Below are 110,361 nucleotides of genomic sequence, written 5' to 3'. Positions count from 1 at the left end.
TTATGAGGAAAACTTCTAGATTTCGTTAGCTTGCGGGCACCGTTACCCGCCGCAGCGTCAGATTGATACGGCCGCCACTCCTCAACAGCGCCGAGGTCGCTGGGTAGATGCGGTCAACGCCGTGGAAACAGAGGCGTCCCCCCCCGCCAAGCACGACGACATCGCCGCTCTTCAGCCTGAACGACTTGGTGCCGCCTTCGCGCGTGGTGTGACCGACCCGAAACAGGCAGTCGTCGCCGAGCGACACCGAAACGACGGGTGCTGCGAAATCCTGCTCGTCGCGGTCCTGGTGCAGACCCATCTTGGCCTCGCTCGAATAGAGATTGACGAGGCAGGCTTCCGGCGGATGCGGATAGGCCGACACCTCGCGCCACACTTTTATCAGGGCTTCGGGGATCGGCGGCCAGGGCTCGCCTGTCACCGGGTGCATCGGCTGGTAGCGATAGCCGCGTTCGCGGTCGGTCACCCAACCGAGCGTCCCGCAATTGGTCATGCGCACGCTCATTTTCTTGCCGGTGCGCGGCATGGCAGGCACGTAAAGCGGCGCCGCCTGCACGATGCGCCTGATCTCCTCGACCAGCGCTTCCTGCTCCGTGCGCGACAGATAGCCCGGCATATGGCGAATGCCCTTGGGCAGAACGAGCATGGGATTCGATCCGATCAGTTCGTCCGAGCATGCCACCGGCAGAACGGCTTCGCGACCCGAAAGCGGCCGTCGTCGGATGTCGGCCCCTAGTCGCTTTCCACCCGGCCGCGCAGCTTCTTCACCGTCGAGCGCCCGGCCTTGGTCTTGAGGCGCCGCTCGACGGCGCCCTTCGAAGGCTTCGTCTTCTTGCGCGGCGGCGGCGGCGGCTCGGCCGCCTTGGCGACCAGTGCCGTCAACCTGGCTCGCGCGTCGGCGCGATTCTGTTCCTGAGTGCGGAAGCGCCCGGCCTCGATGACGATGACGCCATCCTTGGTTGCGCGCTGGCCGGCGAGCTTGATGGCGCGCTCCCGCACCCGCTCCGACAGGCCCGGCGCATTGGCGGCGTCGAAGCGCAGCTGGACGGCGGTCGCCACCTTGTTGACGTTCTGGCCGCCCGGGCCGGAAGAGCGGATGAAATCCTCGTGCAGGTCGTCCGGATGGATGACCGCGTCACTGGCGATGATGATGCTGTCGTCGGCATTCATGCGCACAGTCATGGCGCGGCGGCGGGAAAAAGAAAAGGCCCGGCCCAAGCCGGGCCCTGGAGGAAGATGTTCGGAGCGGCAGCTATTCCGCCGCCTCCTGCAGGCGCGGTGCCGCGCCGCGGATGGCCGCGTCGACATGTGTTTCGAATTTCTCGAAGTTGGCGGCGAACATGTTGACCAGCTTGGAGGCCTGCCTGTCATAGGCCGCCTTGTCGGCCCAGGTCGAGCGCGGATCGAGAATGGCGCCGTCGACGCCCGGCACCGCCACCGGCACCTCGAAGCCGAAATTGGCATCGGTGCGGAATTCGGCGGCATTGAGCGAGCCGTCGAGCGCCGCGCCGAGCAGGGCGCGCGTCACCTTGATCGGCATGCGACGGCCGGTACCATAGGCGCCGCCGGTCCAGCCGGTGTTGACCAGCCAGCAATCGACGCCGTGGCCGGCGATCAGCTCGCGCAGCAGATTGCCGTATTCTGACGGATGGCGCGGCATGAAGGGCGCGCCGAAGCAGGTCGAGAAGGTCGCCTCGGGCTCAGTTATGCCCTTTTCGGTTCCGGCGACCTTGGCGGTATAGCCTGAAAGGAAGTGATACATCGCCTGCGCCGGCGTCAGCCGGGCGATCGGCGGCATGACGCCGAAGGCGTCGGCCGTCAGCATGATGATGTTCTTCGGATGGCCGGCGCGGCCGGTCCTCGAGGCATTGGGAATGTAGTCCAGCGGATAGGCGCAGCGCGTGTTCTCCGTGAGGCGGCCGTCGTCGAAATCCGGCGCGCGGGCAGCGTCGAGAATCACATTCTCCAGCACCGTGCCGAAGCGCTGCGTGGTGGCGAATATCTCGGGCTCCGCCTCGGCCGACAGCCTGATCGTCTTGGCGTAGCAGCCGCCTTCGAAGTTGAAGATGCCGTGCGGCCCCCAGCCGTGCTCGTCGTCGCCGATCAGTGTGCGCGATGGATCGGCCGACAGTGTCGTCTTGCCTGTGCCGGAAAGGCCGAAGAAGACGGCAGCGTCGCCGGCGGGTCCTTCGTTGGCCGAGCAATGCATCGGCATGACGCCTTTTTGCGGCAGCAGGTAGTTCAGCACGGTGAACACCGATTTCTTCATCTCGCCGGCATAGGACGTGCCGCCGATCAGCACGATCTTGCGGGTGAGGTCGACCGCGATAACCGTCGCCGCGCGGGTGCCGTGGCGGGCCGGGTCGGCGCGGAAGGACGGCAGGTCGATGATCGTCATCTGCGGCACGAAGCGGTCGAGCTCGGCGGCTTGCGGGCGGATCAGGAGATTGCGGATGAACAGCGAGTGCCAGGCGAATTCCGTCACGACGCGAACCGGCAGCTGGAACTCGGCGTCGGCGCCGCCGACGAGATCCTGCACATAGAGGTCCTTGGCGGCAGCATGGGCGCGGAAATCGGCGAGGAGCGTCTCGAACTGCGCCGGCGAGATCGCCTTGTTGTTTTCCCACCAGACATGCGGGGCGGTGCTGTCGTCACGCACGACGAACTTGTCCTTCGGCGAGCGTCCGGTGTGCTGGCCGGTCTCGGCAACCAGCGCGCCCTGCGCGGTCAATTTCGCCTCGCCGCGGCGGATCGCTTCCTCATAGAGCTCGGCAGCGCCGAAATTATATCGCACCGTGCCCGTGGTCTTCAGGCCGATCGCGTCAATGGCGCAGTCGGGGTTGCGTTTGCCGGCTTCCGACATCAAATTTCCTCTCCGGATTTTGGCCGCGTCTGACCGGTCATTGCCGGAACGCGCAAGGGACTAATTAGGGTCAGAACCAGAAAAGGCGAATGATATCAAATCATTAATCGATTTAAAAATTTTGAAAGTTGTTTAAATCGTTTATATGTGCAAAAAATCACAGAGGTTGCCCAAAGGATTGGCAGGCTTCGTTCGTCCAATCCGGTTATGGGTGCGATCGTGTGTAGCGGCAGGCCGCCCGTGACTTCGGACAAGGCCCGTGCCACATTTTGTACCCAATTTGTCCTGCAAAAGCCCTTTCTCGACGACAGAAGGGACAGCTCATGAGGGAGCCGCTTGAAATGGCAACAATCGCGCTTGTCGACGACGACCGAAATATTTTGACTTCGGTGTCGATCGCGCTCGAATCCGAGGGCTACCGCGTCGAAACCTACACCGACGGCGCGTCGGCACTCGAAGGCCTGGCGGCGCGGCCGCCCAACCTCGCCATCCTCGACATCAAGATGCCGCGCATGGACGGCATGGAGCTGTTGCGCCGGATGCGGCAAAAATCCGACTTGCCGGTGATCTTCCTGACCTCGAAGGACGACGAGATCGACGAATTGTTCGGCCTCAAGATGGGGGCCGACGACTTCATCCGCAAACCGTTCTCGCAGCGCTTGCTCGTCGAGCGGGTGCGCGCGGTGCTGCGCCGCACCAGCGCCCGCGAGGCGGCCGCCAAGGCGCCCAGCCAGCAGGCGCGCTCGCTCGAGCGCGGCCAACTGGTGATGGACCAGGAGCGGCACACCTGCACCTGGAAGGGCGAGCCGGTGACGCTGACCGTAACCGAGTTCCTGATCCTGCATTCGCTTGCGCAGCGCCCTGGCGTGGTAAAAAGCCGTGATGCGCTGATGGACTCGGCCTATGATGAGCAGGTCTATGTCGACGACCGCACCATCGACAGCCACATCAAGCGGCTGCGCAAGAAGTTCAAGGCCGTCGATGACGACTTCGAGATGATCGAAACCCTTTACGGAGTCGGGTACCGGTTTCGGGAAGCTTGATATAGTGAATAGTCAATGGTGAATGGTGGATGGTGCGAGCGGCCCACTGGGCTCTATCTAATCGCCCCATTTTTCCATTCGCCATGCACCATTCACCGGACAGGGACTGCTAGTTGATGGCAGTGGAAGCAGAGCGAGGCAGGCGGGCGGGCGCGGCGAAGCGCCCGTCGCGTATCGTGCCTTCATTCCTGTCGAAGATCACGGTGCCGATGCGCCGCTTCCTCGGCCACCACATCTTCTCCAGCCTGACGCGGCGCATCCTGTTTCTCAACCTGGCCGGCCTTGCCGTGCTGGTCACGGGCATCCTCTACCTCAACACCTTCCGCGACGGGCTGATCGACGCCCGCGTCGAAAGCCTGATGACGCAAGGCGAGATCATCGCTGGCGCCATCGCGGCCTCGGCGACGGTCGAGACCGACTCGATCAGCATCGATCCGGAAAAGCTGCTCGAGCTGCAGGCCGGCGAAAGCCTGGGGCCAGGCTCGGACCAGCTCGACAATCTCGACTTCCCGATCAATCCCGAGCGCGTGGCGCCGGTGCTGCGGCGGCTGATCTCGCCGACCCGCACGCGCGCCCGCATCTACGACCGCGACGCGAACCTGCTGCTCGATTCGCGGCATCTCTATTCGCGCGGCCAGATCCTGCGCTACGACCTCCCGCCTGTCGACGACGAGCAGCCCGGCCTTTTGGAGCGCGTCGAGAAATTCGTCTTCGACTTCTTCCGCAACAAGGACCTGCCCGTCTATCACGAACAGCCCGGCGGCAATGGCGCGGCCTTCCCCGAAGTGGTCAAGGCGCTGACCGGCAGTCCCTCGACCATCGTGCGGGTAAGCGAGCAGGGCGAACAGATCGTCTCGGTAGCGGTGCCGATCCAGCGCTTCCGCGCCGTGCTCGGGGTCTTGATGCTGTCCACCGAAGGCGGCGACATCGACAAGATCGTCGCGGCCGAACGCAAGGCGATCCTGCGCGTGTTCGGCATCGCGGCGCTCGTCACGGCCATCCTCTCGCTGCTGTTGGCCTCCACGATCGCCAATCCGCTGCGGCGGCTGTCGGCTGCCGCCGTACGGGTGCGGCGCGGCGTCAAGAACCGCGAGGAGATCCCTGACTTCTCCGACCGTCAGGACGAGATCGGCAATCTGTCGATCGCGGTGCGCGACATGACAAACGCGCTCTATGCGCGCATCGAGGCGATCGAAAGCTTCGCTGCCGATGTCTCGCACGAGCTCAAGAATCCGCTGACCTCGCTGCGCAGCGCGGTCGAAACGCTGCCTCTGGCCAAGAACGACACCTCACGCGAGCGTTTGATGGAAATCATCCAGCACGACGTGAAGCGGCTCGACCGGCTGATCACCGACATTTCCGATGCCTCGCGGCTCGATGCCGAATTGGCGCGCGAGGATGCCTCGACGGTCGACCTGAAGAAGTTCATCACCGATCTTGTCGCGGTCTCGCGCGAGACGACGCGCAACAAGAAGTCGGTCGAGATCGAGCTCAAGGTCGCCAAGCTGCCGCAGGGCGTCAAAGGCTATGTCGTCGTCGGCCATGATCTGAGGATCGGCCAGGTCATCACCAACCTGATCGAGAACGCGCGTTCCTTCGTTCCCGAGGAACACGGCCATATCACCATCTCGCTGGCGCGCGCCGGCAAGTTCAACATCGTCACCGTCGACGACAACGGTCCGGGCATCAGAGCCGAAAAGATCGATCGCATCTTCGAGCGCTTCTATACCGACCGGCCCGCCGGCGAGGCCTTCGGCCAGAACTCCGGCCTGGGCCTGTCGATCAGCCGCCAGATCGTCGAAGCGCATGGCGGCACGCTGACGGCGGAAAACATCCCCGGCACCAAGCCGGGCGAGATCAAGGGCGCGCGCTTCGTGGTGACCCTGCCGGCCGAAGGCTGATCTCCGTTCCCAGACAGAAACGATCATGTCCGATCCTGCCGTGAAGCCCGAAAATATCCACGCAACGGCGATCCTGATCGGCGATCGCGGCGTCCTCATCACCGGGCCGTCCGGCGCCGGCAAGACGACGCTGGCGCTGACGCTCATCGATCATTGCCGGGTGCGCGGGCTGTTTTCGCGACTGATCGGCGACGACAGGCTGCTTGCCGCCCCGCGTCACGGGCGGCTGGTCTGCCGGGCGCCGGCCACCATCGCCGGTCTCGCCGAAGTGCCCGGCTTCATTCCGAGCCCGCTGCCGTTCGAGCCGGGCGGCGTGATCGACCTGCACGTCCGGCTGGTGCCGAAAGAGGAAATGGCCCGCTTCCAGGAAGAAATCAGCGAGCCGGTCGCGGGCTGCCTGGTGCCGCGCATCGATCTTGCGGAGCGCAATGTTGTCACAGGCGTGCCGGCCGTGATGGCGCGGCTGTCGATAGCGCCTTTTTCATGATCCGGGTCCGGATTTTTTGCTGCAATGCGTCAAAATGGACCGGGCCGTCGCAATTTTGGGCTTGTCAACCGGCCGTGCGTCGACAAGATAGCGCTCCCGCCGCCTGGAATGGTTGGCGAACATAAAATACGCCAGTAAAGCGGCGATGACGGGAGCCACCAAAGAATGATCGGACTCGTGCTCGTGACGCACGGTCAACTCGCCACCGAGTTCCGGCATGCCGTCGAACACGTGGTGGGGCCACAGGACAATTTCGAAACGGTCGCGATCGGCGCCGACGACGACATGGAGAAACGCCGGGCCGACATCGTCGACGCGGTGGCACGCGTCGACACCGGGGCCGGCGTCATCGTGCTCACCGACATGTTCGGCGGCACGCCTTCCAACCTCGCCATCTCGGTGATGGAATCGGGCCGCACCGAGGTCATCGCCGGCATGAACCTGCCGATGCTGATCAAGCTCTCCTCGGTCCGCAAGGGCGACAACATGGCCGCCGCGCTCGACGAGGCGCAGGCCGCAGGGCGCAAGTACATCAACGTCGCCAGCCAGCTTCTGAGCAGCAAATGAACGCCCATGCGCCGGAAAAAGACGAGGTTGTGCGTGAGTTCCCGATCGTCAACCAGCGCGGCCTGCATGCCCGCGCCTCGGCCAAGTTCGTCCAGGTCGCCAGCGGCTTCGACGCAACCATCCATGTCGAGAAGGACGGCGTGAAGGTCGGCGGCACCTCGATCATGGGCCTGATGATGCTGGCGGCAAGCCCCGGCTACTCGATCCGCGTCACCGCCACCGGTCCGCAAGCCGGTCCGGCCATGGACGCGCTGGAGCAATTGGTCGCCTCGCGCTTCGGCGAGGAAATCTGAAGGCCGCCGATCGCTGCTCGCATTGTCTCGAAAGACATGCACGAATAAAGATTTCTTTATATCCCATTGTCGTTTGGCAGCCGATCTGCTAGTCAGGCCGGCAATCCGCGCCCTCCATGCGCCGTCCCGGCGCCGGCGCGCTTTTGAAGACAATCACACCGGAGCACTGCCATGACGGGTAGCAAGGACTATGTGGTCGCCGACATTTCGCTTGCCGGCTGGGGCCGCAAGGAGATCGAGATCGCCGAAACCGAGATGCCGGGCCTGATGGCCTGCCGCGAGGAATTCGGCGACAAGAAGCCGCTCAAGGGCGCGCGCATCACCGGCTCGCTGCATATGACGATCCAGACCGCGGTGCTGATCGAGACGCTGAGAGCGCTGGGCGCCGATATACGCTGGGCCTCCTGCAACATCTTCTCCACCCAGGATCACGCCGCCGCGGCGATCGCCGAGGCCGGCATTCCGGTCTTCGCCATCAAGGGCGAGTCGCTGGAGGACTACTGGGATTACACCGACCGGATCTTCCAGTGGGCCGACGGCGGCACGTCCAACATGATCCTCGACGACGGCGGCGACGCCACCATGTACATCCTGCTCGGCGCGCGCGCCGAGGCGGGTGAGGACGTGCTGTCCAGTCCTGGCAGCGAAGAGGAAGAGATCCTGTTCGCCCAGATCAAGAAGCGCATGAAGGCTTCGCCGGGCTTCTTCGCCAAGCAGAAGGAAGCGATCCGCGGCGTCACCGAGGAGACGACCACCGGCGTCAACCGCCTCTACCAGCTGCAGAAGAAAGGCCTGCTGCCCTTCCCGGCGATCAACGTCAACGACTCCGTCACCAAGTCGAAGTTCGACAATAAATACGGCTGCAAGGAATCGCTGGTCGACGGCATCCGCCGCGGCACCGACACGATGATGGCCGGCAAGGTCGCGGTCGTCTGCGGCTATGGCGACGTCGGCAAGGGCTCGTCGGCCTCGCTGCGCGGCGCCGGCGCTCGCGTCAAGGTGACCGAGGTCGACCCGATCTGCGCGCTGCAGGCGGCGATGGACGGCTACGAAGTGGTCACGCTGGAAGACGCAGCCCCCACCGCCGACATCGTCATCACCACCACCGGCAACAAGGACGTCGTCACGCTCGACCATATGCGGGCGATGAAGGACATGGTGATTGTCGGCAACATCGGCCACTTCGACAACGAGATCCAAGTGGCGTCTCTCCGCAACCTGAAATGGACCAACGTCAAGCCGCAGGTGGACATGATCACCTTCCCGGACGGCAAGCGGATGATTCTTCTGTCCGAAGGCCGCCTGCTCAACCTGGGCAACGCCACGGGCCATCCGAGCTTCGTCATGTCGGCTTCGTTCACCAACCAGGTGCTGGCTCAGATCGAGCTCTTCACCAAGCACGGCCAGTACCAGAACCAGGTCTATGTGCTGCCCAAGCACCTCGATGAGAAGGTGGCGCGACTGCATCTCGACAAGCTTGGCGCGCGCCTCACCGAGCTCTCTTCCGAGCAGGCGGCCTATATCGGCGTGACGCCGCAGGGCCCGTTCAAGCCTGAGCACTACCGCTATTAACGAAAACGGAAATATCTACAACATATTGAAGCCGGGTGTTGACTTTCCGCCCGGCTTCATTTTTTGCACCTGTGATTCTTCACGCCGATTCCGGCAGGCGTTATTGTTGTGATTCGCGGTCCGGGGACAGTTGGGCCGGGGACGCATTCAGGGCGGTCTTGCATTCAAGCGGCGAAGAGGACCAAGACATGCCGGGGGATAACCCGCCACGCGCGGGAAAGGCCGTTTCCGGCGGCCACGAGGATTCGATCACGACCGGCTCCGCCGCGGCGGGCGGAGCCCTTTCATGGCGCGCCGGCGCCCGTCTCGGCACGCTTCTTGCCGCCGCCACGTCTGCCGCCCCATTGCTTAGCATTGCGGCGCATGCCGATACCGGCGTGGCCGCGGCGGTCAGCACGGTCGAGGTGATGCAACTTGCGATGTTTGCCGGCGTCATGGGGGCAGCCCTTGTCTCGGCCATCTTCCTGATCCGCGAGCGGGCACGGACGGCGTCGCAAAATGTCCAGCTCAGGGCGCGAATCGCCGACGTCAACGCGGCCCTGCAGCGCTCCGAGGCGCTGCTCAATTTGCGCGACCAGCGCGTCGTCGTGTGGAGTTCCGAGATCAAGAAACCGGAGCTGATCGGCAGCCTGCCGCTCGAAAGCGGCGCACCGGACGAGCGGTCCGCCTTCCTCGCTTTCGGCCGCTGGCTGATGCCGCGCTCCGCCGCGGCGCTCGAGAACGCCATAGCGGCGCTGCGCGACCAAGCGAAAACTTTCGATCTCATCATCGAAACGCAAGCGGGCATGCCGCTGGAGGTGCATGGCCGCAAGAGCGCCGCGCATGTCTTGGTCCGCTTCATATCGCTGTCGGAAACGCTGCGCAGCCAGGCCCGGCTGAAGGTCGAGAACCAGCGGCTCAGCGCCGACTACGATACCATGCTCGGCCTGCTCGACGCGCTGAAGATGCCGACATGGCTGCGGGCGGCCGACGGGCGGCTGAAATGGGTCAACCGCGCCTATGCCGAGGCGGTCGAAGCGGAAAGCGCGGAGGCCGCCGTGCGCGAAGCCAAGGAGTTCCTCGGCGGACAGGCGCGCGAGCAGATTGCCGAACAGCACAAGTCGCGCCCCGTCTTCGAGCAGACATTGTCGACGGTCATCGAGGGTGATCGCCACATGTTTTCGGTCACCGACTTTGCGAGCGCCGACGGCTCGGCGGGGCTCGCCTGCGACATCAGCGCGATCGAGACGATCCGCGCCGAATATGAGCGCACCGTGCGCAGCCATGCCGACACGCTCGACCAGCTCAACACGGCGGTGGCGATCTTCGATACGGATGAAAACCTGCGCTTTTTCAACCAGGCATTCCAGAAACTGTGGGGCCTGGACGGCGGCTTCCTGCACAGTGCCCCCTCCAACGCGCTGCTGCTCGACCGGCTGCGCAGCGAAGGGAAGATCGCCGAACAGCCGGAATGGCGGCGCTGGAAGGAGAACCTGCTCGGCGCCTATCGCGCCGTCGAATCGCAGGAGCATTGGTGGCACCTGCCGGACGGCAAGACGATCCGCGTGGTGGCCAACCCGCAGCCCAAGGGCGGCGTCACCTGGGTGTTCGAGAATCTGACCGAGAAGATGGACCTCGAAAGCCGCTACCAGACCGCCGTGCGTGTGCAGGGCGAGACGCTGGACAATCTGGCGGAGGGCGTGGCGGTGTTCGGCCCGGACGGACGGCTGCGCCTGTCCAACCCCGCCTTTATCGCGCTGTGGGGGCTGGCGCCGGATGCGATCAAGGCTAACGTGCATGTCTCGGCGATCCGCGACCTTTGCGATCAACGCGCGGCCGACAGTCCGTGGGGCGGCTTCGTCGCCGCCATCACCGGCTTCGACGACGAACGCCGCGACCGCTACGGCCAGGCGGAACTCGTCAACGGCACGGTGCTGAGCTATGCCGTGATCCACCTGCCCAACGGGCAAGTGATGATGACCTTTGTCGACGTCACCGACACCGTCAATGTCGAGCGGGCGCTGAAGGACAGGAACGAGGCGCTGGAGAAGTCAGACCAGTTGAAGAACGAGTTCGTGCAGCACGTCTCCTACGAACTGCGCTCGCCGCTGACCAACATCATCGGCTTCACCGAACTGCTGTCGCTGCCGACGACGGGACCGCTGACGCCGAAGCAGCGCGAATATGTCGAGCATGTCGGCTCGTCGTCCTCGGTCCTGCTCACCATCGTCAACGACATACTGGATCTCGCGACGGTCGATGCCGGCATCATGCAGCTCGACATTTCCGAGATGAGTATCGACAGGACGATCGCTGCGGCCGCCGAGCTGGTCGCGGACCGGCTGGAGGAGCATCAGATCAAGCTCAAGGTCGACGCTGCATCGGCGCCGAAGAGCTTCCACGGCGACGAGATCCGGGTCCGCCAGATCCTCTACAATCTCTTGAGCAATGCCGCAAATTATGCGCCAGCGGCGAGCACGATCACGCTCGCTTGCCGTCAAATGGCAGACGGCGTCGAATTCTCGGTGCATGACGACGGGCCGGGCATGCCGCCGGACGTGCTGGAATCGGTCTTCCGACGCTTCGAGCCGCGCGCCAATGGCGGCCGCCGACGCGGCGCCGGGTTGGGACTGTCGATCGTCAAGAGCTTCGTCGAATTGCACGGCGGAACGGTGCGTATAGAGACCGGAGCGGACAAGGGCACGACCGTGATCTGCACCTTCCCGGAGACGCCCTCCGGCGGCATCCGCGAAGCGGCCGAGTAACGCGCTTTGGCAGAAACGGTGTTGGAACGATTTCTCGCCGACGAGGCGGCGACCGCGAGGCTTGGCGAAGACCTTGCCATGGCGCTGCGGGCTGGCGACGCAATTGCGCTGAAAGGCGATCTCGGCGCCGGCAAGTCGACGCTCGCCCGCGCGCTCATCCGGGCGCTTGCCGACGACGCCGGCCTCGAAGTGCCGAGCCCGACCTTCACGCTGGTGCAGAGCTACGAGACGCGGATACCCGTGCACCATTTCGACCTCTACCGCCTGTCCTCGCCGGACGAGCTCGACGAGCTCGGCCTCGACGACGCGCTGGCGCAGGGCGCGGCACTGATCGAATGGCCGGACCGAGCCGGCGACCAGCTGCCGGCAAATGCGCTCCAGGTCGAGCTTATCGAGCAGGGCGCGGGCCGGTCGGCAAGGATCTCCGGACAGGGAGCCGCCTTCGAGCGCGCGGCGCGCTCGCTGGCGATGCGTGATTTCCTGGCCGCGGCCGGCTGGGGCGAAGCGAGCCGCCGTCATTTCGTCGGCGACGCGTCCGCCCGTTCCTACGAGATCGCCTCGCTTCCCGGCGGGGCGCCGCGGGTGCTGATGAACTCGCCGCGCCTGGTGCTCGGACCGCCGGTGCGCGACGGCAAGCCTTACGCAGTGATCGCTCACACCGCACAGTCGGTCGCCGCCTTCGTCGCCATCGACCGGGCGCTTCTCGCCGCCGGCGTCAGCGTGCCGCTTATCCATGCGCAGGACCTCGACCAGGGCTTTCTGCTGCTCGAACATCTCGGCTCGGAAGGATTTTTGGGCGGCGACGGCCAGCCGATCGCCGAGCGCTATAAGGCAGCGGCGGAGCTGCTCGCCATGATGCATGGCAAGGACTGGCCTGACCGCATGGAGGCCGCGCCGGGCGTATACCACGACGTTCCGCCCTTTGACCGCGAGGCGATGCTGATCGAAGCGGACCTTCTGGTCGATTGGTATGTGCCGATGGTCACCGGCGAGCCGGCAAGCGATGCATTGCGGGCAGGCTACCACAAGGCATGGAATGCGGTGCTCGACCGGCTCGAGGGCCAGGAATACACGCTGATGCTGCGCGACTTCCATTCGCCCAACATCATCTGGCGGGCAGAGCGTTCCGGCCTCGATCGGCTCGGCATCGTCGACGTGCAGGACGCACTGATCGGCCCGGCGGCTTACGACGTCGCCTCTTTGGCCATGGATGCGCGTGTCACCGTCTCGACCGAGATCGAGCGGCGGACGGTCGAAGCCTATGTCGCGGCGCGGCGTTCGGCCGGCGCCTTCGACGAAGCCGGCTTCGCCGAGGCCTATGCGATCATGGCGGCGCAGCGCAATTCGAAGATCCTGGGCATCTTCGTGCGGCTCGAAAAGCGCGACGGCAAGCCCTACTATCTGAAGCACCTGCCGCGCATTCGCGACTATCTGAGGCGGGCGCTGGCGCACCCGGCGCTTGCCGGCCTGAAGGAATTTTACATGGCCCACGGCCTGCTCGAGGAGCGCTCGCCATGAAGCCGAAGACCGCGATGGTGCTTGCGGCCGGTCTCGGCAACCGCATGCGGCCGATCACCGACACGATGCCGAAGCCGCTGGTGAAGATCGCCGGCAAGGCCTTGCTCGACTGGGGGTTGGACAGCCTGGAAGCCGCCGGCGTCGCCAGCGCCGTCGTCAACGTTCACTACCTGCCGGAGCAGATCATCGCCCATGTCGCCGGCCGCCGGGCGCCGAAGATCGACATTTCCGACGAGCGCGCGGGCCTGCTGGACTCGGCCGGCGGCATCGTCAAGGCGCTGCCGTTCCTGGGGGGCGAGCCTTTCTACATCATCAATGCCGATACGTTCTGGATCGACAGCGGCGAGCCCAGCCTCGAGCGCCTCGCCCTTGCATGGGACGCCGCTAGAATGGATATTCTGCTGATGCTCACCGATCTCGACTCAGCGATCGGACACTGCGTCGGCACCGACTTCCTCGTGGCGCCGGACGGCGCGCTGCACCGGTCCAAAGGCGACCCTGCCGGCTTGATCTATGCCGGTGCCGCGATCATCGATCCGCGCATCTTCAAGGATGCGCCCGAAGGCCCGCATTCGATCAACGCCTATTTCGACAAGGCAATCGACGCCGGCCGCCTGTTCGGCATGAAGATGAGAGGCCGCTGGATCACCGTCGGGACGCCGGACGCCATTCCGGCGGCCGAAGCGGCGGTCACCGGCGCGCCCGCGACCGCATCGGCCCAAAAATCGGGTCCGATTTTTGGAAAGCACGATGCGTAGACTCAAAGAGTTAGATCGTCGTTTGTGCGCCCAAACGGGCGCACAAAGATCTAATGCGGTATGAGCGGCTCGCGCCGCGTCTTGTCCATCCCGTCCGGAGCGCCGTTCCTGCCGACGCTGGCGGAGGCGTTGCTCGAAGGCCGCCTGATCCCAACCTTCCGCTTCGACGGCGAGCCGCTGGCGCTGGCTGACGCGACCATCTATGTGCCGACGCGGCGCGCGGCGCGCGCCCTGCGCGGCGCCTTCGTCGACATGCTCGGCAGACGCTCGGCCATCTTGCCGACGGTGCGGCCGCTCGGCGAGTTCGACGAGGACGAGGCCGCCTTTGACGCCGAGGCGGCACCGGCAATAGACCTCGCACCGCCGATCGCCGCGCAGGAAAGGCTGCTGTTGCTGGCGCCGCTGGTGCGTGCCTGGAAGGAAAGCCTGCCGGCGCACGTCAGGGCGCGCTTCAACGAGGAGTTCGTTGTGCCGACCTCGGCCGCCGACGCCATTTGGCTTTCGCGCGACCTTGCCCGGCTGATGGACGAGATCGAGACCGAGGGGACGGATTGGGCGAAGCTCGCCACGCTGGTCACCGGCAACCTTGCGGGCTGGTGGCAGGTGACGCTCGATTTCCTCGGCATCGTCACCGACAACTGGCCGGAGTTGCTCAAAGAGCGTGACCGCTCCAATCCGGCCGCGCACCGCAGCGCGCTGATCCGGCTGGAAGCGGCGCGGCTGAAGCGCAGTCCGCCGACCGGACCGGTGATCGCCGCCGGTTCGACCGGCTCCATTCCAGCCACGGCCGAGTTGCTTGCCGTGATCGCCGGCTTGCCGAACGGCGCCGTCGTGCTGCCCGGGCTCGACCGTGAGCTCGACGACGCGTCCTTCGCGGCGATAACCGCGCCCGGCGCGCGGCCGGCAACACTTGGTCACCCACAATACGGCCTCGCCAAGCTGATCGGCAGCATTGGCATTGAGCGCCGCGATGTCGAGGAGATCGGCGCTGCGTCAAGACCGCTTGCATTACGCGCCGCCCTTGTCGGCGAGGCGCTGCGGCCGGCCGAGACCACCGAGCTTTGGACGGAGTCGCGGCTGCGTTTCCCGGTCAGCGATGTCGAGCAGGCGCTGGCCGGCGTGACGCTGGTCGAGGCTGCCAATGGGCGCGACGAGGCGGCAGCGATTGCCATTGCGCTAAAGCGCGCAGTGGAACTGCCGGGCAAGCGCGCGGCACTCGTCACCGGCGACCGCGCCCTGGCGCGACGCGTCTCGGCCGAGCTGCTGCGCTTCGGCGTCGTCGCCGACGATTCCGGCGGCACGCCGCTAGCCAACACCCCGGCCGCCAGCCTGCTCAGGCTGGCGCTAGGCTCAGCGTTCCGGCCAGGCGATCCGGTGGGTCTATTGTCGCTGCTCAAGCATCCGCTGCTTGGCCTCGGTCTCGAACGCCAGAGCGTGCGCAAGGCTGCCGAGCTGATCGAGCTGGTGGCGCTGCGCGGCGGCACCGGCCGGCCGGACGTCGCTTCCCTCGACGCGCTTTTCGAGACGCGGCTCGCGGGCCTTAGCGGCGACAGCCGTCAGCCCTTCTGGTTCCAGCGCCTCACGGTAGGCGGTATCGAAGAGGCACGGGGCGTGCTCAATCGCCTCACCGATGCGCTATCCCCGCTCACGGCGATGCGCGCCGAGAAGGATGCCGATATCGCGACATTGACGCGGGCGAGCGTCGTGGCGCTGGAAGGTCTCGGCCGCGCGGCCGATGGCAGCCTGACCAGCCTCTATACCGGCGACGCCGGCGAGAAGCTCGCCGAGCTGCTGCGCGGGCTGGTTGCCGCGTCATCGCCGCTTATGTTCGATGCGGGCGAATGGCCCGACGTGATGGAGGCGCTGATCGCGCCGGAAACGGTCAAGCCGGCGCAAGGCACCGACCGCAACATCGCCATCTGGGGCGCGCTGGAAGCTCGCCTGCAAAGCGTCGACACGCTGGTCATCGGCGGCCTCAATGAAGGGGTCTGGCCGCGCAAGCCCGAGAGCGACCGGTTCATGTCGCGGCTGATGAAGACCGGCATCGATCTCGAGCCGCCGGAGCGGCGCATCGGCCTGGCCGCGCATGATTTCCAGATTGCGATGGGTACTGAAACGGTGGTGCTGACGCGCTCGGCCCGATCCGGCGACGCGCCCGCGGTGCCGTCGCGCTGGCTGCAGCGCATCCTCACCTTCATCGGCAAGGACCAGGCGACGGCAGTTCGCCGGCGCGGCGACGCGCTGCTTGCCTGGGCGCGCGCGCTCGATGCCGGCGACAGGAAGGATTTCGCGTCCCGCCCACAGCCGAAGCCGCCGCTGCACCTGCGGCCACACCATTTCTCGGTCACCGAGATCGAGACGCTGCGCCGCGACCCCTATGCGATCTATGCCAGGCGGATTCTCGGCCTGATGCCGCTCGACCCGGTGATCCGCGACCCCGGTGCTGCCGAACGCGGCACGCTGTTCCACGAAATCCTGCATTTGTTTTCGCGAAGGATGGAGGATCCGAGGGCGCCGGGCGCGCTGGCAGCCCTCATCGAGGCCGGTCGCGCGTGCTTTGCCGACGCGGCACTTCCGCCCGATATCGAGGCGGTGTGGTGGCCGCGCTTCGAAAAGCTCGCGGAAAACATCATCGAATGGGAGCATACCCGCGCCGACGCCGTCGCCCGGCGCTATGCCGAGGAACGCGCCGAAAAGACCGTTATCGGCCGCACCGGCATCACGCTTTCGGGCTATGCCGACCGGGTCGACCTTCTCGCCGGCGGCATGGCCGACATCCTCGACTACAAGACCGGTTCCTCGCCTTCGAAGGCGCAGGCGCATACGCTTCTGTCGCCGCAGCTGGCACTCGAGGGCGCGCTGCTTCGGCGGGGCGCCTTCAAGGAGCTCGGCATCTGCGAGCCCTCGCAGCTTGCCTTCGTGCGGCTGAAGCCGAACGGCGAGGTGTTCGAGGAATCGATCCTCGAATACAACCGCAAGCCGAAGACCGCCAACGAGCTTGCCGAGGAAGCGTGGGCGCGGCTGGAAAGGCTGCTGTTCCACTATGCTGACCCGACCACCGGCTATCTGTCACGCGCGCTGCCGTTCCGCGAAGGCGAGGCCGATGGCGACTACGACCATCTGGCGCGCGTGCTGGAATGGTCGGCCGGCGGCGCAACCGAGGACGAGGCGGAAGGATGAGATATCCGATCCCCTCCGACACCGCCGCCAGCCAGGCGCGCGCTTCCGATCCGCAAAATTCCGCCTGGGTCTCGGCCAATGCCGGCTCGGGCAAGACCCATGTGCTGGCGCAACGCGTCATCCGGCTTCTGCTCAACGGCACCGATCCGTCGAAGATCCTGTGCCTGACCTACACGCGCGCCGCCGCCGCCAACATGTCGAACCGCGTGTTCTCGACGTTGTCGGAGTGGACGGCGCTTCCAGACGCCGAGCTCGCGACACGGATAGCCGCGCTCGACGGGCGGTCGGCCGATCGCGATACGATGCGGCGCGCGCGCCGATTGTTTGCCGAGGCGCTGGAAACGCCGGGTGGCCTGAAAATTCAGACCATCCACGCCTTCTGCGAATCGGTGCTGCATCAGTTCCCGCTGGAAGCCAACATCCCGGCGCATTTCGACATGCTCGATCCGCAGATGGAGGCCTCGCTTTTCGCGGATGCGCGCCGCGACATGATCTCGGGTGCCGGCACCGGTGTCGAAGGCCTGGCGGAAGCCTTTGCCACGGTGCTGGAGCGCGGCGGCGAGTTCGGGCTCGACATGCTGCTCTCCGAGATCGTCGGCAAGCGCGACGAACTGCGCGCCTTTATCGAAAAGCTGGGCAAGGACCGGGACTTCCGGCTGCTGTTCGCCGAATTCGGCTTCAACCCCGGCCAGACGGCAGCCGGCATTGCCGCTTCGGTCTGGCCGCTGCCGGGCTTTGCGCCGAGCCAGTTCGCTGAATTCGGGCGCGCCGCCGAAGCCGCCGACGCGCGGCAGGTGCTGAACAACGTGCTGCCCTATGCGCAGACCGCTTTTGCCGAAGCCGATCCGATCAGGCGACTGCGACTGCTCGCCAAGGCATTTCTGCGCTCCGATGGCGACCCTTACGATCCACCGAAGATCTTCAAGAAAGCGCTGGTCGACAGGCTGCCCGACCTGCCCGAGCGCTATCTCGCGGCGGCCAGGGCGATCCTCGATGTATCGGACCGGCTGGCGTTGTTTCGCATGCTCGAAGGTACGGCCGCCGCGCTCACCGTCGCCGGCTGGCTGATCGCCCGCTACGAGCAGCTGAAGCGAAGCCGCGGTTTCCTCGACTTCAACGATTTGATCACCCGCACGGTCAGCCTGCTGTCGCGGCCCGATGCCGGGCCGTGGGTGCAGTTCAAGCTCGACCAGGGCATCGACCATATCCTGCTCGACGAGGCGCAGGACACCAGTCCCGACCAGTGGGAAGTGGTGAAGAAGCTGACGGAAGAATTCTTCGCCGGGTTCGGCCAGCGAGAGACGGTGCGGCGCACGGTGTTCGCCGTCGGCGACGAGAAACAGTCGATCTACTCCTTCCAAGGCGCGGCGCCCGATTCCTTTGCCGAAAGCCGGCTTTTGTTTGCCGGGCGGGTGCGCGACGCGGAGGCTTCGTTTGCCGACCTGAAGCTCACCTGGTCGTTCCGCTCGAGCGACGACGTGCTCGCCGCCGTCGACCGCGTCTTCGCCGAGCCAGGCGTGCGACGCGGCATCAGCCACGATCCCGATCCGCTCAGCCACAAGGCGATCCGCACCGATGCGCCGGGCTATGTCGAGGTGTGGCCCTCGATCGGCGCCGAAATGGTCGAAGAGCCCGACGACTGGACCTTGCCGGTCAACCACGCCAGCGCGCCCGCCGTGCGCGTGGCCGAACATGTGGCAACGACGATCCAGAACTGGCTGCGCAACGGCGAGGCCATCGAAGGCAAAGGCCGCAAGCTGACCGCCGGCGACATCCTGGTGCTGGTGCGCAAGCGCGATCGCTTCGTGCACGCGCTGTCGCGCAGCCTCAAGAACCGGCAGATCCCGGTTGCCGGCGCGGACAGGCTGAGCCTTCCCGGCCATATCGCCGTGCAGGACCTGATCGCGCTCGGCCATTTTTTGATTCAGCCGGAGGACGACTTGTCCCTGGCCGCCGTGCTGCGCAGCCCGATCTTCGAGGTTTCCGAGGAGACGTTGCTCACGCTCGCTGGCGAGCGGCCAAAGGGCCAGTCGCTGATCGCCTCGCTCCGGCAGCATGCCGGCGGAGACGAGGCCTTGGCCGCCGTTGTTAGCCGGCTCGATGGCTGGGCGACTGAGGTGGCATTCAAGCCGGTCCTCGAATTCTATGCCGCCGCGCTTTCGCGTGACGGCCTGCGCCGCAAGATGACGGCCCGGCTCGGGCCGGAAGCCGGCGACATCCTCGACGAGTTCCTGAGTTTCTGCCTGGCCGAGGAACGTACCGGCCTGCCGGGGCTGGAATCCTTCCTCTCGACGCTGGAAAACAGCGGGCCGGAGATCAAGCGCGAGATGGACCAGACCCGCAACGAGGTGCGCGTCATGACCGTGCACGCCGCCAAGGGCCTGGAGGCGCCGGTCGTCTTCCTGGTCGACGGCGGCTCGGCGCCGTTCAGCGACCAGCACCTGCAGCGGCTGATGGCCTTCGAAAGCTCGGGCGCTGATTGGAAGGGCAAGGGCTATCTCTGGCGCTCGGCTAGTGACGTCGCCAACGGCGTTTCGAAAGCGGCCTCGGCGCGGGCGCGCGAACTTGCCGACGACGAATACCGGCGGCTGCTCTATGTCGGCATGACGCGCGCCGAGGACCGGCTGATCGTCTGCGGCTATCACGGCAAGCGCGCGCCGAGCACCGGCACCTGGCATTCGATTGTCAGCCGGGCACTGCTGGGTGCGCCGGAAAGCGCTGAGCGGCGGCATCCGGCGACACCCGACGTGGCGGTGCATCGCTTCCATATGACCAAGCTGCCGCCGATGGCGCTCAATCAGGCTGAGGAGACGATACCGTTCGATCATGCCGCGCCGCTGCCGGACGGCCTGTTCCGGCCGCTGCCACCCTATGAGGACTTGCCGCGGCCGCTCTCGCCTTCAGGCGCCTCGGCGCTGATCGACGAAGCGACGGAAAGCTTGCCCGACACGCGCTCACCGGTGCTCGATGCGGAAACCGAACCCGGCTTTGCGGTGATGCGCGGGCTTGCACTGCACAAATTGCTGCAGATGCTGCCCGGCATCGCCGAGGACGAGAGGCGGAGCGCGGCCGAACGCTATCTGGCGCGCGCCGGCGCCGACTGGCCGGCCGAAGAGCGCGACACCGCGCTGGAAGCCGTGCTTTCCATCCTGTTCGACAGAAGCTTCGGGGCGCTGTTCTCGCCGTCCTCGCGGGCGGAAGTCGCCATCATGGGCAGCCTGGAGGTGAAGGGCAAGCTGCGCTCCATCTCCGGCAAGATCGACAGGCTGGCGGTCACTGCGGAAACGGTCTCGATCGTCGACTACAAGACCAACCGGCCGGCGCCGGCCAGCCTGGCCGAAGTGCCGCCGGCCTATGTCCTGCAGCTTGCGCTCTACCGCGCGCTGCTTCAGCCGCTCTATCCGGGCCGCACGGTGACGGCCGCGCTGCTGTTCACCGAGGCGCCGCGCCTGATCGAGCTGCCGGCAGCGGCCATGGACGGTGCCCTTGCCCGACTCACGGGAGCGTGACACAAGAACTGCTTGAACATCGCCACCACAGCCACCACATTTGGTGCAACCCGAGTTTTCGAAAGGATTTCAGCATGGCCACCGTCAAGGTCGACAAGGGCAATTTCCAGGCCGATGTGCTCAATGCCAAGGAGCCGGTCGTGGTGGATTTCTGGGCCGAGTGGTGCGGTCCGTGCAAGATGATCGCCCCGGCTTTGGAAGACATCGCCAAGGAGCTCGGCTCGAAGGTGAAGGTCGCCAAGCTCAACATCGACGAGAATCCCGAGTTGGCCGCCCAGTACGGCGTGCGCTCGATCCCGACGCTGATGATCTTCAAGGGCGGCGAAGTGGCCGACATGAAGGTGGGTGCGGCGCCGAAGACGGCGCTGTCGCACTGGATCAATGGCAGCCTCGCCTGAGCCAATCCGAATATCAGAAAGATCGAGCCCGGCCATTGCGCCGGGCTTTTTCCTTGGCGCCATCGCTGACGGCGCTCTGGCCCTGACGCTTCGGGCAGCCATCTCCTTTCCTTAAGAAAAGGAGAGTCCCATGACCGGAACAGCCAAGGCCACAGTTCACGTCGACAATGAGCGCGTGATCGTCACCGAATACCGTTTCGCCCCGGGCGCCAACACCGGCTGGCACCGCCATGGCCACGACTATGTCATCGTGCCGCTGATGGACGGCAAGGTGAAGCTGGTGACCAAGGACGGCGAATCCTTCGCGGAGATGAAGCAAGGCGCGCCCTATTTCCGCCGGGAAGGCGTCGAGCACGATGTCATCAACGCCAATGACGGCGAATACGCCTTCATCGAGATCGAGCTGAAATAACCTTCGAGGCAGGCGCCGCTACCAATCGGCGACGCGATCGCCGCCGATGAATTGCGCGCTTTTGTCCGTGTATTCGAACAGCTCGATCTTCACGCCGTTGGGGTCTTTGATCCAGGCCTGCCAGGTGCCGTCGCAAGCGAGCTTCTTCGCCGTCACCTCGACCGCTTGCGACCGGATATGGGTGATCGCGGCGTCCATGTCTTCCACCTCCAGGCAGAAGTGGTTGATCTGGTTCGCCTCGCTGTAGCGGGCTTCGGTCTTCTCGAACACCTCGACATGGCTGCGGCCGCCGCAATTGAGATAGAAACCGAAGATCTTGCCGTCGCGCAGGAAGTTGAACTGCGTGTCCATGCCGAGCACATCCCGGTAGAAGCCGCGCGTCGCCTCAAGGTCATGCGCGAAGATGCAGACATGGGCCAGTTGGTTCACCTTGATCACGATTGCTCCTCGCGACTGCCTCGGCGCTATCAGGTCGGCGGCGTGCCGTTCTCGTCCAGCACAGCGCCGGCGAAATAGAGCGAGCCGCCGATGAGGATGCGCGGCGCCGGACCGTCCCAGCTGTCGCGCAGCAGCATAAGCGCATCGGCGACGGAGTTGACCGGCTCGGCCGACAGGCCGGCCTCGGTGGCGCGCAGCGCGAGCTCGTCATTGGGCACCCCGGCATCGCTCTTGCTCACCGGCACCGTGTAGACATGGCGGGCAAGCCCCTTGAAGGCGCTGAAATAGCCGGTCTGGTCCTTGGTGTTGATCATGCCGGCGATAAGGATCAGCGGGCGCGGGTTCTTTTCCTCCTGCTCGGCCAGCGCTTCGGCGATGACGACGCCGGCGCCCGGATTGTGGCCGCCGTCGAGCCAGATCTCGGCGCCCTTTGGGGCAAGCTCAACCAGCCTGCCCTGCGTCAGCTTTTGCATCCGGGCCGGCCACGTGGTGCTGGTCATCGCTTTTTCGGCAGCCCGATGGCTTATCTCGAAGCCGGCGGCCTTGACCGCGGCGATCGCCGCGGCGGCATTGGCGAACTGATGCCGACCGGGCAGGCGCGGCAGCGGCAGGTCCATCAGACCGTCCTCGTCCTGATAGACCATGCGGCCGTTCTCCTCGAAGGCCAGGAAATCCTGACCGTAGACAACGGTCGGGCAATCCAGCCGCTCGGCGGTCTCGATCAGCACCTCCAGCGCGGTCTCGCTTTCCTGCGCGCCGATCACCACCGGGCAGCCGCGCTTCATGATGCCGGCCTTTTCGGCCGCGATCAGCTCAACGCGGTCGCCGAGATAGGCTTCGTGATCCATCGACACCGGCATGATCACCGAGACGGCAGGCCGCGAAATGACATTGGTGGCATCGAAGCGGCCGCCGAGCCCGACCTCGATGATCGCCGCCTCGGCCGGATGCTCGGAAAACAGGATGAAGGTGACGGCGGTGAGGATCTCGAAAACGGTGATCTTCTGGCCTTGATTGGCCTTGGCGACGCGCGCGATGGCCTCGGCAAAGACATCGTCGTCGACCAGCTTGCCGCCGCCCTCGGCGGCCAGCCGGTAGCGCTCGTGCCAGTTTACCAGGTGCGGCGAGGTGTGCACGTGGACGAGATGACCGGCCGCCTCCAGCAGCGCCCGCGAGAAGGCGGCGCAGGAGCCCTTGCCGTTGGTGCCGGCGATGTGGATGACCGGCGGCAGCCGGTCCTGCGGGTTGCCGAGACGCTCGAGCAGGCGGGCGATGCGGTCCAGCGAAAGGTCGAAACCTTTCGGATGAAGCGTCATCAGATGTTCGATTTCACGATCGGCGGCGAGCGTTGTCATGGCGGAATCCTAGAACATTTGCGGCGAAAGAACAGGATCGCCTTCAATGCCTTTCGTTCGTGTGCAATTCCGGACGCAAAACCGCTACGCACTCTTGCTGGAATTGCTCTGGCGCATGAGCCCGTACCGGGATCGGTTTTGGAAAGGGATCATGCGCAAACAGCTACTGCGCAGCGCAGCTGGCGCCATCGCGGTGGGCGGCAAACGGTGTCGCGTCAGGCCTGCGGCCGGGCTTCGGCGTTGACGACCGCCGGCGGCAGGATCTCAGGCTCCAATGGCTTCTCGGCCACTGGGGTCTTGAGCAGCATCTTCAACAATCGTGCGATGGTCGGGCGCATCTCCAGACGCGAGACCACCATGTCGACCATGCCGTGTTCCATCAGATATTCGGCGCGCTGGAAGCCGTCGGGGAGCTTCTCGCGGATCGTCTGCTCGATGACGCGCGGGCCGGCGAAGCCGATCAGCGCGCCGGGCTCGGCGATGTGAACGTCGCCCAGCATGGCATAGGACGCGGTCACGCCGCCGGTGGTGGGGTTGGTCAGCACCACGATATAGGGCAGGCCGGCTTCCTTCAGCCGGTCGACGCCGACCGTGGTGCGCGGCAATTGCATCAGCGAGAGGATGCCCTCCTGCATGCGGGCGCCGCCCGAGGCGGCGAACAGGATCAGCGGCCGCCTGCGCTGCAAAGCGACCTCGAAGGCATGGACGATGGCCTCGCCCGCGGCCATGCCGAGCGAGCCGCCCATGAAGGCGAAGTCCTGCACGGTAACCACCACCGGCAGACCTTCGATGGTGCCGACTGCGTTAAGAATCGCGTCCTCGAGGCTTGTCTTGGCTTTCGCCTCTTTCAGCCGATCGGTGTAGCGCTTCTCATCGCGGAACTTCAGCGGATCCTGCACGACCTTGGGGTTTTCCAGCGTCTCGTATCTGCCGTCGTCGAAGAAGTATTTCAGCCGCTCCTTGGCCGAGATCTTCATATGGTGGCCGGAAGACGGGATGACGAACTGGTTGGATTCGAGGTCCTTGTGGAAGATCATCTCGCCGGTCTCGGGATCCTTGATCCAGAGATTTTCCGGCATGTCGGTGCGCCGGCCGAGCATCGAATTGATCTTCGGTCGAACGTAGTTGGTGATCCAGTTCATCGCTTCGGCTCCTGTCCCGACGAAGAGACGTCCAGCAATTCCAGGAAAAGTGTGTGGCGGTTTTCCGTCCGGAATTGCGTAAAAACAAATAGTCAGACTATTCGGCGGCAGCAAGGCGGGCCGAGCGGACGCCCTGGGCAAGCCCGCTGACCAGCGTGGCGACCGCTTCGGCCGGATCGGCGGTCTTCTCGCCCTTGGGCCCGAGCACATTGGCGACCGCGTTGACAATCGCCGTGCCGACGACGACGCCGTCGGCGGAGGCGCCGATGGTACGCGCCTGCTCGGCGGTCTTGACGCCGAAGCCGACGCAGACCGGCAGCGCGGTGTGACCCTTGATGCGTTTGACCGCCGCCGACACCTTGGCAGTGTCGGCCAAGGCCGAGCCGGTGATGCCCGTCATCGACACGTAGTAGACGAAGCCGGAGGTGTTCTCGAGCACCTTCGGCAGGCGCTTGTCGTCGGTGGTCGGCGTCGCCAGGCGGATGAAATTGATGCCCGCCTTCAGCGCCGGAACGCAGAGCTCCTCGTCCATTTCCGGCGGCAGGTCGACAACGATCAGGCCGTCGATGCCGCTCGCCTTGGCGTCAGCCAGGAAACGATCGACGCCGTAAATGTAGATCGGGTTGTAGTAGCCCATCAGCACGATCGGCGTTTCGTCGTCGCCGGCGCGGAATTCGGACGCCATCTTCAGCGTCTTGACCAGCGTCTGGCCGCCTTTCAGCGCCCTGAGACCCGCCGCCTGAATGGCCGGGCCGTCAGCCATCGGATCGGAGAACGGCATGCCGAGCTCGATGACATCGCTGCCGGCGCCGGGAAGCGCCTTCATGATAGCCAAAGATGTCTCGTAGTCGGGATCGCCGCCCATGAAATAGGTGACCAAAGCCGGACGGCCCTCGGATTTGAGCTTCGCCATGCGGCGGTCGATGCGGGTCGTCATTGTCAGATCTCCATGCCCAGCATCTTGGCCACCGTGTGCACGTCCTTGTCGCCGCGGCCGGACAGGTTGACGATGACGATCTGGTCCTTGTCCATTTTCGGCACGATCTTCATCGCATGCGCGATGGCGTGCGCCGATTCCAGCGCCGGGATGATGCCTTCGACCCGGGTCGTCAGTTGGAAGGCCTCCAGCGCCTCGTCGTCGAGGATCGGCTCATATTCGACGCGGCGCGAATCGCGCAGCCAGGCATGCTCGGGCCCGACGCCCGGATAATCGAGACCGGCCGAGATCGAATGGCCGTCGAGAATCTGGCCGTCCGCATTCTGCAAGAGATAGGTGCGATTGCCGTGCAGCACGCCCGGCGCGCCGGCATTCATCGAGGCGCAGTGCTCGACGCCGTCGAGGCCGCGACCGCCGGCCTCGATGCCGATGATGCGCACATCCTTGTCGTCGAGGAACGGGTGGAACAGGCCAATGGCGTTGGAGCCGCCGCCGACGGCGGCGATGATGACGTCGGGCAGCCGGCCTTCCTGCTCCAGCATCTGGGCGCGCGCTTCCGTGCCGATCACCGACTGGAAGTCGCGCACCAGCTCCGGATAGGGATGCGGGCCGGCGGCGGTGCCGATCAGGTAATAGGTGTCCTCGACATTGGTGACCCAGTCACGCAGCGCTTCGTTCATGGCGTCCTTCAGCGTGCCGTGGCCGGCGGTGACCGGGCGCACCTCGGCGCCGAGCAGCTTCATGCGAAAGACGTTCGGGCTCTGGCGGGCGACGTCGGTGGCACCCATGTAAACCACGCAAGGATAGCCGAAGCGCGCAGCGACCGTGGCGGAAGCGACGCCATGCTGGCCGGCACCGGTCTCGGCGATGATGCGCTTCTTGCCCATGCGCTTGGCGAGCAGGATCTGGCCGAGGCAATTGTTGATCTTGTGCGAGCCGGTGTGGTTCAGGTCCTCGCGCTTGAAATAGACCTTGGCGCCGCCCCCGAGGCCCTTCGCCGAGGAAACCTCCCGAAGATGCCTTGTCAGGCCTTCGGCGAAATAGAGCTTGGACGGTCTACCGGCATAATGGGTCGAAAGGTTCTCCAGCTCCGCCTTGAACTCCGGATCATTCTTGGCCTTGTTCCACTGCTCTTCGAGATCGAGGATCAGCGGCATCAGCGTCTCGGCGACGAAGCGGCCGCCGAAAATGCCGAACATGCCCTGCTCGTCGGGCCCGGTGCGGAAGGAATTGGGCATAGCCGGCCTGTTCATCGCCGATCTCCTGAGTCTTTGCTTCTGAGCACGTCCTTATCGGAAAATCGGTTCCCACTTTTCCGGGACATGCTCGGGTTTGAAAACTTCCTCAGGCGGCGCGGTCGTCGCGCGCGGCCCTGACGGCCCGGAAAAACTGCTCGATCAGCGCCGGTTCCTTGACGCCCGGAGCGCTCTCCACGCCGGAGGAGATGTCTATCCCGGGCGGATTGGCCAGTCTGAGGGCATCGCCGACATTGGCGGCGTTGAGTCCTCCGGAAAGCATGTAATCGAGGCCGGCGTCAAGGCCGGCAAGGATGCGCCAGTCGAAGGCGACGCCATTGCCGCCCGGCAATTGCGATCCCTTGGGCGGCTTGGCGTCGAACATCAAGCGGTCGGCAACGCCGACATAGGGCTTTATCCGCTCGAAATCCGCGGCTTCGCTGACCGACAGCACCTTCATCACCGGCAGGCCGTAGCGGATCTTGAGCTCGGCCACCTGCACCGGCGTTTCGGAACCATGCAGTTGCAGCATATCCGGCTGCATCCTCGCGACAATATCGTCGAGAAAGTCATCATCCGCATCCACCGTGACGGCAACCGCCTTGGCCTTGCCGATGGCCGCCTGGCGCAGACGGCCAGCCTCGGCCGGATCGACGAAGCGCGGGCTTTTGGCAAAGAAGATGAAGCCGACATGGCTGGCCCCGCCGGCAAGCGCGGCGGCCATCGCGGTGTCGGTCTTCAATCCGCAGATCTTGATGTCGAGCGTCATGGCGCGGGATTGGCACGAAAAGCCGCAAGAGTCGAGAAAAAGCATGCCGTTGCCGGGCCGGCGGAAAGCGCTACCTTTTCGAATAGGGACACAGGCGGGAGCAGGAAGATCATGACCGACAAGACCGTCGCCGAACTCAGACAGAAGATCGCGCAGGCGCGCGAGGTGATCGCGCATCTGATGGACAAGTCCGCTTTCAACGGCGCCGAGGCGCACCGGGCGCTCGACTATTTCGGCAGCGACGCGTTCGACCGGAATTTTCTGCCGTGGCCGCATGCAAGTGAGGAAGGGCTGCGGCCGGAGGAACTCAACGCGGCGAATGACGATTGAGCGGCTGCGCTGGGCCGCCAGCTATACGGGTGCCAGGGCGACGCCTACTCAAACACGATCGCCTGCAGCGCGCCGCCGTTGCGCTTCAGCCAGTCCTTGCAGCGATCGGTGTCGGGGCAGAGCTTTTCGCACAGCTTCCAGAATTTCGGTCCGTGGTTCATCTCTTTCAGATGCGCGACCTCATGCGCCACCAGGTAATTGATGACCGGCGGCGGCGCCATCATGATGCGCCACGAGAAGGACAGATTGCCCTCCGAGGTGCATGACCCCCAGCGGCTGGAGGTATCCTTGTAGCGGATCGCCTTGGCGCGCTTGCCGATCGCCTCGGTGTGCTTGACCACCAGCTTCTCGATCTCGCGCTTGGCCTCGCGTTTCAGATAATCGGCGATGCGGCGCGGCAGGTGGACACGCTCGCCATGGATGATGAGCAGCGGGCCGCGCTCGTCGCGCGCGATGGTGACGGTGCCGCGTTTCGCCGGCTCATGGACGATGCGGTGCGGCACGCCGCGGATCGGGATCTTGATGCCGGGCCGCACCTGCGGGCGCATCGGCACCTTGGCCAGGCGCTGCTCCAGCCAGTCCTGATGGCGGTCGAGGAACTTCTCCACCTCGCCGCGGCGCAAGCCGGGCGGCACGGTTATGCGCAGCCCCTGGCCGCCGGAATCGATACGCAGCGTCAATCGCCGGGCCCTCGCGCTCTCGACGATTTTGAGCGGCAGGGTGCGGCCGGCGACGCAATGCTCGCGCTCCACGACGGGCTTGGGTTCTGGCTTGGTCAGATTGCGAAAGAAGCCGAGGGTCATGGCCGGACGATACGCGATTCGAGAAAAACGACCAGTAGAGTGAGGCTACATGGAGAACAAAAAAGAAACGGCGCCGCTCGCGCGACGCCGCATGTCGGCCGAGCCTTATGATTGAGGCTCAGTCGTCAAGGAGGTTCGACCCCTTGCCGCGCTTCGGCCCCGTCGCTCCGGTCGGACCACTCGTCGTGGTCGGCGCGGTCCGCTTGTTACGCTCGGCCATGAAGCGGTCGAACTCTTCCTGGTCCTTGGCACGGCGCAGCTCGCGGGCATACTCGTCGAATTCGTTCAGCATCTCGTCGAGCTTGCGGCGCTCCTCGGCGAGGCGCTCAAGTTCCTTCTCGCGCCAGTCGTCGAAAGCGACGTTGCCGGTGCGGGACGAGCCATGGCCCCAGCGGGCGGCCTTTTCCGAGCCGCGGCGGCAGCCGGCGAAGATGCCGTCGGTGGCGCGGTTGACATCGCGCTTGAAGCCTTCGAGCCGGTCGCCCCAGATGATGTAGGCAAGCATGGCGAAGCCCAGCGGCCAGAACACCATGAAGCCGATCACCATCAGCGCGATGGTCGCCGGCGTCCAGGCCGGACGGATCAATGCACTTGTGTTCATTTTCTCCCAATCCTTCCGTTGGAGACAGCCAAACCGGCTGCGTGGAATCGAAATGGGAAGGCGAAATCGGCGATTCAAGGCAAGTCCGGCCAAAACCGGCGAAAGGCCTGAAATGATTATCGCTTTTTGAGTTTCTCGAGGAAAAGCACTGCCATTCCGGCGACCAGCCCCCAAAAAGCCGCGCCGACGCCGAACAAGGTGAGCCCCGAGGCCGTCACCGCAAAGGTGAGCGTGGCCGGCATGCGCTCGCCCGCATCATGGAGCGCGATCGAGAGCGCGTTGGCCAAAGGCGCCATCAGCGCCAGGCCGGCGACCAGCACAATCAGGCTCTGCGGCAGGACGGCGAAGATCGCCACCAGCGAAGCGCCGAAGATGGCGAAGACCAGATAGGCGAGCGCATAGAACGGCCCCGTCTTCCAGCGCTCGGCGGGATCCGGATGGACATCCGGGCCGGTGCAGATCGCCGCGGAGATCGCCGCCAGATTGGTCGTCGAGGCGCCGAACGGCGCCGAAAGCAGCGAGAACAGCCCGGTGACGCCGATCAGCGGGCCAGGTTCCGGGTGGTAGCCGGCGGCTTTCAGCACCGCGAGACCGGAGAGGTTCTGCGAGGCCATGGTGACGAGGTAGAGCGGCAAGGCCAGGCCAATGATCGCCGAAACGGTGAACTGCGGCGCGATCAGCGTCAATGTCGACAATTCCGGCGCCGGCAGGCCGCCGACACGACCGGTGAAGAAGGCGGCAAGGCCGCCGCCGATCAGCACGACAAGGACCGAAACCGCCGGGTTGAACAGCCGGATGACGAAGAAGGCGGCGATCAGCGGCAGGATCAGCCACGGATCGGCGGGAATGGCCTTGACCGCGTTGATGGCGAAGGCGACCAGAATGCCGGCCAGCATGCCGGACGCCACCGAGGCCGGAATCTGCGCGATCAGCCGGGTCAGCGGCTTGAACAGACCGGTGGCGATCAACAGGATGCCGGTGACGATGAAAGCGCCGACGGCTTGCGCCATGGTGAAGCCGCTGGAGGCCGCGATCAGCGCCAGGCCCGGCGTCGACCAGGCGGTGATGACCGGCATTTTCGTGCGCCAGGACAGCCACAGGCATTCGATGGCCATGGCCAGGCAGATCGCCGTCACTCCGCTCGCGGTCTCGATCTGAGTGGCGCCGATCGCCTTGGCGGCGGCAATGACGATGGCTAAAGTGCCGCCAAAGCCGACGATGGCCGCAACGAAGGCGGATATCGGAATTGAAATGCGCATGCTCATGAAACCCGCTGGACCAGGTCGCCGACGGCGCGGTTGAGCATGTCGAGATCCTCCGGGCGGGAGAGGCGATGATCGCCGTCGGGGATAAGCGACAGCGTGACGTCATCGGCCGGCAGCAGTGCGGCGAGCTTCAGCGCATGGCCGGAAGGCACGTCGGGATCGGCGAGACCCTGCAGGATATGCACCGGGCAATGGGTGTCGATCGGCCCGGTCATCACCCGGTTCGCGCGGCCGTCCTCGATCAGCGCGCGCGTGTAGATATAGGGCTCGGCGGAATAGTCGGACGGTTCCTCGAAAAATCCCTTTTTCGAAAGGTCGCGCTTCTGCGCCCTGGTCAGCACCGGCTCGATCAGCTCGACGGTAAAGTCGGGCGCCGGCGCAAGCAGCACCAGGCCGGCGATGCGGTCGTCGCGGGCCTTGCGCAATTCCTGCACCATGCGCAGCGCAATCCACGCCCCCATCGAGGAGCCGACCAGGATCTGCTTGCCCTTGCTGAAGCGGCGAAAGACGGCGAGGCTCTCGGCCAGCCATTTCGAGATCGTGCCCTCGGCGAATTCGCCGCCCGATTCGCCGTGGCCGGAATAGTCGTGGCGCAGATAGGCGCGGCCTTCGCGGCTCGCCCAGGCCGACAGCGCCTCGGCCTTGGTGCCCAGCATGTCGGACTTGTAGCCGCCCAGCCAGACGATGCCCGGCGCTGAGCCCGGCGCCTGCCTGACAGCGATCTGCGTTCCGTTCACGTCGATGAAAACTGGTGCGCTGGCGTCCATGACCTCGTCCTTCCGGCCGGTCTTTTGGCACATCCGGCGGTTCGCGGAAAAGTGCTCGCACCTTTTCTTTGCTTGGTGCAGGCAATGGCAAGCTTTGAGGTGATTTCCTGGCGAGGCTGTGCTATTGACTCCGGCCGCGCGCTCACCACATAGGCGCGTCCAAGCGATTGAACTCAAAGAAACCCTGAACGAAACGGCCGAGGAGACCACGACCATTCGCAGACCTTTCAAAGCAGCGGCCCCGACCAAGGACGGTCCGCGCTCCAACCGAGACATCCGGGTGCCCCGGGTCCAGCTCATCGACGCAGAAGGCCACAACCGTGGCGAAGTTTCCATCAACGACGCGCTGCTGCTGGCCGAAGAGGCCGGGCTCGATCTCGTCGAGATATCGCCCAACGCGCAGCCGCCCGTCGTCAAGATCCTCGATCTCGGCAAGCTGAAATACGCCAACCAGAAGAAGGCGGCCGAGGCGCGCAAGAACCAGAAGGTCATCGAGATCAAGGAGATCAAGATGCGCCCGAACATCGACAGCCATGACTACGAAACCAAGATGAAGGCCGTGCGGCGCTTCTTCGAGGACGGCGACAAGGTCAAGCTGACGCTGCGTTTCCGCGGCCGCGAAATGGCGCATATGGAACTCGGCATGCAGCTCCTGAACAAGGTGCGCGAGGAAGTCGCGCCGATCGCCAAGGTCGAGGCCGAGCCGAAGCTCGAAGGCCGACAGATGATGATGGTGCTGGCGCCCCGCTGACGGTGCGCCTCACGTTTCCTTTCCGTCCTGGAGCCATTCCGGCGCGATCGCCGCAAACTGTCGCGCCGATCACGGTTTCGCGAAGGAGAATTGACCGGCCGGCGCTGCTTGGTGCTCCAAAATCCGCCTGAATTGCCGCGCAGGGCGACCCGACGATCGGCGGGGCGCCTGTTTTTCTATCCGATCGCCGGCTTCTCGACGATCGAGCTCCTCGATCGCGAGCAAATCGACGATCGGATTTTCCCGATCGCGACCAAATCGACGATCGGATTTTCCCGATCGCGATCAAAACACGACGATCGGATTGGCCATGGTCGATGAAACAAAGATCCCGACCGACAACCAGATAGAAGGGTTGGGCGGCTACCAGTATATGCGCCGCATCGTGCTGGCGGTGCTCATCGTGGTGCTGTTTGCGGCACTCCTGTTCGGCCAGTCGACGTTCCCTCCCGAGACGCCCGTGCACGAGACGATCGAGATGTTCGGCGTGCTCCTGATCTTCCTGGGCATCGTCGGGCGCTTGTGGTCGACGCTCTACATCGGCGGCCGCAAATCCTCCGAAGTGGTCACCGGCGGGCCCTATTCGATCACCCGCAACCCGCTCTATCTGTTCTCGACCGTGGCGGCAGCCGGCGTTGGCGCGCAGATCGGCTCGTTTTCCGGCATCATCCTCTTCGCGGTCCTTTGCGCCGGCGCGTTCCACATCGTCATCCTGCGCGAGGAGCGCTATCTCAAGGAAGTCCTCGGCGCTCCCTACAAAGCCTATCTGGCGCGCGTGCCGCGCTTCTTTCCAAAGCTTTCGCTCTACCAGGAAGGCGACACCGGCAGCTTCAAGCCGCGCCTGCTGTTGAACACGCTGCTCGACGGGCTGGTATTCCTGGTGGCGCTGCCGGCCTTCGAACTGATCGACGGCGCGCAGCAGTCGGGGGTGCTGCCGGTGTGGTTCACGCTGCCCTGAACGGGACAGCGCGCCGCAGGGCGTGAGGTGTTGCGCACGAGCCCTGTTTGATCTATAGGACCGCCGTTCTGCGTATCGGGCCGGAAATCATCTCTGATTTACGGAAAGCACGATACGCAGAGCAAAAACAAAAACCGCCCGGCAGGGCATGCCGTGGCGGTTTCATTTGCTTTTCGGGCTCTGGTCGGCCCGAAGCGAGAAAAGAAGCGCGATGGTGCGCCACATTACGGAGTAGCAAAATGCCCAAGATGAAGACCAAATCGGCCGCCAAGAAGCGGTTCAAGATTACCGCCACCGGCAAGGTGCTGTCGGCTGCCGCCGGCAAGCGCCACGGCATGATCAAACGTTCCAACAAGTTCATTCGCGATGCCCGCGGCACGATGGTTCTGGCTGAACCGGACGGCAAGAAGGTCATCAAGAATTTTCTGCCGAACGGCCTTTAAGCATTCGGTCCGGAACAGCGTTTTAAGGAGATCATGACATGGCACGCGTAAAGAGAGGCGTCACCGCCCACGCCAAGCACAAGAAGGTCCTGAAAGCCGCCAAGGGCTTCTACGGCCGTCGCAAGAACACCATCCGCATCGCCAAGCAGGCGGTGGAAAAGTCGCTGCAGTACGCCTATCGCGACCGCAAGAACCGCAAGCGCTCGTTCCGCGCGCTGTGGATCCAGCGCATCAATGCAGCGGTGCACGAGCACGGCCTGACCTATGGCCGCTTCATCGACGGCCTCAACAAGGCCGGCATCGAGATCGACCGCAAGGTTCTTTCGGACATGGCCATCCACGAGCCGCAGGCTTTCGCAGCCCTTGTGGCCAAGGCCAAGGTGGCGCTCGAATATCTGAAGAACACCACGCCGAATGCTTTTGAGAGCGCTGTCGCCTAAGCCAGCGCTTCCCAAGCATTCGCTATTCTGATTTGGGGAACCCGCGCTGGCACGGCTGGCGCGGGTTTTTCTTATGCCTGATGCAACCAAATTGGTGACGCGCCGAACCCCGGTGGTTGCCCGATCGAGAGAGTTTCGCCGTGAACGCCACCGCTGGAAATCTTGAAACCCTTGAAGCTTCTTTGATGGCCGACATCGCGGCCGCGGCCGACGAGCAGGCGATCGAGGCGGTGCGCGTCTCGGCGCTGGGCAAGAAGGGCTCGGTCTCCGAAATGCTGAAGACGCTTGGCGCGATGAGCGCCGAGGAGCGGCAGGTGAAGGGTCCGGCAATCAACGGCCTCAAGAACCGCGTCACCGAAGCGCTGAGCGCGCGCAAGGCGGAGCTGAAGGACGTGGCGATCGCCGCCCGTCTCGTCGCCGAGGCGGTCGACGTGACGCTGCCGGTGCGCCAGTCGCCGGCCGAGCGCGGCCGCATTCATCCGATCAGCCAGGTTATCGACGAGATCGCCGCGATCTTCGGCGATCTCGGCTTCGCGATCGCGGAAGGTCCGGACATCGAGACCGACTATTACAATTTCACCGCGCTCAATTTTCCCGAGGGGCATCCGGCGCGCGAGATGCACGACACCTTCTTCTTCCAGCCGGACGAGAAGGGCGAGCGCAAGCTTTTGCGCACGCACACCTCGCCCGTGCAGATCCGCACAATGGAGCAGCAGAAGCCGCCGATCCGCATCGTCATCCCCGGCAAGACCTACCGGCAGGATTCGGACGCAACGCACTCGCCGATGTTCCATCAGGTCGAGGGGCTGGTGATCGACAAGACCGCCAACATCGCCAACATGAAGTGGGTGCTGGAGGAATTCTGCAAGGCCTTCTTCGAAGTGCCGAGCGTCAAAATGCGCTTCCGGCCGTCCTTCTTTCCGTTCACCGAGCCCAGCCTCGAGGTCGACATCCAGTGCGACCGCTCGCGGCCGGGCGAAGTGCGCTTCGGCGAAGGCTCCGACTGGATGGAGATCCTCGGCTGCGGCATGGTGCATCCCAACGTGCTGCGTTACGGCGGGCTCGATCCCGACGAATACCAAGGCTTTGCCTGGGGCATGGGCATCGACCGCATCGCCATGCTGAAATACGGCATGCCGGACCTGCGCGCCTTTTTCGACGCCGACGTGCGCTGGCTCACGCATTACGGCTTCCGGCCGCTCGACATGCCGACGCTGTTCGGGGGCCTTTCCACATGACTGCTCCCCACACCGGGGGCTGCCGCTGCGGTGCCGTGCGGTTCGAGGCCTCGGCCGAGCCGCACCACATCAGCTATTGCCATTGCGGCGATTGCCGGCGCGCCAGCGGCGCGCCGGTGTCGGCCTTTATCGGCTTCGCGGCCGACCAGATCGCGCTCGAAGGCAAGTCGCTGAAGAGCTACCGGAACGGCCCGGTGGCGCGCTCGTTCTGCGGCATTTGCGGCTCGCCGATCGCCTATAGCGACGAGCGGCTCGCCGGCCATATTTACTTCACGCTCGGCGCCATGGACATGCCTGCCTATTTCAGGCCGACGCTGCATGCGCATGTGCGCGAGCAGCTGCCCTTCCTGCATATGCCCGATTCACTGCCGCGGCACCTCAAGACGAGCGTGGCTAGACCTGACGCGCAAAGCCCTTCCTACGGAACACAGTCATGAAATTCACCCTCTCCTGGCTCAAGGACCATCTCGAGACCGACGCTTCGCTTGCCGAAATCGTCGAGCGGCTGACGGCGATCGGCCTCGAGGTCGAACATGTCGACGACAAGGCGGGCCTAAAACCCTTTGTCATAGCCAAGGTGCTGACTGCCGTGCAGCATCCCGACGCCGACCGGCTGCGGGTGCTTACGGTCGATACCGGCGACGGCAAGCCGCCGGTGCAGGTGGTGTGCGGGGCGCCCAACGCCCGCGCCGGCCTGGTCGGCGCTTTTGCTGCGCCCGGCACCTATATTCCCGGCATCGACGTCACGCTTTCGGTCGGCAAGATCCGCGGCGTCGAGAGCCATGGCATGATGTGCTCCGAACGCGAGCTGCAGCTTTCGGACGAGCATACCGGCATCATCGACCTGCCCGAAGACGCACCGGTCGGCACCAGCTTCGCCGCCTACGCCCATCTCGACGATCCGGTGATCGAGATCAACCTGACGCCGAACCGCCCCGATGCCACCAGCGTCTACGGCATCGCCCGCGATCTCGCGGCGAGCGGCCTCGGCCGGCTGACCGGCGGCGCGATCATGCCGCATGCCGGCGACGGCATGTGCCCGGTCAAGGTCAAGATCGAGGCACCGGAACTCTGCCCCGGCTTCGCGCTGACTCTGGTGAAGGGCGTGAAGAACGGCCCGTCGCCGAAATGGCTGCAGCAGCGGCTGATCGCCATCGGGCTTCGGCCGATCAGCGCGCTGGTCGACATCACCAACTACGTCACCTTCGACCGCGGCCGGCCGCTGCATGTGTTCGACGCGAAGAAGGTCACCGGCAACCTTGTGGTGCGCCGCGCCAGGGACGGTGAAAACGTGCTGGCGCTCGACGGACGCGAATACTCGCTGACGCCCGAGATGTGCGTGATCGCCGACGACAACGGCATCGAATCGATTGCCGGAATCATGGGCGGCGAGCATTCGGGCTGCGACGAGAACACCACCGACGTGCTGATCGAATCGGCGCTCTGGGACCCGATCACGACGGCCCGCACCGGTCGCACGCTCGGCATCATCAGCGATGCGCGCTACCGCTTCGAGCGCGGCGTCGACCCTGAGTTCATGGTGCCCGGCGTCGAGCTCGCGACCAAGCTGGTGCTGGAATTGTGCGGCGGCACGCCGACGGAAATCGAGGTGGCGGGCTATGCCGGCCACAAGCCGAAGATCATTTCCTTCCCGCTGTCGGAAGTGAAGCGGCTGACCGGCATCGAGGTGCCGAGAGAAGAAGCGCTCACTATACTGACCCGTCTCGGCTTCGAGCCGCGCAGCTCAGGTGACGCCGTCGAGGTGAAGGTCCCCTCCTGGCGTCCGGATGTCGACGGCAAGGCCGATCTCGTCGAGGAAGTGATGCGCATCCACGGCGTCGACAACATAGCGCCGCAGCCGCTCACCTCGCATGACGCGGTCAACGGCAGGATCCTGACCATGCTGCAGGTGCGCACCCGGGCCGCCAAGCGCGCGCTCGCCGTGCGCGGCATGATGGAGGCGGTCACCTGGTCGTTCATTCCGGCGAAACACGCCGAGCTGTTCGGCGGCGGCCAGAACCGGCTGAAGCTCGCCAACCCGATCGCCGCCGACATGTCCGACATGCGGCCGTCGCTGCTGCCCGGGCTGATCAGCGCCGCCCAGCGCAATGCCGATCGGGGCATCGGCGACGTGGCGCTGTTCGAGGTCTCCGGCACCTATGAAGGCGACTTGGCCGATCAGCAGCGGCGCGTCGCCGCCGGCGTGCGGCGGGGCACCGCCAAGCTCGACGGCTCGGGCCGCAGCTGGGCCGGCAATGCCGGGCCGGTCGGGGTGTTCGACGCCAAGGCCGATGCGATCGCGGCGCTCGAAGCCTGCGGCGCGCCGGTCGACAGGCTGCAGATCGAGCCCGGCGGCCCGGCCTGGTACCATCCCGGACGCTCAGGCACGATCAAGCTCGGGCCGAAGACCGTGCTCGGCACTTTCGGCGAGTTCCATCCAAAGACGCTCGAAGTGCTCGACGCCTCCGGGCCGCTCTGCGGCTTCGAGGTCTTTGTCGATGCCGTGCCGGAGCCGAAGGCCAAGCCGACGCGCACCAAGCCGAAGCTGGAGCTTTCACCCTTCCAGGCGGTGAAGCGCGATTTTGCTTTCGTCGTCGACCGGACGGTCGAGGCCGGCACGCTGGTGCGGGCAGCTTTGGCCGCCGACAAGAAGCTCGTCACCGGCGTTTCGGTGTTCGACGTCTTCGAGGGCGCTGCGCTCGGCGCCGCCAAGAAGTCGATCGCCATCGAAGTCTCGATCCAGCCGGTCGAAAAGACGCTGACCGACGAGGATTTCGAGGCGCTGGCCAAGCGCATCGTCGAGAACGTCAACAAGCAGACGGGCGGCGTGCTGAGAGCATAAAGGATTGCCGGAAGGTGGCGAATCGCCCTCCATTGGGCGATGCACCATCTCCGCTATTCCGGCCTGCCTTTCGAGGAGCAACGCGCGGCGTTCCTCGAAATCGTGGCGGCGGACCCGCTGCTGGCCAAAACGCTGGCGCGAGTGCGTGAACTGGCGTTGCCGGACTGGCTGGTGGTTTCCGGCGCGCTCTACAACAGCATCTGGAACCATCTCACCGGCAGGCCCTCAGGCTACGGCATCAAGGATGTCGATCTGTTCTATTTCGACGGCACCGATCTCTCCTACGACGCCGAGGACGCGGTGATCCGCCAGGCGGCGCAGCATTTCGAAGGACTGACGCTGCCGGTGGAGGTGCGAAATCAGGCACGCGTGCACCTGTGGTATCCGGCCAAGTTCGGGCAGGCATGCCCGCGCTACACGAGCGCGAGTGAATCGGTCGGCTATTTCGCGTCGAAGACGCATGCGGTTGGGGTGCGGTACGACGCAGACGAGGCGTTGGAGCTGGTGGCGCCGTTCGGGCTCGACGACATTTTTTCGTTCCGCATCACGCCGAACCGGGTGCTGGACAACCAGCGGACGCATGAGGCGAAGGGGAAGAGGGCGCGAGAGAACTGGCCGGAGATCAGCGTGGTGCCTTGGTAGGTCAGCGCGAGGCGCCCCCCTCTGTCCTGCCGGACAGAGGGGGGCGCTGTCCCGCCAGCGTCTCAAAGCAAGCTGAAATGTCTAACCATTCACCAGCGCCAGCAGCTCTTCGGTATAGCGCTTGCCGACGACCTTGTCGGGCGACAGCGCGTCGCCGATGGCCGCGACCTCGGCGGCGCTCAGCTTGATCCCGGCCGCTGCCGTGTTCTGCTCCAAATGGCGGATCTTGCGCGCGCCGGGGATCGGCACGATGAAATCGCCCTGGTGCAGCACCCAAGCGAGCGCCAGTTGTGCCGCTGTCACGCCCTTTTCCATCGCCAACTTTTCCAGCACGGCAATGACGGCATTGTTGGCTTCCATGGCTTCGGCCTGGAAGCGCGGCAGGCCGAGGCGCCAGTCGCCGGCGCCGAGCGTATCGCGCTTGGCGATGGTGCCGGTGAGCAGGCCGCGGCCGAGCGGACTGTAGGGGACAAAGCCGATGCCGAGCTCGCGGCAAACGGCAAAGACCTCGTCCTCGGGATCGCGGCTCCACAGCGAATACTCGCTCTGCACGGCGGCGATCGGGTGCACGGCATGCGCCCGGCGCAGCGTGGCGCCGCTCACTTCCGACAGGCCGAGCGCCCGCACCTTGCCATCGCGCACCAGTTCGGCCATGGCGCCGACCGTGTCCTCGATCGGCACGTTCGGGTCAACGCGATGCTGGTAGTAGAGGTCGATGACGTCGGTATCGAGCCGCTTCAGCGAGGCCTCCGCCACCGCCTTGACGTGCTCAGGGCGGCTGTCGACGCCGATCATGCGGTCGATGCCCGAACCGTGCTCGGATATCTTGAAGCCGAATTTGGTGGCGATGGTGACCTTCTCGCGTACCGGCTTCAGCGCCTTGCCGAGCAGGATCTCGTTCTCGTAAGGGCCATAGACTTCGGCGGTATCGAAGAAGGTGACGCCGATCTCGACGGCGCGGCGCAGCGTGGCGATCGCCTCGGCCTCCGGCTGTCCGCCATAGACAAAGCTCATGCCCATGCAGCCGAGGCCGACGGGGAAGACTTCGAGTTCAGTTCCTAATTTGCGGGTTTGCATGGCGCATCTCCTTGTTGCGATGGAGATGAAATAGCGCCTAGGCATCCGTTCGATAATCATGTCTCTTTCGCACAGCTCGCTCTATAAGATAGATCAATGAACCGGACGAACCTTTCCCAGCTGGCCGTTCTCGCCGCGGTCGCGCAATGCGCCAGCTTCCGCGGCGCGGCCCGCGAGCTCGGCATCGCGCCGTCGGCGGTCAGCCATGCGGTGGCGAGCCTGGAGGCGCGGCTCGGCGTGCGGCTTCTGGCGCGCAGCACGCGCAGTGTCGCCCCGACCGAGGAAGGCGCGCGGCTGTTGGAGCGCCTGCGGCCGGCACTGTCCGAGATCGACCTGGCGCTGGAAACGGCGGTCGAGACGCGCGACCGGCCGGCTGGCAATCTCAGGCTTAGCGTGCCGCGCACCGCCGCGCATCTGGTGCTGACGCCGCGGCTCGCTGCCTTCACGGCCGCCTATCCCGAGATCATGCTGGAGATCGTGATCGAGGACCGCTTCACGGATGTGGTGGAGGGTGGGTTCGACGCCGGCGTCAGGCTGGGCGAAAGCCTGCAGCGCGACATGATCGCGGCGCGCATCGGGCCGAACATCCGCGGCGCGTTGGTCGGCGCGCCCTCGTACTTCGCGACCATGCCCAAACCGCGTCATCCGCGCGATCTCGCCGATCACCGCTGCATCCGCTTCCGCTTCTCCAGCGGCATCCTCTACCGCTGGGAGTTCGAGAAGGACGGCGAGGAAATCGAGATCGCCGCGCCAGGGCCGCTGATCCTCGACGAGGACCATCTGATCGCCCAGGCCGCGATCGACGGCGCCGGGCTCGCCTTCGTCTTCGAGGACTATGTGAAGGCGCCGCTCGCCGATGGCCGGCTGATCCGCGTGCTGGAGGACTGGTGCCCCGCTTTCGACGGCTTCTTCGTCTACTACCCAAGCCGCCGCCAGATGCGGCCGGCGTTGCGGGCCTTCGTCGATTTCTTCAAGGTGAGCGGGTAGGGCTCCTCCGTTCCGCTTGTGGGGAGGGCTGGAAGAAAGGTGATTTCAGCGACGTTTTTCGACCATGCAATCGTCCATCACCAACACCGCCACCCGCTATGGCTGGGCGATGATCATCCTTCACTGGCTGATCGGCCTCATCTTCATCGGCCAGTTCGTGCTCGGCTTCGTGATGATGCGCATCGACAGCCAGCGGACGTCTTTCGAGCTGATCCAGTTGCATAAGTCCTTCGGCTTCCTGCTGCTTGGGCTGGTCATCCTGCGCATCGCCTGGCGTGTCGGCAATGCGGCGCCAGCACTCCCGCCTTCGGTGGGAACATTGGAGCGCAAGGCAGCGCCGCTGGCGCATTTGGCGCTTTACGCCTTCCAGGTTGCCCTGCCGCTCTCCGGCTGGGCGCTGGTCTCGGTCTCGACGCTGGAAATCCCGACGATGCCCTTCAACCAGTTCGTCATGCCCGACCTGCCGCTCGCCGAATCCGACGCCGCGGAAAGCTTCTGGTCGGCCGCGCATTGGTATCTTGCCTATGCCGGCATCGCGCTGGTCGCGTTGCATATCCTTGCTGCGATGCGCCACCATTTCCTGCTGCGCGACAGCGTGCTCACGCGCATAATCACGCCTTCGTCTGCCCGGGAATAGAGCGGGCCGCCCGTTCGTTGGTGGCGGCAGCAATGCGCTGGTTCAGGATAGGAAGATGTCGATGCATGCGCGCATCCTCGGATTGGCGGCCTTTGCCGCTTGCCTTGCCGCGCCGGTTTGCGCCGCGGTGGCGCTCAGTGACGCCGCCGGCAGCTACACGATCAGCCCGGCGGGCTCCTCGATCCGCTTCACCATCGGCAAGGCCGGCGGTGGCGGCTTCGGCGGCGCCTTCGGCCGCTTCAAGGGCACGATCCGCATCGACAATGCCGATGTCGGGCGCTCGAAGGTCAACCTCACCATCTTTCCGGAAAGCGTCGGCACCGGCCAGGGCCGCATCGATGCTTTCCTGCGTTCCGACGCCGTCTTCGACAGCGCCAACAATCCGGAGATCCAATTCCGCTCGACAAACGTGACCCGCACCGGCGAGACCACCGCCGTGGTCACCGGCCGGCTGACGGCGCGCGGCAAGACGTTTTCGGAAAAGTTCACGGCCGAGCTCGATGGGCTGAAGTCAGGAACCATCAAGTTCCATGTCACCGGCAAGGTGCTCAGATCGCGCTACGGCATGGATGTCGGCACGCCGATCTATTCCAACGTCGTCGACTTCGACATGACCCTGACGGGGAGAAGGGGTTAGCTCTGGTCGCGCATCCTCGGGTTCGTCATCCTAGGGCGGAGCAAGGAGCGAAGCGACGCGCGCAGACCCTAGGATCCATGGCGTGACGCTAAGGCGTTGCAACGGTTGCAGATCTCTGCATCCCTGCACTTTACGTCATAGGTCACGGAATGGATCCTCGGGTCAAGCCCGAGAATGACGAAGGCGCTTTGTGGCCCGCGTCTGCGATTGGCTTTTCTCCGGAATTGGGGCACACCTCCATCGACATAACCGACATGGAGAAGCATGATGTTCCGATGGGGTGTTCTGTCGACGGCCAAGATCGGCCGCGAGCAGCTTTTGCCGGCGATCGTAGATTCGGAGAATGGCGTGCTGTCGGCGATCGCCAGCCGCGACCTGTCGAAGGCTCGCGCCCTGGGCGAGCGTTTCGGCGCGCCGCATGCCTTCGGCTCCTATGAGGAACTGCTCGCTTCCAAGGAGGTCGATGGCGTCTATATCCCGCTGCCGACCTCGCAGCATGTCGAATGGACGGCAAAGGCAATCGAGGCGGGAAAACATGTCCTGGTCGAGAAGCCTCTTGCGCTCGACGCCAAGGACATCCCGCCGCTGATCAAGTTGCGCGACGAGAAGAAGGTGCTGGTCTGCGAGGCCTTCATGGTCGTCTACCACCCGCAGTGGATCAAGGTGCGCGACCTCATCGCCAGCGGCGCGATCGGCCGGCTGCGCCACGTCCAGGGCGCGTTTTCCTATTACAATGTCGATCCCAGCAACATGCGCAACCAGCTGGATCTTGGCGGCGGCGCGCTGCCCGACATCGGCGTCTATCCGACCGTGTCGACGCGCTTCTCGACCGGCAAGGAACCGGTCCGCGTGCAAGCCACCATCGAGCGCGACAAGACCTTCGGCACCGACATCTATTCCTCGATCCGCGCCGATTTCGGCGACTTTGAACTGTCCTTCTACCTGTCGACGCAGATGGCGGCGCGGCAGGTGATGGTGTTCCACGGCGAGAAGGGTTTCATCGAGGTCTTTGGCCCGTTCAATGCCGGGCTCTACGACCACCACCGCATCGAATTGCACAACCAGAACCACACCGAAGCGCAGGTGTTCCGCTTCCCGGGCACCCAGCAGTACCGGCTGGAATGCGAGGCCTTCGTACGCGCGGCCCAGGGCGGCAAGGACCGTGTCTTCACGCTGGAGGAATCGGTCCTCAACCAGAAGGTCATCGACGCCATCTTCCGCGCCGGCGGCAAGAACGGCTGGGAGCCCGTCTGACAGGCCGTCGGAAGGCGCTGGGGGGAACGAAGATGGCTGACGACGCGGATGTCATCATTGTCGGCGCGGGGCTGGCAGGCCTCGTCGCCGCGGCAGAACTTGCCGATGCCGGCAAGAAAATCATCATCGTCGACCAGGAGCCCGAGCAATCGCTGGGCGGCCAGGCCTTCTGGTCGTTCGGCGGGCTTTTCCTGGTCGACTCGCCCGAGCAGCGGCGCATGCGCATCCGCGATTCCCACGACCTCGCGCTCGCAGACTGGATGGGCACCGCCGCCTTCGACCGCCCTGAGGATTTTTGGCCGCGAAAATGGGCTGAAGCCTATCTCGGCTTCGCCGCCGGCGAGAAGCGCTCCTGGCTGATCGAGCGCGGGTTGAAATTCTTCCCCGTCGTCGGCTGGGCCGAGCGCGGCGGCGGCAATGCCAGCGGCCACGGCAATTCGGTGCCGCGCTTCCACATCACCTGGGGCACCGGGCCCGGCGTGCTGGAGCCCTTCGTGCTGCGCGTGCGCGAGGCGCAGAAGCGTGGGCTCGTCGAGTTCAAGTTCCGCTACCGGGTCAACGAGATCACGCGGACCGGGAAGACGGTGACCGGGGTGCGCGGCGACGTGCTGGAGCCAAGCACGGTCGAGCGTGGACGCAAGAGCTCGCGCAACGTGGCCGGGGATTTCGAGCTCCACGCCCAGGTCGTGATCGTCGCTTCCGGCGGCATCGGCGGCAACCACGAGCTGGTGCGCAGGAACTGGCCGCAGCGTCTCGGCGCGACGCCGAAGCGCATGATCACCGGCGTGCCGGACCATGTCGACGGCCGCATGCTGGCAATTGCCGAAGCAGCGGGCGGGAGGGTCATCAACCGCGACCGCATGTGGCACTATGTCGAGGGCATCAAGAATTGGGCGCCGGTCTGGACCGATCACGCCATACGTATCCTGCCGGGCCCCTCTTCGCTATGGCTCGACGCGCGCGGCAGACGGCTGCCGGTGCCGCTTTTCCCAGGCTTCGACACTTTAGCCACGCTCAGCCATATCATGAGCACCGGCTTCGATTATTCCTGGTTCATCCTGACGAAGAAGATCATCCAGAAGGAGTTTGCGCTGTCGGGCTCGGAGCAGAATCCGGACCTCACGAGCAAGAGCTGGCGGCAGGTGCTCGGCCGCGCCACGTCGGGCATTCCCGGGCCGGTGAAAGCCTTCATGGAAAAGGGCGAGGATTTCATCGTCGAGGCCAACCTTTCGAAGCTGGTGGCGCGGATGAACGGGCTGGCCGGCGAGCCGCTGCTCGATGTGGCGCAGGTCGAACGCGAGATCCGCGCCCGCGACATGCAGTTCGACAACCCGTTCTCCAAGGATGCGCAGGTCACCGCGCTGCGCGGCGCGCGCGCCTATCTCGGCGACAGGCTGATCCGCACCGCAAGGCCGCACAAGATGCTCGATCCGGCGAACGGCCCGTTGATTGCGGTCCGCCTCAACATCCTCACCCGCAAGACGCTGGGCGGCCTGCAGACCGATCTCGACAGCCGCGTGCTCGACGCGGAGGGCGGGCCGGTGCCTGGTCTCTTTGCGGTGGGCGAGGTCGCCGGCTTCGGCGGCGGCGGCGTGCACGGCTATGCGGCGCTCGAAGGCACCTTCCTCGGCGGCTGCATCTTTTCCGGACGCAGCGCCGGAAGGGCGGCGACGAAGGCGGTCGGCTGAGCGATCGAACGGTGTTGCCAAAAGCTCGTGAGCTCGGCCCACCTTGTATGCTGCGGCCTCATTCGGGGTTTGATGTTGCTTGAAGTCGATGCCGGAAAGGGCGTTGACGATGCACGGAGACCTCATACCAAGCGGCCTCCGGCAAGTTTGGCCTCTTCCCCAAGCAAGATGGCCCTTACAACGGGTACCCACGCGCTTTAACGGATGCTAATATTCTCCGTTACTCGGGAAGGTCGCAATGTCCAAGGTTTGTTTGTTGTGCGCGTGCCTTCTTTTGCTGGCCGGCTTGTCGACACCGGCCTCCTCTGAGACCCAGATCGGTCAACGCAGCCATAGATATGCGCTCGTAATCGGTAACTCGGCCTACCGTTTTGCGTCATCGCTTCCCAACGGGGTAAATGATGCGAATGCCATCTCCCGAGTTTTGCAAGAGACGGGCTTCGACGTCACCCTTGGATTGGATACCGACGCATCAACGTTCAGGGAACTCATCGGAAAATTCAGGCGAAACTTGCGGCCGGGTGACGTCTCGCTTTTTTACTTCGCCGGACACGGGCTCCAAGCGAACGGGGAGAACTACCTATTGCCCGTTGACGCCGCCCTTCAACGTCCGGCCGACTTGGCTCTGGAGGCTGAGCGCCTGCAAGACATCATCGCCGCCATGACGGCCGAGGAAAATATCGCAATCGTCCTTCTCGATGCCTGTCGGGACAATCCTTTCGTTAAGCAATTGAGTGGACCGGGTCAAAGTCGCGGCCTTGCCATAGGAAAGGGCTGGGAGCCTTGGATGCTGGCAGGGGAGTCTTTATCGGCTTTGCAACACAACCCGGCAACGTGGCTCTCGATGGAGCCGTCAATCATAGTCCGTTTGCAGACTCTCTTGTGAAGCGGATAAAGACTCCTTCGATCGACATTGAAATTCTCATGCGTCGCGTCCGGTTGGACGTCATGAACGCGACTTCTGGGAAGCAGGTTCCCTGGAGCAACTCGTCCCTGGTGGAGCCGGGATTCTCATTCAACCCGGATGCCGCGTCTAGTCCGTCTTCGGCAGACGCCTATCAGCCAGACATCAACGCGGCGGCAGAGCTCGAATTCTGGAAATCAATCAAGGATACATCCGATGTCTCGATGTATCGTGCTTATCTAGCGGCATTTCCGAATGGTGCATTCGTCGAAATTGCAAAGAGCCGAATTGCCAAGTTCCAAGCACCTACGCCGCCACGCAAAAAGATCCTGCCAAAGAAAGTCAGTCGCAAGCCGCAAGTGTCGTTGCCTGTCGATGAACCTTCCAATCGTTCGGCAAAAACGAGCGCACCAGCTAAACCGGAATCCGTGGGGCGATGCAGGGATGGCAACAAGGAGAGGTGTCGCCAGAGATGCCGTGAAGGCGCAAGGCGTGCCTGTCGCAAGCTGCAACAGCTAGGGGTTAGTAACGCCGATGACTGCCTTGCGCGCGGTGGGACTTAGGCCGCGCCGCCGACTGCGGCTGGAGACGAGCAAGGGTGCATGACAAAAGCTGAACTCAAGAACGCTCGGGTACCACTGCCGACCCGATCGGGATCGTGGATTAATACGCCACGTGAACCTCGCCGCGTGAGCGTAGGCAGCCAGCGACTGCTTCGGCCGGCGAGGCAAATGCGCGGGAGTTCAGTTTGATTAATTGGCGCGCCCGAAGAGATTCGAACTCCTGACCCCCAGATTCGTAGTCTGGTGCTCTATCCAGCTGAGCTACGGGCGCGCATCAGGCCGTGTGAGACACAAGCCCCGCGATCCGGTCGAGACGCCGGCCGCGATGTGGAGTGTTCCCTAACGACTGAATTTCGGAAAAGCAAGCCGGCCCGGCAAAAGTTTTGTCGCAGGCGTTTACAGGATCACATTCCGACCGGGGTCTTTGCTTCGCGGAACTCCGAAGCGGGAACGTCTTCCCTGGCCTGCCACGGTCAAGCCGGGCGGCGCAGGCCGTTGCGGGCCTGATCGAGCCGCACCGGCTGGTCGGGGATGGTGACGGCGAAGACCGTGCGGCCGCCGATCGATTCGACCAGCTCCACCGCGCCGCCATGGGCGCGGATCAGCTCATGGGCGATCGCCAGGCCAAGGCCGGTGCCGCCGCTGCGCGCCGAGCCGCGGAAGGCGGCGAACAGGTTCTCGCGCGCCTTGGGCGGGAGGCCGGGGCCGGTGTCGCTGACGGTGATGCGGCTGACGCTGCCCAAGCGCTCGGCCGAGACGGCTAGCCGACGCACCACCGCGCTCTCCGTGTCGGCCGCCATTGCCTGCACCGAGTTGCGGCACAGATTGGTGAGCACGCGGAAGAGCTGGTCGGAATCGGCGTCGACTTCGAAGGTGAGCTCGACGGCATTGATGAATTCGATGCCCTCCTCGATATCGAGCAGGCCGTGCACGTCGTCGACCAGCTGGCGCAGCCGCAAGCGGCGGCGCGACGGCGCCGGCTCCTGTGTGCGGCCATAGGCAAGCACGCCCTCCGAATAGGCGACGGCGCGGTCGAGCGCGCGCAACAGCTTCGGCGCGAAGGACTGGACGGTCGGATCCTTCACCTGGCGCAACCGGTCCGACATAAGCTGCGCGGAAGCCAGGATGTTGCGCATGTCGTGGTTGATCTTGGACACGGCAAGCCCGAGATTGGCGAGGTGCTTCTGCTCGGCGAGCATTTTTTGCAGCCGATCCTGCATCTGCGACAACTCGCGCTCGGCGACGCCGATCTCGTCGGCACGCTCCGTCGGGCAAATTATGCGGCCGGGATCGTCCGGCGCCTCGGAGAAGGACAGGATCGAGCGCGTCATGGTGCGGATCGGGCCTATCATGATCAGATCGATCGCCGCATAGACAAGCATGGCGGTGAACAGCGAGATCAGCAGCGAGACGACGGCGACGTTACGCGAATATCTGAGCATGGCGTTGCGCAGACTGTAGTCCGGCATGATCAGCTCGAATTCCTTGTCGCTGTCGCCGACCGGGCCGAAGACGCGCAGCATCCGGTTTCCGCCGGCGAACAGCGTTTCCAGCGCGCCGGTCATGCCGTTGACCAGACCGACATTGGCAATGTCGATATGCTCGTCGACCTTCGGCGGCATGTCGGCCACGACCAGCAGCCGCGAGACGCCGCCGTCGCGCACCGCGATCGCCTTGGCGCCGATCGCCATCAGCACGTCGTTCTGGGCGGTGTGCGACAGCGAGTTGGGCTCGCCCTGCAGCAACACGATCGACACGGCGGCGGAGGTGCTCAGCCGCTCCTTCAGCCAGTTCACCCGGTAGCTGGCGATCCAGGGCAGGAAGATCAGGATTTCGGCGAGCAGCACGAAGACGATGGTGAGAAGCAGAAGCTTGGTCGACAGACCGCGCGACAGCGGCACCCGGCGCGGCGAGCTTGCCGCCGCGGGGCGTGGCTTTTCATCCGTTGACAGGACTTCACTTGTCATGACGCGGTTTTCACGAAGGCTTGATCGAGCAAGATTATGCGATTTGCGGCTTTTTTGCCAATTTCGCCGCCGGCCAGTGAAAAAATGCCTTTAGGCGGGCTGGATTGACTTCCAAAATCCTTCTTCCTATAAGCCCGCTCACGCTCGGGCCTTCCGTCCCGGCGCGGTTTCGATCGCGCCTATAACCGGCCCGGCAAAGCTCCTGTTACAGTGTGACAGAATCAAGAAGGGCCGCACGCCGCGGTATTAAAACAAATGAAGCGTACCTACCAACCGTCCAAACTCGTCCGCAAGCGCCGGCACGGTTTCCGTGCCCGCATGGCCACCAAGGGTGGCCGCGGCGTCGTCGCAGCCCGCCGCAACCGCGGCCGCAAGCGGCTCAGCGCCTGAACGAAAGACGAGATCGTTGCCCGCAACCGGCAAGCCAAAGGGGAAAACTCCCGGGCGGCTTCTGAAACGCGCGGACTTCATGGCTGTGCGCGGCGGCGAGAAGCGCCGCGGGCGGCTTTTTCTCGTCGAGGTTCTCGACCGGGGCGACGATTGTGCGCCACGCGTCGGCTACACCGTGACCAAGAAGGTCGGCAACGCCGTGGTGCGCAACCGCGTCCGGCGGCGGCTGAGAGAAGCCGTGCGAACGCATGCCGCCGATGACATGGCGCCCGGCAGTGACTATGTCATCGTCGGGCGCGAAGACGTGCTTGCCATTCCGTTCGGCCAGTTGAAGGCCGAGCTTTCCCGCCGGCTGCGCGGAACACGATAGGCCAAGGGCTTTCGATGGAAAACAACCGCAATTTCTTCATCACCATCGCGCTGTCGGTGCTGATCCTGACGCTCTGGCAGGTGTTCTACATGAACCCCAAGATGGAGCAGCAACGCGAGCAGGCCCGCATCGAGCAGCAGCGCGTCGAGGCGCAGAAGAAGGAAGCGCAGGGGACCAATCCGGGCGCGGCCGGGGCGCCGGCGCCGGCTCCGGGCGCCATCCCGACCGCACCTGGCGGCGAGACAGTCACTGTCGAGAGCCGCGACCAGGCTGTTGCCGCGACCAAGCGCGTCAAGATCGACACGCCGAGCCTCGAGGGCTCGATCAATCTCACCGGCGCTCGCCTGGACGACCTCAAGCTCAAGCACTACACCGAGACGGTCGACAAGAATTCGCCCGAGATCCAACTCCTCAATCCGCAGGCGCTACCGACCGGCTATTTCGCCGAGATCGGGTTCGTCGGCACCGACAAGACCGGCGCGGTGCCGAGTTCCGACACGGTGTGGAGCGTTGAGGGCAATCCGACGCTGACCCCGTCGACGCCGGTGACGCTGACCTACACCAACGACAAGGGCCTGACCTTCAAGCGCACCATCTCGGTCGACAACGATTATATGTTCACCGTTTCGGACACCGTGCAGAATTCGGGAAGCGCTGCCGTCAGCCTGTTCAACTACGGTCGCGTCACGCGCTACGACAAGCCGGCGGTCGCCAGCACTTATGTGCTGCATGAAGGCCTGATCGGCGTTACTGGCACCGAGGGGCTGACGGAATACAAATACGCCGCCATCGAGAAGGACAAGGAAGTCAAGCCAGGCAAGTCGACCGACGGCTGGCTCGGCATCACCGACAAGTACTGGGCCGTCACCATGGTGCCGACCGAAAAGCAGCCCTTCCAGCCACGCTACGGCTATTTCGAGGACGGGCGCCATCGCTACCAATCCGACTTCCTCACTGATCCGATCAACATCGAGGCCGGCCAGTCCGCAACCATCGAAACCGAAGTGTTCGCCGGCGCCAAGGAAGTCGCCAAGATCAACGCCTATGAGGCTGACCGCCATATTCGCCAGTTCAATTTGCTGATCGACTGGGGCTGGTTCTATTTCATCACCAAGCCGATGTTCTGGCTGATCGACACGCTGTACAAATTCTTCGGCAATTTCGGCCTAGCGATCCTGGCCACGACCGTCATCGTCAAGGCCATCTTCTTCCCGCTGGCCAACAAGTCCTACGCGTCGATGGCGAACATGAAGAAGGTGCAGCCGAAGATGCTGGAAATCCGCGAGAAATACGCGGACGACAAGATGAAGCAGCAGCAGGCGATGATGGAGCTCTACAAGACGGAAAAGATCAATCCGTTGGCCGGCTGCTGGCCGGTGGCGCTGCAGATCCCGGTCTTCTTCTCGCTCTACAAGGTGCTCTACATCACCATCGAGATGCGGCACGCGCCGTTCTTCGGCTGGATCCACGACCTCGCGGCGCCCGATCCGACCTCGGTGTTCAACCTGTTCGGCCTGCTGCCCTTCGCGCCGCCGGCCTTCCTCCCGCATATGGGCGCCTGGGCGGTCGTGATGGGCATCACCATGTTCCTGCAGATGCGCATGAACCCGACGCCGCCGGACCCGACGCAGGCCGCGGTGTTCACCTGGATGCCGGTCCTCTTCACCTTCATGATGGGTTCCTTCCCGGCCGGCCTCGTCATCTACTGGGCCTGGAACAACCTGCTCTCGATCCTGCAGCAGGGCGTGATCATGAAGCGCCAGGGCGCCAAGATCGAGTTGTGGGACAATCTGGCGGCGATGTTCCGCAAGAAACCATCGCCGGCGGAATAGATGGCACCCCGGCCCTAACACCAAAAACCCCGGCATGACCGGGGTTTTTTCGTTGGCGGCTTGCCCTATGGCGCTCCGGACAGAACTTCGCGCAGCCGTCTTTCGTAGCTTCCCCGGTCCTCCCCAAAAGCTGCGACGGCTTCCGGCGCAGCGACGCCGGTGTGGGAGGCCGTCCGGCAGGCCAGGGTCCCGCGGGGGGACCCCGGTTTTTCCTCCTAAAGCGCGACGCGCTTTAGGGACTTTGTTTTAATGCAGTGTCGTTTTCCCAAAACCGCTCCACGCTTTTGGGCGACATCCACCAGCTCACTCCATGACGGCGCTGTGGTCGACCTTGGCCGGTGTGCCAGGCTTGCGCAGCAGAAGCACAAGCGGGATGGCGGCGAGCGAGAGCAACATCATCAGCTCGAAGTCGTCGACATAGCTGATGATCGTTGCCTGCAGCGTGACCAGCCCGTCGAGCGCGGCGCGGCCGGCGGCGGTGTAAGGGCTCAGCGCCTGCGCGATCGCCGGATCGCCGAACGCCGGATTATAGGGCGTCACATAGTCGGCGATGTTGGCATGGTTGATCTGCTGGTTCTGCGTCAGAAGCGCGGTGACGACCGAGATGCCGACGCTGGAGCCGATGTTGCGCGACAGATTGTAGAGGCCCGTCCCTTCAGCGCGCCGTTCCGGCGCCAGCGTGGCGAAGGTGATGGTGGTGAGCGGCACGAACAGGAAGCCTAAGCCGGCGCCCTGGATGAAGCCGGTGCGGATGATCGTCCATTGCGAAACGTCCGGGGTCCAGCCGGTCATGTCGTACATCGCCCAGGCGGTGACCGCGAGCCCCGTGAACAGCAGCCAGCGCGTGTCGACCTTGCCGACCAGCCGGCCGACAAGGAACATGCAGGCCATGGTGCCTAGGCCGCGCGGCCCCATGACGATGCCGGCGGTCACCACGGGATAGCCCATCAGCGTTTGCAGGTAGGGCGTCATCAGCGCCAGCGAGGCGAGATAGGTGATGCCTATGATGAAGATGAACACCATGCCGACCGCGAAATTCCGGTCGAGGAACAGCCGCGGGTTCACGAAGGTGTCGCGGGCGGTGAAGGTGTGGACGATGAAGATATAGAAGGCCGACGCGCAGATCAGCGCCTCGACGATGATCTCGGACGAGGAGAACCAGTTGAGCTGCTCGCCGCGGTCGAGGAACATCTGCAGCGAAGCGATGGCGAGGCTGAGCATGCCGAAACCCAACCAGTCGAGCCGGGCCTTGAGGTCGAGCTTGGTCTCCTGCACGAACATCGAGACGCCGGCGAAAGCCAGCACGCCGATCGGCACGTTGATGTAGAAGACCCAGCGCCAGGAAACATTCTCGGTCAGCCAGCCGCCGATGACGGGCCCAAGCACCGGGCCGACCATCACCGAGACGCCGAACAGCGCCATGGCCGAACCGCGCTCCTCGACGCTGTAGATGTCCAGCAGGATACTCTGGGACAGCGGTACAAGGGCGGCGCCGAACAGGCCTTGAAGCAGCCGAAAGCCGACGATCTGCGGCAGCGACTGGGCAAAGCCGCACAGCACCGAGGCGACGACGAAGCCGGTGATGGCGACCAGCAGGATGCGCTTGCGGCCGAAGCGGTTGGCAAGATAGCCCGAAGGCGGCGTCATCACCGCCGCGGCGACGATATAGGAAGTGAGCACCCAGTTGATCTGGTCGGCGCTCGCCGACACGCTGCCCTGGATATAGGGCAGCGCCACATTGGCAATGGTGGTGTCCAGCGCCTGCATGATGACCGCCAGGATGACGCAGGCGGTGATGGCTCCGCGATTGGCGACCGCAGGCGTGCCCGTGGCGACGGTGCTCATGACTTTTGCTCAAACCGCTTGAAGAGGTCGGTCACGAAATCGGGCAGGCCGCGGGCATGGCCGGTGTCTATGCTGACAACCGTGCTCATGCCCCCGCGCAGCGGCGGCTTGCCTTGCGGGTCGTCGATCGTCACCCGCATCGGGATGCGCTGCACGACCTTGACCCAGTTGCCGCTGGTGTTCTGCGCCGGAAGCAGCGAGAAGCTTGACGACGAGGCCGGGCTGATGCTGCCGACCTCGCCACGCCAGACCTCGCCCGGATAGCCGTCGATGCTGATCGTCGCCTTCTGCCCCGGCCGGACATAAGTGAGCTCGGTTTCCTTCGGCTCGGCGGCGATCCAGATGTCGGTCGACGAGACCAGGCTGAAGGCCGGCTGCGAGGCGGGAAGGTACTTGCCGACCTGCAGCGCATCGACATTGGTAACGACGCCGTCGAACGGCGCCTTGACAACAGAATCGCCGAGATTGCGCTGGGCATCGTCCACCGCCGATTGGGCCTGCAGGTAGAAAGGGTTCTTCTCGACCGGCTGGTCGGCGTCGCCGCCGAGCTGGGCGAGCGTTGCCTGCGCCTGCGCCTTGGCGACGATGACTTTCTGCCGGGCGGCGATGAGATCGTGCTGGGCGCTGTCGAAAGTCGCCTTCGAGGCGGTTGAGGTCTTGAGCAGGTCCTGCTGACGCTGGAAGGCCGACTCGTAGTAGGGGATGTCGGCCTCGGCCTGGGCGATCTGCGCCAGCGACTGCTGGTAGCTCGCCTGCAAGGTCAGCACCTGGTTGCGCACCGTGCCGAGCTGCGCCTGAGCGCCGGCCAGCGCCGTCTCGAACGAGGCCGGCCGCAAGCGGAAGAGCACCTGGCCCTTCTTAACCGCCTCGTTGTCATGCACGTCGATCTCCTGCACGGTGCCGGAAACATCGGTGGAGACGCCGAGCGACTGCGCCTGGACATAGGCATTGTCGGTGGTCATGACCTGACCGCCGACGACGTAGTAATAGCCGCCGACCGCCAGCGCCACCGGAAGCAGCGCAAACAGGACAGACCGGGTTAAGCTGCGCCGCGGCTTGGCCCGGGCCGGCGAGGCTATCGTGACGGCGGCCGGCTTCGGCTGGGCCGAGGGTGCTTCGAGCGCAGCAGGTTCCGGCGCGACAGGGGCTTCCAGCTCATCGTTTTCGATCCCCGGATTGGCGGCACGCCTTTGCTCGCGCTGGCTGTCCAGGCGAATGACCTGGTCGCTGCTTCTGTCGCCGGCATTGTCGCCGTCGGCGGGTTTGCGTGGTGAGGCTGGTTCAGACATGGACTTTCTCCCGGTCGACAGCCGGCTGGGCGCAGGCCTCGAGCAGATTGGATTTGATCAGACAAAGTGTTTGCAGCTCCTGCCGCGCGTCCGCGGAAAGGTGAATGCCTTGCTGTCGAGACAGATAGGGCCGCACCTGCCAATGCCCGCGAGTCTGGCTCGAGCGGCGCGAGCGCTGCTCGAAGCGTTTTCCGGGCAGGCGCGCGACGTCGTGCAGGACGAAGCTGCTGGTGAGCGAGGAAGGCATGGGAGGAACTTCGGAGTCGGCAGACAAGCTTTCGTGAGCATGCTTATTATCATCATGCACATAATCCTGCTGGACGCGGTGCGCAAGACCAGCTAAGCCGCCTGGAGCAAACGTCGCGCCGACGTGGCGCAACTGAAGGCCGGAAGAGGCACGCACGAAAAATGAAGATGAACCGGCTCAGGATCGCGACCGTGGCTGCCCTGCTGACATGCGCGTTTCCGGCCGCCGCCAAGGAAGCGGTGAGCTGCGGCGGCGCGGCAATGCTCGGCGGCGCGCAGCTCAACTGCAGCCACGTGCAACCCAAGGCTCCGCCGCAGTTCTGCACCTATAGCTGGGCCCTGCACACCTCGGCCGGCGACCAGAAAGTCGTCGACGGCAGTTTCACGCTGCCGCCCGGCGCCTCCAACGTCCAGGTCTATCAGGGCAGCGGTTTCGACAGCGCGCTTTCCAACCCGATCGTGATCTGTCGCGGCAGCCGCTGAGCGCGGGTTGGTGCTGCAGCCTGATCACGGTAGTTTGATCGGGAGACAGCGTCGCCAGGGCGCCGCCTCGTGCCTGCCAACTAAGGACTGACCGCGATGACCGGACCCAACCCCAACATCAAGCATCCCATTGCGATGCATCCGCGCGTCGGCTTCCTGAAGCCGCTGGTCAATGCGCCGAACATCGAGATCGGCGACTTCACCTATTACGACGATCCCGACGGCCCGGACAAATTCGCCGAGAGGTGCGTGCTGCACCACTATCCCTTCATCGGCGACAGGCTGATCATCGGCAAATTCTGCGCCATCGCCGAGGGTGCCCGCTTCATCATGAACGGCGCCAATCACGCCATGTCCGGCTTCTCCACCTATCCGTTCAACATTTTTGGCCATGGCTGGGAGGAAGGTTTCGACCCCGAGACCTGGTCGAAAGAGATCCGCGGCGACACGGTCGTCGGCAATGACGTGTGGATCGGCATGGATGCGGTGATCATGCCGGGCATCGAGATCGGCCATGGCGCGATCGTCGCCGCGAAATCGGTTGTCACGCACGACGTGCCGCCCTATGCGATCGTCGCCGGTAATGCGGCCAAGGTGGTGAAGATGCGCTTCGATGAGTTCACGGTGCGACGGCTTTTGAAAGCGGCCTGGTGGAACTGGCCGGTCGACAAGGTCAGCCGCAACCTCAACGCCATTCGAGGCGCCGACATTTCCAAGCTGGAGGCCGCCGTTTGAACGCGCCGGACAAAACCACGAGCGAAACTGCCATAAGTCCGGAGCTGTTCACCCGCGCGTGGATCTTCATCCGCGGCGTGCCGTCGATGAAATTCCTGCCGCCGGAAGGGCCGCCGGAGATCGCGTTTGCCGGCCGCTCCAACGTCGGCAAGTCGTCGCTGATCAACGCGCTGGTCGGCCAGAAGGGGCTGGCGCGCACCTCCAACACGCCCGGACGGACGCAGGAGCTGAACTATTTCGTGCCGGACGGCTTCTCCGGCGAAGGCGCCGACCTGCCGCCGATGGCGCTGGTCGACATGCCGGGCTACGGCTACGCCAGCGCGCCGAAGGATAAGGTCGATGCCTGGACGAAGCTGATCTTCGAGTATCTGCAGGGCCGCGTCACGCTGAAGCGCGTCTATGTGCTGATCGACGCCCGGCACGGCATCAAGGCCAAGGACGAGGAGGTGCTGTCGCTGCTCGACAAGGCGGCGGTGTCCTACCAGATCGTGCTGACCAAGACAGATAAGATCAAGGCGGCCGGCGTGCCGAAGCTGATCGAGGAGACGATGGCCAAGATCAAGAAACGGCCGGCGGCGTTCCCGGCGGTGCTCGCGACTTCGTCGGAAAAGGCCTCAGGGCTCGAGGATCTGCGCGCGGCGATCGCCTTGGTGGCGAACGGCGGCTGACGCATTTTTCGCCTTGGAGCAGGGCAGCCGCGTACTGCGCTCCCCCTCACCCAGTCTCCGCTTCGCCCGGCTGACCTCTCCCCGAGGGCCCCAGATAGAACAAGGACGGGCAGGACCAGCCGCGATCGGCCGACCTGACTGCGCGCCCTAACGCCCGCTCAATCCGTCTCGTCGCGCTCCGGCGCATGGTCGCGCCGGCCGGCAAGGATTTCGCGCTTGCCGACATGGTTGGGCGCGCCGACCAGGCCTTCCTTCTCCATGCGTTCGACCAGCGAGGCGGCGCGGTTATAGCCGATGCCGAGGCGGCGCTGGATGTAGGAGGTCGAGCATTTCTTGTCGCGCTTGACCACTTTGACCGCCTCCTCATAGAGGGCGTCGCCATCCTCGGCGTCGATCGAGCCCTTGTCGAAGACTGGACCCGTGTCGGCCGGATCTTCTTCCTCTTCCTCGCCGGCGGTGACCGTATCGAGATATTCCGGGCGGCCTTGCGCCTTCAAATGCGCCACGACGTGCTCGACCTCGAGATCGGAGACGAAGGGACCGTGCACGCGCACGATGCGCCCGCCGCCGGCCATGTGCAGCATGTCGCCCTGGCCGAGCAGCTGCTCGGCGCCCTGCTCGCCAAGGATGGTGCGGCTGTCGATCTTGGACGTCACCTGGAAGGAGATACGGGTGGGGAAATTGGCCTTGATGGTGCCGGTGATGACGTCGACCGACGGGCGCTGTGTGGCCATGATCAAATGGATGCCGGCGGCGCGCGCCATCTGCGCCAGCCGCTGGATGGCGCCTTCGATCTCCTTGCCGGCCACCATCATCAGGTCGGCCATCTCGTCGACGATGATGACGATGTAGGGCATCGGGGCGAGGTCGATCTCCTGCTCCTCGAACAGCGGCTCGCCCGTGCCCTTCTCGAAGCCGACCTGCACCTGCATGACCACGACCTCCCCCTTGTCGCGGGCGGCCGCGGCGCGCTGGTTGTAGCCGTCGATGTTGCGCACGCCGAGGCGCGCCATCTTGCGGTAACGCTCCTCCATCTCGCGGACCGCCCATTTGAGCGCGGTGACCGCTTTCTTGGAATCGGTGACGACCGGCGTGAGCAGATGCGGGATGCCGTCATAGACGGACAATTCGAGCATCTTGGGATCGACCATGATGAGGCGGCACTCCGCCGGCTTCATCCGGTAGAGCAGCGATAGGATCATGGTGTTGATGGCGACCGACTTGCCCGAGCCGGTGGTGCCGGCGACCAGCAGATGCGGCATCTTGGCGAGGTCGGCGATGACCGGCTCGCCGCCGATGGTCTTGCCCAGCCCCAGCGCCAACTTGCACGATGTGTTGCGGAAGCCGGCCGATTCGATCAGCTCGCGGAAATAGACCGTCTCGCGCGTTTCGTTGGGCAGCTCGATGCCGATGACATTGCGGCCCGGCACCACGGCGACGCGCGCCGAGATGGCCGACATGGAGCGGGCGATGTCGTCGGCCAGGCCGATGACGCGGCTGGACTTCACGCCCGGCGCCGGCTCGAACTCGTAGAGCGTGACGACCGGACCCGGCCGGACATGGATGATCTCGCCCTTGACGCCGAAATCCTCCAGCACGCTTTCGAGCAGGTCCGCGTTCTGTTCCATCCGCTCCTGCGACATGTAGAAGCCCTGGCCTTCCGGCGGCATCTGCAGCAATTCCTCGGACGGAAGCTCGTAGCCGGCCGAAGCGGGCTGCGGCGCGACCTTGCCGGCGACGGGCAGGGGCGGCGCGGGTCTGGCGGCCTTGGCGCTCTTTGCGATGGGACGCGGCGCGACGGACTCAGGCGCGGGCGCGCGCGATTCGATTTCCCCAGGAGCGGACCGGAGAGCGGGCAGATCGACCGGCGCCGTCAGCGGGGCCAGACTTGCGGCCGGCCCGTGCGAGCGCCATTCGATGACGCGGTAGAACGAGGTCGCCTCTCCGATCGCGGCGGGGCGGAACGGGCTCGGTTGCGCCGCAGGACTCATCCGCGCGGGAGCCGCGGGCGTCTGCAAAGGATCGTTCAGCCGTGCCCGCGCCAGGCGCTCGGCGAGCAAGGGCAGGCTGAACTCGAAAAACGCATCGTCGGAAAGATAGGACCAACGAAATTTCGGCGGCTGCGGCTTTTGTGCCGGAGTGGCTACGGCCCGTGGCGGCGGCGCGGCGCTGGCCTGCTGCGGCTTGACGATGGCCTGCGGCGGCTTGGCCGGGGCGGTGGCGGCCGCGCCGGGGACTGCCCGGCCCGGATTGGTCGGCTGGGGCGCCAGCGGCGCCGGACGAATGGGAAGCCCGCGGGAAGCCACCGCCTTGGCCGGCGCTTCATCAACTGGCTCCGGTGCGGGCCGTTTGTCGGAATCCGGCGTGCGAGTGAAGCGCACATTGGGCGCGAGGAAGAAATATTGCTGCCAGGCCTGGCCGCCGAACTCGTCGCCGCCAGCCGAATCGGCGGCGTTCGATTCGCCGTCAGCGGCGGCTCGCAGCGTGACGACCTGCCCTGTTTGCCGCTGCGGCGGCACGGCAGCGCCATGGTGCCGCGCGTCTTCCGAGCTGCTGTCGTCGTTGTCGCCGTAAGCGGAAGCACCGGAAGGATTGGCACGGGTAAAACGCATGGATGTCACACTCGAGATTCGTCGAACAAACGTGTCCCGAGACATAGGAACCGATGGTTAACAAGCTCTTCCGGAAGGGTCCGGGAAAAGTGCCCGTCGACGGTTCGAGTTGGGCTGGAAGAAGGAGGTGACCGGTGGCATCGAAGTCGGCTGCCGCGGCGCCGTAGCGTCGTCAAAGCGCCTCGCGTTCCTTCGCAATCGCTGCGCGCCGCAGGTTCACGCCGAGAGCGACGCCTGCTCCTCGGCCGCGAGCTTCTCGGTGCCGTAGGCCTTCAGAAAGACGTTCACGCCGGAGCGAACGACATGCTCGATCTCGGCTTGGCTCGGCGCCTTGGTGCGGTAGGAAAAAATGCACTGGCGGAAGAGGCCGGCGAGGCAGAGCTCGGTGAACTGATAGGCGGCGAGATCGACATCGTCGATCTTCAGCAGGCCGCGTTCGACGGCTTCGTTGAGGAAGATCATCACCTTGTCGTGGCCACGCTTGGGACCGCGCTCGTAGAAGCGGGCGCCAAGCTCGGGAATCCTGTCGGAAGCGCCGACCACGGTGCGCTGCGCCTGGATGACCTTGGCCGAGGTGATCTTGGCGGAGAGCACCATGCCGAACTTCACCAGCGTCTTGCGCAGGTCGTCGAAATGGTCGAGCACCTCATACATATTCTTGAAGATGGTGCCACGCTCTTCCTCGATGAGAGCCTCGAACAGCTCTTCCTTGTTGGCGAAATAGACGTAGATCGTGCCCTTGGAGACGCCGGCCTCGCGCGTGATGTCGTTCATCGACGCGGCTTCGAAGCCCTTGTCGATGAAGACGCGGCGCGCGCCTTCGATGATCTGGGCCCGTTTGATCGGATCCTGCCCGGCCGCGGGACGGCCTTTGCGCAAGTCGAGCAGATCGCTATCGGCTGTCGTTTCGACCATCGACGTCAAACCTCACGAAATATTTCGAACCAACCGGTTCGATTTGCTCTTGATATGGGCCTCTTTCCGCGCTATGTCAATCACCAATTCGAACCGAACGGTTCAGTCTGACTGACTTGTCCCAGAGAGATTATCATGTCCTCGAACGCGCCCGCTACCGCCGAAGTCCGCAATTTCCCCAACGCCAAGGTCCAGCCGTCGACCGAAGCTCCGGAAGCGCCTGTACTGCCCGCTCCTCCCGCGCCTGCCGAAGCGCCGGCCAAGAAGAAGCGCTCTGTGCGCTCGCTGCTGCTGCCGATCATCGGGCTGGGCCTCCTCGGCGCCGGCTCCTGGTACGGCTACGATTACTGGACCGACGGCCGGTTCATGATCTCCACCGACGACGCCTATGTCCAGGCCGACATGTCGTTCGTGTCGCCGAAAATCTCCGGCTATGTGGACAAGGTGCTGGTGAGCGAGAACCAGAGCGTCAAGGCCGGCGATCCGCTGTTCGTCATCGATGACGGCGACTACAAAATCGCGGTCGGCCAGGCGGAGGCGCAGATCGCCACGCTGGCGAAGACGCTCGACCGCATCGATGCGCAAACCAAGGCGGCGCAGGCCTCGCTGGCGCAAGCACAGGCGCAGAAGATCGCCGACCAGGCGGCGGCCGACAATGCGGCACGCGCACAGGCCCGCGCGGCGCAGCTGCTCAAGACGCATGTCGGCACGCAGGCACAACTCGACGACGCCCAGACGGCGCTCGACCAGGCGAAGGCAGCCCTCGCCGGCGCCGACGCGCAAATCACCGCCGCGCAGGCCAATATCGGCGTGCTCGAAGCCCAGCGTGCGGAATCCGCCAGCACGCTCGCCTCGCTGCAGCTCACCCGCGACAAGGCGCAGCGTGACCTTTCCTTCACCGTGCTCAAGGCGCCCTATGACGGCGTCGTCGGCAACCGCTCGGTCGAACAGGGCGACCTCGTCACGCCCGGCCAGAAGCTCGCCGTCGTCGTGCCGATGGATAAGCTCTACATCGTCGGCAACTTCAAGGAGACGCAGCTTGGCCGGCTGGTGCCTGGCGAGAAGGTCCGCATCACGGTCGATGCCATCGACGGCCAGACCTTCGAGGGCACGGTTTCGTCGCTGGCGCCGGCTTCGGGCGCGGTGTTCTCGCTGCTACCGCCGGAAAACGCCACCGGCAACTTCACCAAGGTGGTGCAGCGCGTGCCGGTCCGCATCGACGTGCCGGCCGACGTGCTGAAGACCGGCAAGTTGCGCGCCGGCCTGAGCGTCATCGTCGCCGCCGACAGCCGCACCGCGCCGGCCGCGACGACCAACTGAGCAGTTTGGGGGGCGGCCCGGTGGCCAATTGAGCGCCGAGCCGCCCAGCCTGTTTTGACGCAGTTCCGGGCGGAAAACGCCGCGCACTTTTGGAGCTGCCGCAGGGAGGCCATGAGATGGCAACCGCAACCATTACCGCAGGAGCAGCGCCGGCACGTCCGGCAGCCGCCGCCCCCGCCGACCACATGCCGGCGCGCCGCGTCATCGCCTTCCTGGCGATGGTGTTCGGCATGTTCATGGCGATCCTCGATATCCAGATCGTCTCGGCATCGCTGGCCGAGATCCAGGCCGGCCTCAGCGCCAGCTCCGACGAGATCCCGTGGGTTCAGACCGCCTATCTGATCGCGGAAGTGGTGATGATCCCGCTGTCGGGCTTCCTCAGCCGCATGCTGTCGACCCGCGTGCTGTTCACGACCGCGGCCGCCGGCTTCACAGCAGCAAGCGCGCTGGCCGCGACCGCCACCAACATCGACCAGATGATCGTCTACCGCGCCATCCAGGGCTTTATCGGCGGCGGCATGATTCCGAGCGTGTTCGCTGCCGCCTTCACCATCTTCCCGCCGTCGCGCCGCGCCGTCGTCTCGCCGATGATCGGCCTCGTGGCGACGCTGGCGCCGACCATCGGCCCGACGGTCGGCGGCTATATCAGCCATGCCATGTCCTGGCACTGGCTGTTCCTGATCAATGTCGTGCCGGGTATACTGGTGGCGACGGCTGCCTGGTCGCTGATCGATTTCGACAAGCCGAACCTCAAGCTGTTCTCCAAGTTCGACTGGTGGGGCCTGATCGGCATGGCCGCCTTCCTTGGCTGCATGGAATACGTGCTGGAGGAAGGCCCGAACCATGACTGGCTGCAGGAGCCGGCCGTCTTTGCCTGCGCCATCATCATGACCATAGGCGGTCTCATCTTCTTCTGGCGCGTGTTCACCGCCGAGGAGCCGATCGTCGATCTGCGGGCCTTCAACAATGTCAATTTCGCCTTCGGCTCGCTGTTCTCCTTCGTGGTCGGCATCGGCCTTTACGGGTTGACCTACCTCTATCCGGTGTTCCTCGGCCGCATCCGCGGTTACGATTCGATGATGATCGGCGAGGCGCTGTTCGTCAGCGGCCTGGCGATGTTCTTCACCGCGCCCGTTGCCGGCATCCTGTCGAACAAGATCGATCTCAGGCTGATGATGATGGTCGGCTTCATCGGCTTCGCCACCGGCACATGGTGGATGACGCATCTCACCGCCGACTGGGATTTTTATGAGCTCTTGATCCCGCAGATCCTGCGCGGCTGCTCGATGATGCTGTGCATGGTGCCGATCAACAACATCGCGCTCGGCACGCTGCCGCCGGAGCGGCTGAAGAATGCGTCGGGCCTGTTCAACCTGACCCGCAATCTCGGCGGTGCCGTCGGCCTGGCAGTCATCAACACGGTGCTGATCGACCGCAATGCCTTTCACTATGCAAGGCTTTCCGAGCATGTGCAGTGGGGCAGCGAGGCCGCGCAGACCAAGCTGCAGAACATGACGCTGACCTTCCAGCAAAACGCCGGCCTCGACGCCACGGCCGCCGCCATTTCAAAGCTGTCCGGCATGGTGCAGCAGCAGGCGGCGCTGTTGTCCTTCATGGACGTGTTCATGATGCTGACCGTGCTGTTCGCCTCGCTCGGATTTTTCGTGCTGTTCATCAACAAGCCGGCACAGCAAGGCGGCGGTGGCGGCGGAGGCCATTGAGGAGCCGGAACCCCCGCCTGGCGTCCTCAACGCGTGACCCCGGAAATCGTCGCCGATTTCCGGGGTCATTTCTTTGGACAGATCGCAGTCCGCTCAGGCCGCGGCGGGCTTGAAGGTCAGCGCCACGCCGTTGATGCAGTGGCGCAGGCCGGTGGGCGGCGGGCCGTCGTCGAAGACATGGCCAAGATGACCGCCGCAACGGCGGCAATGCACCTCGGTGCGCGTCATGCCGAGCGAACGGTCTTCGGTCTTGCCGATGGCATTGGGGATCTCCTGCCAGAAGCTCGGCCAGCCGGTGCCGGAATCGAACTTCGTTTCCGACGGATAGACCGGCAGGTCGCATCCGGCGCAGGCGAAGATGCCCTTGCGGTGTTCGTTGAGCAGCGGGCTGGTGCCCGGATATTCGGTGCCCTCCCTGCGCAGCACGTCGAAGGCGGCATCCGAAAGGATGGCGCGCCATTCGGCGTCGGTCTTGGTGATCTCGAAGGTCTCGGCGGCCAGAGCCGGCTTCGCGCCGCCCATGTGCAACGCCGCTCCGGCTCCGATTGTGAGGGCAGTGGCGGCGGCACCGCTCCAGAGAAAGTCGCGACGGTTCATGGCCTTTCCTCCTGACGTGATCTTACAAACTAGGACGCCACCGGAAAAGCAAAAGCCGGTGACGGTTCGCGCGCCACCCCGCGTCGACCCAAGCCCTGGCGATGCGGAGCGGCGCTTGACGGCAGCACGGATCGTGGGAGGGAGACCGTGCGGCCGGCGCGGACATGCGCCACTTCGCCGGCCGCACGCGCTTTGTTACATCTTCGGCAGAAGAACCTTGTCGATGACGTGGATGACGCCGTTCGACTGGCGCACGTCGGCGATTGTGACATGAGCGACGTTGCCGTTCTCGTCGGTCGCCGTGACCTTGCCCTTTTCGGACTTCAGCGTCAGGGCGCAGCCGCCGACGGTCTTGACCTCATGCGCACCGCCATCGGCCTTGGCCATCTTGGCGACGTCGGCGGCCAGCGCCTTGGCGGCAATGACATGGCAGGTGAGGATCTTGGTCAGCTTGTCCTTGTTCTCGGGCTTGAGCAGCGTCTCGACGGTGCCGGCCGGAAGTGCAGCGAAGGCCTCGTTGGTCGGGGCAAAGACGGTGAAAGGACCGCGGGTCTGCAGCGTGTCGACCAAGCCGGCGGCCTTGACGGCGGCGACCAGTGTGGTGTGGTCCTTCGAATTGACGGCATTCTCGATGATGTTCTTCTTGGCATACATCGGGGCGCCGCCGACCATCGGATTGGCGGCATAGGCAACGGCGCCAAGCGCCGAAAGGCCGATTGCAGAGGCAAGCAGAAGGGTGGCGAGTTTGCGCATTGTATAAGTCTCCTCGGGTTATTTTCCCCATCCTTGGGAACGCGAGGAGATACGAGGCGTCAAAAACTTAGTTTCGCGAACTTCGAAGATTTTTTATTCGCCGGCCCGGATGCAAACGTACCGCGTCTAAGCGCACGAAAGCGCTGCTGCCGACACATGTCGGGTGGATAGACTTCGGCTAGTCTTCAATTCTTTTCCGAAATGTCGTCAGATGCCCTTCAGATCGCCGGCAGCGACGACGGGGCCGGTCGGCTGGCCGGTCGGCGAACCGCCGGCCGGCTCGAGACTGACGGCGAGCACGGCGCCTTGCGCCAGCTTCTCCTGCACGGCCGGCGTGACGGCCATGCGCGCGGTCTGGCCGGCCGGGATGACGCCCATCGAGACCGGCGCAGTCTTGCCCTCGATCATCCACAGCTCGAAATCCTTGCCGGCGCCGCGTTCGCCGGAAACATGCGAGAGGCCGACCTCCTGGCGCGCAGCGTCATAGACAGCGAGGTATTTGACGTTGCTGTTGTCGGCGGCGAGCGAGGCGACCAGCCTGGTTTCGGGCTGCGGCAACGGCGGATTGACGAGAGGCAGGGCGACAAAGACGGCCAAAGCGGCAAGCGCGGCCGCGGCAAGCCCGCGCCAGAAGGCGAGGCTCCCCAGCAGGCCGGTGCTGGGCGCGGCGGGGGTGGTCACTGATGAGGCAAACAGCCGCCGGTCGATCGCCGCCTTGACCGAAGCCGGCGCCTCGACCGCAGCGTAGGCGGCTGCCATCGGCGCGAAATGGGCTTCCCAGGCATCGACCAGGCGGGCAAAACCCGCCTCGGTATCGATGCGGCGGGAGGCGATCTGGCGTTCGTCGGCTGCCAGAACGCCGAGAACGTATTCGGCGGCGAGCAGGTCGTCGCCTCCGCGTTCCGGTCCGTTTTCTTCCGCCAGCGTCATCTTTCCAGGCATTCTCTCAGTTTGAGCAAGCTTCGCCGCAGCCAAGTCCGCATCGTGTTCAGCGGGACCTTGTGGCGCTCCGCCAGCTCGGCATAGCTTTCGCCGTTGAGATAGGCGCCCCGGACCGCCGCCGCCCGGTGTTTCTCCAATTCGTCGAGGCAATGGTAGATGCGTTCGGTCTCGCCGCCCGCGACAGCCATGGCCTCAGGCCCCGGCGCCGGATCGGCGACCTCGAGCGCTGCATCGATATTGGCGGAAGGACCGCGCCGGGCCCTGATACGGTCGATCGCATGGTTGCGCGCAATGGCCACCAGCCAGGAAATCGGGCTGAGATCGGAAATCGCGAAACGATCGGCCTTGGTCCAGATCTTGACGAAGACCTCCTGCAGTGCTTCTTCCGCCTCACTCTTGTCCCTCAATACACGAAGGCAGACGCCGAAAAGTTTCCCGCTGGTCTGCTTGTAGAGCAGATCGAACGCAGCCCGGTCCTTCATCGAAGTCCGGACGATCAGCTTGCTGATGTCCTGAGGCCCCATGCAGGCAAATTAGAAGATTGCGATCTATTTGCAACGGCGCGGGCGGTGTTGTCCACCCAAGGCTGCCGCGGCGTCAGTACGTGAAGTCATCTTCCGCAATGCGAGATGAACAACGCAAATCCGGATTTCGATTTGCGGCTTCATGCGATAGCCTTCGCCAAAACAGGGGAGCGGCGATGTCGATCGAACGCGTGCTTTGGGAACAGGATGCGACCGGACTTGCCGAACTCATCCACAAGGGAGAAATCTCGCCGCAGGAGCTGGTCGACGCCGCGATCGCCCGCGCCGAGGCGACAAGACCCGACATCAACGCCATAGCGACGCCGCTCTATGACGCCGCCAGGGCGCGGGCGAAGGCGATCGACCGCAAGCAGCCGCTCGCCGGCGTACCCTTCGCGCTGAAGGATCTCGGCATCGGCATCAAGGGCGTGCCGATCCATGGCGGCAGCCGCATTCCGGCCTTCACGGCCGATTTCAACTCGGTGATGGTCGAGCGCTATCTGGCCGCGGGCCTGATCCCGATCGCTACCAGCACCTCGCCTGAGCATGGGCTGCGGCTGATGACCGAATCGGCCCGCTTCGGCATCACCCGCAACCCCTGGAACACCGGCCACACCACCGGCGGCTCGTCCGGCGGATCGGCGGCGCTCGTCGCGGCCGGCGTGGTGCCGGCGGCGCACGCTTCCGACGGCGGCGGCTCGATCCGGGTGCCTTCGGCCTGCAGCGGCTTGGTCGGGCTCAAGACCTCGCGCGGTCGGGTGCCGCTGACGCCGCTCACCAGCGAGAGCTGGTACGGCATGGTCGTCGACCATGCGGTCAGCCGCTCGGTGCGCGATACAGCCCTCCTGCTCGACCTGACGCACGGCGCCGATCCGCTGTCGCCTTATGCGGCGCGGGAGCCCAAGGGCGCCTTCACCGCCGCAGCGGCGCGCGATCCAGGCCGGCTCAGCCTCGCCGTCTACCGCAAATCGCCGCTCGGCCTGCCGATCTCGGCTGAGACGATGGAAGCGCTGGATACCGCGGTGGCGCTGGCGCGCGAGGGCGGGCACACGGTGGAAGAGATCGACCTGCCCTATATCGGCCGCGACTTCATCGCCGATTTCTGCAAGAGCGTCGCGTCGGCCGTCGCAGGCATGATGCGTGCCGAGGCGAAGCGCGTCGGCCGCCCGGTGTCCGGCGAGGTCGAACGTGCGACGCGCGTGCTTGGTCGCCTCGGCGAAATGCTGTCCGCCGGCGAGGTCTATGACGCCGTGCAGCGGCTCAACGCCACCGCGCGGCAGATGATCGAAGACACGGCGCGCTTCGATGCCGTGCTGATGCCGATCATTGCGCACCCGCCGCTCGCCTGCGGCGCGATGGACCCGAAAGGCGCCGACGAGCTCGTCGAGAACGTCCTCGACAAATTGCATCTTACCGGGCTGCTCAGGATCAAATCGTTTTTCGGCCAGCTGATGGACAAGAGCCTGTGGTTCACTCCCTGGCCGGCGATCCACAATGTCAGCGGCCAGCCCTCGATCGCGCTGCCGGTGCATGTCACCGCAGGTGGCCTGCCGCTCGGCATCCAGGCCGCGGGACGGCCCGGCGACGAGGAGACGCTTTTGTCGCTCGCAGCGCAAATGGAGAAGATTTCAGGATGGCTGAAGCGCCGCGCGCCGCTCAAGGTGCCCGGCTAGGTCTGTCGATATTCAGGTGATGCCGGCCTGCGAATGGCGGTTTTCTGCGCTTTCCGGTACTCACGTACCAGAAAGTACGCTCCGTTCCGGTTCTCGAAATCCGCCATTCTCGACTCGGCCTGACCTGAATCTCGACAGACCTTGAAACCCGCCGATTTCGTCATTGTGAGCGCAAAGCCGTTTGCGACCTGCGGCAATTCCCGCTAAGACGCCCGCCATCCTTGCCACCTAGGGAAAGCACCGATGACGGACATCGCCGCCAACGCCGAAATGCAGGCCGCGCTGCTCTCGCGCGCGCTTCCTTATATGCAGCGCTACGAGAACAAGACGGTGGTGGTTAAGTATGGCGGCCATGCCATGGGCGACAACGAGCTCGGCAAGGCCTTTGCGCGCGACATCGCGCTGCTCAAACAGTCCGGCGTCAACCCGATTGTCGTCCACGGCGGCGGGCCGCAGATCGGCGCCATGCTCAACAAGATGGGCATCGAATCCAAGTTCGAGGGCGGGTTGCGCGTCACCGACCAGAAGACGGTCGAGATCGTCGAGATGGTGCTGGCCGGCTCGATCAACAAGGAAATCGTGGCGCTGATCAACGCCGAAGGCGAATGGGCGATCGGTCTCTGCGGCAAGGACGGCAACATGGTCTTCGCCGAAAAGGCGCGCAAGACCATGATCGACCCGGATTCGAACATCGAGCGGGTGCTGGATCTCGGTTTCGTCGGCGAGCCGGTCGAGGTCGACCGCACGCTGCTCGACCTGCTGGCCCGTTCCGAGATGATCCCGGTGCTGGCGCCGGTGGCGCCCGGCCGCGACGGCCATACCTACAACATCAACGCCGATACTTTTGCCGGCGCCATCGCCGGCGCCTGCCGCGCCTCGCGCCTGCTGTTCCTGACCGACGTGCCCGGCGTGCTCGACAAGAACAAGAAGCTGATCGACGAGCTGACGGTCGGCGAGGCCAAGGCGCTGATCAAGGACGGCACGATATCGGGCGGCATGATCCCGAAGGTCGAGACCTGCATCGAGGCGATCGAGCGCGGCGTCGAGGGCGTGGTCATCCTCAATGGCAAGACGCCGCATTCGGTGCTGCTCGAGCTGTTCACCGAGCACGGGGCCGGCACGCTGATCGTGCCGTAGCGATTATTTAGCCGGCTAGCCTTCTGCTTTCCGCGACCCGCTTATCTTCCGCGACGGGCAGGGTCGGCTTTCGCGCCGGGTGCTGAAAGACCATCGATTCCTCATCGGCGTCCTGCGGCGCGCCCCAGAATTCGGCAAGCGTCGGGCCCGTGGCCACGCGGCGGTCCCGCACCAGAAAACCCCAGACCTCGCGGAACCAGACGCGGCGGCCCATGTTGATGTACCAACGCATCGAATGCCGCTGCTCTGGGTCCGGATGGAAAAGGACGCGCGCCAGCGCTTTCGGCCGTGACTGCACGGCAAGCTCGATCAGTTTGACGGCGAAGAACAGCATCCACGGCTTCAGCCGGGTCATATGCAGCACCTGGTGCTTGTAGTCCCAGAGCCGGACGTCCTTCTGGATCACCCTGCGATCCTTGGCGATGCGGAAGAACGGCGTCCAGCGATGCGGCGTCACATAGAGCGCCTGGATCTGGTCGGGATCATAGGCGATGAGCTGGCGAAAGCCGCGCCAGAGATCGCGAAAACCCTCATCCTCGAAGCCAACGACCCAGGTCGCCATGGACAATATGCCGTGCCGGCGAAGCAGCCGGATCGCCTCGCGGTCGGACTTGGTGCTGCCGCCCTTGCGGATCAGCGACAGTGTGGCCTCGTCGGTGTTCTCCATGCCGAGCAGCCAGCGGATGACGCCGGCCTTGCGATAAAGGTGCAGGATATCGGCATCGCGCACGATATCGTCGGCGCGCGTCGAGCCGACGATCAGCACCGGCACGTTCTCGGCGATCATCGCATCGAGAAAGGCGCGCCAAGCCTTCTTCGAGGAGGTGGGGTTCTCGTCGGCCAGATTGACCAGTTCGACGCCATACTCGCGGTGCAGCCAGGCGATCTCCCTGGCGAAGCTGACCGGGTCGCGATGTCGCCAGCGGGTCCAGAAGCCGCGCTGGCCGCAATAGTTGCACAGATGCGGACAGCCGCGCGAGAACTGCATGACCACGGCGCGCTTGCCGCCCCAATAGCTGTAGCGGCCATGGTCGATCAGCTCCCAGCCGATGCGGCAGGCGTCGAGATCGGTAATCGTCATCGCCGGCGGCGCCGCAAAGGGTCGGCCGCAATCGTCGCGATAGGCGATGCCGGCGACACCCGACACCGGCCGGCGCCTTTCCAGCGCCTCGACCAGCGCCAGCGCGGTCGCCTCACCCTCGCCGCGCACGATGAAGTCGAAGACGTCCGTTGCGGCGAGCACGTCGCGCCAGTGATAGGTCGGGAAGACGCCGCCATAGAGGATGACGACCCCTAGCGCGCGGGCTTTGATCATTTCCGCGATCCGCAGCGCGGTCGGATGCGCCGAGGTCGAGCCGGAATGGCCGATCAGGACGAAATCCGGGTTATCGCTCAGGGCCTCATCGACGAGCGTGGAAAGCGGCATCGGCCCGAACTCCGCATCGACCAGGCGCACCCGATGGCCGGCATCGAGCAGCGGACCGCCGATCGCCAGCAGACCCAAAGGCGGCAGGTGATCGTCGGGCACGCGGCTGCCGATGGCCGTATGCGGCGGGTTGACCAGCACGATGTTCATGGCGGACCTCCGTTGCGTCGGTCCGCCGGTCGTATTTGGCGATGTCGAAGCCGCCTGGGCGCGGTTCAGCAGTTTCGATGCAGCTTTCCCACAGATTTGATGGGCACACCCGAAACGTCGCGCAGAGCGGGAGACGGCGTCAGCCCAGTGCATAACAAAAGGTTAAGGACGTGCGCGTTGCGCAGCTCGATCGAGCTCTGGTTTTCGGCGCTTCAAACCTTCGGCAAGGAGAGTATTAGCAGAAACTAATGCAGTTGACCCTAAACTTTTATTAAAACTCTAAGCATTTATAATTGTCGGTGGGGGACCACAAGGAAATGCCCATATGGCGCTGAATCCCGATCTGAAAATCGATGAGGCGAGCCTCATCACATCGACGTTGATCAAGAAGCACAAGGCGGCGTCCGCGGAGGCGGTCGACGCCGCCGAGCTCAAGGCGCGGGCGGCCCAGCTCGCCCTGGTGCTGGACCTCGCTCATCAGGCTTTCGCGCGCCAGGAGCCCGCAGGGCAAATCGTCGAGCGCCTGGCGGGTCGACTGCATGAACTGCGCCGGGAGGTCGCTCCGGCTCTTTGGCAGGAACTGATCCCGCTCGCTCAGCAGCACCGCGTGGCGGCCTACCTGAAGCAGGATCCGTTCACGCGCTGGTCCTTCGAAAAGCCGCGCGGCTATTCGGGCGACGCGACGCTGCTGGACATCTACTACAAGCACCCGAGCGCCGACGAGATCGTGGCATCGTCGAGCGAACTCGGCCGCGAGATCTTTGCCTATACGAGCGAAGCGGCAAGCTCGGTGGCGGGGCGCGAGCGCCGCGAGATACTGGCCAAAACGGTCGACGAAACGGCTGCCCGGGTAGAAAACGCCGAGGTGCTGGCAATCGCCTGCGGCCATTTGCGGGAAGCCGAACTCTCAAAGGCGCTCGCCGAGAGAAGGTTAAAGCGCTGGATCGGTCTCGACCAGGATCCGGTGAGCGTCGGCACGGTCAACCGTGACCTCGCCGGTACGGCAGTGGAAGCCGTGGACGGATCCGTGCGCGGTCTTTTGCGGCGCGCCTACCCGCTTGGCACATTCGATCTCGTCTATGCGTCCGGGCTGTATGACTACCTGCCGCTTCCGGTCGGCGCACGGCTGCTGCAGCGCGCCATGGAACTGGTCAAGCCGGACGGCGAATTCCTCTTCGCCAATTTCAGCGACGAGATCACGACCGACGGGTACATGGAGACGTTCATGGACTGGCCGCTCATCCTGCGGTCGGCCGGCGACATGTGGGACATCATCAATGCCGCGGTGGACAAGAACCGCGTCGAAGCCGAGGTCTATTACGGATCGAATAGGAACATCGTCTACGGCAAGATCCGCAAACGCGTGGATTTCGCGGCGCCCGCCATGGAGCGGTAGCGGAGCCGCTTCACATCCGGATTTTCAAGTCGGGCCGTGCAGCGGCCCGGCTTCTGATGCAGCGCGCGGCGTGCTCGTTTCGCCGAGATGGCGCCGCCCTACATTCCTGCCGCACTGCTTAAGCTAAGCGACGAGGTCCTGCCTGGCCTGCATGATCTCTTCGATCGGGACGGGACGTCCGGTCAGGAAGCCCTGGATCGACTGGATGCCCATGTGCTGCAGCAAATTCTGCTGCTCTTTCGTCTCGACACCCTCGACAAGGACCGTGTGGCCCAGATTGCGCAGCAGTCTGACCATGTCCTGCAACAGGCTCAGGCCTCGAACCGTCTGGCAATCGTGCAAGAAACTGCGATCGATCTTGACGACGTCGAACTTGAAACGACGGAGCCAGGCCAGACCCGCAAATCCGGTTCCGAAATCATCGAGCCAGATCTGAACACCCAGGTTTCGAAGCTGCTCGATACTTCTGGCGGCCTGTGCCTCCAGGGATATATCGCTGCCTTCGGTGACCTCGAGCGCCAGCCTCTGAGGCGCCATGCCGTGGCGACCAAGGATCTCGGTGACGTGAAGCGGGAAATTCGGAGCCTTGAGCTGGACGACCGAGACGTTCACGGACACGACCGATCCCAATCCGTGCTCGACCATGTCGCCGCAAGCCCGATCGATCACCCACATCCCGAGTTCCTCGATCCCGCCGGTCTGCTCGGCGACAGGTATGAACACGGACGGGCTGATCACGCTGCCGTCGAAGTCGCGCAGCCGCATCAACGACTCATGGCCAAGCACCTTGCCGGATATCGCATCGCAGATCGGCTGATAGACGACGGAGACCAGTCCCTCCGAAACGGCTTGCTTGAGCAGTTCCGAAAGATTCTGGCTGGCGCGCTTCTGATCGATGGCCTGCGCATCATAGATGGTGAAGGTCGCGCGACCGGAAAACTTGGAGGCGTAAAGCGCGCGATCGGCCTCCTGCAACAAGATCCGAAGCTCTATGCTTTGATCGGCGCGCGTCAACGAGGCGCCAGCGCTGATGGTGACGATGTTGAGTTTATCGTCCCGATCGGGATGGGAGATGTTCAAGTCCTCGACGGCCCGGCAGAATTGATGGGTCACCTCGCGCAGGTGATCCGGTCCGGCGACCTTGCAGAGCACGACGAATTCCTCGCCGCCGTACCGTCCCGCGATGGCGTGATTGGACGCCGCCGTCTCGTCGAAGGCTCGGGCAAGCTCGATCAGGCAGTCGTCGCCGGCCTGATGGCCGAGCCGGTCGTTGAACCGCTTGAAGTAGTCCACGTCCATGAGAATGACGCCTATTTCGTCATTGTCCCTGGCCCATTCCTTGCACAACTCCGCGAATTCTCGGGTGATCGCCCTGCGGTTCTTAAGCCCGGTAAGCGGGTCGGTGTCTGCGATCTCGATGAGCTTTTGACCATTTTCGATGGCGACCTGCTCCTGGATCTGCGCCTGAAGGGCATGCAGGAAGGTTTGGTAGCGCTCCATGCTGAGGCGCCATGACAGATAAAGCGACAAAACAAGGCAATTCACGAAATAGGTTGCAAGCACCAGACGGGTGCCAAGATCGGCTTGAAGCAAGCACAGCGTGGCGCCGAGGAATGCTATTGTCACGGTTGCGGACGACAGCGCCGAGAGCCATAGCCGGAAGTTGAAGAAAAGATTGGCACCGAGAATGAAAACCGTGCCGAAGATGATGAAATGGGACAGCGCCTCCTGATGCGTCGTTCCGAGGGCCGACAGCAGCCATCCGATCGCGCCCGCCACGATCGCCAGAGCAGCAACGTAGTGCAGAGTGGTGACGGCAAAATCGCGTCGAGCAACAAGTTCGACAAGCACCAGGAAGGTCAATCCCAACGTCAGGCGCGTCAGAATCACACGGTCGGCAATGTCGGGGAAAAGGAACCAGTCGAAGGCCCCGTAGCATATGTAGCTCAACACGGCCGCCGCTATGCCCCAGCGCACGACCTTGCGATTCTGATCCGCGTTCTTCTGCAGCAGCATCGCAAAAAGCGTCGGATCGGCGGATTTCCACGGCGGGCGTGAAATCGCTTCAGTGACCCTCTGAGCCACGTCCTCCGTCAGTTGCATGCAATGCTCCTTTGCGATCATCCTCCGCATGAACGGGTTCGAGCAAGCGAAGTCCGTCAAGTCCTTACGGAAGGACGAAGGCAAGCCTGGTTCATTATAAGACACTAATGTTGCTAACCGCCGGTAAACGGATCATGCGATTGCACCGGCACAGCGGCCCGCTAAGGATTCCATGCAACAATCGTGAGTTACCGAATAATGCATGGTCACACTTTCTCCAGATCGCAAGAGACGACGCACGAAACATTGCGTAAATTTCCGAGCGCGTCTTTTGTTAAGGTTCGTGTAACCTTAATTTCAGTTGATATCGGGGAAATCGTCCCGAAGTAGATTCGCTCCGACCACATTGTCGGGCCGTTCTTTGCGGAGGAACCGTTTCGGGCACGATTACCGCCGCAAATGGCTGAGCGGCACGTGGCCTGGGCCCTTGATGTTCTGCAGCACAAGCTGGGTGTGGACGTCGCGGACGCCGGGCAGCCGCATCAGCCGGTGCATGACGAAAGCATTGAGATCGTCCACCGACGGCACCATCACATGCAGCAGGAAATCGTGGTCGCCGGTCATCGTCCAGCAGGACGAAACCTCGTCCATGCGCTGCACGGCGGCGATAAAACTTTCCGGCGAGCCGTCGCTGTGGCTCACCAGGCGGACCTGGATGAACACCTCGACCGTCAGCCCCAGCGCGCGTCGGCTGAGCACGGCGGCAAAGCCCTTGATGATGCCGGCGCCTTGCAGCGCCTCGAAGCGCCGAGCGCAGGGAGTGGTCGACAGACCGATCTCCTGCGCGAGTTCCGACACGGCCTTGCGCCCGTCGCGCTGCAGGGTGTCCAGCATTCTTATTTCGAACTCATCCAACTGAGGCATTTTCCCTCCTAAACGTTTAAATTTGAGCGAAGTTTACCTCAAAATCCCTCGCTTGGCTACAAAGAAGGCTGATTTGCCTCACGAGCCGCGGCTACGATGACGCCACCATCCGGGAACCGACGATTTTTTTCAGGAGGAAGAAATGACGATCAGCGTTGCCGACTATGCCCGCGAGTGCGCGGCGCAAGGCCTTCGCGGCGACTATTCGGTGTGCCGCGCCGACTTCACAGTGGCTCAGGATTATGACTATTCCGCCGACGAGCAGGCAGTGTGGCGCACGCTCTGCGATCGCCAGACGAAGCTGACGCAGAGGCTGGCGCACCGTTCCTATCTCGACGGCGTCGCGACGCTCGGGCTGCTCGACAAGATTCCGGATTTCGACGCCATCAGCGAGAAATTGCGCAAGCTCACGGGCTGGGAAATCGTGGCGGTGCCCGGGCTGATCCCCGCCGGCCCCTTCTTCGACCATCTCGCGAACCGCCGTTTCCCGGTCACCAACTGGCTGCGGACCAGGCAGGAACTCGACTACATCGTCGAGCCGGACATGTTCCATGACTTCTTCGGGCATGTGCCGATCCTGACGCAGCCGGTGTTCGCCGATTTCATGCAGATGTATGGTGAGAAGGCCGAGGACATGATCGCGCTGGGCGGCGACGAGATGATCACCCGGCTCTACTGGTACAGCGCCGAATACGGCCTCATCCAGGAAGCCGGCCAGCCGGTAAAGGCTTTCGGCGCAGGACTGATATCGTCTTTCACCGAGCTGCAATTCGCGGTCGAAAGCAAGGACGCCCATCATGTGCCGTTCGACCTGGAGACGGTGATGCGCACCGGCTACGAGATCGACAAGTTCCAGCGCGCCTACTTCGTGCTGCCGTCCTTCGACGCATTGCGCGATGCATTCGCCGGCGACGACCTCGCCGGGATCGTCACGCGGTTCAAGGGTCAGCCGGCGCTCGACCCCGCCACGGTCTAGGCATTGAACCAAAATGCGCGAGCCCGAAATCGTTCGGTGCGGCGCGCTTCGGGGTCCGGCTTTCGCCCAGCCGGCCTCAGAGCGGTTCGGTGGCTAAAAGGCGACTGAGCCGCTCTGGGTTTGCGGAAGCAAGCCGCCAGTGTCCGGTCCCTCGGGCATCAGCCGGCCGAAGCCGGCTCGGCCTTGAGCCTCGCCAACTGCTCGCTTTGCAGCTCCAGCGCGGCGTCGATGAAGCGCAGCACGGTCGCCAACTCGGCGTCGCTGAAAGCCGCCATCACTTTCTCGCCCTCGCGCGCGATGGCGCCATAGTAGCGCTCCGAAAGTTCTCTGGTCAGGTCGGTCGCCTCTATCACCACCTTGCGCCTGTCTTCCAGGCTGCGGGTTCGGGTAACGAGCCCACGCGCCTCAAGGCGGTCGATCAAGGCCGTCACCGCTGCCGGCGTCAGCCCCGTCGCCGCCGCCACGGCGCCGGCCGATTGCGGCCCCGCATAGAGCAAGCCCAGACAATGCCGCTCGGCCGCGATCAGCCCAAGCCGCTCCCCGACCGCCTCGTCATAGGCTTGCGTCGCGTCCTGCCAGCGCATGACGGCACGGCTGACGGCCGCCGTCATCTCAGCACGATTCATGCTTGACGAATTTAGTTCGATCATCTAACTATCAAGTTGTCTAACATTCAGACTATCGTATCAATATGCGATGCCACCCTTTGCGAAGCAAGGGCAAAGTCGCCGACAGGAGTGAACAATGAGCTTGATTCAACAGCGCCCCCCTCTCTCGCATGAGGAGGAGTACAGATACGCCAAGCTGGCCATGGAATGGTATGGCTGGGGCTCGCCCATCGGCCTCGGCATCCTGCTGGTGGCACTTGCCGCCGCGGCCGTGCTGGTGCGGGTCGCCGTTTACGGACTGTAGATCCACCCCCAAAGGCGCGCCAGGGCGGCGCCGGTTGCCATTGCAGGCGCCGGCGCCGCCTGCCTTTTCGGGGTTCAGACTGTGATCACCTTCCTGAGGTGGACGCCCAGCCGGCAGGTACCATGCGGGTGCCGCCCATATCGTGATGGCCCGCCGTCTCCTCATTCGTCGGATAATCGCCGCCTTTGCCGATCCAGTCGGCGATGCGCACGCGGCCGAGATTCTTCCGCGCCATGGTCGTGCCGAAGAGCCGCAAGCCCTCAGGCGGCTTCCGAGAGATCGCGATCAAGAACGGACAGGTTGCGGCCGCGATGCTTGGCCTCGTAGAGCCTGCGGTCAGCGGCGCGCATCAGCTCCGACACGGTGGCGCTCTCGCCACAGGTGATGCCGCCGATCGAGACCGTCAAAGGCACGGTCCGCTCGTCGACGGGGCGAAAGCGGATCAGTTCGACCTCGCGGCGGATGCGCTCGGCCACGCGCCTTGCTTCCGGTTCGGTGGCGCCAACCAGGAAGGCGGCGAACTCCTCGCCGCCGATTCGGCCGAGCACATCGCCGCTGCGCACGCCGCGCTCGATGGCGCCGGCGATCAGAAGCAGCGCATCGTCGCCGGTCAGGTGACCGTAATTGTCGTTGATGGTCTTGAAGTGGTCGGCATCGATGATCAGCAGGGCGCCGCGATCGGCCTTGCGCCGGGAACCGTCGAGCGCGGCGAAGAAGGTCTCGCGGTTGAGCATGCCGGTCATGTCGTCGCGGCTTGCCTTCTCCGACAGGCGTCTGTGGGCCGCGGCGAGCTGGGCATGCGCGCGGGCAAGCTCGCGATGCGCATTTTTCAGCCGGTCGCTTTGCCAGAAGGTGCCGACGCTGGCGATCCAGGCGAGAATCAAAGGGCAAACTGTGGCCGTCAGCCAGACGGTGCGGCTGATCGGAAAGCCCATGGCCGGGACCACAACCAGCGTCAACAAGAGCGAGACAGCGACCGAAGCGAACGCGACGACTGCGGACTTCAAGATTATGCGACTCATCGCTGTCTCCCAACGGACTGCCTCTGTGCCAGCAAGCGCTGAAGGTGACCTTTCCGGGACGATTAAAATTTGAAGGGAGGCGCCATTTTCACGACGCAAGACGCGCGGAAGTTGTGGATAAACTCCGCGTCCGCATGCCATAAGGAGGCCATGACGACGACACCCGAGCCCGCCCGTTTTGCCCATGTCACGGATTGGGTATTCGACCTCGACAACACGCTCTATCCGCATCACTCGAACCTGTTCGCGCAGATCGACGTGAAGATGACTGCCTATGTCGGCGAGCTGCTGACGCTCTCGCGCGAGGAGGCGCGCAAGCTGCAGAAAGAGCTCTACCTGGAGTACGGCACGACGCTGAACGGGCTGATGGCGCGCCACGGCATCGACCCCGACGACTTCCTCGAGAAGGTGCACGACATCGACTATTCCTGGCTGGTGCCCGATCCGGTGCTCGGTGCCGCGATCCGCCAATTGCCGGGCCGCAAGTTCATTTTCACCAATGGCGACCGCAAGCATGCCGAGCGCGCCGCGCGCCAGCTCGGCGTATTGGATCATTTCGACGACATCTTCGACATCGTCGCGGCGGGTCTCAACCCCAAGCCGGCCCGCCAGACCTATGAGCGGTTCGCCGAGCTGCATTCCGTGACCGGCCACAACGCGGTGATGTTCGAGGACCTGGCGCGCAACCTCTCTGTGCCGAAATCGCTCGGCATGACGACGGTGCTGGTCGTGCCGCGCAATTTCGAGCCGACTTTCTCCGAGATCTGGGAGCGCGACCCGGCGAATGAGGACGACGTGGATTTCGTCACCGACGACCTCGCCGGCTTCCTGACGGCAATCGTCGAGGTCCCGGGCTGACCCAACTCCAGATTGCCGGCGCCGTCGTCAGAACTCGCTGGTCATTGCGGTAACGACGAGCGCGCACTCAGAGGCTGTAGAAGCGGCGAACGATGTCCCAGGCTTCGTCGGCGGTGTCGACGAAATCGATGATGTCCTGGTCGCCGGGCGAGATCGTGCCTTGCTCGGCAAGGAAGTCGAGGTCGATCGCCCGTTGCCAGAACGTCTTGCCGAATAGGATCACCGGCACGCGCTCCATGCGCCCGGTCTGGATCAGCGTCAGCGTCTCGAAGAATTCGTCCATCGTGCCGAAGCCGCCCGGAAACACGGCGACCGCCTTGGCGCGCATGACGAAATGCATCTTGCGGATGGCGAAATAGTGGAAGTTGAAGCAGAGCTCGGGCGTCACATAGGCGTTCGGCGCCTGCTCGTGCGGCAGCACGATGTTCAAGCCGATCGACGGCGCGCCAACATCGTCGGCGCCGCGATTGCCCGCCTCCATGACTCCCGGTCCGCCGCCGGTGACGACGACGAATTCGCGATAGTAGGACGTGGCCGACTGCTGCGAGCACAGCCGGGCGAACTTGCGCGCCTCTTCGTAATATTTGCTGTTCAGCTCGAGGTTCTTCTTCTGCGTCTCGTTCTTGGCGGCCCAGGCGGCGCCGCCCGGCTCGGGAAGCCGCGCCCCGCCGAACAGGATGACGGTCGAGCGGATGCCGCGCTCGGCAAGGATCATCTCCGGCTTCAAGAGCTCGAGCTGCAGGCGCACCGGACGCAATTCGCGCCGCGTCATGAAGTCGGGATCGTTCCAGGCCAGGCGATAGGTTTCGGCCCGCGTCTGCGGCGTGTCCGGCACGCTTTTCGACCGCTCGAGATCCTCGTCCGAGTGGGGCAGCGGCGTCCAGCCCGCCTTTTCCATGGGTGTCATCGAATCCACCGTCCTAATTCCTTTACTTGCGCCGTCCCGTGACGCAGTCGCGATTGACCCCCATTAAGGCTTCACATAGGGTCCGCGCGATTTCAAAACAGGTTAAGGCGCAGGCCTTAACAGCTTTGTAATGGAGCAAATTCATGTCGAAGCCCGATCTGGCGAGCCTCGAAAAGACCATCGAAAAGGCCTTCGAGGAGCGCGATACGATTTCGACCGCGACCCGCGGCGAAACGCGCGACGCCATCCAGTCGGCGCTCGACTTGCTCGACCGCGGCGTGGTTCGCGTCGCCGAGCGGCAGGACGACGGCAAGTGGCTGGTCAACCAGTGGCTGAAGAAGGCGGTACTGCTCTCCTTCCGGCTGAACCCGATGGAGATCATCAAGGGCGGCCCGGGCCACTCGGTATGGTGGGACAAGGTGCCGTCGAAGTTCGAGGGCTGGGGCGCGGTCGATTTCGAGAAGGCCGGCTTCCGCGCCGTGCCGTCCTCGGTCGTGCGCCGCTCGGCCTATGTTGCCCCGGGCGCGGTGCTGATGCCGTCCTTCGTCAATGTCGGTGCCTATGTCGACACAGGCACCATGGTCGACACCTGGGCCTCGGTCGGCTCTTGCGCCCAGATCGGCAAGAACGTGCATCTCTCCGGCGGCGTCGGCATTGGCGGCGTGCTGGAGCCGATGCAGGCCGGTCCGACCATCATCGAGGACAATTGCTTCATCGGCGCGCGCTCCGAGGTGGTCGAAGGCTGCATCGTGCGCGAAGGCTCGGTGCTCGGCATGGGCGTGTTCATCGGCCAGTCGACCAAGATCGTCGACCGCGCCACCGGCGAGGTCTTCTACGGTGAAGTGCCGGCAAATTCGGTGGTCGTCGCCGGCTCGCTGCCGGGCAAGCCGCTGCCAAATGGCGAGCCGGGCCCGAGCCTCTACTGCGCCGTCATCGTCAAGCGCGTCGACGCCAGGACCCGCTCCAAGACGTCGATCAACGAATTGCTGCGCGATTGATCTTTCCCGCGAACAGACGCACCCTCCGCCGGCGCGACATTCCGTCGCGCTGGTTCAACGGAGGGGCGTCATGGACTGGAAGTATCTGCTGACGAGTTTCGACGGCCGCATCAACCGGGCCAAGTTCTGGGCCGGCATCGGCATATTCATCGTCATCGCCATCATTGCGTTCATTCTCGACTCGATCCTCGGCACACGTTTCACCACCGCCGGCGGCGACCAGATGGGCATCCTCGGCATCCTGGTCGCGCTGGCATCGATCTATTTCGCGATTGCTCTCTATGCCAAACGCTGGCACGACCGTAACAAGTCGGGCTGGTGGACACTGATCGGCCTTATACCCATCATCGGCGGCATCTGGCTGCTCATCGAACTGGGCATGCTCGAAGGCACCAGGGGCGCCAATCAATACGGACCGGACCCGCTTGCCTGAAAAAGCAGACTTCATCTGGCTCTTCTTCAAAACCTCGGGCCGCGTCAGCCGCGCGGCTTATTTTCTCGGCGGATTGCTGGTTGCTATCGTCCAGGCCTTTCCGCTTTATCGCTTCACGCTGGTGCCGGAAGGTTCGGCCGAGAGCAACATGTGGTCGTTCGTCTTCTTCCTCACGTTCCTCGCCTCGTTGTGGTCGAACGTCGTGCTGGCAGTGAAGCGGCTGCACGACCTCGACAAGCCGGGCATCGCGGCGCTGGTGCTGTTCGTTCCCGTCGTGTCGATCGTTGCCTTCCTGGTGCTCTGCCTGTTTCCGGGACAGCCCGGATCCAATCGCTACGGCAGCCGCACGAATGCGCCCGCCGACCGCTAGCGCCGGATGATTTTTAGGTCGTTTCGACCTCAAATCTGATCCGGCTCTAAATCACAGAGATAACGTAATCGGTCGACGATGTTGCCATCCTTGGCGTCAACGAGACCGAGAATTTGAGCTCGAACCTGTCGCGCAAATATCACGCTGATCGAAGACCGCGGCTGACCTCGTCGGGCGTCAATCCGGGCGGACCGCGCCTGTCCGCTTCCGCCTGACGCACCAGCGCCATGATGCGCTTCGTCACAGGCGCCGGCACTCCGGTCTTTTGCGCGAGCCGCAGTATCGCTCCCTGCAATTCGTCGACCTCGGTCGGCCGACGACGATGGAGATCGTCCCACATCGAGGAGCGCGCCTTGGGGTCGATCGCCAGCAGCCGCCGGGCCAGGATTCCGAACAGCCAGTCCGGAAGCCGCAGCACTTTCGGCAGCAGCCATGGGGGCGGCCCAGCGATGCGCGCCGGCTCGATACGACAAGCTTTCATTGCGGCCAGCGCCTCGTCGATCTGGTCCGCCAGAATGACGCGCCAGCCGCGGTCCGCCAATTCGGTCGCCAGCGGCAGATCGGAGAGCGCGACCAGCGCATTGTTGAGGTTCATCAGCAGTTTGCTCCACTGCACCGCCCTCATGTCGGCATGGGTTTCGACCCCAAGTCCTTCGACATTGAGCAGTGCTGAAAGGCCGGGCTCAGTATTCTCGATGATGACCATGCCGTCGCTGGCGCGGCGGACGCTGAACGGCGTCTCGCCATCCGGCGATTGCACGACGTTGAACGCAACCATACCGGCAAGCACGCGATGCGCGGGAAGCGCTCCACGCAGTTTGTCCGGATTGTCGACGCCATTCTGCAGGCTGATCACAATGGCATCGGGGCGGGCATGAGCCGCAACAAGCGCCGCCATCTCCTCGGTCGCGCCGCTCTTTACGGTTACCAGAACGATATCCGCGTTGCGCAGCGCCAGCGCCGGATCGTCGCTGACCGCCAGCGTCTCAGGCCCGATGCGTCTGTCGCGGCCGTCAAGATCGCTGATCCGCAGCCCGTTGCGCAACGCCTCCACAATGCGGCCGCGGCCAAGGAAGACGACCTTACGCCCGGCGAGCGCTAGGCAGCCGCCGACATAGCAGCCGATGCTGCCGGCGCCGGCTATCGAGATCGTCTTTCCTTCTTTGGCCATGCGATCATCCCGTCCTGGCCCGCGCGACTATACGACACGACAACCATATTGTCGGCGGCTTGCTCGGCGAACATCTGCCACCGTGACAGGCCTGCCGCTTTCGACTATCGCTTTGCCCATGAAATTGCCGACCGACCCTGCCCAGAACCTTGCCGCCCTGATCCGCTGCCCTTCCGTGACGCCCGCCGAAGGCGGCGCGCTGCAGACCTTGGAAGACATGCTGAAGCCACTCGGCTTCGCCGTAGAGCGGCCGATATTCTCGGAAGATGGCACGCCGAACATCGAAAATCTCTATGCGCGCCGCTCCGGCAACGGCCCACATCTGATGTTTGCCGGCCATACCGACGTGGTGCCGGTCGGCGACGAGGCGGCGTGGACGCATCCGCCCTTTGCCGCCGAGATCGCCAATGGCGAGATGTATGGCCGCGGCGCCGTCGACATGAAAGGCGGCATCGCCTGCTTCATCGCCGCGGTGGCGCGCCACATCGAGAACAATGGCGGCCCGAAAGGCTCGGTCTCGCTGCTGATCACCGGCGACGAGGAAGGGCCGGCCATCAACGGCACGGTGAAGCTGCTCGACTGGGCTGCCGCCAAGGGCGAGAAATGGGACGCCTCGATCGTCGGCGAGCCGACCAATCCGGATGCGCTTGGCGATATGATCAAGATCGGCCGGCGCGGCTCGCTCTCCGGCAGCGTCATCGTCAATGGCCGTCAGGGCCACGCCGCCTATCCGCAACTTGCCGACAACCCGGTGCGCGGGCTTATGAGCCTTGTCGACGCGCTGCTCCATCCGGTGTTCGACAGGGGAACAAAGGATTTCCAGCCGACCAATCTGGAAGTGACGTCGATCGACGTCGGCAACCCGGCGACCAATGTCATCCCGGCCAAGGCCACCGCCACGTTCAACATCCGCTTCAACGACACTTGGGATGCCGAGACCGTCCAGGCCGAGATCCACAACCGGCTCGACCAGGCGGCGGGCCGCAAGAAATATCGGCCGGGCAAGAAGACCGCCGTCGACTACGAGCTTGTCTGGCGCGACCGGCCGAGCCATGTCTTCCTTACCCGCGACGAAAAGCTGATCGACACGCTGAGCGGTTCCGTGGCCGCGGTGGTCGGCAAGAGGCCTTCGCTCTCCACCTCCGGCGGCACTTCGGATGCGCGTTTCATCAAGGATTTTTGCCCGGTGGTCGAGTTCGGGCTGGTCGGCAAGACCATGCACATGGTCGACGAGCGCGTGGCGGTCGCCGATCTCGAGACGCTGACAGGGATATACGAGCGCTTTATCGAGGACTGGTTCGGACAAGGTCTGACGTGACCATGCTGTCAACGGACGAAACCTTTGCTTCGCTGGCCGGCGCCTGGCGGCTGATGCTCGGCAGGGCCGACGGCCTGCGCATGCTCGATCTGTCTGCGGACGGTTTTTGGAATTCCTTCTTCGCCATCGTCGTGGCGGCGCCGGCGCTGATCGTCGGCTGGGTCGGCATCGCCAATGAGATAGGCGATCCGAATGCGTTCGCCGGGCGGCTCGGCATGCTGCTCCGGCTGGCAACCGTCGACATCGGTTCCTGGGTGCTGCCGCTGGTGGCGCTTGCGCTGGTCGCGCCGCGCGCCGGCATCGGCGGCCGCTTCGTCCACTACGTCGTCGCCTCCAACTGGGCCTCCGCGATCATCGCCTGGCTGATGCTGCCGTCGGCGCTGCTGAGGCTGTTCCTGCCCTCGACCGACGAGGTCAGCGGCCTGGTCTCGCTGCTTCTGTTCGCGCTGTCGATGGTGCTGACCTGGCGCATGACCAACGCGACGATCGGCAAGGGCGCGGCTGCCGGCACCGCGGTGTTTGTCGGCATGTTCGTCGCCTCGCTGCTCGTCTTGTTCGGGCTGCAGGCGCTGCTCGGCATCGACATTCCGGACGGCGCGAGGGGCTAGGTCTCCGCGTCCTCTGCCGCGGCGGGTTTGTCAGCCGTCGCCGGATAATCCACCCCGACCAAGAACAGGCCGTCGGGCAGCGCTACCTGTCCGCAGGCTGCCCGGTTGCGCGCTTCGAGCGCTGCCTTGAGATCGGCGGCGCTCCAGGAGCCGTCGCCCACCCTGCGCAGTGAGCCGACCATCGAGCGCACCTGGTTGTGCAGGAAGGAGCGCGCCGAGGTTCGCACCTCAATGAGATCTCCGGCGCGGGTGACATCGAGACGGTCAAGCGTGCGCACCGGGCTTTCGGCCTGGCACTGGGTGGAGCGGAAGGTGGTGAAATCGTGCCGCCCGAGCAGCACCTTAGCCGCCTCGTGCATGGCCTCGGCATCGAGCCGTTTCGGCACCCACCAGACCTTGCCCTTTTCAAGCGCCGACGGGGCGCGGCGGTTGAGGATGCGATAGAGATAATGGCGGCCGGTGGCCGAAAACCGCGCATCGAAATCGTTGGCGACGACGGCAGCCTTGAGGATGGCGATGCGCGCGCCGGCTGCCTGCAGATGGGCGTTGACGGCGTCGCGCACCTTGTCGCCCGCCCAGTCCCTGGCCAGATCCACATGGGCCACCTGGGCGGTCGCGTGCACGCCGGCATCGGTGCGGCCGGCGGCACGTATTCGCACCTCTTCGCCGCAGAACTTTTCGATCGCCTGCTCGATCGCCTGCTGCACCGAAAGCTGGTCCGCCTGATGCTGCCAGCCGGCGAATTGGCTGCCGTCATATTCGATATCGAGTCGAAAACGCGGCATGCCAGCTCTGCGTTCGCGCTCGCCTAGGCGGCCAGCGCGGTGAAGGCCGAAGCGTATAGCAGTCTGCCGGCCTCGGGCGCGTCGCCCCAGGCCAGCGCCTGCAGCGCCTCGCCCTGGTATTCGCTCTCGAATTTCTCGGCGCGGGCGTGGGTGTAGCCGAAGCGGCCGTAATAGGCCGGATCGCCGAGCACCACCGCCAAAGCCTCGCCGGCTTCCTTCAGGCGGACATGCGCCTCGCGGATCAGCGCGCCGCCGATGCCGGTGCCGTGGAAGGACGGCTCGACGGCCAGCGGCGCCAGCGCCACGGCCGCGAAGCGCTTGCCGCCGTTCTGCACAAAAAGCCTGGAAAACAGGATGTGGCCGACGACCTGGCCATCTTCTTCCGCAACCAGCTCGACGACGGCGTCGCCGCCGGTGACCAGCGCATCGACCAGGCCGGCCTCCGCCTGCTGGCCGAAGGCATGCTCTTCGACGAGGCGGATCGCCTCGCGATCCCGCGGCGTCGCCGCACGTATCGACATCATGCTCATTGGAGTTTCGTTCCTTTTTCGATCTTGGCCCCGCGCAAAAACTCCTGCGCGGCGGCGGGCCTTCCACCCGCCCGTTGAACTTCGACCAGCCGCACCGCGCCTGACCCGCAGGCGACCGTCAGCCGATCATCGAGAATACCTCCCGACTCGCCGACGCCGTTGGAAAGCGTCGAGCGAAGCAGTTTCAGCCGCTCCACGCGGCCACCAATTTCGACCTCGCACCACGCGCCCGGAAAGGGCGAGAGGCCGCGAATGTGATTGTGGACTTCGCCGGCAGGCCGCGTCCAGTCTACGCGTGTCTCCGATTTATCGATCTTTCGCGCATAGGTCACCCCTTCCGTCGCCTGCGGGGCAAATGTCAGACAATTTATCCCCAACTGTGCGAGCGCATCCACCATCAGCGAGGCGCCTCGAGCCATGAGGAGGTCATGCAATTCCCCGGCGGTCATATCGGGACCAATGGCGCATTTTTCAACCAATGCCACCGGGCCGGTGTCCAGCCCCTCTTCCATGCGCATCACCATCATGCCGGTTTCGACATCGCCGGCCATGATGGCGCGCTGTATGGGAGCAGCACCGCGCCAACGCGGCAAAAGTGAGGCATGGCCGTTGAGGCACCCGAGCCTGGTGGCCTCAAGAACGGGTTTCGGCAGAAGGAGGCCATAGGCGACGACCACGGCGACATCGGCCCGCAAACCGGCAAAGGCCTGCTGCTCGGTCTCTGCCTTGAGCGATGTCGGCGTGCGCACCTCGAGCCCGAGCCGTTCCGCCTCGCGCTGCACGGGCGAGGGCGTCAATTCCAACCCGCGCCGGCCGGCGGCGCGCGGCGGCTGCGTATAGACGGCGGCAATCTCGTGGCCGGCCTCGGCGATGGCGCTGAGCGTCGGCACGGAAAACTCCGGCGTGCCCATAAAGATGACGCGAAGGGGCGTTTCTCCTGCCATGCTATGTTCAGGCGTCCGCTTCAAACGGGTTCACGAGCTTCAGGCCAAGCTCGTCGAAGTCGCGAACATTGCGTGTCGCAAGCGTAGCGTCATGGGCCAGACAGATAGCCGCAATCATGGCATCGGAAAGACTGACCGGACGACCGAGATTTTCCCGCATTGCCCGAAGCTTGCCGGTAAGGCGAGGTACCGAGCCAGCAAAGTCAACGATGCGACCCGAAAACTGCTTCGAGATCAGATGGTCGAGAGCACGAACGTGCCGATCAGAGCCGGTCTTATTCAGAAATCTCTCGGCGCCGAAAGATTGTTCCATGACGACCGGGCCGCACAGGTAAAGATTGAGCAGATCCTGTTTGCGAAACCATTCGACCACGTTCGGATCAGGTGTGATCCTGCTTGCTTCGGAAACGACGTTGGTGTCGAGAATAATCAATCGAAACCCTCGACCAAGGGGCCAAAGTCCTGTTTCCTCGCAGCTTCGATTTCAGCCATTGTCTCAGCAAACTCGTTGTCAATTGCGCTTTCGTTTGCGAATGCGGAGCGGATACTCTCCCATGCTGAGAAGTTTGGCTCTAGCCTTCTTTCCTTTTCCACACTCATGCCCTTCCACAAAAGATCGATGGCTTTGCCCGATAGGCTCTGGCCGACTTTTCGAGCGGCTTGCTCAATTTCGCGCTTTAGGGGTTCTGGTACATTTCTGATTAGCATATCGCTCAAGGCTAAACCTCCAAATTGATATCATGATATCATGGTTAAGCGATTTGCTCAATCATACCCAGCACGGGTTTGCGCGGCGCTGAAGACTCTTCGGTAACTAAGTTCGAATGCTTTCCTCATATGATTCGGGCCTCTTGCCCCTTCGGAGCCATTCATATGAAGACTCGTCAAAAGACATTTGGGGCGTGTCGTACGCCAGGTTCAAATCGCTCGATGAGGAATCTACGAAGGGCGAGTTGTCCAAACGACGTGAGCGGGCATTAGCTGTCTACCTCACGCCGCTTTTTGCAGTGGCATTAGTCGTGGTTTTGATATTCTCGCCAAAGTCTCGCGCGCTTGCGTTTGAGTTGGGTTCCAAAGCCATCGAAGTCGGGAAAGACTGGATCCTGCGTGGAATGCTCGAATGAGGTTCAGCCCGCCATCTTGCCCGGCGCCTTGTCCTTGGCGAGCTTCTTGAATTTCCTGACCACCATGTCGCGCTTCAGCTTCGAGATATGGTCGATGAACAGCACGCCGTTAAGATGGTCGATCTCGTGCTGCAGGCACGTCGCCATCAGGCCTTCGGCCTGCATCTCCTGCAGCTTGCCCTCGCGGTCGAGATATTTCACCCGCACCGCCGCGGGACGCTCGACCTCGGCATAGTAGTCAGGGATCGACAGGCAGCCTTCCTCATAGACCGAGCGCTCGTCGGAGCTTTCGAGGATTTCCGGATTGATGAAGACATGCGGCGCCGGCGGCTCGCCTTCCTTGGCGAGGTCGATGACCAGCAAACGCCGCGGCTCGCCGACCTGGATCGCCGCCAGCCCGATTCCCGGCGCGTCATACATGGTTTCCAGCATGTCGTCGGTGAGCTTGCTCAAGTCACCGTCGACGCGCTCGACCGGTTTGGAAACCTGGCGCAGGATCGGATCGGGAAGGATGATGAGCGGCTTGATCGACATGGCGTCTCACCTAAGACGTCGATGGAAAAGCGTCAACCGGGGCGGCTTTGACTTGTTCACGTTTTGATCTGTGCCAGCAGAGCGAATCGGCTATGCTGCCCAAATGAACGACATGACCCTTTCGCAACCCGTGGCGCGGCTCGGCGCCACCACAATCAGGCTCGGCGAGGCGCTTGGCTTCGGAGCGCTGCTGCTGCTGACGCTGTTCCTGGCGCTCGTCATCGCGTTGTGGCGCGCGGGAAAGGCGCGCGCGGCAGCGGCGGCCGAAGCGGCCGACCATGCCCGCGACACCGAGGCCAGGATGGCGGACATTCTTCAGGCGCAGACCGAGATGCAGGGTCGCATGGGCGCGATCGCCGAAGTGTTCGGCGCCAGGCAGGCCGAGCTCACCCAATCGCTCGGACAGCGGCTCGACGCCATGACCGGCCGCCTTGGCCAGACCATGGCCGAGCAGACCAAGTCGACGCATGAGAGCTTGGCCAAGCTGCAGGAGCGGCTGGCGGTCATCGACACGGCGCAGGGCAACATCCAATCTTTAGCCGGACAGGTCGTGCAGCTGCAGGCGATCCTCTCCAACAAGCAGACTCGCGGCGCTTTCGGCCAGTCGCGCATGGAGGCGATCATTGCCGACGGCCTGCCGCACGGCGCGTACGAGTTCCAGGCGAGCCTTTCCAACGGCAGCCGGCCCGACTGCCTGGTGCGGATGCCGAACGGCGCACCGATGCTCGCCATCGACGCCAAGTTTCCGCTGGAGGCCTGGAATGCCATTCGTGCCGCCGAAGCCGCCGACTTGCAGAAGGCGGCGGCGCAGGCGTTCCGGCGCGACATCGAGGTGCATATCCGCGATATCGCGGAAAAATACCTGATCCAGGGCGAGACGCAGGACACCGCCTTCATGTTCGTGCCCTCGGAATCGGTGTTCGCCGAGATTCACGAGAATTTCGAGCCCGTGGTGCAGAAGGCGCACCGCGCCCGCGTCGTCATCGTCTCGCCGTCATTGCTGATGCTGTCGATCCAGGTCATCCAGGCGATCCTGAAGGACGCGCGCATGCGCGAGCAGGCGCATCTGATCCAGGGCGAGGTCATCCGCCTGATGGAGGACGTGGCGCGAGTCGACGAGCGTGTGCGCCGGCTGCAGACGCATTTCGGCCAGGCGGCCAGGGATATCGACGATATCCTCGTCTCGACGACGAAGGTCACCAAACGCGGGCAGAAGATCGAGGCGCTGGAGTTCGCCGAGGGCGAACCCGAACCGCCACGCGGTCCTGCCAAGGTGGAGGCGGGCGCGCGCGTGGCCGATTCCAAGACGGGTCAGCTCAGGCTGCGCGTCGTCGAAGGCGACGACTGAGCTGCCGTAACTCCGTTACTGCTCCTCGATGGTCGTGATGCCTTCGATTTCCGGCAGCCAGTGCAACGCCGAGCGGTGCCAGACCTGCCTTCTCGGCACCAGTTGGTCGCGCTGGCGCGCCGTGCCCACCCTAATGCCGTAGATTTTCGGTCCATCGCCAACCGACGTCGCATAGAGATGCGATCCGCATTCGCCGCAAAACCCCTGCGCGCGCTTGGCGCCGCTGGATCCGGTCTTGATGTAGACCTTCGGCGTGCCCTTGGTAATCCGGTAATCCTCTTCTGGCGCGCCCACCGTCACGCGAAAGGCCGTTCCCGTCAGTTGCTGGCAATCGGTGCAATGGCAGATCGAGGTCTTTTCGGGATCGACCTCCGCTTCGTAGGTGATGGCGCCGCAATGACACCCGCCGTCGATTCTCATTCGGCTTGCTCCCAAAAGATTGCTTCTCTCAAATCTAGTCTTCTTCGGAGCCCCCGGCGATAGCCTTACGCCTGCGCTCCCATGTGCCAGTCGCCTGCGGCTTGACGAACAGCCTGGTGATTTCGGGCATGTCCTTTTTCAGTCGCGACTCCAGGCGTTCAACGCAGGTTTCGATCTCGGGCGCGGTGAGATGATCCTCGAATTCGATGCTTAGGCCTGCGACGATCTCCTCCGGGCCGATATGGACGCTCAGTATGCCGTTCGCCCGCTGCACGGCCGGATCCTGGTCTGCTATCGCCAGAACCTTGCGTTGCACCTCGGGCGAAGCAGGCTCACCGATGAGCAGGCCCTTGCTCTCGCGCGCCAGGAAGATGGCGGTGGCGCCCAGGATGACGGCGATGCCGATCGAGCCGGCGCCGTCGAGCTCGGGGATCGCCAGAAGTTCAGACGTAAGGATGCCCGCGAAGGCGACGACGAGGCCGAGCAGCGCCGCGCTGTCCTCGAACAGCACGGTGTAGACGCTGGGGTCCTTGCTGCGGCGCACCGCCTGAAACCAGCCCTGCTTGCCTTTTTGCTGGCGGAACTCCTTCAGCGCCACCAGCCAGGAACTGCCTTCGAACAGAAAAGAAAGACCAAGCACGATGTAGTTGACCTTGGCGTTGACGACCGGTTCCGGCGCGATGATGTGTATCACGCCCTCATAGAAGGAAACGCCCGCGCCCAGCGCGAAAACCAGAAGCGCGACGATAAAGCTCCAGAAATAGAGTTCGCGCCCATGGCCGAGCGGATGCGTGCGGTCGGGCGGGCGCGCGGCGCGGCGCATGCCGTAAAGCAGAAGCGCGCCATTGCCGGTGTCGACCAGCGAATGCACGCCCTCCGACAGCATGGCTGAAGAGCCTGTGAAGAATGCTGCGGCGAATTTGGTCATGGCGATCGCAACATTGCCGGCGAGCGCGGCGTAGATCACCCTTTTCGAGCCGCTATGCCCTGCCATGCGCTTCCGATCCTCTTCCAAGTGGGAGCTCAGCGGCCGCCGCCCAAAGCTCCACCGACAATGCGCCAGCCGCTCCGAGGTTCAGATGCCCCTATGCATTTCTGTTGCCTGATCGATCCCGAGGTCGCGGGATGAAGGGAAAACGGTTGACATAGCGCAAGCCGGCTTTCGAAGCTGCAAGCGGCCTCTTGCGGTCGGGCGCTTCTCTTGTTTCACTTGTGTCGCCCACAAATCGGAGGAGCGAATCATGGCGAAAGGTGCGATGAAGGCGGGCAAGGAACCCCGCAAGCCGAAAAAGGACGCCAAGAAACCGGCCGCGGCCCCGGCTCCGAAGGCGCCGCCGGTCAAGGCGATGCGCATCAAGGAGAAGTAGGCCGTCAGCGCGGCCGATCCGTCTCGATGCGGATTTGAACCGGCGGCATGCCGAATGCTGCCGGTGTTTTGTTGATCGGGGTACAGAACTCACTATATCGGTACCGCGAGGACGACCTCGCTTCCCCGAAACCCGGCCGGGACGACCCGCCACGTCAAACGTCGAGCATTCGATGCTCGATCGATGGAGCGTTCGCGATGTCCTGGATCTTCCTTTTCTTCGCCGGCCTGTTCGAGATCGGCTGGGCGATCGGCCTCAAATATACCGATGGTTTCTCGAAGCCGCTGCCGACCGTGCTCACGATCGTCTCGATGATCGTCAGCCTTGGCCTGCTCGGGCTTGCGTTGAAGACATTGCCCGTCGGCACGGCCTATGCGGTATGGACCGGCATCGGCACTGTCGGCACGGCCTTGCTCGGCATCTGGCTGCTCGGCGAGCCGGCGACCGCAGTGCGGCTTGCCTGCATCGGCCTGATCGTCTGCGGCATCGTCGGGCTGAAGCTCGTCGGCTGATGCAGCACGAACGCGTTCAGGGCCGCTCCTGGCGACCCTGATTCATTTTTCGAACGAACTCGAACCTAGCGGGCCGAGAAGCCAGGAGGCGTGCGACCGACGCGCGCCTTGCGGGCGGCGTAGCGCGCATCGCGCTTGGCCTTGCGTTCGGCCTCCTCGGCGAGCAGGCGGGCGATGCGTTCGGTTTCCTCGGCTTCGCGGATCTTGGCCTCGGCAGCCGCCGCCTCTTCGGCAGCAATACGGGCCGCTTCGGCCGCTGCCTCGCGTTCAGCCTTCTCGACCGCTTCGCGCGCCAGCTTTTCCTGCTTCAACCGGGCCTTCTCGGCCTCGCGGATAGCACGGGCCTCGAGGATCGCCTTGCGTTCCGCCTGACGCGCCAGAACCGCTGGATCGTCCGCCGCCGGCTTTGACTTGAAGCGCTCCAGGAGCGCCTTCTTTGCCTCGTTCGCGGCGTTGCGCCGCTCGAATATGTCTTTTTCCCTGTAAATAGCCAAGTCCACTTCCCTGAAGTCAATTCGCGACGCTTACATACGCGCGAAAGCGGTGAGTTCAAGCGCCAAAACGGTATGCCAGCCATGAAAATCTGGGCTGTTGCCGTCGGGATACGTCGTCGCGGCGCGATGCACTGTTCACAAATCGCGCCTCTGGCGGCTCTGGGGGCCGGTCGCTACCTCTAGCGCCAACAATCAACGCCCAAGCGGCGCATCAGGATGCATGAAAATGGAACTTGGCCTCTACACTTTCGCGGATGTCAGCCCGGAGCCGGGCCCCGGCGCCATCGACCCGCACGAACGGCTGCGCAACCTGATCGAGGAGGTCGAGCTGGCCGACCAGGTCGGTCTCGACGTGTTCGGCCTCGGCGAACACCATCGCCCCGACTATGCGGCCTCGGCGCCGGTCGTGGCGCTGGCCGCGGCCGCGGAGCGGACGAAGCGGATCAAGCTCACCAGCGCGGTCACGGTGCTTTCTTCCGACGATCCGGTGCGGGTCTTCCAGCAGTTCGCGACGCTCGACCTTCTGTCCGGCGGCCGCGCCGAGATCATGGCCGGGCGCGGCTCCTTCATCGAATCGTTTCCGCTGTTCGGTTACAATCTCGAGGACTATGACGAGCTCTTCGCCGAGAAGCTCGATCTCCTGCTTGCCATCCGCGAGCAGGTGAAGGTGACGTGGCAGGGCAAGCTGCGCGCGCCGATCAACGGCCGCGGCGTCTATCCCCGACCTTTCCGGGACAAGCTGCCGATCTGGATCGCCATTGGCGGGACGCCGCAGTCCGCCGCCCGCGCCGGCGCGCTCGGCCTGCCGCTGGCGCTTGCCATCATCGGCGGCGAGCCGGCCCGCTTCGCGCCGCTGTTCGAGATCTATCGCGAGGCGGCTAGGCGCGCCGGCAACGATCCCGCCTCGCTCGCGACCAGCTTGAACGTGCATGGCTTCGTCGGCGAGACGACCGAGAAGGCGGCCGACGATTTCTACGCAACGCAGGCCGAGGTGATGAACCGCATCGGCCGCGAGCGCGGCTGGGGGCCGACCTCGCGGGCGCATTTCGATCAGGCGCGCGGGCCGAACGGCGCGCTGTTCGTCGGCGATCCCGAACAGGTGGCGCAAAAGATCGTCGCCCAGCACGAGATCTTCGGCAACGACCGCTTCCTGTTGCAGATGGCGATCGGCACCATGCCGCATGCCAAGGTCATGAAGGCGATCGAGCTCTACGGCACCAAGGTGGCGCCGGTCGTGCGCAAGGAAACGGCGAAGGCCGCGCCGGCGCCCGTCGCCTGAGGACGCCTGCCCGGCAAGATGCGCCCTCACCGCCGGCTAAGGAACCTTGGCGGCGGCGCGTACGTTTTCCTCGGCGATCGCGAGGGAACGGATGAAGGTCGAAACGAGCGCTTCGGGTTCGAACGTTGCCGAAAGCCCGGACGAGCGCGCCAGCGCCCGCGCCGAATTGCGCCTGATTCGATTGCTGCTGATCGGCATCTTCGTGCTGATAACGATCGCCGCGCTTTACTTCGCCAGCGCCTTCTTCATGCCGGTGATCCTCGCCTTCCTGCTGGCGCTGACGCTGACCCCGATCGTGCGCTTCCTGCGCAAGCGCGGCATCCCAGAAGTCGCCTCCGCGACGCTGCTGGTGTTGCTGTCCCTCTTCGTCTTCGCCAGCGCCGGTTACCTGCTCAGCGGCCCGGTCATCGACCTCATCAACAACAGCTACTCGATCGGCGAGCAACTCACCGAGCGGCTGGCGCCGTTCAAGCGTCCGCTGGAGAGGGTCATGGATCTCTCGCGTCAACTGCAGGCCCTGACCGAGACATCGCAGGAACCGGGTGTGCAGAAGGTCGCGCTGGCGCCGTCCGGCATCCTGTCGACGGCGGCCAGCAACATTCTGGGAGCCGGCACGAGCATCACCCTCGTCTTCGTGCTGTCGCTGTTCCTGCTCGCCTCCGGCACCTTGTTCTACGAGAAGATCGTCCAGTCCTTCGCCCACCTCAGCGACAAGAAGCGCGCGCTGCGCATCGTCTATGACGTCGAGCACGAGATTTCCCATTACCTGCTTACCGTGGCGGCCATCAATGCCGGCCTCGGCACGGTGATCGGACTTGGCCTTTGGGGACTTGGGATGCCGAACCCGCAGGTCTGGGGCGCGGCCGCGGCGCTGCTCAACTTCCTGCCCTATGTCGGCGGGCTGATCACCTTGCTGCTGGTCACGATCATCGCGCTGATCAGCTTCGATACGATCCCCTACGCCCTGCTGGCACCCGCCTTCGTTTTGTTGTGCGACATCGTCGAGGGCCAGTTCGTGACCCCGACGGTGGTCGGCCGGCGGCTCGAGATAAACGCGGTGGCGATCTTCATCGCCATCGCCTTCTGGTCATGGCTCTGGGGTTTCGTCGGCGCGCTGATGGCGGTGCCGCTGCTGGTGGTCATCAAGGTGTTCTGCGACCATTTCGATGGCCTCAGCCATGTCGGCAATTTCCTCGCCGCGCAGCAGACCATGGCGATCGACGACGAGGCCGGCGATAACAACCACAAATCCGGCGCGTGAGGCCTGGCCCAATCTGCATGTCCGGCCGGCTGTTTGCGGCGCCCATGGCGAGTGCCTATATCGGTCCGGTCTAACCGGACCCGCCTGCATGAATGACTTCGGTCTCGCGCTGCGCAACAACCGCCTGTCTATCCACCATCTCGGCGGCCGCAGCGAGCAGCGGGAAATCGCCTCGGCGACCGAACTCGCCGACGTGCTGGAAGGCCAGTTCGCCATCGTCATTCCCGACCGCGCCGAATTCGAGGCCCGGTTGCGGCAGAAGCAAATCGTGGAGACCTGACCAATGACGGCCCTTTCGGTTCTCGACCTGTCGCCGATCACGCAAGGCAGCGATGCCTCGCGGTCGCTGGCCAATTCGCTCGACCTTGCCTGCCATGCCGAGCGGCTTGGCTACAAGCGCTACTGGCTCGCCGAGCACCACAACATGCCGGGCATTGCCAGTGCCGCGACGTCGGTTGTCATCGCCCATATCGCCGGCGGCACCAAGACTATCCGCGTCGGCGCCGGCGGCATCATGCTGCCCAACCATGCGCCGCTGATGATTGCCGAGCAGTTCGGCACGCTGGCAGCACTTTTCCCCGGCCGCATCGATCTCGGCCTCGGTCGCGCGCCAGGCACCGATATGATGACGGCGCGGGCGCTTCGCCGCAACCTGGAGGCCAGCGACAACTTCCCCCAGGACGTGGTCGAGCTGATGGGCTATTTCCAGCCGGCCGAGGAAGGTCAGCGCATCCGCGCGGTGCCGGGCGAAGGCCAGGACGTGCCGGTCTGGATCCTTGGCTCCAGCCTCTATGGCGCGCAGCTCGCGGCGCTGCTTGGGCTGCCCTATGCTTTCGCCTCGCATTTCGCGCCGGCCGAACTCGACCACGCGCTGGAGGTCTATCGCACTCGCTTCCAGCCGTCGGCGCAGCTCGACAAGCCTTATGTGATGCTCGGCCTCAATGTCTTTGCGGCACCCACCGATGCCGAGGCGAAGCTTTTGTTCACCTCGCTGCAGCAGGCCTTCGTCAACCTGCGCAGCGGCCGGCCCGGCCAGCTGCCGCCGCCGGTCGAAAACTACGACCGCGACCTTGATCCCGTCGCCAGATCCATGCTGGCCCAGGCGCTGTCCTGTGCCGTCGTCGGCGCGCCGGAGACGGTCCGCCAGGGCATCGACGCCTTCGTGCGCCGCACCGGCGCCGACGAATTGATGGTGACGGCGCAGATGTTCGACCACACCGCGCGGGTGCGCTCCTTCGAGATCCTCGCGGACGTGCGCAGATCGATGTCGCAAGCCGCCTGACCGCTGGCCGCCTGTCGACCGGGGGGCGCAAGCGATCGCGGAAAACACATCTTTCTGAAGCTCCACGGAACTCCGTTCGCAGGCATTCACGCCCGGATCATGGCGACTGCGACGTTTTTGCCCGCGCCGGATTTACCTCGGTCCGGGCGTATCGGGCGGCAAATCGGCCGCAAAATTGGCGATTTAGCACCGTTCCCGGCAGGGGATCGGCTTGGTGGATGCGTTGCGCAGGATGCTTGCGCCTCGTGCCGCCTGTTCTTATATACGCGCCAACCGCCCGGCCTTGAAAACCCGGGGACCGTGGCGGAATTTCTTGTGAACAGGGGCTTTCGTCGGAACGCCTTATTCAGGGTCCTGAGAGCCTGCTTAGAGGAGAGACTAGAACAATGGCAAAAGTAATCGGTATCGACCTCGGAACCACCAACTCCTGCATCGCCATCATGGACGGCAAGGAGCCCAAGGTTATCGAGAATGCGGAAGGCGCGCGCACGACCCCTTCCATCGTCGCCATCAACAGCGATGGCGAACGCCTCGTCGGCCAGCCGGCCAAGCGCCAGGCGGTCACCAATCCTGAAAACACCATCTTCGCGGTCAAGCGCCTGATCGGCCGCCGCTATGACGATCCGGTGACGGAGAAGGACAAGAAGCTTGTCCCCTATAAGATCGTCAAGGGCGACAATGGCGATGCCTGGGTCGAGGCCGGCGGCAAGAAGCTTTCGCCCAGCCAGATCTCGGCCATGATCCTGCAGAAGATGAAGGAAACGGCTGAAGCCTATCTCGGCGAGAAGGTCGAGAAAGCGGTCATCACCGTTCCGGCCTATTTCAACGATGCCCAGCGCCAGGCGACCAAGGACGCCGGCAAGATCGCCGGCCTCGAAGTGCTGCGCATCATCAACGAGCCGACGGCTGCCGCACTTGCCTATGGTCTGGAGAAGAAGGACGGCAAGACCATTGCCGTCTATGACCTTGGCGGCGGCACGTTCGACATTTCGGTGCTCGAGATCGGCGACGGCGTCTTCGAGGTGAAGTCGACCAACGGCGACACCTTCCTCGGCGGCGAGGACTTCGACATGCGCCTGGTCGAGTACCTGGCGGCCGAGTTCAAGAAGGAGCAAGGCATCGACCTCAAGGCCGACAAGCTCGCCCTGCAGCGCCTGAAGGAAGCGGCCGAGAAGGCCAAGATCGAGCTGTCGTCGACGACGCAGACCGAGATCAACCTGCCCTTCATCACTGCCGACGCCAGCGGGCCGAAGCACCTGACGATGAAGCTCACCCGGGCGAAGTTCGAGAGCCTGGTCGAGGACCTCGTGCAGCGCACCATCGACCCCTGCAAGGCGGCGCTCAAGGATGCCGGCCTGAAGGCGGGCGAGATCGACGAAGTGGTGCTGGTCGGCGGCATGACCCGCATGCCCAAGATCCAGGAGATCGTGAAGCAGTTCTTCGGCAAGGAGCCGCACAAGGGCGTCAACCCGGATGAGGTGGTCGCGCTCGGCGCCGCCATCCAGGCCGGCGTGCTGCAGGGCGACGTGAAGGACGTGCTGTTGCTCGACGTGACGCCGCTGTCGCTCGGCATCGAGACGCTGGGCGGCGTTTTCACCAGGCTGATCGAACGCAACACCACGATCCCGACTAAGAAGAGCCAGGTGTTCTCGACGGCCGAGGATTCGCAGTCGGCGGTGACCATCCGCGTCTTCCAGGGCGAGCGCGAGATGGCGGCCGACAACAAGCTGCTCGGCCAGTTCGATCTGGTCGGCATTCCGCCGGCTCCGCGCGGCGTGCCGCAGATCGAGGTCACCTTCGACATCGACGCCAACGGCATCGTCAACGTCTCGGCCAAGGACAAGGGCACCGGCAAGGAGCACCAGATCCGCATCCAGGCTTCGGGTGGTCTGTCCGATGCCGACATCGAGAAGATGGTGAAGGACGCCGAGGCAAATGCCGAGGCCGACAAGAAGCGCCGCGCCCTCGTCGAGGCCCGCAACCAGGCCGAATCGCTGGTGCATTCGTCCGAGAAGTCGCTGAAGGACTATGGCGACAAGGTCTCGGAGGCCGACCGCACCGCGATCGCCGACGCGATTGCGGCGCTGAAGTCCGCAGCTGAAGGCGATGACGTGGCCGATATCGAGGCCAAGTCGCAGTCGCTCGCCGAAGCTTCGATGAAGCTTGGCCAGGCCATGTACGAGGCCTCGCAGAAGGAAGCGGCCGAAGCCGACGCCAAGGCGGACGCCGCCAAGGATTCGGACGTGGTCGACGCCGACTTCGAGGAAATCGACGAAGACGACGACAAGAAGAAGTCGGCCTGAGCCGGCTGACGGCCACATAATGCGAAAAGCCCGGCGCAAGGCCGGGCTTTTTTGCAACCTTCACCGAAAAAGTGCGGACCTGGCCCAAAAATTGACGGAAAAACACCGGTGAGCACGGCTCGGCTCTGGCATCCGGGCAACATCGCTCCTAAATCGAACAACGTGCCGGCGACGACGCGACAATGCTTGAAGACATTGAGCATCCGGACAGCGGGAAAAAATGAAAGCTGATTTCTACGAAACGCTGGGCGTGCAAAAAGGCGCCGACGACAAGGAGCTGAAGAGCGCTTTCCGCAAACTCGCCATGCAGTTTCATCCCGACCGCAACCCCGGCGACCATGCCTGCGAGCACAAGTTCAAGGAAATCAACGAAGCCTACGAGACGCTGAAGGACCCGCAGAAGCGCGCGGCCTATGACCGTTTCGGCCACGCCGCCTTCGAGCAGGGCGGCATGAACGGCGCAGCGCACGGCTTCGGCGCCGGCGGCTTCGCCGACATCTTCGAAGACATTTTCGGCGACATGATGGGTGGCCGCCAGCGCCGCTCGTCGGGCGGCCGCGAGCGCGGGGCCGACCTGCGCTACAACATGGAAATCTCGCTGGAAGAGGCGTTTTTGGGCAAGACGGCGCAGATCCGCGTGCCGGCATCGATTTCCTGTTCGGAATGCTCCGGCAGCGGCGCCAAGCCCGGCACGCAGCCGGTCACCTGCGCGATGTGCCACGGCCATGGCAAGGTGCGGGCAACGCAAGGCTTCTTCTCGATCGAGCGCACCTGCCCGCAATGCCAGGGGCGCGGCCAGACGATCAAAGACCCCTGCCCGAAATGCGCCGGCCAGGGCCGCGTCACCGAGGAGCGTTCGCTGTCGGTCAACATCCCGGCCGGCATCGAGGACGGAACTCGCATCCGGCTTGCCAATGAGGGCGAGGCCGGCCTGCGCGGCGGCCCATCGGGCGACCTCTACATCTTCCTTGCGGTCAAGCCGCACGAATTCTTCCAGCGCGACGGCGCCGACCTCTACTGCAAGGTGCCGATCTCGATGACGACCGCCGCCCTCGGCGGCTCGTTCGAGGTCACCACGCTCGACGGCACTCAGACCAAGGTGAAAGTGCCGGAAGGCACCCAGAACGGCCGCCAGTTCCGGCTGAAGGGCAAGGGCATGCCGGTGCTGCGGCAGCCCAATGTCGGCGATCTCTACATCCAGACGGCGGTCGAGACGCCGCAGAACCTGTCGCGGCGCCAGCGCGAGCTCCTGGAAGAGTTCGAGCAGCTCTCCTCGAAGGACAATTCGCCCCAGTCGAGCGGCTTCTTCGCCCGCATGAAGGACTTTTTCGAATCCTTCGGCGAGCCCTGAGTGGGGTGCGACAGGGGTTGACGCGCTGCCTCAGCGTCATCAACATCTTATGCCAGATCTTGCCTTGCCTTGTTCCACCTAGCTGCTAAGTAGCGGGTCGGGGAGCGTTGAGGAGAGCTCGCATGGCACGTGGTCCCGGGTTGCGCAAAGCGCTGGCGGAAAAATTTGACGACGAGCTGAAGTTCTTCAAAGGCTGGATCGACAAGCCGAAAGCTGTCGGCTCGATCGTTCCCACCAGTTCCGTGACCGCCCGCAAGATGGCCTCGATCGTCAACCCGAAATCGGGCCTGCCGGTGCTGGAGGTCGGCCCCGGCACCGGCGTCATCACCCGCGCCATCCTCGCCCAGGGCGTGAAGCCGGAGAACCTCTACGCGATCGAATACTCGACCGACTTCGTGCGCCATCTGCGCCGGCTCTATCCGCGCGTCAACGTCATCGAGGGCGACGCCTTCAACCTCGACGCAACACTCGGCGACAAGCGCGACTTGGTGTTCGATTCGGTCGTCTCCGGCGTGCCGCTGCTCAATTTCCCGGTCGCCCAGCGCATCGCCTACATCGAAAGCCTGCTCGACCGCATTCCCGTCGGCCGGCCGATCGTGCAGCTGACCTACGGCCCGCTGTCGCCGATCCCGCCCGGCCGCGGCGACTACACGGTCAAGCATTTCGATTTCATCATCCGCAACATTCCGCCGACGCAGCTGTGGATCTACCGGCGCGAGGCATGTTGACCGAAAGCGCCTGGCCATCGAAAGCGCTTGGGGATTGATCGCTCTTCGGCCTATACGTCTCTCGACAGGTGGCCGATGGCAGTAATCCCAAGAATCCTCGTCTTTGCAGGCTCGATCCGCACCGGCGCTTTCAGCGGCCGGACGGCCGATGTGGCGCAAAAGGAACTCGCCATGCAGGGTGCGGAGGTGACCCGCATCTCGCTCGGCGACTATCCGCTGCCGATCATGGACGAGGATCTTGAGAAGGACAAAGGCATTCCCGAGAATGCCGTGAAGCTCGGCCATCAGATTTCCGCCCATGACGGGCTGCTGATCGCGACGCCTGAATACAACGGCTCGATCCCGCCGCTCTTGAAGAATTCGATCGACTGGGTGAGCCGGCTCCGGCGCGACGGCAGCCGCTCGTTCAGGCCGCTTTACGGCAAGCCCGTCGCGCTCTGCTCCTCCTCCGAGGGCAAGTTTGCCGGCATACGCTGCATCAACCACCTGCGCGCGGTGCTGGTGCGCTGCCAGATGGAAGTGATCACGCCGGAATGCTCGGTTTCCGGCGCCGATGAAGCCTTCGCCGAGGACGGACAATTCCGCGACGCCAGACTGCACCAATCGATGGAGCGCCTATGCCGTACACTGATCGAAACCTCGCGCATGCTGTCCGTGAGGATCGAGGTCTGATGCATCCGGTCGAGACCATGCGCGACAGGCTGATCGTCGGCCTCGACGTGCCGACGCTGAAAGAAGCCGAACAGACGGTGCGCGAGCTCGAAGGCAGCGTCTCTTTCTACAAGATCGGCTATCAGCTCGCCTTTGCCGGCGGGCTCGATTTCGCGCGCGAGCTCGCCAGCGGCGGCACCAAGGTCTTCCTCGACATGAAGCTGCTCGATATCGACAACACGGTGGCCAAGGGGGTCGAGAATATCGTCAGGATGGGGGTCTCGATGCTGACGCTGCATGCCTATCCCAAGGCTATGCAGGCGGCGGTGGAAGCAGCCAAAGGCAGCGAGCTCTGCCTGCTCGCGGTGACCGTGCTGACCTCGATGGACGAGCAGGACATGATCGATGCCGGTTATGAATACGATCCGCACACGCTGGTGCTGAGGCGCGCCGAACAGGCGCTGCATGCCGGCATGGGCGGCATCGTCTGCTCGGCCGAGGAAGCCGAAACCGTGCGCCGGATCGTCGGTCCCGACATGGCCGTGGTCACGCCGGGTATACGGCCGAGCGGCAGCGCCCATGGCGACCAGAAGCGTGTGGTGACGCCGGCGCAGGCGATCCGCAACGGCTCCAGCCACCTTGTCGTCGGCCGGCCGATCGTCAAGGCGCCGGATCGGCGGGCGGCGGCCGGGGCAATCTTGGCCGAAATGTGCTCGGCATAAGTCCGTCTGCTCGCGAAAAGAAATAGGAGAAAAGAATGCCAAAGGGATATTGGGTTGCCCGCGTCGATGTGCGCGACCCGGAAGGCTACAAGGACTATGTCGCCGCGGCCAAACCGGCTTTCGAGCGCTTCGGCGGGAAATTCCTGGCGCGCGGCGGCGAGCATGAGAAGGCCGAGGGGCCCGGCCGCGCGCGCAACGTGATCATCGAGTTCGAATCGCTTGCCGCCGCGCATGACTGCTACCACTCGCCGGAATATCAGCGCGCCGTCGCCATTCGCCAGAAAGTGGCCGATGGCGAGATCGTGCTGGTCGAGGGCGTTTGATCGTCTGAATCGTTCTGCCTTGACATGATCAAGGAAGGCGGTGGCGCAGAATAGAGATTTGCAGCGATCCTTCGCCGGCGTCTCAAAGCCGCTCCGCAGCCGCAGGCCGGTCCAATCCCTAAGCTTATGCCCTCAGCCGGCTGGTCGCCGTCTCCGCCATCGCATCCGCCAGGCTCATGCTCCATTGCCTGCGGCAATAGTCGCGGAAATCGAAGCAGGGCAGGCCGGGACAGACTTCGAACTCGATGAGATGGACGGTGTCGTCGGCTTCGACCCTGAAGTCGACCGAGAAGACGTCCTTCAGGCCAAGCCCGGCGATCAGCTCCTGCGCGATGGCGCGGATAGCGCGATCGGCCGCCGGCTGGCGGGCGGCGACCTGCTCGAGCTCCGGCTCGGCATAGGTGCCTGCGTCCCTGGCGGCCTGGCCGCTATCGCCGTAGAGCGCCATGGAGTCGGCCATGGTCTGGAAGTCGCCGCCGGACTCGACGAAGGCGATGCCGAGCGCCTCGACGCCGGTATCCGGCCTCATACCGAGGAAGCTTGCCCGCACATTGCGGCCGGCGACATAAGGCTGGACGACGACATCGTCGCGATAATGGTCAAAGACACGCCGGCTGAGCTCCTGTGCATGACCAAGTTCGGTGATGCGCGAATCCGGCCAGATCCCGATCTTGGCGCCGAGCCGGTTGGGTTTGACGAACCAGCCGGCGGGCGAGGACGGCGGGTCGACCAGCCATTTCCCATTGCGGGCCAGCCCGGCCGGCGGCACCGGCAGGCCAAGCGCGCCGAGCACGGCGCCGGAGCGGAACTTGTCCTGGCAGAGCGCGAACAGCGAATCGTCGGCGCCGATCGTCTTCAGTCCGTTCAGCCTTGCCAGCGCAGGCGAAGCGCCGCCGCGGAAATAGGCGATGCCGTCGGTCAGCGTCCAGACCAGGGTTTTGGCGGGATCGGCGTTCGCCAAGACGGTCGCGGCGTCGTCCAGCTCGACGGCCATCAAGGTGAGGCCGCGCGTTTCGCAAGCGGCGGCGAGCTGGCCGAATTCGGGCGCGAGGTCGGTCGACTGCGCCAGATAGGACGAGATCTCGGTTGCGCGTTCCGTCGGGTAGCCGTCGGCGACCAGCCGGTCGAAGCAAGCCTTCTCCGGCTCGTGGACAAGGATCAGCGTCGGGCCGTTGCTCGGCATGGAAGCTCCCAGAAGAGTCAGGTGCTACCATCGCATGGCGGTTGCAATCGGCTTTCAGGAAACCGACCTGAGCGAGCGATAATGCGCAAGCCGCTCAGGCGATCAGCACGCGCGGCTCGAAGCGGCCCCGGACCGGAATGTCGAGCAGGAAGGTCATGCCGGCCTGAGGATCGAGCTTGCGCTGCTTGTCGTCCTTGCCTTTCCAGGCCGATGTCACCGCAAGGCGGTCGGCGTTCGGCCCGACAAAGGCGGGGCAGGAAGGCTGGGTTACCGGCATCGGGATTTCGCGCAGCAGCATGCCGTCCGGCGAATAGGCCTTCACCGCCTTGCCGCCCCAGACGGCGTTCCACAGCACCCCGTCGCGGTCGACGACCGAGCCGTCGACATAGCCTTTTTGCGAACGATGATCGACGAAGACGTTCGGCTCGCCCGTCGGCAGGCCGGTCGCCGGATCGCAAGCGACGCGCATCAGAAGCCCGGTCGCGGTATCGGTGTAGTAGGCGATCGTCCCGTCGTCGGAAAAGCAGATCGAGTTGGACACGGTAATGTCGGAGAACAGTCGGCGAAGCTCGCCCTTGAAGAACCAGTAGATCGCGCCGGCGCCCTTGCCCTCGTCCTTGCCCATCGTGCCGGTCCACAACGCGCCGCAGGGATGGACGCGGGAATCGTTGGAGCGGGTCAGCGGATTGTCGACTTCGATCGGCGTGTGCAGCGTTAACCTGCCGGTCGCAACATCGCGGACCTGCAGGCCGATCTCGGTGGCGATCAGCTGGCGGGCATCGTCGATGACGGCGATGGCGCTGGCCATCACGCCGAGATCATGGATTTTCAGCGCGCCGGCGAGCGGCTTTTCCAGAAGCTTGCCATTGACGATGTCGAACCAGAACAGTGTCTCGGTGCCGGGATCGTAGCTCGGTCCCTCCCCCAACTGGCAAATGTGATCGCTGAAGACCGAAACGCTGTCCATCAAATCCCTCCGAAGGCTTCGTCCCAGGCCGCGACCGCGGCACGGGCGCGCTCAGCCACTTCATCGACGCTGGCGCCCGGCTTATAAAGGCTCGACCCCAAGCCGAAGACGCTGACGCCGACGGCTTTGTAGCCGGCAAAATCCTTGTCCGAAACGCCGCCGACTGCGCCGATCAGCGCCGTTGCCGGCAGCACGGCGCGGATCGCCGAAATGCCGCCGGCGCCGAGCACGCTTGCCGGGAAGAATTTAAGCGCCGAAGCACCGAGCCTGATCGCCTGGAAGGCCTCGGTGGGCGTGAACACGCCCGGCATCGTCACCATGCCATACTTCATGGCGCGGCCCATGACATCGGCATCGATGTTGGGGCTGACCAGCAGCCGGCCGCCGGCCTTATGCAAGGCATTGACATCGGCCGCCGTCAGCACCGTGCCGGCGCCGACCAGTGCGGTTTCGGGGAGGACTTCCGCGATCCTGGTGATCGACGAAAACGGTTCCGGCGAATTGAGCGGCACCTCGATCGCCTCGATGCCGGCGTCGAAGATCGCCTGGCCTATTGAGATCGCCTCGGTCGGCTTGAGGCCACGCAAGATGGCGACCAGCCCGCGTTTCAGTCTGGGAAAGGGTGCTGTCTGTGTCACGCGTCGCCTCCGATCATGCGGTTCTCGCGCGCGGCTTCGACAAGGCCGGCGCGCACCGCTTCATCCGCATCGACGACCCGAAAAGCAAGACCGGCGAAGCCAAGAGCGGCGCCATAGAGCGAAGCCAGCGCGCCGGAAGCGATCAGCACGACGGGCGCTCCACCGACGCCGTAGCGCCGCTTCGCCGAAGCGATCTCGCCGCCGATCAACAGCCCGGACAGGCACGCCGCCGCCTCGTCGGATTTCAAATCCTGCAGCAGCCCGGCGGCGCGGATCGCAAACAGCTTTGAGGTAACGTCGCCGCCTTCGCCCAGCGCCCGCTCGCACCACTGGCGGAAAAACGGACCATCCGCCGTGACCGGCGCCGGATGCTCGCCCAGCGAATGTTTCAGGATCGAATGCGCGGCCAATACCGAAAACAACTCCCCGGTCGGCCAGGTGCCGAAGCCGGCGACCGCGCCGTCCTCGACCACGACCCATTTGGAATGGGTGCCCGGCATGCAGACGAGGTGGCGGCCCTTTGCCGGCAAATTCGCGCCGGCAAGCTGCGTCTCCTCGCCGCGCATGACATCCGGGGCGTCGGCGAGGCGCTGGGCGAGGCCGGGCACGATACGAATATCGCGGCGCTCGCCTTCGATGCGGGCGGCGCCTGCCAAGATGGCGCCGATCGGCGCAGGCACGGTGAAGTATGGCGCCTCGATCCAGCCCTGGCGGGAACCCGCCATGCCGCAGATAATGACGGGCAGGGACTCCGGCGCGCCCATGGCGGCGAGATGGCCTTCCAGCACCGTCGCAAAACCCTTTTCGCGCGCGGTGATCAGGCCGTCGTCGCCGCGCCGCTCGGCGAGCACCTGACCCGCGCCGTCAAGCAGCCAGGCCCTGAGCCTGGTCGTGCCCCAGTCGAGGGCGGCGACCGCAGGCGCGCCGCTCACAGCACGCCTCCGTCGACGATCAGCATTTGCGCGGTCAGCATGCGCGAGGCGTCCGACGCCAGGAACAGCACCGTACCGACAATGTCGTCGGGCTGCATGGGCTGCTTGATGCATTGCTTGGCGACATGGGCGTCAAGCGCCTGCTCGGTGACCCAAAGCTCGCGCTGGCGTTCGGTGATCACCCAGCCGGGCGCAACCGCGTTGACGCGGATGCCGTCGGCGCCGAGCTTGCCGGCAAGACCTTTGGTGAGGCCGAGGATACCGGCCTTGGCGGCGGTATAAGCCGGCAGGTCGGGATGGTTGATGAGGTAGGACGTGGAGCTGAAATTGATGATCGAGCCGCGGCCGGCGCGCTTCATGCCCGGCGCCACCGCCTGGGCGGTGAAGAAATGCGGCCGCAGGTTGATGGCCAGGTTGTTGTCCCAGAACTCGACCGTGACATCCTTCACCTCATGGCGATCGTCGAGCGCGGCGTTGTTGACCAGCGCCGTGACATCGCCATGCGCTTTCACCGCCTTCGCTGCCGCGGCGCGCAGCGCCTCGACGTCGCGCAGATCGGTCTTGAGATAGAGCGGACGCCGGCCAAGCTCCCTTTCCAGACGGTCGGCCAGCGCCGTGCTGGGCTTGTCGGCGATGTCGATGAAGGCGACCTTGGCGCCTTGCCGCATGAAGCCCTCGGTCAGCGCCGCGCCGATGCCGGAACCGCCGCCGGTGATCAACACCGAGGCGCCGTCGAGGTCGGCGAAACGCGCCGATGGCATCATGATTTCTGTCTCCCTTTGGCCGGCGCGCATCCTAGCCATGCCGGCCCCGGGAGCAAGGGTGAAAAGGCGATTTCGGCGGCAATATGTCTGACAAAATAGCAGCCGCGCTTCCGTGAGGCGCAGACGGGTCGGCTTGGATCGCAGGTTGGTCGATCAGATCGCCTTGGCGCGCAGCGCGCCGCGATAGGAATCGCGCAGATAGCCAAGCGTGGCGTCGGCATCGACGGGCTTGCCGAACAGATACCCCTGGCCACCCGCGCAGCCGAACTGGACGAGGCGGTCGGCCTGCGCTTCCTCCTCTATGCCTTCGGCCACAACGTCCATGCCGAGTCCTTCGCACATGGCGAGAATTGCACGGATGATGTGTTCCGAGGGGCGGTCTTCGAGGATCGAGGAAACGAAGGCGCGATCGATCTTCAGCTTGTCGAAATGGAATTCGCGCAGGCGTCCGAGCGACGACTGGCCGGTGCCGAAATCGTCGAGCGAGACGCGGATGCCGACGCGGCGCAGATCCTCGACGATCTTCTCGGCCGAAGCCGGGTCGGTCATCAGGCCGGTTTCGGTGATCTCGATCTCCAGCCGGCGCGGATCGAAGCCGGTGCGGTCGAGGATCGCCAGGATATGCAGGCCGGTGTTCTGGTCGACAAGCTGCGACGGCGACAGGTTGAAGGACAAAAACAGGTCCTTCGGCCAGTTGCGCGCCGCCTCGGTCGCCTTGCGCAGCACCAGCTGCGACAGCGGGCCGATGATGCCGCGCTCCTCGGCGATGGGAATGAACACGCTCGGCGGCACCATGCCGAGATCGCGATCGGTCCAGCGAGCCAGCGTCTCGAAGCCGATGGTGCGGCGACTGGTGAGGTCGACGATCGGCTGGAAATGCGGCTCGACCTCGCCGGCCGAGACGGCGCGGCGCAGCGCCTGCTCGATGCGGGTGACGCGCTTGGCGGCCTCCTCCATCTCGCGGGTGTAGACGACGACGCGGCCGCGGCCCGAGCGCTTGGCGTGGTAGAGCGCGGTCTCGGCCTTGTTGATCAGGATCTCTGTGGTCTCGTCGCCGGAATAGAACAGCGAGCAGCCGACCGAAGCCGACAATCTGGCGGTGCGCTCGCCGACATCATAGGGCGCCGACAGGATCTCGATCAGCATGCGCGATTTTTCGGCGGCCTGCTCCTCGCTGAACACCATCGGGTAGAGGAAGGCGAACTCGTCGGCGCCGATGCGACAGACGGTGGAGTAGCCATCCATCGAGGCACGCAAGCGCATAGCCACCTGGATCAGGATGTCGTCGCCGGCCTTGTGGCCGAACAGGTCGTTGATCGGCTTGAAGCCATCGAGATCGAGGATGCCAACGGTGAAGGGCGCGGGATCGTCGGCGCGGTCGCTGATCAGGCGATCGACCTTGTCGTAAAAGCGACGATGGTTGCCAAGTCCGGTCAGCGGATCGGTGAAGGCCAGATCCGCGTTTTCCCTGCCTGGCTGCCCGGTGCCAAACGTCGTTTGCATCATGTCCCTGTTCTGACGGGGGAATTTGTAACCAGACTGGCAGCAAAGCGTTTAGGAAAGGTATCGGAAAATCGATTTTCTGAAGATCGCGAAAATGGGCCTTGGCGCCATGCCTGGCGGTCCAGGGTCTTTGGCGATGGAGGCTTAAACCGGGCATTAACAGCTTCAATAAATAGTATAGCGGCCCGGAGACGCCGGCATTGGGACCGGCATTGGCGCGGCTGGTCGGCTGGGCCCGGGCACCGGAGATAGGCATGCCGCACGAGGTCCGCAACGAGCCGGCGATCGCCGTGCTCCTGCCCTGCTACAATGAGGAGCTGACGATCGGTGAGGTCGTGCGGCGCTTCCGCGAGACGCTGTCCTCCGCGACGATCTATGTCTACGACAACAATTCGAAGGACCTGACCGCGCTCAGGGCTCGGGCGGCCGGCGCGGTCGTCGTGCGCGAACCGCGTCAGGGCAAGGGCAATGTCGTGCGCCGCATGTTCGCCGACATCGACGCCGACATCTATGTGATGGCGGACGGCGACGGTACCTACGCGCCGGAAGATGCGCCGCAGCTGATCAACACACTCTTGACCGAGCGCTCGGACATGGTGGTGGGCACCCGGCGGGGCGTCACCGACGACGCCGGCCGCTCCGGCCACGCCTTCGGCAACCGCATCTTCAACCGGCTCTACAAGGGCCTGTTCGGCGCCGATTTCACCGATATCTTTTCCGGCTACCGGGTCTTTTCGCGGCGCTTCGTCAAGAGCTTCCCGGCGGTTTCCGGCGGCTTCGAGATCGAGACCGAGATGTCGGTCCATGCCTCGCAGCTCAAGCTGCCAGTGAACGAGATGGCGCTCGACTACGGCCGCCGCCCGGAAGGCTCATCGTCGAAGCTGTCGACGTTCAGAGACGGCGCCAGGATCCTGTGGATGTTCGCCATGTTGGTGAAGGAGACGCAGCCGCTGCGTTTCTTCGGCACGTTTGCCCTGTTCTTCCTGGCGGCCAGCATCGGGCTGATGATCCCGGTGCTGATCGAGTTCGCCGAGACAGGACTTGTTCCGCGCATGCCGACCTGGGTGCTGTCCGTTGGCCTGCTCCTCTTGTCCATGCTGGCGATGGTCACCGGGCTGATCCTCGATTCGGTGTCGCGCGGCCGGGCCGAACAGAAGCGCATCTTCTATCTTTCCATCCCTGCCGGCCGCATCGAGCGGCGCGCGGGCTTCAACGGCGAGGCCTCCCCGACGAGGGAGCCGGGCAAGCCCTCGCGAGCCGCCTGATGGTCCGGCTTGCCCGCTTCGTGCTTGCCGGCGGCATCGGCTTCGTTGCCGATGCGGCCGCGCTCTGGCTGCTGCTTTCCGTCACGCCGCTCGGGCCGCTGGAGGCACGCGTGCTGTCGATCGGCTTCGCGCTCACCGTCACCTGGCAGATCAACCGGCATTTGACCTTTGCGCCGTCGAGCCGAGGCATCGCGCAGGAGGGCGCGCGTTACGGCGGGGTCGGCGTCGCCACCAGCATCGTGAATTATCTCGTCTATTGTGCCCTTCTGTTCGCGCTGCCCTCCCTGCCGCCGCTGGCGGCGCTGACGGTCGCCTCGCTGGTCGCGATGGCGCTGTCCTTCGTCGGCTATTCCCGGCTGGTCTTCGACCGATAATCTCGGGCCGATTGGCAGATGCCGCCGATTTCCCTATATCGGCGACAGAGATTGCCGGAGACCCGAGATGCCGTTGAAAATCGCCGTCCAGATGGACCATGTCTCGACGGTGTCGATCGCCGGCGACACCACGTTCGCGCTGTCGTTGGAAGCGCAGCGGCGCGGCCACCAGCTTTTCCACTACACACCCGACCGGCTGTCGATGCGGGGCGGCAAGGTGTTCGCGCGCGCCGAGGAGATGCAGGTGCGCGACGAGAAGGGCAGTCATTATTCTCTGGGCGAGCCGGTGCGCACCGATCTGTCGGAGATGGACGTGGTGCTGCTCAGGCAGGACCCGCCCTTCGACATGAACTACATCACCACAACCCACATTTTGGAACGCATCCATCCGAAGACGCTGGTGGTCAACGACCCGGCCTGGGTGCGCAACAGCCCGGAAAAGATCTTCGTCACCGAATTCCCGGACCTGATGCCGGAGACGCTGATCACCAAGGATCCGCAGGAGGTGGCCGCCTTCCGCAAGGAGTTCGGCGACATCATCGTCAAGCCGCTCTACGGCAATGGCGGGGCGGGCATCTTCCATCTGCACGAGGCCGACCGCAACCTCGCCTCGCTGCTCGAAATGTTCGGCCAGCTGTTCCGCGAGCCCTATATCGTGCAGCGCTATCTCAAGGACGTGCGTAAGGGCGACAAGCGCATCATCCTGATCGACGGCGAGCCGGTGGGCGCCATCAACCGCGTGCCGGCCGAGCACGATTCGCGCTCCAACATGCATGTCGGCGGCCGCGCCGAGAAGACCGAGCTCACGGAGCGCGAACGCGAGATCTGCGCCCGCATCGGGCCAGCGCTCAGGGAACGCGGCTTCATCCTCGTCGGCATCGATGTCATCGGCGACTACATGACCGAGATCAACGTCACCTCGCCGACCGGCGTGCGCGAGGTGCGGCGCTTCGGCGGCGCGGACATTGCTGCCCTGTTCTGGGACTGCGTGGAAGGGAAGCGGAACTAGCGCCCCTCAGCTGCCCGGTGGGCGGGACCGTATGTTCCCGTAATGTTCTTGCTTAAGCCGCAAATCTGTGGTTGTCTAAACCAAACTCGCTCGCGGCCTGATCGCAGGACCGGCGAGCGAGCCGGTTCCGGGGGCTTGAGACAAGATGGTAGCGCGGGTTCGCACGGTGGCTTTCCAGGGCATCGAGGCCGTGCCGGTCGATGTCCAGGTGATGATCGCGCCGGGCAAGGTCGGCATGCAGATCGTCGGTTTGCCGGACAAGGCGGTGGCAGAGAGCCGGGAACGCGTG

General features: G+C 64.4%; 112 protein-coding genes and 1 tRNA gene (1 of these 113 only partly in view). 65 read left to right on the top strand and 48 right to left on the bottom strand.

Annotated features, from left to right (window positions below; genetic code table 11):
- Nucleotides 1-25 precede the first annotated feature (25 nt).
- The 3 genes from EOD29_RS19550 to EOD29_RS19540 form a co-directional block, all read right to left on the bottom strand.
- Entirely contained in the window at nt 26-646 is a 621-nt protein-coding gene (locus tag EOD29_RS19550; RefSeq protein ID WP_127247500.1) for an alpha-ketoglutarate-dependent dioxygenase AlkB, read from the bottom strand.
- An 86-nt stretch (nt 647-732) separates the two neighbouring features.
- Nucleotides 733-1,170 carry an alternative ribosome rescue aminoacyl-tRNA hydrolase ArfB gene (arfB, locus tag EOD29_RS19545; protein ID WP_095782128.1) on the bottom strand — a complete coding sequence of 146 codons (438 nt, stop codon included), beginning with the start codon at nt 1,168-1,170 and terminating at the stop codon, nt 733-735.
- Nucleotides 1,171-1,252: 82 nt separating this feature from the next.
- A complete protein-coding gene (locus EOD29_RS19540) occupies nt 1,253-2,863 on the bottom strand; it encodes a phosphoenolpyruvate carboxykinase (RefSeq protein ID WP_067323873.1) in 1,611 nt (536 codons plus the stop codon).
- A gap of 341 nt (nt 2,864-3,204) precedes the next feature.
- Between EOD29_RS19540 and EOD29_RS19535 the strand changes: the two genes are divergently transcribed.
- The 13 genes from EOD29_RS19535 to EOD29_RS19470 all read left to right on the top strand — a co-directional run bounded on the left by EOD29_RS19535 (nt 3,205) and on the right by EOD29_RS19470 (nt 21,245).
- A complete protein-coding gene (locus EOD29_RS19535; protein WP_006201274.1) occupies nt 3,205-3,906 on the top strand; it encodes a response regulator transcription factor in 702 nt (233 codons plus the stop codon).
- A 116-nt stretch (nt 3,907-4,022) separates the two neighbouring features.
- Complete coding sequence (locus EOD29_RS19530) at nt 4,023-5,807, top strand: sensor histidine kinase (RefSeq protein WP_127247499.1); 1,785 nt, start codon at nt 4,023-4,025, stop codon at nt 5,805-5,807.
- Nucleotides 5,808-5,832: 25 nt separating this feature from the next.
- The gene (locus tag EOD29_RS19525; protein ID WP_127247498.1) at nt 5,833-6,294 is read left to right on the top strand and encodes an HPr kinase/phosphorylase; all 462 of its coding nucleotides are present in this window, start codon (nt 5,833-5,835) and stop codon (nt 6,292-6,294) included.
- Nucleotides 6,295-6,459: 165 nt separating this feature from the next.
- Nucleotides 6,460-6,861, top strand: coding sequence for a PTS sugar transporter subunit IIA (locus tag EOD29_RS19515; protein WP_067002921.1), 402 nt, complete (start codon nt 6,460-6,462; stop codon nt 6,859-6,861).
- Entirely contained in the window at nt 6,858-7,154 is a 297-nt protein-coding gene (locus EOD29_RS19510; protein ID WP_067323867.1) for an HPr family phosphocarrier protein, read from the top strand. The genes EOD29_RS19515 and EOD29_RS19510 overlap by 4 nt, the downstream gene beginning before the upstream one ends.
- Nucleotides 7,155-7,325: 171 nt before the next feature.
- Nucleotides 7,326-8,726 carry an adenosylhomocysteinase gene (ahcY, locus tag EOD29_RS19505; protein WP_127239634.1) on the top strand — a complete coding sequence of 467 codons (1,401 nt, stop codon included), beginning with the start codon at nt 7,326-7,328 and terminating at the stop codon, nt 8,724-8,726.
- 188 nt (nt 8,727-8,914) lie between these two features.
- Entirely contained in the window at nt 8,915-11,470 is a 2,556-nt protein-coding gene (locus EOD29_RS19500; RefSeq protein WP_127247497.1) for a PAS domain-containing sensor histidine kinase, read from the top strand.
- 6 nt (nt 11,471-11,476) lie between these two features.
- Complete coding sequence (gene tsaE, locus EOD29_RS19495; protein ID WP_127247496.1) at nt 11,477-12,988, top strand: tRNA (adenosine(37)-N6)-threonylcarbamoyltransferase complex ATPase subunit type 1 TsaE; 1,512 nt, start codon at nt 11,477-11,479, stop codon at nt 12,986-12,988.
- A complete protein-coding gene (locus EOD29_RS19490; RefSeq protein WP_127247495.1) occupies nt 12,985-13,746 on the top strand; it encodes a nucleotidyltransferase family protein in 762 nt (253 codons plus the stop codon). Before tsaE ends, EOD29_RS19490 begins: the two co-directional genes overlap by 4 nt.
- A gap of 60 nt (nt 13,747-13,806) precedes the next feature.
- Nucleotides 13,807-16,926: a double-strand break repair protein AddB gene (gene addB, locus EOD29_RS19485; protein WP_127247494.1), complete on the top strand. Its 3,120-nt coding sequence runs from the start codon at nt 13,807-13,809 to the stop codon at nt 16,924-16,926.
- Nucleotides 16,923-20,435, top strand: a complete 3,513-nt coding sequence (gene addA / locus EOD29_RS19480) for a double-strand break repair helicase AddA (RefSeq protein WP_127247493.1) — start codon at nt 16,923-16,925, stop codon at nt 20,433-20,435. The genes addB and addA overlap by 4 nt, the downstream gene beginning before the upstream one ends.
- A gap of 74 nt (nt 20,436-20,509) precedes the next feature.
- Complete coding sequence (trxA, locus tag EOD29_RS19475; RefSeq protein ID WP_041000044.1) at nt 20,510-20,833, top strand: thioredoxin; 324 nt, start codon at nt 20,510-20,512, stop codon at nt 20,831-20,833.
- A 130-nt stretch (nt 20,834-20,963) separates the two neighbouring features.
- A complete protein-coding gene (locus EOD29_RS19470; RefSeq protein WP_067002933.1) occupies nt 20,964-21,245 on the top strand; it encodes a cupin domain-containing protein in 282 nt (93 codons plus the stop codon).
- Between the two features lie 18 nt (nt 21,246-21,263).
- Here the strand turns inward: EOD29_RS19470 and EOD29_RS19465 are convergent, their stop codons facing one another.
- The 6 genes from EOD29_RS19465 to EOD29_RS19440 form a co-directional block, all read right to left on the bottom strand.
- Nucleotides 21,264-21,683, bottom strand: coding sequence for a VOC family protein (locus tag EOD29_RS19465; RefSeq protein WP_127247492.1), 420 nt, complete (start codon nt 21,681-21,683; stop codon nt 21,264-21,266).
- 29 nt (nt 21,684-21,712) lie between these two features.
- Nucleotides 21,713-23,038: a folylpolyglutamate synthase/dihydrofolate synthase family protein gene (locus EOD29_RS19460; RefSeq protein ID WP_127247491.1), complete on the bottom strand. Its 1,326-nt coding sequence runs from the start codon at nt 23,036-23,038 to the stop codon at nt 21,713-21,715.
- Between the two features lie 215 nt (nt 23,039-23,253).
- Nucleotides 23,254-24,180 (bottom strand): acetyl-CoA carboxylase, carboxyltransferase subunit beta, encoded by a 927-nt coding sequence (gene accD, locus EOD29_RS19455; protein WP_095825505.1) that lies wholly within the window; start codon nt 24,178-24,180, stop codon nt 23,254-23,256.
- A gap of 97 nt (nt 24,181-24,277) precedes the next feature.
- Nucleotides 24,278-25,117: a tryptophan synthase subunit alpha gene (trpA, locus tag EOD29_RS19450; protein ID WP_067002941.1), complete on the bottom strand. Its 840-nt coding sequence runs from the start codon at nt 25,115-25,117 to the stop codon at nt 24,278-24,280.
- Between the two features lie 2 nt (nt 25,118-25,119).
- Entirely contained in the window at nt 25,120-26,370 is a 1,251-nt protein-coding gene (gene trpB / locus EOD29_RS19445; protein WP_127247490.1) for a tryptophan synthase subunit beta, read from the bottom strand.
- Between the two features lie 91 nt (nt 26,371-26,461).
- Nucleotides 26,462-27,121 carry a phosphoribosylanthranilate isomerase gene (locus EOD29_RS19440; protein WP_127247538.1) on the bottom strand — a complete coding sequence of 220 codons (660 nt, stop codon included), beginning with the start codon at nt 27,119-27,121 and terminating at the stop codon, nt 26,462-26,464.
- A gap of 111 nt (nt 27,122-27,232) precedes the next feature.
- Between EOD29_RS19440 and EOD29_RS19435 the strand changes: the two genes are divergently transcribed.
- A complete protein-coding gene (locus EOD29_RS19435; RefSeq protein ID WP_067002948.1) occupies nt 27,233-27,451 on the top strand; it encodes a hypothetical protein in 219 nt (72 codons plus the stop codon).
- Between the two features lie 44 nt (nt 27,452-27,495).
- On the opposite strand, the gene EOD29_RS19430 is transcribed toward EOD29_RS19435, so the two are convergent.
- The 4 genes from EOD29_RS19430 to EOD29_RS19415 form a co-directional block, all read right to left on the bottom strand.
- A complete protein-coding gene (locus tag EOD29_RS19430; RefSeq protein ID WP_067002950.1) occupies nt 27,496-28,254 on the bottom strand; it encodes a M48 family metallopeptidase in 759 nt (252 codons plus the stop codon).
- A gap of 118 nt (nt 28,255-28,372) precedes the next feature.
- Entirely contained in the window at nt 28,373-28,855 is a 483-nt protein-coding gene (locus tag EOD29_RS19425) for a DUF2852 domain-containing protein (RefSeq protein WP_067002952.1), read from the bottom strand.
- Nucleotides 28,856-28,971: 116 nt separating this feature from the next.
- Nucleotides 28,972-30,114 (bottom strand): benzoate/H(+) symporter BenE family transporter, encoded by a 1,143-nt coding sequence (locus EOD29_RS19420; RefSeq protein WP_127247489.1) that lies wholly within the window; start codon nt 30,112-30,114, stop codon nt 28,972-28,974.
- 2 nt (nt 30,115-30,116) lie between these two features.
- Entirely contained in the window at nt 30,117-30,887 is a 771-nt protein-coding gene (locus tag EOD29_RS19415) for an alpha/beta hydrolase (protein WP_127247488.1), read from the bottom strand.
- Between the two features lie 214 nt (nt 30,888-31,101).
- Between EOD29_RS19415 and infC the strand changes: the two genes are divergently transcribed.
- The 8 genes from infC to EOD29_RS19375 all read left to right on the top strand — a co-directional run bounded on the left by infC (nt 31,102) and on the right by EOD29_RS19375 (nt 38,201).
- Nucleotides 31,102-31,638 carry a translation initiation factor IF-3 gene (infC, locus tag EOD29_RS19410; RefSeq protein WP_067003282.1) on the top strand — a complete coding sequence of 179 codons (537 nt, stop codon included), beginning with the start codon at nt 31,102-31,104 and terminating at the stop codon, nt 31,636-31,638.
- A 310-nt stretch (nt 31,639-31,948) separates the two neighbouring features.
- On the top strand, nt 31,949-32,596 hold the full coding sequence (locus tag EOD29_RS19405) for an isoprenylcysteine carboxylmethyltransferase family protein (protein WP_067324658.1): 648 nt from the start codon (nt 31,949-31,951) through the stop codon (nt 32,594-32,596).
- A 239-nt stretch (nt 32,597-32,835) separates the two neighbouring features.
- Nucleotides 32,836-33,039: a 50S ribosomal protein L35 gene (rpmI, locus tag EOD29_RS19400; RefSeq protein WP_027166935.1), complete on the top strand. Its 204-nt coding sequence runs from the start codon at nt 32,836-32,838 to the stop codon at nt 33,037-33,039.
- A gap of 38 nt (nt 33,040-33,077) precedes the next feature.
- Nucleotides 33,078-33,479 (top strand): 50S ribosomal protein L20, encoded by a 402-nt coding sequence (gene rplT / locus EOD29_RS19395; RefSeq protein ID WP_040968947.1) that lies wholly within the window; start codon nt 33,078-33,080, stop codon nt 33,477-33,479.
- A 185-nt stretch (nt 33,480-33,664) separates the two neighbouring features.
- Nucleotides 33,665-34,717 (top strand): phenylalanine--tRNA ligase subunit alpha, encoded by a 1,053-nt coding sequence (gene pheS, locus EOD29_RS19390; protein ID WP_245475364.1) that lies wholly within the window; start codon nt 33,665-33,667, stop codon nt 34,715-34,717.
- Nucleotides 34,714-35,154 (top strand): GFA family protein, encoded by a 441-nt coding sequence (locus EOD29_RS19385; protein WP_067002960.1) that lies wholly within the window; start codon nt 34,714-34,716, stop codon nt 35,152-35,154. Before pheS ends, EOD29_RS19385 begins: the two co-directional genes overlap by 4 nt.
- Nucleotides 35,151-37,559, top strand: a complete 2,409-nt coding sequence (pheT, locus tag EOD29_RS19380) for a phenylalanine--tRNA ligase subunit beta (RefSeq protein ID WP_127247486.1) — start codon at nt 35,151-35,153, stop codon at nt 37,557-37,559. Before EOD29_RS19385 ends, pheT begins: the two co-directional genes overlap by 4 nt.
- A gap of 39 nt (nt 37,560-37,598) precedes the next feature.
- Nucleotides 37,599-38,201, top strand: coding sequence for a nucleotidyltransferase family protein (locus EOD29_RS19375; protein ID WP_127247485.1), 603 nt, complete (start codon nt 37,599-37,601; stop codon nt 38,199-38,201).
- An 81-nt stretch (nt 38,202-38,282) separates the two neighbouring features.
- On the opposite strand, the gene EOD29_RS19370 is transcribed toward EOD29_RS19375, so the two are convergent.
- A complete protein-coding gene (locus tag EOD29_RS19370) occupies nt 38,283-39,278 on the bottom strand; it encodes an aldo/keto reductase (RefSeq protein ID WP_127247484.1) in 996 nt (331 codons plus the stop codon).
- A 96-nt stretch (nt 39,279-39,374) separates the two neighbouring features.
- Here EOD29_RS19370 and EOD29_RS19365 point away from each other — a divergent pair, with 96 nt between their 5' ends.
- The 7 genes from EOD29_RS19365 (at nt 39,375) to EOD29_RS19335 (ending at nt 45,948) form a co-directional block, all read left to right on the top strand.
- A complete protein-coding gene (locus EOD29_RS19365) occupies nt 39,375-40,265 on the top strand; it encodes a LysR family transcriptional regulator (protein ID WP_067323833.1) in 891 nt (296 codons plus the stop codon).
- A 64-nt stretch (nt 40,266-40,329) separates the two neighbouring features.
- On the top strand, nt 40,330-40,902 hold the full coding sequence (locus tag EOD29_RS19360) for a cytochrome b (protein WP_067323831.1): 573 nt from the start codon (nt 40,330-40,332) through the stop codon (nt 40,900-40,902).
- A gap of 61 nt (nt 40,903-40,963) precedes the next feature.
- Complete coding sequence (locus EOD29_RS19355; RefSeq protein ID WP_067003284.1) at nt 40,964-41,539, top strand: YceI family protein; 576 nt, start codon at nt 40,964-40,966, stop codon at nt 41,537-41,539.
- Between the two features lie 267 nt (nt 41,540-41,806).
- Nucleotides 41,807-42,793: a Gfo/Idh/MocA family oxidoreductase gene (locus tag EOD29_RS19350; protein WP_127247483.1), complete on the top strand. Its 987-nt coding sequence runs from the start codon at nt 41,807-41,809 to the stop codon at nt 42,791-42,793.
- Nucleotides 42,794-42,825: 32 nt separating this feature from the next.
- The gene (locus tag EOD29_RS19345) at nt 42,826-44,481 is read left to right on the top strand and encodes an FAD-binding dehydrogenase (RefSeq protein WP_127247482.1); all 1,656 of its coding nucleotides are present in this window, start codon (nt 42,826-42,828) and stop codon (nt 44,479-44,481) included.
- A 238-nt stretch (nt 44,482-44,719) separates the two neighbouring features.
- The gene (locus EOD29_RS19340; protein ID WP_127247481.1) at nt 44,720-45,367 is read left to right on the top strand and encodes a caspase family protein; all 648 of its coding nucleotides are present in this window, start codon (nt 44,720-44,722) and stop codon (nt 45,365-45,367) included.
- Nucleotides 45,316-45,948, top strand: a complete 633-nt coding sequence (locus EOD29_RS19335; RefSeq protein WP_245475370.1) for a caspase family protein — start codon at nt 45,316-45,318, stop codon at nt 45,946-45,948. Before EOD29_RS19340 ends, EOD29_RS19335 begins: the two co-directional genes overlap by 52 nt.
- A gap of 194 nt (nt 45,949-46,142) precedes the next feature.
- Here EOD29_RS19335 and EOD29_RS19330 read toward each other — a convergent pair.
- Nucleotides 46,143-46,219 (bottom strand) — tRNA-Arg (locus EOD29_RS19330).
- 202 nt (nt 46,220-46,421) lie between these two features.
- Nucleotides 46,422-47,915 (bottom strand): HAMP domain-containing sensor histidine kinase, encoded by a 1,494-nt coding sequence (locus tag EOD29_RS19325; protein WP_127247479.1) that lies wholly within the window; start codon nt 47,913-47,915, stop codon nt 46,422-46,424.
- 255 nt (nt 47,916-48,170) lie between these two features.
- Between EOD29_RS19325 and rpmH the strand changes: the two genes are divergently transcribed.
- The 3 genes from rpmH to yidC are packed head-to-tail and all read left to right on the top strand — an operon-like array spanning nt 48,171 to nt 50,507.
- On the top strand, nt 48,171-48,305 hold the full coding sequence (gene rpmH, locus EOD29_RS19320; RefSeq protein ID WP_008833937.1) for a 50S ribosomal protein L34: 135 nt from the start codon (nt 48,171-48,173) through the stop codon (nt 48,303-48,305).
- A 16-nt stretch (nt 48,306-48,321) separates the two neighbouring features.
- Entirely contained in the window at nt 48,322-48,675 is a 354-nt protein-coding gene (gene rnpA / locus EOD29_RS19315) for a ribonuclease P protein component (protein WP_067323826.1), read from the top strand.
- Between the two features lie 14 nt (nt 48,676-48,689).
- Nucleotides 48,690-50,507, top strand: a complete 1,818-nt coding sequence (gene yidC, locus EOD29_RS19310) for a membrane protein insertase YidC (RefSeq protein WP_127247478.1) — start codon at nt 48,690-48,692, stop codon at nt 50,505-50,507.
- 303 nt (nt 50,508-50,810) lie between these two features.
- Here yidC and EOD29_RS19305 read toward each other — a convergent pair whose 3' ends face one another.
- From EOD29_RS19305 to EOD29_RS19295, 3 genes are read right to left on the bottom strand one after another with little or no spacing between them, the layout of a single operon-like run.
- Complete coding sequence (locus tag EOD29_RS19305) at nt 50,811-52,352, bottom strand: DHA2 family efflux MFS transporter permease subunit (RefSeq protein ID WP_127247477.1); 1,542 nt, start codon at nt 52,350-52,352, stop codon at nt 50,811-50,813.
- On the bottom strand, nt 52,349-53,641 hold the full coding sequence (locus tag EOD29_RS19300) for an HlyD family secretion protein (RefSeq protein WP_127247476.1): 1,293 nt from the start codon (nt 53,639-53,641) through the stop codon (nt 52,349-52,351). Before EOD29_RS19300 ends, EOD29_RS19305 begins: the two co-directional genes overlap by 4 nt.
- On the bottom strand, nt 53,634-54,020 hold the full coding sequence (locus EOD29_RS19295) for a hypothetical protein (RefSeq protein ID WP_245466600.1): 387 nt from the start codon (nt 54,018-54,020) through the stop codon (nt 53,634-53,636). The genes EOD29_RS19300 and EOD29_RS19295 overlap by 8 nt, the downstream gene beginning before the upstream one ends.
- 59 nt (nt 54,021-54,079) lie before the next feature.
- On the opposite strand from EOD29_RS19295, the gene EOD29_RS19290 reads away from it, so the two are divergent.
- From EOD29_RS19290 to yihA, 3 genes are all read left to right on the top strand, one after another.
- Nucleotides 54,080-54,370, top strand: coding sequence for a hypothetical protein (locus EOD29_RS19290; protein WP_245457040.1), 291 nt, complete (start codon nt 54,080-54,082; stop codon nt 54,368-54,370).
- 96 nt (nt 54,371-54,466) lie between these two features.
- Complete coding sequence (locus tag EOD29_RS19285) at nt 54,467-55,105, top strand: CatB-related O-acetyltransferase (RefSeq protein ID WP_067324652.1); 639 nt, start codon at nt 54,467-54,469, stop codon at nt 55,103-55,105.
- Entirely contained in the window at nt 55,102-55,773 is a 672-nt protein-coding gene (gene yihA / locus EOD29_RS19280; RefSeq protein WP_281059220.1) for a ribosome biogenesis GTP-binding protein YihA/YsxC, read from the top strand. Before EOD29_RS19285 ends, yihA begins: the two co-directional genes overlap by 4 nt.
- Nucleotides 55,774-55,931: 158 nt before the next feature.
- On the opposite strand, the gene EOD29_RS19275 is transcribed toward yihA, so the two are convergent.
- Together EOD29_RS19275 and EOD29_RS19270 are read right to left on the bottom strand one after the other, a co-directional pair.
- On the bottom strand, nt 55,932-58,385 hold the full coding sequence (locus EOD29_RS19275) for a DNA translocase FtsK (protein WP_127247475.1): 2,454 nt from the start codon (nt 58,383-58,385) through the stop codon (nt 55,932-55,934).
- Between the two features lie 216 nt (nt 58,386-58,601).
- On the bottom strand, nt 58,602-59,300 hold the full coding sequence (locus EOD29_RS19270; RefSeq protein WP_067323814.1) for a TetR/AcrR family transcriptional regulator: 699 nt from the start codon (nt 59,298-59,300) through the stop codon (nt 58,602-58,604).
- A 135-nt stretch (nt 59,301-59,435) separates the two neighbouring features.
- On the opposite strand from EOD29_RS19270, the gene EOD29_RS19265 reads away from it, so the two are divergent.
- Both EOD29_RS19265 and EOD29_RS19260 read left to right on the top strand, forming a co-directional pair.
- A complete protein-coding gene (locus EOD29_RS19265; protein WP_127241619.1) occupies nt 59,436-60,620 on the top strand; it encodes an HlyD family secretion protein in 1,185 nt (394 codons plus the stop codon).
- 116 nt (nt 60,621-60,736) lie between these two features.
- On the top strand, nt 60,737-62,341 hold the full coding sequence (locus EOD29_RS19260; RefSeq protein ID WP_095799435.1) for a DHA2 family efflux MFS transporter permease subunit: 1,605 nt from the start codon (nt 60,737-60,739) through the stop codon (nt 62,339-62,341).
- A gap of 93 nt (nt 62,342-62,434) precedes the next feature.
- On the opposite strand, the gene msrB is transcribed toward EOD29_RS19260, so the two are convergent.
- The 4 genes from msrB to EOD29_RS19240 all read right to left on the bottom strand — a co-directional run bounded on the left by msrB (nt 62,435) and on the right by EOD29_RS19240 (nt 65,157).
- The gene (gene msrB / locus EOD29_RS19255; RefSeq protein ID WP_067323811.1) at nt 62,435-62,938 is read right to left on the bottom strand and encodes a peptide-methionine (R)-S-oxide reductase MsrB; all 504 of its coding nucleotides are present in this window, start codon (nt 62,936-62,938) and stop codon (nt 62,435-62,437) included.
- Between the two features lie 195 nt (nt 62,939-63,133).
- Entirely contained in the window at nt 63,134-63,691 is a 558-nt protein-coding gene (locus EOD29_RS19250; RefSeq protein ID WP_127247474.1) for a fasciclin domain-containing protein, read from the bottom strand.
- Between the two features lie 207 nt (nt 63,692-63,898).
- Nucleotides 63,899-64,621, bottom strand: a complete 723-nt coding sequence (locus EOD29_RS19245) for an anti-sigma factor (RefSeq protein ID WP_176477540.1) — start codon at nt 64,619-64,621, stop codon at nt 63,899-63,901.
- Nucleotides 64,618-65,157, bottom strand: a complete 540-nt coding sequence (locus tag EOD29_RS19240; RefSeq protein ID WP_095799021.1) for a sigma-70 family RNA polymerase sigma factor — start codon at nt 65,155-65,157, stop codon at nt 64,618-64,620. The genes EOD29_RS19245 and EOD29_RS19240 overlap by 4 nt, the downstream gene beginning before the upstream one ends.
- Nucleotides 65,158-65,333: 176 nt before the next feature.
- Between EOD29_RS19240 and EOD29_RS19235 the strand changes: the two genes are divergently transcribed.
- Both EOD29_RS19235 and argB read left to right on the top strand, forming a co-directional pair.
- Complete coding sequence (locus EOD29_RS19235) at nt 65,334-66,830, top strand: amidase (RefSeq protein ID WP_095799020.1); 1,497 nt, start codon at nt 65,334-65,336, stop codon at nt 66,828-66,830.
- Between the two features lie 243 nt (nt 66,831-67,073).
- Entirely contained in the window at nt 67,074-67,967 is an 894-nt protein-coding gene (gene argB, locus EOD29_RS19230; protein WP_067003018.1) for an acetylglutamate kinase, read from the top strand.
- 7 nt (nt 67,968-67,974) lie between these two features.
- Here the strand turns inward: argB and bchE are convergent, their stop codons facing one another.
- The gene (gene bchE / locus EOD29_RS19225) at nt 67,975-69,543 is read right to left on the bottom strand and encodes a magnesium-protoporphyrin IX monomethyl ester anaerobic oxidative cyclase (protein WP_127247473.1); all 1,569 of its coding nucleotides are present in this window, start codon (nt 69,541-69,543) and stop codon (nt 67,975-67,977) included.
- A gap of 325 nt (nt 69,544-69,868) precedes the next feature.
- On the opposite strand from bchE, the gene EOD29_RS19220 reads away from it, so the two are divergent.
- Nucleotides 69,869-70,939, top strand: a complete 1,071-nt coding sequence (locus EOD29_RS19220) for a class I SAM-dependent methyltransferase (RefSeq protein ID WP_095831847.1) — start codon at nt 69,869-69,871, stop codon at nt 70,937-70,939.
- Between the two features lie 123 nt (nt 70,940-71,062).
- Here the strand turns inward: EOD29_RS19220 and EOD29_RS19215 are convergent, their stop codons facing one another.
- Both EOD29_RS19215 and EOD29_RS19210 read right to left on the bottom strand, forming a co-directional pair.
- Nucleotides 71,063-73,042, bottom strand: a complete 1,980-nt coding sequence (locus EOD29_RS19215) for a GGDEF and EAL domain-containing protein (protein WP_127247472.1) — start codon at nt 73,040-73,042, stop codon at nt 71,063-71,065.
- A gap of 387 nt (nt 73,043-73,429) precedes the next feature.
- Nucleotides 73,430-73,906, bottom strand: a complete 477-nt coding sequence (locus tag EOD29_RS19210) for an Lrp/AsnC family transcriptional regulator (RefSeq protein ID WP_067003023.1) — start codon at nt 73,904-73,906, stop codon at nt 73,430-73,432.
- A 142-nt stretch (nt 73,907-74,048) separates the two neighbouring features.
- On the opposite strand from EOD29_RS19210, the gene phhA reads away from it, so the two are divergent.
- Entirely contained in the window at nt 74,049-74,882 is an 834-nt protein-coding gene (gene phhA / locus EOD29_RS19205) for a phenylalanine 4-monooxygenase (protein WP_127247471.1), read from the top strand.
- A 158-nt stretch (nt 74,883-75,040) separates the two neighbouring features.
- Here phhA and EOD29_RS19200 read toward each other — a convergent pair whose 3' ends face one another.
- A complete protein-coding gene (locus tag EOD29_RS19200) occupies nt 75,041-75,532 on the bottom strand; it encodes a MarR family transcriptional regulator (RefSeq protein WP_095799017.1) in 492 nt (163 codons plus the stop codon).
- Nucleotides 75,533-75,626: 94 nt separating this feature from the next.
- On the opposite strand from EOD29_RS19200, the gene EOD29_RS35975 reads away from it, so the two are divergent.
- Complete coding sequence (locus tag EOD29_RS35975) at nt 75,627-75,794, top strand: hypothetical protein (RefSeq protein WP_164747443.1); 168 nt, start codon at nt 75,627-75,629, stop codon at nt 75,792-75,794.
- 85 nt (nt 75,795-75,879) lie between these two features.
- On the opposite strand, the gene EOD29_RS19195 is transcribed toward EOD29_RS35975, so the two are convergent.
- Nucleotides 75,880-76,029, bottom strand: coding sequence for a hypothetical protein (locus tag EOD29_RS19195; RefSeq protein WP_164763779.1), 150 nt, complete (start codon nt 76,027-76,029; stop codon nt 75,880-75,882).
- A gap of 25 nt (nt 76,030-76,054) precedes the next feature.
- Nucleotides 76,055-76,816, bottom strand: coding sequence for a GGDEF domain-containing protein (locus EOD29_RS19190; protein ID WP_067323795.1), 762 nt, complete (start codon nt 76,814-76,816; stop codon nt 76,055-76,057).
- 150 nt (nt 76,817-76,966) lie between these two features.
- Between EOD29_RS19190 and EOD29_RS19185 the strand changes: the two genes are divergently transcribed.
- Nucleotides 76,967-77,674 carry a pyrimidine 5'-nucleotidase gene (locus tag EOD29_RS19185; RefSeq protein WP_067003034.1) on the top strand — a complete coding sequence of 236 codons (708 nt, stop codon included), beginning with the start codon at nt 76,967-76,969 and terminating at the stop codon, nt 77,672-77,674.
- 67 nt (nt 77,675-77,741) lie between these two features.
- Here EOD29_RS19185 and EOD29_RS19180 read toward each other — a convergent pair whose 3' ends face one another.
- Entirely contained in the window at nt 77,742-78,581 is an 840-nt protein-coding gene (locus EOD29_RS19180) for an LOG family protein (RefSeq protein WP_127247469.1), read from the bottom strand.
- Between the two features lie 143 nt (nt 78,582-78,724).
- Here EOD29_RS19180 and dapD point away from each other — a divergent pair, with 143 nt between their 5' ends.
- From dapD to EOD29_RS19165, 3 genes are all read left to right on the top strand, one after another.
- The gene (gene dapD, locus EOD29_RS19175) at nt 78,725-79,579 is read left to right on the top strand and encodes a 2,3,4,5-tetrahydropyridine-2,6-dicarboxylate N-succinyltransferase (protein WP_067323788.1); all 855 of its coding nucleotides are present in this window, start codon (nt 78,725-78,727) and stop codon (nt 79,577-79,579) included.
- A gap of 70 nt (nt 79,580-79,649) precedes the next feature.
- The gene (locus EOD29_RS19170) at nt 79,650-80,012 is read left to right on the top strand and encodes a DUF805 domain-containing protein (RefSeq protein ID WP_127247468.1); all 363 of its coding nucleotides are present in this window, start codon (nt 79,650-79,652) and stop codon (nt 80,010-80,012) included.
- Nucleotides 80,005-80,382, top strand: coding sequence for a DUF805 domain-containing protein (locus EOD29_RS19165; protein WP_067003040.1), 378 nt, complete (start codon nt 80,005-80,007; stop codon nt 80,380-80,382). Before EOD29_RS19170 ends, EOD29_RS19165 begins: the two co-directional genes overlap by 8 nt.
- Before the next feature lie 139 nt (nt 80,383-80,521).
- Here the strand turns inward: EOD29_RS19165 and EOD29_RS19160 are convergent, their stop codons facing one another.
- Nucleotides 80,522-81,553: a 2-dehydropantoate 2-reductase gene (locus EOD29_RS19160; RefSeq protein WP_127247467.1), complete on the bottom strand. Its 1,032-nt coding sequence runs from the start codon at nt 81,551-81,553 to the stop codon at nt 80,522-80,524.
- A 118-nt stretch (nt 81,554-81,671) separates the two neighbouring features.
- Here EOD29_RS19160 and dapE point away from each other — a divergent pair, with 118 nt between their 5' ends.
- On the top strand, nt 81,672-82,871 hold the full coding sequence (gene dapE / locus EOD29_RS19155) for a succinyl-diaminopimelate desuccinylase (protein ID WP_067003044.1): 1,200 nt from the start codon (nt 81,672-81,674) through the stop codon (nt 82,869-82,871).
- Nucleotides 82,872-82,873: 2 nt separating this feature from the next.
- Nucleotides 82,874-83,479: a transporter gene (locus EOD29_RS19150; RefSeq protein WP_067323778.1), complete on the top strand. Its 606-nt coding sequence runs from the start codon at nt 82,874-82,876 to the stop codon at nt 83,477-83,479.
- On the opposite strand, the gene truA is transcribed toward EOD29_RS19150, so the two are convergent.
- The 6 genes from truA to def all read right to left on the bottom strand — a co-directional run bounded on the left by truA (nt 83,476) and on the right by def (nt 87,396).
- The gene (truA, locus tag EOD29_RS19145) at nt 83,476-84,264 is read right to left on the bottom strand and encodes a tRNA pseudouridine(38-40) synthase TruA (protein WP_127247466.1); all 789 of its coding nucleotides are present in this window, start codon (nt 84,262-84,264) and stop codon (nt 83,476-83,478) included. The two genes, EOD29_RS19150 and truA, sit on opposite strands and share 4 nt — an antisense overlap.
- Nucleotides 84,265-84,287: 23 nt before the next feature.
- A complete protein-coding gene (locus tag EOD29_RS19140) occupies nt 84,288-84,794 on the bottom strand; it encodes an N-acetyltransferase (RefSeq protein ID WP_067323775.1) in 507 nt (168 codons plus the stop codon).
- Nucleotides 84,791-85,738: a methionyl-tRNA formyltransferase gene (gene fmt, locus EOD29_RS19135; RefSeq protein WP_127247465.1), complete on the bottom strand. Its 948-nt coding sequence runs from the start codon at nt 85,736-85,738 to the stop codon at nt 84,791-84,793. Before fmt ends, EOD29_RS19140 begins: the two co-directional genes overlap by 4 nt.
- 7 nt (nt 85,739-85,745) lie before the next feature.
- The gene (locus EOD29_RS19130; protein ID WP_067323771.1) at nt 85,746-86,171 is read right to left on the bottom strand and encodes a type II toxin-antitoxin system VapC family toxin; all 426 of its coding nucleotides are present in this window, start codon (nt 86,169-86,171) and stop codon (nt 85,746-85,748) included.
- Complete coding sequence (locus EOD29_RS19125; RefSeq protein ID WP_082953832.1) at nt 86,168-86,446, bottom strand: plasmid stabilization protein; 279 nt, start codon at nt 86,444-86,446, stop codon at nt 86,168-86,170. Before EOD29_RS19125 ends, EOD29_RS19130 begins: the two co-directional genes overlap by 4 nt.
- Nucleotides 86,447-86,865: 419 nt before the next feature.
- A complete protein-coding gene (gene def / locus EOD29_RS19120) occupies nt 86,866-87,396 on the bottom strand; it encodes a peptide deformylase (protein ID WP_127247464.1) in 531 nt (176 codons plus the stop codon).
- Between the two features lie 103 nt (nt 87,397-87,499).
- Here def and EOD29_RS19115 point away from each other — a divergent pair, with 103 nt between their 5' ends.
- Nucleotides 87,500-88,744, top strand: a complete 1,245-nt coding sequence (locus tag EOD29_RS19115; RefSeq protein WP_127247463.1) for a DNA recombination protein RmuC — start codon at nt 87,500-87,502, stop codon at nt 88,742-88,744.
- A gap of 15 nt (nt 88,745-88,759) precedes the next feature.
- Here the strand turns inward: EOD29_RS19115 and EOD29_RS19110 are convergent, their stop codons facing one another.
- Both EOD29_RS19110 and EOD29_RS19105 read right to left on the bottom strand, forming a co-directional pair.
- Nucleotides 88,760-89,164: a GFA family protein gene (locus tag EOD29_RS19110; protein WP_067323761.1), complete on the bottom strand. Its 405-nt coding sequence runs from the start codon at nt 89,162-89,164 to the stop codon at nt 88,760-88,762.
- Nucleotides 89,165-89,198: 34 nt separating this feature from the next.
- Nucleotides 89,199-90,158: a cation diffusion facilitator family transporter gene (locus EOD29_RS19105; protein WP_127247462.1), complete on the bottom strand. Its 960-nt coding sequence runs from the start codon at nt 90,156-90,158 to the stop codon at nt 89,199-89,201.
- A gap of 247 nt (nt 90,159-90,405) precedes the next feature.
- On the opposite strand from EOD29_RS19105, the gene EOD29_RS37880 reads away from it, so the two are divergent.
- On the top strand, nt 90,406-90,531 hold the full coding sequence (locus EOD29_RS37880) for a hypothetical protein (RefSeq protein WP_082953831.1): 126 nt from the start codon (nt 90,406-90,408) through the stop codon (nt 90,529-90,531).
- 197 nt (nt 90,532-90,728) lie between these two features.
- Nucleotides 90,729-91,043: a quaternary ammonium compound efflux SMR transporter SugE gene (gene sugE / locus EOD29_RS19095; protein WP_095825476.1), complete on the top strand. Its 315-nt coding sequence runs from the start codon at nt 90,729-90,731 to the stop codon at nt 91,041-91,043.
- Nucleotides 91,044-91,108: 65 nt separating this feature from the next.
- Here the strand turns inward: sugE and EOD29_RS19090 are convergent, their stop codons facing one another.
- Entirely contained in the window at nt 91,109-91,537 is a 429-nt protein-coding gene (locus tag EOD29_RS19090; protein ID WP_127247461.1) for a DUF6481 family protein, read from the bottom strand.
- Nucleotides 91,538-91,763: 226 nt separating this feature from the next.
- Here EOD29_RS19090 and EOD29_RS19085 point away from each other — a divergent pair, with 226 nt between their 5' ends.
- The 10 genes from EOD29_RS19085 to EOD29_RS19040 all read left to right on the top strand — a co-directional run bounded on the left by EOD29_RS19085 (nt 91,764) and on the right by EOD29_RS19040 (nt 101,437).
- Nucleotides 91,764-92,816 carry an LLM class flavin-dependent oxidoreductase gene (locus EOD29_RS19085; protein WP_127247460.1) on the top strand — a complete coding sequence of 351 codons (1,053 nt, stop codon included), beginning with the start codon at nt 91,764-91,766 and terminating at the stop codon, nt 92,814-92,816.
- A 91-nt stretch (nt 92,817-92,907) separates the two neighbouring features.
- Nucleotides 92,908-94,077: an AI-2E family transporter gene (locus EOD29_RS19080; protein WP_067323755.1), complete on the top strand. Its 1,170-nt coding sequence runs from the start codon at nt 92,908-92,910 to the stop codon at nt 94,075-94,077.
- Nucleotides 94,078-94,165: 88 nt separating this feature from the next.
- Nucleotides 94,166-94,357, top strand: a complete 192-nt coding sequence (locus tag EOD29_RS19075; RefSeq protein ID WP_245322439.1) for a hypothetical protein — start codon at nt 94,166-94,168, stop codon at nt 94,355-94,357.
- A 3-nt stretch (nt 94,358-94,360) separates the two neighbouring features.
- Nucleotides 94,361-95,359 carry an LLM class flavin-dependent oxidoreductase gene (locus tag EOD29_RS19070; protein WP_067323751.1) on the top strand — a complete coding sequence of 333 codons (999 nt, stop codon included), beginning with the start codon at nt 94,361-94,363 and terminating at the stop codon, nt 95,357-95,359.
- Nucleotides 95,360-95,745: 386 nt separating this feature from the next.
- The gene (dnaK, locus tag EOD29_RS19065) at nt 95,746-97,662 is read left to right on the top strand and encodes a molecular chaperone DnaK (protein ID WP_095782077.1); all 1,917 of its coding nucleotides are present in this window, start codon (nt 95,746-95,748) and stop codon (nt 97,660-97,662) included.
- A 220-nt stretch (nt 97,663-97,882) separates the two neighbouring features.
- Entirely contained in the window at nt 97,883-99,013 is a 1,131-nt protein-coding gene (gene dnaJ / locus EOD29_RS19060) for a molecular chaperone DnaJ (protein WP_067003083.1), read from the top strand.
- A 122-nt stretch (nt 99,014-99,135) separates the two neighbouring features.
- The gene (gene pmtA / locus EOD29_RS19055; RefSeq protein ID WP_095799004.1) at nt 99,136-99,741 is read left to right on the top strand and encodes a phospholipid N-methyltransferase PmtA; all 606 of its coding nucleotides are present in this window, start codon (nt 99,136-99,138) and stop codon (nt 99,739-99,741) included.
- A gap of 75 nt (nt 99,742-99,816) precedes the next feature.
- Nucleotides 99,817-100,413, top strand: coding sequence for an NADPH-dependent FMN reductase (locus tag EOD29_RS19050; RefSeq protein WP_067323746.1), 597 nt, complete (start codon nt 99,817-99,819; stop codon nt 100,411-100,413).
- Complete coding sequence (gene pyrF / locus EOD29_RS19045; RefSeq protein ID WP_127213858.1) at nt 100,413-101,114, top strand: orotidine-5'-phosphate decarboxylase; 702 nt, start codon at nt 100,413-100,415, stop codon at nt 101,112-101,114. The genes EOD29_RS19050 and pyrF overlap by 1 nt, the downstream gene beginning before the upstream one ends.
- A 35-nt stretch (nt 101,115-101,149) precedes the next feature.
- Complete coding sequence (locus EOD29_RS19040) at nt 101,150-101,437, top strand: DUF1330 domain-containing protein (protein ID WP_127247459.1); 288 nt, start codon at nt 101,150-101,152, stop codon at nt 101,435-101,437.
- 124 nt (nt 101,438-101,561) lie between these two features.
- Here EOD29_RS19040 and EOD29_RS19035 read toward each other — a convergent pair whose 3' ends face one another.
- The 6 genes from EOD29_RS19035 to EOD29_RS19010 form a co-directional block, all read right to left on the bottom strand.
- Nucleotides 101,562-102,620 (bottom strand): D-alanine:D-lactate ligase-like protein, encoded by a 1,059-nt coding sequence (locus EOD29_RS19035; protein WP_127247458.1) that lies wholly within the window; start codon nt 102,618-102,620, stop codon nt 101,562-101,564.
- A 94-nt stretch (nt 102,621-102,714) separates the two neighbouring features.
- A complete protein-coding gene (locus tag EOD29_RS19030; RefSeq protein ID WP_164763785.1) occupies nt 102,715-103,587 on the bottom strand; it encodes an SMP-30/gluconolactonase/LRE family protein in 873 nt (290 codons plus the stop codon).
- Nucleotides 103,587-104,225, bottom strand: a complete 639-nt coding sequence (locus EOD29_RS19025) for a 2-dehydro-3-deoxy-6-phosphogalactonate aldolase (protein WP_127247456.1) — start codon at nt 104,223-104,225, stop codon at nt 103,587-103,589. Before EOD29_RS19025 ends, EOD29_RS19030 begins: the two co-directional genes overlap by 1 nt.
- Nucleotides 104,222-105,157, bottom strand: coding sequence for a 2-dehydro-3-deoxygalactonokinase (locus EOD29_RS19020; RefSeq protein ID WP_127247455.1), 936 nt, complete (start codon nt 105,155-105,157; stop codon nt 104,222-104,224). The genes EOD29_RS19025 and EOD29_RS19020 overlap by 4 nt, the downstream gene beginning before the upstream one ends.
- Nucleotides 105,154-105,921 (bottom strand): SDR family oxidoreductase, encoded by a 768-nt coding sequence (locus EOD29_RS19015; RefSeq protein WP_127247454.1) that lies wholly within the window; start codon nt 105,919-105,921, stop codon nt 105,154-105,156. Before EOD29_RS19015 ends, EOD29_RS19020 begins: the two co-directional genes overlap by 4 nt.
- Before the next feature lie 153 nt (nt 105,922-106,074).
- Complete coding sequence (locus tag EOD29_RS19010; protein ID WP_067324636.1) at nt 106,075-107,424, bottom strand: EAL domain-containing protein; 1,350 nt, start codon at nt 107,422-107,424, stop codon at nt 106,075-106,077.
- A gap of 254 nt (nt 107,425-107,678) precedes the next feature.
- Between EOD29_RS19010 and EOD29_RS19005 the strand changes: the two genes are divergently transcribed.
- The 4 genes from EOD29_RS19005 to EOD29_RS18990 form a co-directional block, all read left to right on the top strand.
- Complete coding sequence (locus EOD29_RS19005) at nt 107,679-108,689, top strand: glycosyltransferase (protein ID WP_127239416.1); 1,011 nt, start codon at nt 107,679-107,681, stop codon at nt 108,687-108,689.
- A complete protein-coding gene (locus tag EOD29_RS19000) occupies nt 108,689-109,063 on the top strand; it encodes a GtrA family protein (RefSeq protein ID WP_127247453.1) in 375 nt (124 codons plus the stop codon). Before EOD29_RS19005 ends, EOD29_RS19000 begins: the two co-directional genes overlap by 1 nt.
- A gap of 67 nt (nt 109,064-109,130) precedes the next feature.
- Nucleotides 109,131-110,072, top strand: coding sequence for a glutathione synthase (gene gshB, locus EOD29_RS18995; RefSeq protein ID WP_127247452.1), 942 nt, complete (start codon nt 109,131-109,133; stop codon nt 110,070-110,072).
- A 145-nt stretch (nt 110,073-110,217) separates the two neighbouring features.
- Nucleotides 110,218-110,361, top strand: partial view of a YifB family Mg chelatase-like AAA ATPase gene (locus EOD29_RS18990; protein WP_127247451.1) — the start only. Its footprint extends 1,386 nt past the window's final position; only the first 144 of its 1,530 coding nucleotides appear in the window; the start codon lies at nt 110,218-110,220; its stop codon lies off the right edge, out of view.

The sequence above is a fragment of the Mesorhizobium sp. M1A.T.Ca.IN.004.03.1.1 genome, from assembly GCF_003997555.1.
Taxonomy (GTDB): Bacteria; Pseudomonadota; Alphaproteobacteria; order Rhizobiales; family Rhizobiaceae; genus Mesorhizobium.
This window is presented reverse-complemented; position numbering and strand designations above follow the sequence as displayed.

What these genes read in the sequence shown, in the direction of transcription:
- EOD29_RS19550 (WP_127247500.1), bottom strand. Translation starts at nt 646, where the DNA reads ATGCTCGTTCTGCCCAAGGGCATTCGCCATATGCCGGGCTATCTGTCG.
- arfB (WP_095782128.1), bottom strand. Translation starts at nt 1,170, where the DNA reads ATGAATGCCGACGACAGCATCATCATCGCCAGTGACGCGGTCATCCAT.
- EOD29_RS19540 (WP_067323873.1), bottom strand. Translation starts at nt 2,863, where the DNA reads ATGTCGGAAGCCGGCAAACGCAACCCCGACTGCGCCATTGACGCGATC.
- EOD29_RS19535 (WP_006201274.1), top strand. Translation starts at nt 3,205, where the DNA reads ATGGCAACAATCGCGCTTGTCGACGACGACCGAAATATTTTGACTTCG.
- EOD29_RS19530 (WP_127247499.1), top strand. Translation starts at nt 4,023, where the DNA reads ATGGCAGTGGAAGCAGAGCGAGGCAGGCGGGCGGGCGCGGCGAAGCGC.
- EOD29_RS19525 (WP_127247498.1), top strand. Translation starts at nt 5,833, where the DNA reads ATGTCCGATCCTGCCGTGAAGCCCGAAAATATCCACGCAACGGCGATC.
- EOD29_RS19515 (WP_067002921.1), top strand. Translation starts at nt 6,460, where the DNA reads ATGATCGGACTCGTGCTCGTGACGCACGGTCAACTCGCCACCGAGTTC.
- EOD29_RS19510 (WP_067323867.1), top strand. Translation starts at nt 6,858, where the DNA reads ATGAACGCCCATGCGCCGGAAAAAGACGAGGTTGTGCGTGAGTTCCCG.
- ahcY (WP_127239634.1), top strand. Translation starts at nt 7,326, where the DNA reads ATGACGGGTAGCAAGGACTATGTGGTCGCCGACATTTCGCTTGCCGGC.
- EOD29_RS19500 (WP_127247497.1), top strand. Translation starts at nt 8,915, where the DNA reads ATGCCGGGGGATAACCCGCCACGCGCGGGAAAGGCCGTTTCCGGCGGC.
- EOD29_RS19490 (WP_127247495.1), top strand. Translation starts at nt 12,985, where the DNA reads ATGAAGCCGAAGACCGCGATGGTGCTTGCGGCCGGTCTCGGCAACCGC.
- addB (WP_127247494.1), top strand. Translation starts at nt 13,807, where the DNA reads ATGAGCGGCTCGCGCCGCGTCTTGTCCATCCCGTCCGGAGCGCCGTTC.
- addA (WP_127247493.1), top strand. Translation starts at nt 16,923, where the DNA reads ATGAGATATCCGATCCCCTCCGACACCGCCGCCAGCCAGGCGCGCGCT.
- trxA (WP_041000044.1), top strand. Translation starts at nt 20,510, where the DNA reads ATGGCCACCGTCAAGGTCGACAAGGGCAATTTCCAGGCCGATGTGCTC.
- EOD29_RS19470 (WP_067002933.1), top strand. Translation starts at nt 20,964, where the DNA reads ATGACCGGAACAGCCAAGGCCACAGTTCACGTCGACAATGAGCGCGTG.
- EOD29_RS19460 (WP_127247491.1), bottom strand. Translation starts at nt 23,038, where the DNA reads ATGACAACGCTCGCCGCCGATCGTGAAATCGAACATCTGATGACGCTT.
- accD (WP_095825505.1), bottom strand. Translation starts at nt 24,180, where the DNA reads ATGAACTGGATCACCAACTACGTTCGACCGAAGATCAATTCGATGCTC.
- trpA (WP_067002941.1), bottom strand. Translation starts at nt 25,117, where the DNA reads ATGACGACCCGCATCGACCGCCGCATGGCGAAGCTCAAATCCGAGGGC.
- trpB (WP_127247490.1), bottom strand. Translation starts at nt 26,370, where the DNA reads ATGAACAGGCCGGCTATGCCCAATTCCTTCCGCACCGGGCCCGACGAG.
- EOD29_RS19440 (WP_127247538.1), bottom strand. Translation starts at nt 27,121, where the DNA reads ATGACGCTCGACATCAAGATCTGCGGATTGAAGACCGACACCGCGATG.
- EOD29_RS19435 (WP_067002948.1), top strand. Translation starts at nt 27,233, where the DNA reads ATGACCGACAAGACCGTCGCCGAACTCAGACAGAAGATCGCGCAGGCG.
- EOD29_RS19430 (WP_067002950.1), bottom strand. Translation starts at nt 28,254, where the DNA reads ATGACCCTCGGCTTCTTTCGCAATCTGACCAAGCCAGAACCCAAGCCC.
- EOD29_RS19425 (WP_067002952.1), bottom strand. Translation starts at nt 28,855, where the DNA reads ATGAACACAAGTGCATTGATCCGTCCGGCCTGGACGCCGGCGACCATC.
- EOD29_RS19420 (WP_127247489.1), bottom strand. Translation starts at nt 30,114, where the DNA reads ATGCGCATTTCAATTCCGATATCCGCCTTCGTTGCGGCCATCGTCGGC.
- EOD29_RS19415 (WP_127247488.1), bottom strand. Translation starts at nt 30,887, where the DNA reads ATGGACGCCAGCGCACCAGTTTTCATCGACGTGAACGGAACGCAGATC.
- EOD29_RS19405 (WP_067324658.1), top strand. Translation starts at nt 31,949, where the DNA reads ATGGTCGATGAAACAAAGATCCCGACCGACAACCAGATAGAAGGGTTG.
- rpmI (WP_027166935.1), top strand. Translation starts at nt 32,836, where the DNA reads ATGCCCAAGATGAAGACCAAATCGGCCGCCAAGAAGCGGTTCAAGATT.
- rplT (WP_040968947.1), top strand. Translation starts at nt 33,078, where the DNA reads ATGGCACGCGTAAAGAGAGGCGTCACCGCCCACGCCAAGCACAAGAAG.
- pheS (WP_245475364.1), top strand. Translation starts at nt 33,665, where the DNA reads ATGGCCGACATCGCGGCCGCGGCCGACGAGCAGGCGATCGAGGCGGTG.
- EOD29_RS19385 (WP_067002960.1), top strand. Translation starts at nt 34,714, where the DNA reads ATGACTGCTCCCCACACCGGGGGCTGCCGCTGCGGTGCCGTGCGGTTC.
- pheT (WP_127247486.1), top strand. Translation starts at nt 35,151, where the DNA reads ATGAAATTCACCCTCTCCTGGCTCAAGGACCATCTCGAGACCGACGCT.
- EOD29_RS19375 (WP_127247485.1), top strand. Translation starts at nt 37,599, where the DNA reads ATGCACCATCTCCGCTATTCCGGCCTGCCTTTCGAGGAGCAACGCGCG.
- EOD29_RS19370 (WP_127247484.1), bottom strand. Translation starts at nt 39,278, where the DNA reads ATGCAAACCCGCAAATTAGGAACTGAACTCGAAGTCTTCCCCGTCGGC.
- EOD29_RS19365 (WP_067323833.1), top strand. Translation starts at nt 39,375, where the DNA reads ATGAACCGGACGAACCTTTCCCAGCTGGCCGTTCTCGCCGCGGTCGCG.
- EOD29_RS19360 (WP_067323831.1), top strand. Translation starts at nt 40,330, where the DNA reads ATGCAATCGTCCATCACCAACACCGCCACCCGCTATGGCTGGGCGATG.
- EOD29_RS19355 (WP_067003284.1), top strand. Translation starts at nt 40,964, where the DNA reads ATGCATGCGCGCATCCTCGGATTGGCGGCCTTTGCCGCTTGCCTTGCC.
- EOD29_RS19350 (WP_127247483.1), top strand. Translation starts at nt 41,807, where the DNA reads ATGTTCCGATGGGGTGTTCTGTCGACGGCCAAGATCGGCCGCGAGCAG.
- EOD29_RS19345 (WP_127247482.1), top strand. Translation starts at nt 42,826, where the DNA reads ATGGCTGACGACGCGGATGTCATCATTGTCGGCGCGGGGCTGGCAGGC.
- EOD29_RS19340 (WP_127247481.1), top strand. Translation starts at nt 44,720, where the DNA reads ATGTCCAAGGTTTGTTTGTTGTGCGCGTGCCTTCTTTTGCTGGCCGGC.
- EOD29_RS19325 (WP_127247479.1), bottom strand. Translation starts at nt 47,915, where the DNA reads ATGACAAGTGAAGTCCTGTCAACGGATGAAAAGCCACGCCCCGCGGCG.
- rpmH (WP_008833937.1), top strand. Translation starts at nt 48,171, where the DNA reads ATGAAGCGTACCTACCAACCGTCCAAACTCGTCCGCAAGCGCCGGCAC.
- yidC (WP_127247478.1), top strand. Translation starts at nt 48,690, where the DNA reads ATGGAAAACAACCGCAATTTCTTCATCACCATCGCGCTGTCGGTGCTG.
- EOD29_RS19305 (WP_127247477.1), bottom strand. Translation starts at nt 52,352, where the DNA reads ATGAGCACCGTCGCCACGGGCACGCCTGCGGTCGCCAATCGCGGAGCC.
- EOD29_RS19300 (WP_127247476.1), bottom strand. Translation starts at nt 53,641, where the DNA reads ATGTCTGAACCAGCCTCACCACGCAAACCCGCCGACGGCGACAATGCC.
- EOD29_RS19285 (WP_067324652.1), top strand. Translation starts at nt 54,467, where the DNA reads ATGACCGGACCCAACCCCAACATCAAGCATCCCATTGCGATGCATCCG.
- EOD29_RS19275 (WP_127247475.1), bottom strand. Translation starts at nt 58,385, where the DNA reads ATGCGTTTTACCCGTGCCAATCCTTCCGGTGCTTCCGCTTACGGCGAC.
- EOD29_RS19270 (WP_067323814.1), bottom strand. Translation starts at nt 59,300, where the DNA reads ATGGTCGAAACGACAGCCGATAGCGATCTGCTCGACTTGCGCAAAGGC.
- EOD29_RS19265 (WP_127241619.1), top strand. Translation starts at nt 59,436, where the DNA reads ATGTCCTCGAACGCGCCCGCTACCGCCGAAGTCCGCAATTTCCCCAAC.
- EOD29_RS19260 (WP_095799435.1), top strand. Translation starts at nt 60,737, where the DNA reads ATGGCAACCGCAACCATTACCGCAGGAGCAGCGCCGGCACGTCCGGCA.
- msrB (WP_067323811.1), bottom strand. Translation starts at nt 62,938, where the DNA reads ATGAACCGTCGCGACTTTCTCTGGAGCGGTGCCGCCGCCACTGCCCTC.
- EOD29_RS19250 (WP_127247474.1), bottom strand. Translation starts at nt 63,691, where the DNA reads ATGCGCAAACTCGCCACCCTTCTGCTTGCCTCTGCAATCGGCCTTTCG.
- EOD29_RS19245 (WP_176477540.1), bottom strand. Translation starts at nt 64,621, where the DNA reads ATGACGCTGGCGGAAGAAAACGGACCGGAACGCGGAGGCGACGACCTG.
- EOD29_RS19240 (WP_095799021.1), bottom strand. Translation starts at nt 65,157, where the DNA reads ATGGGGCCTCAGGACATCAGCAAGCTGATCGTCCGGACTTCGATGAAG.
- EOD29_RS19235 (WP_095799020.1), top strand. Translation starts at nt 65,334, where the DNA reads ATGTCGATCGAACGCGTGCTTTGGGAACAGGATGCGACCGGACTTGCC.
- argB (WP_067003018.1), top strand. Translation starts at nt 67,074, where the DNA reads ATGACGGACATCGCCGCCAACGCCGAAATGCAGGCCGCGCTGCTCTCG.
- bchE (WP_127247473.1), bottom strand. Translation starts at nt 69,543, where the DNA reads ATGAACATCGTGCTGGTCAACCCGCCGCATACGGCCATCGGCAGCCGC.
- EOD29_RS19220 (WP_095831847.1), top strand. Translation starts at nt 69,869, where the DNA reads ATGGCGCTGAATCCCGATCTGAAAATCGATGAGGCGAGCCTCATCACA.
- EOD29_RS19215 (WP_127247472.1), bottom strand. Translation starts at nt 73,042, where the DNA reads ATGCAACTGACGGAGGACGTGGCTCAGAGGGTCACTGAAGCGATTTCA.
- EOD29_RS19210 (WP_067003023.1), bottom strand. Translation starts at nt 73,906, where the DNA reads ATGCCTCAGTTGGATGAGTTCGAAATAAGAATGCTGGACACCCTGCAG.
- phhA (WP_127247471.1), top strand. Translation starts at nt 74,049, where the DNA reads ATGACGATCAGCGTTGCCGACTATGCCCGCGAGTGCGCGGCGCAAGGC.
- EOD29_RS19200 (WP_095799017.1), bottom strand. Translation starts at nt 75,532, where the DNA reads ATGATCGAACTAAATTCGTCAAGCATGAATCGTGCTGAGATGACGGCG.
- EOD29_RS35975 (WP_164747443.1), top strand. Translation starts at nt 75,627, where the DNA reads ATGAGCTTGATTCAACAGCGCCCCCCTCTCTCGCATGAGGAGGAGTAC.
- EOD29_RS19195 (WP_164763779.1), bottom strand. Translation starts at nt 76,029, where the DNA reads ATGGCGCGGAAGAATCTCGGCCGCGTGCGCATCGCCGACTGGATCGGC.
- EOD29_RS19190 (WP_067323795.1), bottom strand. Translation starts at nt 76,816, where the DNA reads ATGAGTCGCATAATCTTGAAGTCCGCAGTCGTCGCGTTCGCTTCGGTC.
- EOD29_RS19185 (WP_067003034.1), top strand. Translation starts at nt 76,967, where the DNA reads ATGACGACGACACCCGAGCCCGCCCGTTTTGCCCATGTCACGGATTGG.
- EOD29_RS19180 (WP_127247469.1), bottom strand. Translation starts at nt 78,581, where the DNA reads ATGACACCCATGGAAAAGGCGGGCTGGACGCCGCTGCCCCACTCGGAC.
- dapD (WP_067323788.1), top strand. Translation starts at nt 78,725, where the DNA reads ATGTCGAAGCCCGATCTGGCGAGCCTCGAAAAGACCATCGAAAAGGCC.
- EOD29_RS19170 (WP_127247468.1), top strand. Translation starts at nt 79,650, where the DNA reads ATGGACTGGAAGTATCTGCTGACGAGTTTCGACGGCCGCATCAACCGG.
- EOD29_RS19160 (WP_127247467.1), bottom strand. Translation starts at nt 81,553, where the DNA reads ATGGCCAAAGAAGGAAAGACGATCTCGATAGCCGGCGCCGGCAGCATC.
- dapE (WP_067003044.1), top strand. Translation starts at nt 81,672, where the DNA reads ATGAAATTGCCGACCGACCCTGCCCAGAACCTTGCCGCCCTGATCCGC.
- EOD29_RS19150 (WP_067323778.1), top strand. Translation starts at nt 82,874, where the DNA reads ATGCTGTCAACGGACGAAACCTTTGCTTCGCTGGCCGGCGCCTGGCGG.
- truA (WP_127247466.1), bottom strand. Translation starts at nt 84,264, where the DNA reads ATGCCGCGTTTTCGACTCGATATCGAATATGACGGCAGCCAATTCGCC.
- EOD29_RS19140 (WP_067323775.1), bottom strand. Translation starts at nt 84,794, where the DNA reads ATGAGCATGATGTCGATACGTGCGGCGACGCCGCGGGATCGCGAGGCG.
- fmt (WP_127247465.1), bottom strand. Translation starts at nt 85,738, where the DNA reads ATGGCAGGAGAAACGCCCCTTCGCGTCATCTTTATGGGCACGCCGGAG.
- EOD29_RS19125 (WP_082953832.1), bottom strand. Translation starts at nt 86,446, where the DNA reads ATGCTAATCAGAAATGTACCAGAACCCCTAAAGCGCGAAATTGAGCAA.
- def (WP_127247464.1), bottom strand. Translation starts at nt 87,396, where the DNA reads ATGTCGATCAAGCCGCTCATCATCCTTCCCGATCCGATCCTGCGCCAG.
- EOD29_RS19115 (WP_127247463.1), top strand. Translation starts at nt 87,500, where the DNA reads ATGAACGACATGACCCTTTCGCAACCCGTGGCGCGGCTCGGCGCCACC.
- EOD29_RS19110 (WP_067323761.1), bottom strand. Translation starts at nt 89,164, where the DNA reads ATGAGAATCGACGGCGGGTGTCATTGCGGCGCCATCACCTACGAAGCG.
- EOD29_RS19105 (WP_127247462.1), bottom strand. Translation starts at nt 90,158, where the DNA reads ATGGCAGGGCATAGCGGCTCGAAAAGGGTGATCTACGCCGCGCTCGCC.
- EOD29_RS37880 (WP_082953831.1), top strand. Translation starts at nt 90,406, where the DNA reads ATGGCGAAAGGTGCGATGAAGGCGGGCAAGGAACCCCGCAAGCCGAAA.
- sugE (WP_095825476.1), top strand. Translation starts at nt 90,729, where the DNA reads ATGTCCTGGATCTTCCTTTTCTTCGCCGGCCTGTTCGAGATCGGCTGG.
- EOD29_RS19085 (WP_127247460.1), top strand. Translation starts at nt 91,764, where the DNA reads ATGGAACTTGGCCTCTACACTTTCGCGGATGTCAGCCCGGAGCCGGGC.
- EOD29_RS19080 (WP_067323755.1), top strand. Translation starts at nt 92,908, where the DNA reads ATGAAGGTCGAAACGAGCGCTTCGGGTTCGAACGTTGCCGAAAGCCCG.
- EOD29_RS19075 (WP_245322439.1), top strand. Translation starts at nt 94,166, where the DNA reads ATGAATGACTTCGGTCTCGCGCTGCGCAACAACCGCCTGTCTATCCAC.
- EOD29_RS19070 (WP_067323751.1), top strand. Translation starts at nt 94,361, where the DNA reads ATGACGGCCCTTTCGGTTCTCGACCTGTCGCCGATCACGCAAGGCAGC.
- dnaK (WP_095782077.1), top strand. Translation starts at nt 95,746, where the DNA reads ATGGCAAAAGTAATCGGTATCGACCTCGGAACCACCAACTCCTGCATC.
- dnaJ (WP_067003083.1), top strand. Translation starts at nt 97,883, where the DNA reads ATGAAAGCTGATTTCTACGAAACGCTGGGCGTGCAAAAAGGCGCCGAC.
- pmtA (WP_095799004.1), top strand. Translation starts at nt 99,136, where the DNA reads ATGGCACGTGGTCCCGGGTTGCGCAAAGCGCTGGCGGAAAAATTTGAC.
- EOD29_RS19050 (WP_067323746.1), top strand. Translation starts at nt 99,817, where the DNA reads ATGGCAGTAATCCCAAGAATCCTCGTCTTTGCAGGCTCGATCCGCACC.
- pyrF (WP_127213858.1), top strand. Translation starts at nt 100,413, where the DNA reads ATGCATCCGGTCGAGACCATGCGCGACAGGCTGATCGTCGGCCTCGAC.
- EOD29_RS19040 (WP_127247459.1), top strand. Translation starts at nt 101,150, where the DNA reads ATGCCAAAGGGATATTGGGTTGCCCGCGTCGATGTGCGCGACCCGGAA.
- EOD29_RS19035 (WP_127247458.1), bottom strand. Translation starts at nt 102,620, where the DNA reads ATGCCGAGCAACGGCCCGACGCTGATCCTTGTCCACGAGCCGGAGAAG.
- EOD29_RS19030 (WP_164763785.1), bottom strand. Translation starts at nt 103,587, where the DNA reads ATGGACAGCGTTTCGGTCTTCAGCGATCACATTTGCCAGTTGGGGGAG.
- EOD29_RS19015 (WP_127247454.1), bottom strand. Translation starts at nt 105,921, where the DNA reads ATGATGCCATCGGCGCGTTTCGCCGACCTCGACGGCGCCTCGGTGTTG.
- EOD29_RS19010 (WP_067324636.1), bottom strand. Translation starts at nt 107,424, where the DNA reads ATGCAAACGACGTTTGGCACCGGGCAGCCAGGCAGGGAAAACGCGGAT.
- EOD29_RS19005 (WP_127239416.1), top strand. Translation starts at nt 107,679, where the DNA reads ATGCCGCACGAGGTCCGCAACGAGCCGGCGATCGCCGTGCTCCTGCCC.
- EOD29_RS19000 (WP_127247453.1), top strand. Translation starts at nt 108,689, where the DNA reads ATGGTCCGGCTTGCCCGCTTCGTGCTTGCCGGCGGCATCGGCTTCGTT.
- gshB (WP_127247452.1), top strand. Translation starts at nt 109,131, where the DNA reads ATGCCGTTGAAAATCGCCGTCCAGATGGACCATGTCTCGACGGTGTCG.